104 protein-coding genes and 3 pseudogenes (2 of these 107 running past the window's edge) are annotated in these 113,312 nt (G+C 62.6%); 62 read left to right on the top strand and 45 right to left on the bottom strand.

The features are described from left to right. A protein-coding gene (locus AC3A4H_RS14325) for an ABC transporter ATP-binding protein (RefSeq protein WP_487767267.1) crosses the window boundary here: on the bottom strand, positions 1-239 show its 5' end (the start). Its footprint begins 544 nt before the window's first position; only the first 239 of its 783 coding nucleotides appear in the window; the start codon lies at positions 237-239; its stop codon lies off the left edge, out of view. 172 nt (positions 240-411) lie between these two features. Next, the gene (locus AC3A4H_RS14320) at positions 412-1,182 is read right to left on the bottom strand and encodes an enoyl-CoA hydratase-related protein (protein ID WP_487767266.1); all 771 of its coding nucleotides are present in this window, start codon (positions 1,180-1,182) and stop codon (positions 412-414) included. A gap of 168 nt (positions 1,183-1,350) precedes the next feature. On the opposite strand from AC3A4H_RS14320, the gene AC3A4H_RS14315 reads away from it, so the two are divergent. From AC3A4H_RS14315 to AC3A4H_RS14300, 4 genes are read left to right on the top strand one after another with little or no spacing between them, the layout of a single operon-like run. Further along, positions 1,351-2,289: an HpcH/HpaI aldolase/citrate lyase family protein gene (locus AC3A4H_RS14315; protein WP_487767265.1), complete on the top strand. Its 939-nt coding sequence runs from the start codon at positions 1,351-1,353 to the stop codon at positions 2,287-2,289. Further along, positions 2,286-3,338, top strand: coding sequence for a MaoC family dehydratase (locus AC3A4H_RS14310; RefSeq protein ID WP_487767264.1), 1,053 nt, complete (start codon positions 2,286-2,288; stop codon positions 3,336-3,338). Before AC3A4H_RS14315 ends, AC3A4H_RS14310 begins: the two co-directional genes overlap by 4 nt. 16 nt (positions 3,339-3,354) lie before the next feature. Next, positions 3,355-4,392, top strand: coding sequence for an MBL fold metallo-hydrolase (locus tag AC3A4H_RS14305; RefSeq protein ID WP_487767263.1), 1,038 nt, complete (start codon positions 3,355-3,357; stop codon positions 4,390-4,392). Positions 4,393-4,423: 31 nt separating this feature from the next. Continuing rightward, positions 4,424-5,284, top strand: a complete 861-nt coding sequence (locus tag AC3A4H_RS14300) for an HpcH/HpaI aldolase/citrate lyase family protein (RefSeq protein ID WP_487767318.1) — start codon at positions 4,424-4,426, stop codon at positions 5,282-5,284. Positions 5,285-5,332: 48 nt separating this feature from the next. Here AC3A4H_RS14300 and AC3A4H_RS14295 read toward each other — a convergent pair whose 3' ends face one another. Further along, positions 5,333-6,034 carry a TetR/AcrR family transcriptional regulator gene (locus tag AC3A4H_RS14295; protein ID WP_487767262.1) on the bottom strand — a complete coding sequence of 234 codons (702 nt, stop codon included), beginning with the start codon at positions 6,032-6,034 and terminating at the stop codon, positions 5,333-5,335. A 284-nt stretch (positions 6,035-6,318) separates the two neighbouring features. Between AC3A4H_RS14295 and AC3A4H_RS14290 the strand changes: the two genes are divergently transcribed. Genes AC3A4H_RS14290 through AC3A4H_RS14255 form a run of 8 tightly spaced genes read left to right on the top strand, consistent with a single transcriptional unit; the run spans position 6,319 to position 15,278 of the window. Continuing rightward, entirely contained in the window at positions 6,319-7,128 is an 810-nt protein-coding gene (locus AC3A4H_RS14290; RefSeq protein ID WP_487767261.1) for an SDR family NAD(P)-dependent oxidoreductase, read from the top strand. Further along, positions 7,121-8,755: an AMP-binding protein gene (locus AC3A4H_RS14285; protein ID WP_487767260.1), complete on the top strand. Its 1,635-nt coding sequence runs from the start codon at positions 7,121-7,123 to the stop codon at positions 8,753-8,755. The genes AC3A4H_RS14290 and AC3A4H_RS14285 overlap by 8 nt, the downstream gene beginning before the upstream one ends. Before the next feature lies 1 nt (position 8,756). Continuing rightward, on the top strand, positions 8,757-9,542 hold the full coding sequence (locus AC3A4H_RS14280; RefSeq protein ID WP_487767259.1) for an enoyl-CoA hydratase/isomerase family protein: 786 nt from the start codon (positions 8,757-8,759) through the stop codon (positions 9,540-9,542). A 27-nt stretch (positions 9,543-9,569) separates the two neighbouring features. Then, positions 9,570-10,745: an acyl-CoA dehydrogenase family protein gene (locus AC3A4H_RS14275; protein ID WP_487767258.1), complete on the top strand. Its 1,176-nt coding sequence runs from the start codon at positions 9,570-9,572 to the stop codon at positions 10,743-10,745. Then, on the top strand, positions 10,742-11,809 hold the full coding sequence (locus tag AC3A4H_RS14270) for an acyl-CoA dehydrogenase family protein (RefSeq protein ID WP_487767257.1): 1,068 nt from the start codon (positions 10,742-10,744) through the stop codon (positions 11,807-11,809). The genes AC3A4H_RS14275 and AC3A4H_RS14270 overlap by 4 nt, the downstream gene beginning before the upstream one ends. Next, positions 11,745-12,722: an SMP-30/gluconolactonase/LRE family protein gene (locus tag AC3A4H_RS14265; RefSeq protein WP_487767256.1), complete on the top strand. Its 978-nt coding sequence runs from the start codon at positions 11,745-11,747 to the stop codon at positions 12,720-12,722. Before AC3A4H_RS14270 ends, AC3A4H_RS14265 begins: the two co-directional genes overlap by 65 nt. After that, a complete protein-coding gene (locus tag AC3A4H_RS14260; RefSeq protein WP_487767255.1) occupies positions 12,719-13,489 on the top strand; it encodes an SDR family NAD(P)-dependent oxidoreductase in 771 nt (256 codons plus the stop codon). The genes AC3A4H_RS14265 and AC3A4H_RS14260 overlap by 4 nt, the downstream gene beginning before the upstream one ends. 22 nt (positions 13,490-13,511) lie before the next feature. Beyond that, positions 13,512-15,278: an NAD(P)-binding domain-containing protein gene (locus tag AC3A4H_RS14255; protein ID WP_487767254.1), complete on the top strand. Its 1,767-nt coding sequence runs from the start codon at positions 13,512-13,514 to the stop codon at positions 15,276-15,278. 9 nt (positions 15,279-15,287) lie between these two features. Here the strand turns inward: AC3A4H_RS14255 and AC3A4H_RS14250 are convergent. Beyond that, positions 15,288-15,887, bottom strand: a pseudogene (locus AC3A4H_RS14250) (IS30 family transposase); the annotation flags it as partial. Between the two features lie 122 nt (positions 15,888-16,009). Between AC3A4H_RS14250 and AC3A4H_RS14245 the strand changes: the two are divergent. The 12 genes and pseudogenes from AC3A4H_RS14245 (at position 16,010) to hydA (ending at position 31,830) form a co-directional block, all read left to right on the top strand. Further along, positions 16,010-17,360: pseudogene (locus AC3A4H_RS14245) on the top strand (NAD-dependent succinate-semialdehyde dehydrogenase). A gap of 442 nt (positions 17,361-17,802) precedes the next feature. Continuing rightward, on the top strand, positions 17,803-18,708 hold the full coding sequence (locus tag AC3A4H_RS14240) for a LysR family transcriptional regulator (protein WP_487767253.1): 906 nt from the start codon (positions 17,803-17,805) through the stop codon (positions 18,706-18,708). Positions 18,709-18,806: 98 nt separating this feature from the next. Continuing rightward, positions 18,807-20,978: a malate synthase G gene (locus AC3A4H_RS14235; protein WP_487767252.1), complete on the top strand. Its 2,172-nt coding sequence runs from the start codon at positions 18,807-18,809 to the stop codon at positions 20,976-20,978. Positions 20,979-21,031: 53 nt separating this feature from the next. Then, complete coding sequence (locus AC3A4H_RS14230) at positions 21,032-21,460, top strand: GlcG/HbpS family heme-binding protein (protein ID WP_487767251.1); 429 nt, start codon at positions 21,032-21,034, stop codon at positions 21,458-21,460. Between the two features lie 266 nt (positions 21,461-21,726). After that, positions 21,727-22,557 (top strand): ABC transporter substrate-binding protein, encoded by an 831-nt coding sequence (locus AC3A4H_RS14225; protein WP_487767317.1) that lies wholly within the window; start codon positions 21,727-21,729, stop codon positions 22,555-22,557. Positions 22,558-22,581: 24 nt separating this feature from the next. Continuing rightward, positions 22,582-23,277, top strand: coding sequence for an amino acid ABC transporter permease (locus AC3A4H_RS14220; protein ID WP_487767250.1), 696 nt, complete (start codon positions 22,582-22,584; stop codon positions 23,275-23,277). Between the two features lie 56 nt (positions 23,278-23,333). Then, positions 23,334-24,224, top strand: a complete 891-nt coding sequence (gene dapA, locus AC3A4H_RS14215) for a 4-hydroxy-tetrahydrodipicolinate synthase (protein WP_487767249.1) — start codon at positions 23,334-23,336, stop codon at positions 24,222-24,224. A gap of 10 nt (positions 24,225-24,234) precedes the next feature. Beyond that, complete coding sequence (locus AC3A4H_RS14210; protein ID WP_487767248.1) at positions 24,235-25,386, top strand: M20 family metallopeptidase; 1,152 nt, start codon at positions 24,235-24,237, stop codon at positions 25,384-25,386. 31 nt (positions 25,387-25,417) lie between these two features. Next, entirely contained in the window at positions 25,418-28,333 is a 2,916-nt protein-coding gene (locus AC3A4H_RS14205) for an FAD-dependent oxidoreductase (RefSeq protein WP_487767247.1), read from the top strand. Between the two features lie 14 nt (positions 28,334-28,347). Then, positions 28,348-29,076, top strand: a complete 729-nt coding sequence (locus tag AC3A4H_RS14200) for an amino acid ABC transporter ATP-binding protein (RefSeq protein ID WP_487767246.1) — start codon at positions 28,348-28,350, stop codon at positions 29,074-29,076. 11 nt (positions 29,077-29,087) lie between these two features. Then, positions 29,088-30,389 carry a M20/M25/M40 family metallo-hydrolase gene (locus tag AC3A4H_RS14195; protein ID WP_487767245.1) on the top strand — a complete coding sequence of 434 codons (1,302 nt, stop codon included), beginning with the start codon at positions 29,088-29,090 and terminating at the stop codon, positions 30,387-30,389. A gap of 16 nt (positions 30,390-30,405) precedes the next feature. Then, positions 30,406-31,830 carry a dihydropyrimidinase gene (gene hydA / locus AC3A4H_RS14190; RefSeq protein WP_487767244.1) on the top strand — a complete coding sequence of 475 codons (1,425 nt, stop codon included), beginning with the start codon at positions 30,406-30,408 and terminating at the stop codon, positions 31,828-31,830. A 9-nt stretch (positions 31,831-31,839) separates the two neighbouring features. On the opposite strand, the gene AC3A4H_RS14185 is transcribed toward hydA, so the two are convergent. Continuing rightward, entirely contained in the window at positions 31,840-32,556 is a 717-nt protein-coding gene (locus AC3A4H_RS14185; RefSeq protein ID WP_487767243.1) for a GntR family transcriptional regulator, read from the bottom strand. Positions 32,557-32,908: 352 nt separating this feature from the next. Here AC3A4H_RS14185 and AC3A4H_RS14180 point away from each other — a divergent pair, with 352 nt between their 5' ends. Beyond that, the gene (locus AC3A4H_RS14180; RefSeq protein ID WP_487767242.1) at positions 32,909-33,130 is read left to right on the top strand and encodes a hypothetical protein; all 222 of its coding nucleotides are present in this window, start codon (positions 32,909-32,911) and stop codon (positions 33,128-33,130) included. Between the two features lie 624 nt (positions 33,131-33,754). Further along, positions 33,755-35,263, top strand: coding sequence for an NAD-dependent succinate-semialdehyde dehydrogenase (locus AC3A4H_RS14175; RefSeq protein WP_487767241.1), 1,509 nt, complete (start codon positions 33,755-33,757; stop codon positions 35,261-35,263). Between the two features lie 598 nt (positions 35,264-35,861). Here the strand turns inward: AC3A4H_RS14175 and AC3A4H_RS14170 are convergent. Further along, on the bottom strand, positions 35,862-37,490 hold the full coding sequence (locus AC3A4H_RS14170; RefSeq protein WP_487767240.1) for an ISL3 family transposase: 1,629 nt from the start codon (positions 37,488-37,490) through the stop codon (positions 35,862-35,864). Between the two features lie 727 nt (positions 37,491-38,217). Here AC3A4H_RS14170 and AC3A4H_RS14165 point away from each other — a divergent pair. Both AC3A4H_RS14165 and AC3A4H_RS14160 read left to right on the top strand, forming a co-directional pair. Further along, positions 38,218-38,781 (top strand): outer membrane protein, encoded by a 564-nt coding sequence (locus AC3A4H_RS14165; protein ID WP_487767239.1) that lies wholly within the window; start codon positions 38,218-38,220, stop codon positions 38,779-38,781. 58 nt (positions 38,782-38,839) lie between these two features. Continuing rightward, positions 38,840-40,177: an aminotransferase class I/II-fold pyridoxal phosphate-dependent enzyme gene (locus AC3A4H_RS14160; protein WP_487767238.1), complete on the top strand. Its 1,338-nt coding sequence runs from the start codon at positions 38,840-38,842 to the stop codon at positions 40,175-40,177. 74 nt (positions 40,178-40,251) lie between these two features. On the opposite strand, the gene AC3A4H_RS14155 is transcribed toward AC3A4H_RS14160, so the two are convergent. The 11 genes from AC3A4H_RS14155 to AC3A4H_RS14105 form a co-directional block, all read right to left on the bottom strand. Continuing rightward, a complete protein-coding gene (locus AC3A4H_RS14155) occupies positions 40,252-41,139 on the bottom strand; it encodes a UTP--glucose-1-phosphate uridylyltransferase (protein ID WP_487767237.1) in 888 nt (295 codons plus the stop codon). A gap of 17 nt (positions 41,140-41,156) precedes the next feature. Next, positions 41,157-42,344: a polysaccharide pyruvyl transferase family protein gene (locus AC3A4H_RS14150; RefSeq protein ID WP_487767236.1), complete on the bottom strand. Its 1,188-nt coding sequence runs from the start codon at positions 42,342-42,344 to the stop codon at positions 41,157-41,159. A gap of 6 nt (positions 42,345-42,350) precedes the next feature. Beyond that, on the bottom strand, positions 42,351-43,670 hold the full coding sequence (locus AC3A4H_RS14145) for a glycosyltransferase family 4 protein (protein WP_487767235.1): 1,320 nt from the start codon (positions 43,668-43,670) through the stop codon (positions 42,351-42,353). Beyond that, a complete protein-coding gene (locus tag AC3A4H_RS14140; protein ID WP_487767234.1) occupies positions 43,667-45,877 on the bottom strand; it encodes a hypothetical protein in 2,211 nt (736 codons plus the stop codon). The genes AC3A4H_RS14145 and AC3A4H_RS14140 overlap by 4 nt, the downstream gene beginning before the upstream one ends. 1 nt (position 45,878) lies before the next feature. Next, positions 45,879-46,613, bottom strand: coding sequence for a hypothetical protein (locus tag AC3A4H_RS14135; protein WP_487767233.1), 735 nt, complete (start codon positions 46,611-46,613; stop codon positions 45,879-45,881). Between the two features lie 11 nt (positions 46,614-46,624). Next, positions 46,625-47,884, bottom strand: a complete 1,260-nt coding sequence (locus AC3A4H_RS14130; protein ID WP_487767232.1) for a glycosyltransferase family 4 protein — start codon at positions 47,882-47,884, stop codon at positions 46,625-46,627. A gap of 2 nt (positions 47,885-47,886) precedes the next feature. Continuing rightward, positions 47,887-48,726, bottom strand: coding sequence for a class I SAM-dependent methyltransferase (locus AC3A4H_RS14125; RefSeq protein ID WP_487767231.1), 840 nt, complete (start codon positions 48,724-48,726; stop codon positions 47,887-47,889). After that, positions 48,723-50,978 carry a glycosyltransferase family 2 protein gene (locus tag AC3A4H_RS14120; protein ID WP_487767230.1) on the bottom strand — a complete coding sequence of 752 codons (2,256 nt, stop codon included), beginning with the start codon at positions 50,976-50,978 and terminating at the stop codon, positions 48,723-48,725. Before AC3A4H_RS14120 ends, AC3A4H_RS14125 begins: the two co-directional genes overlap by 4 nt. Before the next feature lie 86 nt (positions 50,979-51,064). After that, the gene (locus AC3A4H_RS14115) at positions 51,065-51,832 is read right to left on the bottom strand and encodes a calcium-binding protein (protein ID WP_348780159.1); all 768 of its coding nucleotides are present in this window, start codon (positions 51,830-51,832) and stop codon (positions 51,065-51,067) included. A gap of 360 nt (positions 51,833-52,192) precedes the next feature. Continuing rightward, complete coding sequence (locus AC3A4H_RS14110) at positions 52,193-53,491, bottom strand: HlyD family type I secretion periplasmic adaptor subunit (RefSeq protein ID WP_487767229.1); 1,299 nt, start codon at positions 53,489-53,491, stop codon at positions 52,193-52,195. Positions 53,492-53,601: 110 nt separating this feature from the next. Further along, positions 53,602-55,371: a type I secretion system permease/ATPase gene (locus AC3A4H_RS14105; RefSeq protein WP_487767228.1), complete on the bottom strand. Its 1,770-nt coding sequence runs from the start codon at positions 55,369-55,371 to the stop codon at positions 53,602-53,604. A 193-nt stretch (positions 55,372-55,564) separates the two neighbouring features. Between AC3A4H_RS14105 and AC3A4H_RS14100 the strand changes: the two genes are divergently transcribed. The 12 genes from AC3A4H_RS14100 to rfbD all read left to right on the top strand — a co-directional run bounded on the left by AC3A4H_RS14100 (position 55,565) and on the right by rfbD (position 69,888). Continuing rightward, complete coding sequence (locus AC3A4H_RS14100; RefSeq protein ID WP_487767227.1) at positions 55,565-56,134, top strand: MarR family transcriptional regulator; 570 nt, start codon at positions 55,565-55,567, stop codon at positions 56,132-56,134. A gap of 42 nt (positions 56,135-56,176) precedes the next feature. Then, positions 56,177-57,397 carry a glycosyltransferase family 4 protein gene (locus AC3A4H_RS14095; protein ID WP_487767226.1) on the top strand — a complete coding sequence of 407 codons (1,221 nt, stop codon included), beginning with the start codon at positions 56,177-56,179 and terminating at the stop codon, positions 57,395-57,397. 211 nt (positions 57,398-57,608) lie between these two features. Further along, positions 57,609-59,081, top strand: a complete 1,473-nt coding sequence (locus AC3A4H_RS14090; protein WP_487767225.1) for a DUF6212 domain-containing protein — start codon at positions 57,609-57,611, stop codon at positions 59,079-59,081. Continuing rightward, positions 59,068-61,740 carry a glycosyltransferase gene (locus AC3A4H_RS14085; protein WP_487767224.1) on the top strand — a complete coding sequence of 891 codons (2,673 nt, stop codon included), beginning with the start codon at positions 59,068-59,070 and terminating at the stop codon, positions 61,738-61,740. The genes AC3A4H_RS14090 and AC3A4H_RS14085 overlap by 14 nt, the downstream gene beginning before the upstream one ends. A gap of 41 nt (positions 61,741-61,781) precedes the next feature. Beyond that, complete coding sequence (locus tag AC3A4H_RS14080; protein ID WP_487767223.1) at positions 61,782-62,960, top strand: polysaccharide pyruvyl transferase family protein; 1,179 nt, start codon at positions 61,782-61,784, stop codon at positions 62,958-62,960. Between the two features lie 46 nt (positions 62,961-63,006). Further along, entirely contained in the window at positions 63,007-64,179 is a 1,173-nt protein-coding gene (locus AC3A4H_RS14075; RefSeq protein WP_487767222.1) for a polysaccharide pyruvyl transferase family protein, read from the top strand. After that, positions 64,166-65,302 (top strand): glycoside hydrolase, encoded by a 1,137-nt coding sequence (locus AC3A4H_RS14070; protein WP_487767221.1) that lies wholly within the window; start codon positions 64,166-64,168, stop codon positions 65,300-65,302. The genes AC3A4H_RS14075 and AC3A4H_RS14070 overlap by 14 nt, the downstream gene beginning before the upstream one ends. A 105-nt stretch (positions 65,303-65,407) precedes the next feature. Next, complete coding sequence (locus tag AC3A4H_RS14065; RefSeq protein WP_487767220.1) at positions 65,408-66,433, top strand: hypothetical protein; 1,026 nt, start codon at positions 65,408-65,410, stop codon at positions 66,431-66,433. Positions 66,434-66,475: 42 nt separating this feature from the next. Continuing rightward, the gene (rfbA, locus tag AC3A4H_RS14060) at positions 66,476-67,357 is read left to right on the top strand and encodes a glucose-1-phosphate thymidylyltransferase RfbA (protein ID WP_487767219.1); all 882 of its coding nucleotides are present in this window, start codon (positions 66,476-66,478) and stop codon (positions 67,355-67,357) included. After that, entirely contained in the window at positions 67,350-67,913 is a 564-nt protein-coding gene (gene rfbC, locus AC3A4H_RS14055) for a dTDP-4-dehydrorhamnose 3,5-epimerase (protein WP_487767218.1), read from the top strand. The genes rfbA and rfbC overlap by 8 nt, the downstream gene beginning before the upstream one ends. After that, positions 67,910-68,989, top strand: coding sequence for a dTDP-glucose 4,6-dehydratase (gene rfbB / locus AC3A4H_RS14050; RefSeq protein WP_487767217.1), 1,080 nt, complete (start codon positions 67,910-67,912; stop codon positions 68,987-68,989). The genes rfbC and rfbB overlap by 4 nt, the downstream gene beginning before the upstream one ends. After that, positions 68,986-69,888 (top strand): dTDP-4-dehydrorhamnose reductase, encoded by a 903-nt coding sequence (gene rfbD, locus AC3A4H_RS14045; protein ID WP_487767216.1) that lies wholly within the window; start codon positions 68,986-68,988, stop codon positions 69,886-69,888. Before rfbB ends, rfbD begins: the two co-directional genes overlap by 4 nt. Here rfbD and AC3A4H_RS14040 read toward each other — a convergent pair. Continuing rightward, positions 69,888-70,094 (bottom strand): annotated as a pseudogene (locus AC3A4H_RS14040) (transposase); the annotation flags it as partial. The gene rfbD and the pseudogene AC3A4H_RS14040 sit on opposite strands and share 1 nt — an antisense overlap. A 185-nt stretch (positions 70,095-70,279) precedes the next feature. On the opposite strand from AC3A4H_RS14040, the gene AC3A4H_RS14035 reads away from it, so the two are divergent. Continuing rightward, positions 70,280-70,411: a hypothetical protein gene (locus AC3A4H_RS14035; protein ID WP_487767215.1), complete on the top strand. Its 132-nt coding sequence runs from the start codon at positions 70,280-70,282 to the stop codon at positions 70,409-70,411. Between the two features lie 822 nt (positions 70,412-71,233). On the opposite strand, the gene AC3A4H_RS14030 is transcribed toward AC3A4H_RS14035, so the two are convergent. The 5 genes from AC3A4H_RS14030 to AC3A4H_RS14010 all read right to left on the bottom strand — a co-directional run bounded on the left by AC3A4H_RS14030 (position 71,234) and on the right by AC3A4H_RS14010 (position 74,584). Beyond that, a complete protein-coding gene (locus AC3A4H_RS14030; protein ID WP_487767214.1) occupies positions 71,234-72,010 on the bottom strand; it encodes a metallophosphoesterase in 777 nt (258 codons plus the stop codon). Then, positions 72,007-72,546: a M41 family metallopeptidase gene (locus AC3A4H_RS14025; RefSeq protein WP_487767213.1), complete on the bottom strand. Its 540-nt coding sequence runs from the start codon at positions 72,544-72,546 to the stop codon at positions 72,007-72,009. The genes AC3A4H_RS14030 and AC3A4H_RS14025 overlap by 4 nt, the downstream gene beginning before the upstream one ends. A gap of 431 nt (positions 72,547-72,977) precedes the next feature. Continuing rightward, positions 72,978-73,388: a P-loop NTPase family protein gene (locus AC3A4H_RS14020; protein ID WP_487767212.1), complete on the bottom strand. Its 411-nt coding sequence runs from the start codon at positions 73,386-73,388 to the stop codon at positions 72,978-72,980. A gap of 7 nt (positions 73,389-73,395) precedes the next feature. Beyond that, on the bottom strand, positions 73,396-73,740 hold the full coding sequence (locus AC3A4H_RS14015; protein WP_487767211.1) for a DUF6634 family protein: 345 nt from the start codon (positions 73,738-73,740) through the stop codon (positions 73,396-73,398). Between the two features lie 424 nt (positions 73,741-74,164). After that, positions 74,165-74,584 carry a hypothetical protein gene (locus AC3A4H_RS14010; protein ID WP_487767210.1) on the bottom strand — a complete coding sequence of 140 codons (420 nt, stop codon included), beginning with the start codon at positions 74,582-74,584 and terminating at the stop codon, positions 74,165-74,167. Positions 74,585-74,847: 263 nt separating this feature from the next. Between AC3A4H_RS14010 and AC3A4H_RS14005 the strand changes: the two genes are divergently transcribed. Then, positions 74,848-75,252 carry a hypothetical protein gene (locus tag AC3A4H_RS14005; RefSeq protein ID WP_487767316.1) on the top strand — a complete coding sequence of 135 codons (405 nt, stop codon included), beginning with the start codon at positions 74,848-74,850 and terminating at the stop codon, positions 75,250-75,252. A 530-nt stretch (positions 75,253-75,782) separates the two neighbouring features. Beyond that, a complete protein-coding gene (locus AC3A4H_RS14000; RefSeq protein WP_487767209.1) occupies positions 75,783-76,124 on the top strand; it encodes a hypothetical protein in 342 nt (113 codons plus the stop codon). A 525-nt stretch (positions 76,125-76,649) separates the two neighbouring features. On the opposite strand, the gene AC3A4H_RS13995 is transcribed toward AC3A4H_RS14000, so the two are convergent. From AC3A4H_RS13995 to AC3A4H_RS13985, 3 genes are all read right to left on the bottom strand, one after another. Next, positions 76,650-77,672, bottom strand: a complete 1,023-nt coding sequence (locus tag AC3A4H_RS13995) for an IS110 family RNA-guided transposase (RefSeq protein WP_487767208.1) — start codon at positions 77,670-77,672, stop codon at positions 76,650-76,652. A 201-nt stretch (positions 77,673-77,873) separates the two neighbouring features. Next, entirely contained in the window at positions 77,874-78,104 is a 231-nt protein-coding gene (locus AC3A4H_RS13990; protein ID WP_487767207.1) for a hypothetical protein, read from the bottom strand. An 87-nt stretch (positions 78,105-78,191) separates the two neighbouring features. Further along, positions 78,192-78,572 carry a hypothetical protein gene (locus tag AC3A4H_RS13985; protein ID WP_487767206.1) on the bottom strand — a complete coding sequence of 127 codons (381 nt, stop codon included), beginning with the start codon at positions 78,570-78,572 and terminating at the stop codon, positions 78,192-78,194. A 587-nt stretch (positions 78,573-79,159) separates the two neighbouring features. Between AC3A4H_RS13985 and egtB the strand changes: the two genes are divergently transcribed. Continuing rightward, a complete protein-coding gene (gene egtB, locus AC3A4H_RS13980) occupies positions 79,160-80,425 on the top strand; it encodes an ergothioneine biosynthesis protein EgtB (RefSeq protein ID WP_487767205.1) in 1,266 nt (421 codons plus the stop codon). 13 nt (positions 80,426-80,438) lie between these two features. Next, positions 80,439-81,440, top strand: a complete 1,002-nt coding sequence (gene egtD, locus AC3A4H_RS13975) for an L-histidine N(alpha)-methyltransferase (RefSeq protein ID WP_487767315.1) — start codon at positions 80,439-80,441, stop codon at positions 81,438-81,440. A 66-nt stretch (positions 81,441-81,506) separates the two neighbouring features. On the opposite strand, the gene AC3A4H_RS13970 is transcribed toward egtD, so the two are convergent. Together AC3A4H_RS13970 and AC3A4H_RS13965 are read right to left on the bottom strand one after the other, a co-directional pair. Next, entirely contained in the window at positions 81,507-81,986 is a 480-nt protein-coding gene (locus AC3A4H_RS13970; protein ID WP_487767204.1) for a VOC family protein, read from the bottom strand. 196 nt (positions 81,987-82,182) lie between these two features. Next, complete coding sequence (locus AC3A4H_RS13965) at positions 82,183-82,524, bottom strand: MliC family protein (protein ID WP_487767203.1); 342 nt, start codon at positions 82,522-82,524, stop codon at positions 82,183-82,185. A 158-nt stretch (positions 82,525-82,682) separates the two neighbouring features. Between AC3A4H_RS13965 and AC3A4H_RS13960 the strand changes: the two genes are divergently transcribed. The 5 genes from AC3A4H_RS13960 to AC3A4H_RS13940 all read left to right on the top strand — a co-directional run bounded on the left by AC3A4H_RS13960 (position 82,683) and on the right by AC3A4H_RS13940 (position 86,164). Next, positions 82,683-83,315, top strand: coding sequence for an alpha/beta hydrolase family protein (locus AC3A4H_RS13960; protein WP_487767202.1), 633 nt, complete (start codon positions 82,683-82,685; stop codon positions 83,313-83,315). 127 nt (positions 83,316-83,442) lie between these two features. After that, positions 83,443-84,396 (top strand): metallophosphoesterase family protein, encoded by a 954-nt coding sequence (locus AC3A4H_RS13955; protein ID WP_487767201.1) that lies wholly within the window; start codon positions 83,443-83,445, stop codon positions 84,394-84,396. 38 nt (positions 84,397-84,434) lie between these two features. Beyond that, positions 84,435-84,773: a cupredoxin domain-containing protein gene (locus tag AC3A4H_RS13950; protein WP_487767200.1), complete on the top strand. Its 339-nt coding sequence runs from the start codon at positions 84,435-84,437 to the stop codon at positions 84,771-84,773. A 40-nt stretch (positions 84,774-84,813) separates the two neighbouring features. Beyond that, positions 84,814-85,374 (top strand): sigma-70 family RNA polymerase sigma factor, encoded by a 561-nt coding sequence (locus AC3A4H_RS13945; protein WP_487767199.1) that lies wholly within the window; start codon positions 84,814-84,816, stop codon positions 85,372-85,374. After that, on the top strand, positions 85,367-86,164 hold the full coding sequence (locus tag AC3A4H_RS13940; RefSeq protein ID WP_487767198.1) for an anti-sigma factor family protein: 798 nt from the start codon (positions 85,367-85,369) through the stop codon (positions 86,162-86,164). Before AC3A4H_RS13945 ends, AC3A4H_RS13940 begins: the two co-directional genes overlap by 8 nt. A gap of 104 nt (positions 86,165-86,268) precedes the next feature. Here the strand turns inward: AC3A4H_RS13940 and AC3A4H_RS13935 are convergent, their stop codons facing one another. Continuing rightward, positions 86,269-86,949, bottom strand: coding sequence for a TetR/AcrR family transcriptional regulator (locus AC3A4H_RS13935; RefSeq protein ID WP_487767197.1), 681 nt, complete (start codon positions 86,947-86,949; stop codon positions 86,269-86,271). A 159-nt stretch (positions 86,950-87,108) separates the two neighbouring features. Here AC3A4H_RS13935 and AC3A4H_RS13930 point away from each other — a divergent pair, with 159 nt between their 5' ends. The 5 genes from AC3A4H_RS13930 to AC3A4H_RS13910 all read left to right on the top strand — a co-directional run bounded on the left by AC3A4H_RS13930 (position 87,109) and on the right by AC3A4H_RS13910 (position 91,649). Continuing rightward, positions 87,109-88,017, top strand: coding sequence for a shikimate dehydrogenase (locus AC3A4H_RS13930; protein WP_487767196.1), 909 nt, complete (start codon positions 87,109-87,111; stop codon positions 88,015-88,017). Positions 88,018-88,231: 214 nt separating this feature from the next. Beyond that, a complete protein-coding gene (gene dctP, locus AC3A4H_RS13925; RefSeq protein ID WP_487767195.1) occupies positions 88,232-89,218 on the top strand; it encodes a TRAP transporter substrate-binding protein DctP in 987 nt (328 codons plus the stop codon). Between the two features lie 165 nt (positions 89,219-89,383). Next, entirely contained in the window at positions 89,384-89,902 is a 519-nt protein-coding gene (locus AC3A4H_RS13920) for a TRAP transporter small permease (protein ID WP_487767194.1), read from the top strand. After that, positions 89,899-91,200, top strand: coding sequence for a TRAP transporter large permease (locus AC3A4H_RS13915; RefSeq protein ID WP_487767193.1), 1,302 nt, complete (start codon positions 89,899-89,901; stop codon positions 91,198-91,200). Before AC3A4H_RS13920 ends, AC3A4H_RS13915 begins: the two co-directional genes overlap by 4 nt. A gap of 17 nt (positions 91,201-91,217) precedes the next feature. Next, complete coding sequence (locus AC3A4H_RS13910) at positions 91,218-91,649, top strand: type II 3-dehydroquinate dehydratase (RefSeq protein WP_487767192.1); 432 nt, start codon at positions 91,218-91,220, stop codon at positions 91,647-91,649. Positions 91,650-91,757: 108 nt separating this feature from the next. On the opposite strand, the gene AC3A4H_RS13905 is transcribed toward AC3A4H_RS13910, so the two are convergent. From AC3A4H_RS13905 to AC3A4H_RS13890, 4 genes are read right to left on the bottom strand one after another with little or no spacing between them, the layout of a single operon-like run. Then, positions 91,758-92,543 carry an ABC transporter ATP-binding protein gene (locus AC3A4H_RS13905; RefSeq protein WP_487767191.1) on the bottom strand — a complete coding sequence of 262 codons (786 nt, stop codon included), beginning with the start codon at positions 92,541-92,543 and terminating at the stop codon, positions 91,758-91,760. After that, positions 92,536-93,255 (bottom strand): ABC transporter permease, encoded by a 720-nt coding sequence (locus tag AC3A4H_RS13900; RefSeq protein WP_487767190.1) that lies wholly within the window; start codon positions 93,253-93,255, stop codon positions 92,536-92,538. Before AC3A4H_RS13900 ends, AC3A4H_RS13905 begins: the two co-directional genes overlap by 8 nt. Continuing rightward, positions 93,255-93,971 (bottom strand): ABC transporter permease, encoded by a 717-nt coding sequence (locus AC3A4H_RS13895; RefSeq protein WP_487767314.1) that lies wholly within the window; start codon positions 93,969-93,971, stop codon positions 93,255-93,257. The genes AC3A4H_RS13900 and AC3A4H_RS13895 overlap by 1 nt, the downstream gene beginning before the upstream one ends. A 42-nt stretch (positions 93,972-94,013) precedes the next feature. Further along, a complete protein-coding gene (locus tag AC3A4H_RS13890) occupies positions 94,014-94,763 on the bottom strand; it encodes an SDR family NAD(P)-dependent oxidoreductase (protein WP_487767189.1) in 750 nt (249 codons plus the stop codon). 82 nt (positions 94,764-94,845) lie between these two features. Between AC3A4H_RS13890 and AC3A4H_RS13885 the strand changes: the two genes are divergently transcribed. From AC3A4H_RS13885 to AC3A4H_RS13870, 4 genes are all read left to right on the top strand, one after another. Further along, positions 94,846-95,637: an IclR family transcriptional regulator gene (locus tag AC3A4H_RS13885; RefSeq protein ID WP_487767188.1), complete on the top strand. Its 792-nt coding sequence runs from the start codon at positions 94,846-94,848 to the stop codon at positions 95,635-95,637. A 1-nt stretch (position 95,638) separates the two neighbouring features. Further along, positions 95,639-96,412 (top strand): SDR family NAD(P)-dependent oxidoreductase, encoded by a 774-nt coding sequence (locus AC3A4H_RS13880; RefSeq protein WP_487767187.1) that lies wholly within the window; start codon positions 95,639-95,641, stop codon positions 96,410-96,412. After that, positions 96,409-97,314, top strand: a complete 906-nt coding sequence (locus AC3A4H_RS13875; protein WP_487767186.1) for a polysaccharide deacetylase family protein — start codon at positions 96,409-96,411, stop codon at positions 97,312-97,314. The genes AC3A4H_RS13880 and AC3A4H_RS13875 overlap by 4 nt, the downstream gene beginning before the upstream one ends. 252 nt (positions 97,315-97,566) lie before the next feature. Continuing rightward, complete coding sequence (locus tag AC3A4H_RS13870; protein WP_487767185.1) at positions 97,567-98,412, top strand: transporter substrate-binding domain-containing protein; 846 nt, start codon at positions 97,567-97,569, stop codon at positions 98,410-98,412. Between the two features lie 132 nt (positions 98,413-98,544). Here the strand turns inward: AC3A4H_RS13870 and AC3A4H_RS13865 are convergent, their stop codons facing one another. The 4 genes from AC3A4H_RS13865 to AC3A4H_RS13850 all read right to left on the bottom strand — a co-directional run bounded on the left by AC3A4H_RS13865 (position 98,545) and on the right by AC3A4H_RS13850 (position 102,745). Beyond that, positions 98,545-100,680: a xanthine dehydrogenase family protein molybdopterin-binding subunit gene (locus tag AC3A4H_RS13865; RefSeq protein WP_487767184.1), complete on the bottom strand. Its 2,136-nt coding sequence runs from the start codon at positions 100,678-100,680 to the stop codon at positions 98,545-98,547. Beyond that, on the bottom strand, positions 100,677-101,675 hold the full coding sequence (locus tag AC3A4H_RS13860) for an FAD binding domain-containing protein (protein WP_487767183.1): 999 nt from the start codon (positions 101,673-101,675) through the stop codon (positions 100,677-100,679). Before AC3A4H_RS13860 ends, AC3A4H_RS13865 begins: the two co-directional genes overlap by 4 nt. Positions 101,676-101,678: 3 nt before the next feature. Further along, positions 101,679-102,293: a (2Fe-2S)-binding protein gene (locus tag AC3A4H_RS13855; protein ID WP_487767182.1), complete on the bottom strand. Its 615-nt coding sequence runs from the start codon at positions 102,291-102,293 to the stop codon at positions 101,679-101,681. 233 nt (positions 102,294-102,526) lie between these two features. Beyond that, positions 102,527-102,745: a hypothetical protein gene (locus AC3A4H_RS13850; RefSeq protein WP_487767181.1), complete on the bottom strand. Its 219-nt coding sequence runs from the start codon at positions 102,743-102,745 to the stop codon at positions 102,527-102,529. Positions 102,746-102,936: 191 nt separating this feature from the next. Here AC3A4H_RS13850 and AC3A4H_RS13845 point away from each other — a divergent pair, with 191 nt between their 5' ends. After that, a complete protein-coding gene (locus AC3A4H_RS13845) occupies positions 102,937-103,110 on the top strand; it encodes a hypothetical protein (RefSeq protein WP_487767180.1) in 174 nt (57 codons plus the stop codon). A 417-nt stretch (positions 103,111-103,527) separates the two neighbouring features. On the opposite strand, the gene AC3A4H_RS13840 is transcribed toward AC3A4H_RS13845, so the two are convergent. The 3 genes from AC3A4H_RS13840 to copC all read right to left on the bottom strand — a co-directional run bounded on the left by AC3A4H_RS13840 (position 103,528) and on the right by copC (position 105,483). After that, positions 103,528-104,067 (bottom strand): hypothetical protein, encoded by a 540-nt coding sequence (locus tag AC3A4H_RS13840; protein ID WP_487767179.1) that lies wholly within the window; start codon positions 104,065-104,067, stop codon positions 103,528-103,530. 153 nt (positions 104,068-104,220) lie between these two features. Further along, positions 104,221-105,096, bottom strand: coding sequence for a copper homeostasis membrane protein CopD (gene copD / locus AC3A4H_RS13835; protein WP_487767178.1), 876 nt, complete (start codon positions 105,094-105,096; stop codon positions 104,221-104,223). A 6-nt stretch (positions 105,097-105,102) separates the two neighbouring features. Continuing rightward, complete coding sequence (copC, locus tag AC3A4H_RS13830; RefSeq protein ID WP_487767177.1) at positions 105,103-105,483, bottom strand: copper homeostasis periplasmic binding protein CopC; 381 nt, start codon at positions 105,481-105,483, stop codon at positions 105,103-105,105. A gap of 327 nt (positions 105,484-105,810) precedes the next feature. Here copC and AC3A4H_RS13825 point away from each other — a divergent pair, with 327 nt between their 5' ends. Both AC3A4H_RS13825 and AC3A4H_RS13820 read left to right on the top strand, forming a co-directional pair. Then, positions 105,811-106,233 carry a MarR family winged helix-turn-helix transcriptional regulator gene (locus AC3A4H_RS13825; protein WP_487767176.1) on the top strand — a complete coding sequence of 141 codons (423 nt, stop codon included), beginning with the start codon at positions 105,811-105,813 and terminating at the stop codon, positions 106,231-106,233. Next, the gene (locus AC3A4H_RS13820) at positions 106,230-107,387 is read left to right on the top strand and encodes an FUSC family protein (protein ID WP_487767175.1); all 1,158 of its coding nucleotides are present in this window, start codon (positions 106,230-106,232) and stop codon (positions 107,385-107,387) included. The genes AC3A4H_RS13825 and AC3A4H_RS13820 overlap by 4 nt, the downstream gene beginning before the upstream one ends. Before the next feature lie 88 nt (positions 107,388-107,475). Here AC3A4H_RS13820 and AC3A4H_RS13815 read toward each other — a convergent pair whose 3' ends face one another. From AC3A4H_RS13815 to AC3A4H_RS13795, 5 genes are all read right to left on the bottom strand, one after another. Next, on the bottom strand, positions 107,476-108,381 hold the full coding sequence (locus AC3A4H_RS13815; protein WP_487767174.1) for a CehA/McbA family metallohydrolase: 906 nt from the start codon (positions 108,379-108,381) through the stop codon (positions 107,476-107,478). 3 nt (positions 108,382-108,384) lie between these two features. Then, a complete protein-coding gene (locus tag AC3A4H_RS13810; protein WP_487767173.1) occupies positions 108,385-110,178 on the bottom strand; it encodes an ABC transporter ATP-binding protein in 1,794 nt (597 codons plus the stop codon). A gap of 68 nt (positions 110,179-110,246) precedes the next feature. Then, entirely contained in the window at positions 110,247-111,800 is a 1,554-nt protein-coding gene (locus AC3A4H_RS13805; protein ID WP_487767172.1) for an ABC transporter substrate-binding protein, read from the bottom strand. Between the two features lie 111 nt (positions 111,801-111,911). After that, positions 111,912-112,817 carry an ABC transporter permease gene (locus AC3A4H_RS13800; RefSeq protein ID WP_487767171.1) on the bottom strand — a complete coding sequence of 302 codons (906 nt, stop codon included), beginning with the start codon at positions 112,815-112,817 and terminating at the stop codon, positions 111,912-111,914. Further along, positions 112,814-113,312: the 3' portion of an ABC transporter permease gene (locus AC3A4H_RS13795; RefSeq protein WP_487767170.1), read on the bottom strand. 425 nt of this gene lie beyond the right edge of the window; only the last 499 of its 924 coding nucleotides appear in the window; its start codon lies off the right edge, out of view; its stop codon occupies positions 112,814-112,816. Before AC3A4H_RS13795 ends, AC3A4H_RS13800 begins: the two co-directional genes overlap by 4 nt.

The following is a 113,312-nucleotide window of genomic DNA, read 5'->3' as shown; positions in this document are numbered from 1 at the left end:
CGCGACATGCCGCGATAGGCGCGTGCGTGCGGCTTCAGGTTGGAAATGTCCTCACCGTCGAGCACCACCGTGCCAGACTGCGGCTTGTAGAAGCCGGAGATGACGTTGAAGAGGCTTGTTTTGCCGGCGCCGTTCGGGCCGATGACAGAGGTGATCTTGCCGGCCTCTGCATGAACACTGATGCCGGACAGCGCGTGCACGCCGCCGAACGAAAGTTGTACGTTCTCCACCCGAAGCATCAGCGACGCTCCATTACGGATTGCGTACGACAGTCGCGCACAAAACCACTTTTGTTCATTTTTCCTCCCGCGCCCATTTGTCTGAACAGTCGACATTGGCACATTTTCAAAAATGTCTAACAAGTGTTCGAAAGTTTGTCACCAGTCAGTTGCGATTTTCCGTGCGTTAGCGTCACGCACCTGAAAAGCGCGGGTTCCGCTTGTCGAGAAAGGCCTGCATCGCCTCCTCCTTGTCGCGGGTTCCGAACAGGAGATAGGCAGCGCGTCGCTCGAGCATCAGCGCAGTATCCAGCGGCGCGTCCATGCCCGCCAGCGCCGTGCGTTTGATTTCCGACACGGCCAGCGGCGGCATGGCGGCGATCTGAGTCGCAATGTCCACAGCATGATCGACGACCTCCTCGTCGCTCACGACCTTGCTGACGAGCCCTGCGGCGAGCGCCTCCTCGGCGCTTATGAAGGCGCCTGTCAGCAGGACCAACATCGCGCGATGCTTGCCGATGGCGCGCATAAGGCGTTGTATTCCGCCGGCTCCAGGCATGATGCCCAGCTTGACTTCCGGCTGGCCGAACCGGGTGCCGACGCCGGCAATGATGATGTCGGCATGCATCGCAAGTTCACATCCGCCACCCAGCGCATAGCCGTTGACCGCTGCTATGAGCGGCTTGGGGCAAGCGCGGATCGCCGCCCAGTTCGCCTCGTCGCCGCGCGCCATCATGTCGGCAGGACTGGCGTGGACCATGGAGCGGATGTCCGCGCCGGCGGCAAAAGCCTTGAGGTCGCCCGTCATCACGATTGCGTGACACGCTGCGTTGGCGGACAAGGAAAGGAAATGTTCGCGCAGTTCCGCGCGCAATTCGGGCGAAAGCGCATTGCGCGCTTCGGGTCGGTTCAGGCGCAGCAGGTATACGCCTGTCGCCGGCTGTTCGAGCAGCACGTTCGTCATTTTCTCCTCCCCGCGACAGGCCCGCGTGCACTTTCGCGCTTTACGCAGCCAAAATCTAACGATAGTTAGAATATAACGAGCGCGGCATCCTGTCAAAGGTGAACGGCATCCGGATGAAGCCCGGCTGTTTATCAGCATCATTTTACACCGCAAACTGCAGGAGGAAACATGGTTGAAAGGATGAAACGGCCGCGACGGTGCCAGCTTGCCGTTCCCGGCTCGAGTGACAAGATGTTGGCAAAGGCCGCGGCGATGGATGTCGACCACGTGTTCCTCGACCTGGAGGACGCGGTCGCGCCAGGCGCGAAGGTTCCGGCGCGCGCGCGCATCGTGCACGCGCTCAACACGCTGGATTTCGGCCGTTCGGTCCGGTGTGTCCGCATCAACGACCTCGATACGCACTATGCCTATGAGGACATCATCACAGTGGTCGAGGGCGCGGGCGCCAATCTCGACACCATTTTGGTGCCCAAGGTACGCAGCGCCTGCGACGTCCGCTTTGTCGACCGGCTGCTCACGCAGATCGAAACCAAGCTTCAGCTTGGCCGCAGGATCGGTATAGAGGTCCTCATCGAGGAAGCCGAGGCGATCATGCGGGTCGAGGAGATCGCAGGCGCATCGCCGCGTCTGGAAGCGCTCATCTTCGGTATGGGCGACTATTCCGCGTCCCAGGGCATGGATCCGCGCGCTATTTCGGCAGACAGCGGGTATCCTGGGGATATCTGGCATTATGCCCGCTACAAGATGATCGTCGCCGCGCGCACCTACGGGCTGGACGCCGTTGACGGGCCATTTGTCAATTTCAGGGACGGCGACTGGTTCCGCACGGAATGCGTGCGCGCGAAGCAGCTCGGTGCCGTCGGAAAATGGGCAATCCATCCGAGCCAGGTTGAAATCGCGCAGGCCGTGTTCAGTCCCGCGCAGGAGGAGATCGACAAGGCTTACAAGGCTGTTGCCGCCTATCGCGAGGCGCAGGCCCAGGGGCTTGGTGCGATACAGGTGGACGGGCAGATGGTGGATGTCGCCACCGTGCGTCTTGTCCAGCGCGTCATCGATCAGGCCGAGTTGTTCGGAATGCAGCCATCCGCGGACGTCCGGCCATCATGACGAAATCGAGCTCCGGAAATTTCTTCGAAGACTTCCGCCTCGGCCAGGAGGTCGTGCATGCGGTTCCGCGCACGATCACGGCCGGTGATGTCGCGCTCTATTCCGCCCTCTACGGCATGCGCTTCCCCGTTCAGTCGTCCGATGCCTTCGCGCAATCCGTCGGGCTTGCGCGCTCGCCGGTCGACTCGCTGCTGCTGTTCCATGTGGTGTTCGGCAAGACGGTGCCGGACATCTCCCTGAATGCCGTCGCCAATCTTGGCTATGCCGATTGCAGGATGCTGCGACCGGCGTGGCCGGGCGACAGCTTTACCGCCCGGTCGAAGGTGATCGGCCTGCGCGAGAATTCAAACGGCAAGACCGGCATCGTCTACGTCCGCTCCACCGGCTATAACCAGCACGGGCAGGAAGCTCTGACCTATGTCCGCTGGGTGATGGTCGCCAAGCGAAATACCGCCACCGCCACGCCAGAAACCGTCGTTCCTTCCTTGCCAGAAACGGTGCCGGCAGCCGAGCTCTCCGTGCCTGAAGGGCTGGACTTAAGCGCCTACGACCGCGCCCTTGCCGGCAGTCCCCACGGTTTCGACGATTACGCGACCGGAGAGCGGATCGATCATATCGATGGCATGACGATCGAGGAAGCCGAGCATCAGATCGCAACGCGGCTCTATCAGAACACCGCGAAGGGTCATTTCGACGAGCGCCTGCAGCGGTCGAGCCGTTTCGGCCGGCGCATCGTCTATGGGGGCCATGTCATGTCGCTTGCGCGCTCGCTGTCCTTCAACGGTCTGGCGAATGCCGGCTTCGTGGCCGCGATCAACGGCGGGCGGCACGTCAGCCCGGCTGCCGGCGGAGATACGGTCTATTGCTGGTCGCAGGTGCTGGACAGCCAGCCGCTGGCAGGCCGTACTGACATCGGGGCGATTCGCCTGAGAACCGTGGCGACCAAGGATCAGCCTTGCGCCGCTTTCCCTGATCCGGAATCGGGCGGGGGATCCAGCGTGCTTCTCGATCTGGATTACTGGATCCTGATGCCGCGTTTTACATCCTGATTGCAGGGAGGCAATCATGCTGGCAAGGACAGGGAAACTCGAATATCCTTGGGCGGAAGCGCCCGAAAGGGCCTCCGTCTGCGAGGTGGCGCCGGGCATCTTTTGGGCTCGGTTGCCGCTGCCCTTCCGGCTCAATCACGTCAATATCTGGCTTATCGAGGAGCCCGGCGGCTGGACGGTCATCGACACCGGCTGTGCGACGCCGGAGATACTCGCCACGTGGGAGGAGTTGCTGGCAGGCCCGATGCGCGGCTGCCGGATCGTCAACGTCGTGGCGACCCATGGCCATGTCGATCACATCGGCCTGTGCGGCATGCTGGTGGAACGTTTCGACGCCGACTTCATCGGAACCTTTGCCGAATGGGTATGGGCGCGCATCAGCCACACCCATGACATTCCCGGTTCCAGCGCCGCCCATCATGCCTACCTCGTCCACAACGGTTTCGACGATGCGGCGGCGCATCGCCTGGTGGACAGCCGCAAGCGCTTCATCGACCTGTCGACGCCGCTGCCGGGCTGGATCAGCGAGATCCGCCACGGCGACGAGATCAGCCTCGGCGGACGCACCTGGGAGGTGATCGTCACCGGCGGCCACGCATTCGAGCATGCGTCCTTTTACGACCGATCATCGAAGGTGTTGATCGCCGGCGATCATCTCCTTCCGAAGATCAGTCCGGTGATTGCCGTCTACGAGATGGTGCCGCGCGCCGATCCGCTTGGCGATTATCTCGGTTCGTTTGCCCGCTTCGATACGGTGCCCGACGACGCGCTGGTGCTGCCCTCCCACGGCATGCCATATCGCGGGATTCGCGAGCGTATCGCACAGCTGCGTGCGCATCATCGTTCGCGGCTCGATGCGACGGTGGAGTTCCTGCACGAGCCGCATAGCAGCGTCGACCTGACGCGCGAGATGTTTCCGCATGTCGAGGGGCCCGAGAATATCGGCTTTGCGCTCGGCGAAACGCTCGCGCACGTCAACTACCTCGTCAGGCGTGGTGTGGTCGCCGACATTTCGCCGGATGGCGCCAACGCGCTCTACCGCGTCGTCGACTGAGCCGTCGCGACGCACTTTCAGGGACCCGATCATGCCACGCCAAGCACGCCGCCGCTCCGTTCTCTACGTTCCCGCATCCAATACCAAGGCGATGGGCAAGGTTGCATTGCTCGATTGTGACGCCGTCATCTTCGATCTGGAAGACGCCGTGGCGCCGGAAGCCAAGGCGCAGGCCCGTGCAAATCTCGTCGAGCATTTCCGCAATACATCGCGGGCGCCGGGGCAGGAGAGAGTCATTCGCATCAATCAGACGTCAGGCGCTATCGACCGCGACGACCTTGCCGCGATCGCAGAGTGCCGGCCTGACGCGATGTTGATCCCGAAGGTCGAGACCCAATCGATGCTGCTCGATGCGCGCGCCGCGTTGGGGGAAGCCTGTCGGGACATGCGCCTGTGGGCAATGATCGAGACGCCCTCGGGTATCGTTCGCCTGCGCGACATCGTCGAATGCGGCGCGCGGGACGATGTCGGGCTCGATTGCCTCGTGGTCGGCACCAACGACATCTCCAAGGAAACCGGCGTGCCGCTACCGGCCGGGCGCAAGACGATCGAGATCTGGCTGGCGACGATCGTGATCCACGGACGTGCCGCCGGGCTGGATGTGCTCGATGGCGTCTACAACGATTTCCGGGACGAAGCCGGATTTATCGCAGAATGCAAAGCAGCGGCCCTGTCCGGTTTCGACGGCAAGACTCTCATCCACCCCAGTCAGGTTGCTCCCGCGAACACCGCCTTTTCCCCTTCTGCGCAAGCCATTGCAGAAGCGCGTGCCATCGTCGCTGCCTTCGACGATCCGGCGAATGCCGGCAAGGGCGTCATCTCCATCGATGGCAAGATGGCCGAGTTGCTCCATGCGGAGATTGCGCGAGGCGTGCTCGCGAAGGCCGGTTGAGCACGCCTCCCGATCGGTAGGTTGCGCGATCGCGTCAGCGGAGTGCAGTCAGGCCTTCTGGGGCAGAAAGCCGCGAATGATCAGGTCCACATAATTGGACGCGATCGTCTCGGCTGTCTCAGGCCCGTTGGGGCGCCACCACCGCGCCATCCAGTTCAGGCAAGAAATGATGGCACGCGCCGCGAGCTTGACGTCCAGTTCACGGAACTCGCCGCTCTCGATGCCCCCGCGAATGATGGCGCGCAACGTTTCCTCGTAGCCGTCGCGCATGCGCTGGACCTTGGCCTTGGCCTCCGGATCCTTGATCTCCCCGTAGCCGAGCGCCGCAGTGAAGTAGAAAGGCGCGCTCTCCGCTATATGCTGGGCATGTGCGCGCGCGAAGGCATCGACCTTCTCGGCCGCGGTAGCACGCCCGCGCTGTTTTTCCTCGACAAGCGCCGCCAGACGCGTGATCGATGCAACGACGATCGTGCTGTGAATCTCAGCCTTGTCGGCAAAGAAATGGTAGATCGACGCTTTCTTGATCCCGACGGCGCTAGCAATGTCCTGCACCGATGTGCCATCATAGCCATTAGCGGCAAACAGCTTGGCGGATTCCCGCAGGATTTCCGCCGCCCGAGGGTTTCCCTCGCTCGACCCACCTGTCGGTTCCCACGTCGCGACAGGCCCCGGCATGCCTGGTTCGGCTTGGTTCAATTCAGCTTCCTCCCCGGCCTGCCGATCGTTAGGTGGCAATCGCTCGGTGTGCATTACCTAACATTATTCTGTTTCTCACGTATTTTCCTGAAAAACAACCCGAGTACAGCGCGGTTACCGCAGTGCGCGATGCGGCACCGTCTGCTTGCCCCAAAGCACAAAGGAAACACGGTTCAGGACAGCGCGATATAACAAGCCCCTGAAAAGACGATACAAAGGCTGTCTCATCTGAAAACTCAGTTTATTCGACCTACCGATTGATCGGTAGGTAATCGCGTGCTACGAATTGGCGGTCTTGGAGGAGAGGGTACGTGGCTGAGGAGTTCGACCATGAGACTGTGCCCGACTATGGCGCCATGCAGCGCCTTGATGGCCGCATCGTCGCGGTGGTCGGCGCGGGGCGCGGGATCGGGCGTCAGACCTCTAATGCTCTGGCGCAGGCCGGTGCCCGCGTGGCCTGCATCGATCTAGATGAGCGGGTCGCTGCCAAAGTGGCTGGCGAGGTCGGCGGCCACGCCTTTTCTGCCGATGTGCGGCGGGAGGGTGATGTTGAGGCTGTCTTCGATGCCATCGTCTCGCAGCTTGGCGGTCTGGATGCTGTCGTGGACATTGTCGGGGCTTCGGAGGGCCGTCCGCTTTCCGAAATCGACGCTTCTTTTCTCGAGCGGACGTTCGAGCTGAACCTCTATCAGGCGATTCATGTCACGCGCGTCGCGGCCGACCGCATGGCGCGGGGCAGCGGCGGGGCGATGGTGCTGATCGGCTCGTCCGCCGGTTTTGCCAGCCTGCCCAACCAGATCGCCTATGGCGCGGCCAAGGCGGCGCTTCATCATTTCGTGCGCGGCGCGGCCTCCGAGATCGGCCACCGTGGCGTCCGCGTCAACGCCATCGCGCCGGGCTATGTCCGCACGGACAGGATGCTCGCCCGTTTCGCCGCCGAGCAATGGGGTGAAGTGGAGCTCAATACCCCGTTGCAGCGTGCCGGCAGGACGTCGGACATCGCCGCCATTGCGCTGTTCCTCGTGCAGGACGCGTCTTCCTATCTCAACGGTCAGGTGCTTCTTGCCGATGGCGGGATGCTCAATCCGCCGCGGGTGATGCGCGCGTCGTCCGAACGCCAGATTGCGGGAAGGCTGCGCAATGATTGACCGGGATCCCAACCGGGTCGGCGTGCCGGATATTGCGGTGATGCCGCAGTTCCGAACGCTGTGGGGATATCTGGACGCGCACCGAAAGGCGTCGCCGTCGCGCTTTGCGCTCGTCCATGCGGGCGGCCGGGTGAGCTACGAGACATTGTGCGCCGACGCCGACGCGCTCGCGCTCGGGCTGGCCGAGCTCGGCGTGCGGCCGGGCCACACGATCAGCTATCAGATGCCGAACTGGGCCGAAACGGTCCTCATCGTGCTCGCGACCCTTCGTCTCGGCGCGATCTGCAATCCCATCATCACGATCTACCGCAGCAAGGAGGTCGGCTTCCTCCTCAGGGATGCGCGCTCGCGTTTCGTGTTCATGCCGGAAACCTATCGCGGCTTTGCCTTTGCTGACATGGTGGCGCCACTTGCGCACGAGGCTGGCGCAAGAATGATCGTCTGTCGCGGCAGCCACCCGGAGGCGCTCGGCTTCGATGCGCTGCTTTCGCGCGGCCGCGCCTTGCGCGTACAGGGGGGCGCGCCGGCGCGCGCGCATGTCGATCCCGACGCGGATGCGCTCTACCTCTACACGTCTGGTACCGAAGGCCAGCCGAAAGGTGTGCGCCATTCGCAGACGACGCTTCTCAGCGAGGCGCGCTCGGTCATCCGCGCGACGCAGCTCGGTCCGGACGACACTCTGTTCATGGGCTCGCCGCTGACGCACATCACCGGCTTTGCCTATGCCTGCGTCGCCGGCCCGGTGCTGGGGGCGAAGGTGTGTCTCCTCGACATATGGGACATCCATGAGGCTGCCGCGCTCATTGCGCGCGAGCAATGTGTGTGGACTGTCGGCGCGACGCCTTTCCTGCAGGGATTGCTGGAAGATCCCGCGCTTGCTGAAAACATCCGGTCGCTGCGCATCTTCCGATGCGGCGGCGCGGACGTCCCTCCCCAGCTGATCCGAAAGGCCCAGCAGCGCGGCATCCGCGCGATGCGCACCTATGGCTGCAGCGAGCACCCGACCATCTCTGGCGGGGTGCATGACGACCCTACAAAGGCGGCGACGACTGACGGCAGGGTTCATCCGCAAAACACGGTCCGCATAGTCGATCTCGAAGGCGAAACCATGGTTCTGGGTCTCGGCGAGATCGGCGAGATTCAGACCCGGGGCGACGAGGTGTTTCTCGGCTATGTCGACAGCAGTCTCGACCGCTTCGCCTTCACGGCCGACGGCTGGTTGCGAACCGGCGATCTCGGCCACCTCGATGCCGAGAACTACGTCACGGTCGTGGGGCGCAAGAAGGACATCATCATCCGCAAGGGCGAAAACATCAGCGCCAAGGAGGTCGAGGACCTCATCGTCGAGCTCCCGCAGGTTCGCCAGTGCGCCGTCATCGGCGTGCCGGACGTCGAGCGGGGCGAGTTGATGGTGATCGTATGCGTGCTGGAAGCGGCGGCGAAGCTGTCGCTTGCCGACATCTCCGCGCATCTGACGGCGTCGGGAATTGCCAGGCAGAAATTCCCCGAGCGGCTCGAGATCGTCGACGCGATGCCGATGAATGCCGCCGGCAAGATCCGTAAGGTGGACCTGCGCGCCATGTTCTCTTCGCCCACCGCCTCAAGACATGACGATCACGGGAGCTGACATGATGGATTTGTTCAATCTCACCCGTCACCGGGTTGAAATCGCGGAGCTCGTGGCGACGGTCACGATCTCCAATCCGCCCGTTAACGCCCAGAACGACCTGTCTCAAGTAGAACTGATCTATGCAATGGATTGCCTGTCCGACCGCGACGATGTGCGGGTGGTGATCCTCACGGGCGAAGGGCGTGCCTTCTGCGCAGGCGTAGACATCAAGGCGCGGGCCGGCAAGGTCTGGGGCGAGGGGATGCGCCGGCGCAACCAGCGCAGCGCCCGCGAGAGCTACCATGCCGTTCGCGAATGCACCAAGCCTGTGATCGGCGCCATCAACGGCGCCGCCCTGGGGGCAGGACTCGCCATCGTCGCATCCTGCGATGTGCTGATCGCCTCGGAATCGGCCGTGATCGGCCTTCCGGAAGTGACGGTCGGCCTGATGGGCGGGTGCCGCCACGCCATGCAGCTTTTTGGCCGTTCGCGGGTGCGCCGCATGATGCTCACGGGCGACCGGATGGATGGCGCGGAACTCTATCGCCTCGGTGTCGTCGAGGCCTGCGTACCGCCGGAAGACCTGATCCCGACGGCGCGTGCGATGGCCGTTCGGATCGCCGGCTACAGCCCGCTTGCGACGCAGCTCGCGAAGCAGTCGCTGAATACCATCGAGCAGCTCAGCCTGCGCGATGGCTACCGCTACGAGCAGGAGATGACGATGCAGCTCGCGCGCAGCGACGATGCCAAGGAAGCGATGCTCGCCTTCGCCGAGAAGCGCGCACCCGAATTCACCGGCCGCTGAAGCCGAACGCGACGGACCCGTTAAGCAATGGACATCTCATTCACGCCCAGCCAGAAGGCCTATCGCGAAGACGTGCGTGGCTGGCTCGCACAGAACCTGCCCGTGGGCTGGACGCAGGGCGGGTTCTGGCCGGCCCGATCGGAAGACGCCGAACAGGAACTCCTGATCGACTGGGAGCGGCGGCTCCATGCGGCCGGCCTGTCGGGCATTGCCTGGCCCAAGGAATATGGCGGCCAGGGTCGCGACCATTTCGACGACCTGGTGGTGAACGAGGAGCTGGGCGCAGCCTCTGCGCCCGAGAGCATCAACACGATCGGCCGAGAGCTAGTCGCGCCGATCCTGCTCAGTGCGGGCACCGAGGAACAGAAAACGCATTACGTGCCGCGCATCCTGCGCATGGACGATACGTGGTGCCAAGGATTTTCCGAGCCCGATGCCGGCTCCGATCTGGCATCGCTCAAGACAAGGGCGCAGCACAAGGGCGACAAGTGGGTCATCAACGGCCAGAAGATCTGGACGAGCTATGCGCATTTCGCAAGCCACTGCATCCTGCTCGCGCGCACAAACCTTGATGTGTCGCCCTATAAGGGGATGTCCCTGTTCATCGTCAGGATGGATACGCCCGGTGTCGTGGTGCGGCCGATCAGGCACTTGAACGGCCTGCGGCATTTCAACGAGGTCTTCTTCACCGATGTCGAAGTCGACGGCGACATGCTGATCGGGCCGCTCGATGCAGGCTGGAAGGTCGCGGTGGAAGTTCTCGGGTTCGAGCGCGCGACCACCCGGCTCTACCGTCAGGCGCGGTTCACGCAGGAGCTGCGCGCGCTCGTCACCTATGCTCTCGATGCGGGCATCCTCAGCGATGCCATCCGCACCGAAGCGGGGGGCATCGTCGCCGAACTGGCCATCATGCGCTATCACAACCTGCGCTTCATCAGCCGGCTTTCCTCCGGGGCGCGCATTGGCGAGGAAGCGAGCTTTCTCAAGCTGTTGTGGAGCAATCTGCATCAGAAGATCGCGCGGCTGGCGCTTGAGGTTCTCGGCCCGCAATTCGATGCGGTCTCGCCGATAGCCGAACGGTTCCGACGCGTCTATTTCACCTCGCGGGGCGAGACCGTCTATGCCGGCAGCTCGCAAATCCAGCGGAACATCCTCGCCGAACGTGTGCTCGGTCTGCCGCGCGGCGGGAGAGGCGGGCAATGAATTTCCAGCAATCGCTCGAGCAGGAGATGCTCCGTTCCTCGGTCGCCGCAACCTTCGCCCGCTACGCGAACAGCGGGGAAAACGCCGCACTGGCGGACCTTGGGATTTTTGGCTTGCTGGTTGCCGAGGACAATGGCGGCCTCGGTCTCGGGATGGCGGAAGCCGTCGTCGTTTTAGAGGAAGCAGGGCGGGTCTGCCGCGGCGGCGGACTTGCGGAAACCCTGCTTTTGGCCGACGCCATCGCAGCCGAAAGTCCAAAAAGCCGAGTACGCGTCCTTGCGGGAAATGCCATGGTGGTGGCGCCCGTATCCGGCACGCTTCGCCGTGTCGGTGGTCGCCTGTTGGGCACCGTTTCGATCGCGCGCCCCCGGCCGCATGCTTTGCTCGCCGTCGCCATCGACGACAGCGCGGAAGTGGCGCTGCTGCCCGCATCCCGCTTTGAGCCGCAGGCGCGGGCGCGGATAGAGGCGGAGGCGGAAGCCTGCGCGATGGACATCGAGGTTCCGGTAGCGGATGCGCGCCTTGTCCGCGTCAACGATTTCGCCGAGCGTCTGGCGATCCTGCGGTGCGCCGAACTGCTCGGCGCCGCCGAACACTGCTTCCAGCTCTCCGTGTCCTACATGAAGGACCGTACCCAGTTTGGGCAGCCGATCGGCGCGAACCAGGCGTTGAAGCACATCGCCGCCGACAGCTACCTTGCACTCGAAAACCTGCGTGTCGCAGTCGAGTACGCGGCGGCCGCCAGCGACCTTTCTGCCGATGGCGACGAGCAGACGGCCCTTGCCGCTCACGCTGTGGAAGTCATGCTTGCCTATGTGCCCGGCACGGCGCGCGAGATCGCCGAGACGGCCATCCATCTGCATGGCGGCATCGGGCTCACGTGGGAGTATCCGCTCAATTCCTATGTGCGCCGCATCGTGCGCCTCGGCACTGCGCTGGGAAGCGTATCAGAGCGCAGGCTTGCCCTCTTCGATCGCTTCCAGCGTGACGACAGAGCGGATGATGCCGGGCCTGTTGCGGCTCGCCTTCAGCAAAACGGAGCGCTTCATGACAGCACACTATGAAACGACAGAGCCATCGGCCGCGCTGTTTTTCCACCATGAAGAGCTGGAGGTCATCTTCTCCGACGGGCGGTGGAACGAGGGGCCTGCCTATTTCGCTGCATGGCGGAGCCTGATCTGGTCCGACATCCCCAACGACCGGCTGATGCGCTTCGATGAGGTTTCGGGCACCGTCTCCGTATGGCGGTCGCCGTCGAACAACGCCAACGGCAACACGGTGGATCGGCAGGGCCGGTTGGTCACCTGCGAGCACGGTACGCGCAGGGTCGCACGCACGCAGCACGACGGGAGCATCCATGTCCTGGCCGAGCGCCATGGTGCGGGACGACTCAACAGTCCGAACGACGTCGTGGTCAAGTCCGACGGGTCCATCTGGTTTTCGGATCCGCATTACGGGATCAACACCGACTACTTCGGCAATCGGGCGACAAGCGAGCAGGAGGGCGCGTTCGTCTACCGGCTGGACCCGGATACTGGCCGGCTCGCGCCAATGATCACGACGATGGTTCAGCCCAACGGTCTGGCCTTCTCGGCGGACGAACGAAGCCTCTTCGTCGTCGAGAGTGGTCGCACGATGGGGGCCGATCATCCCTGCCATATCCGCCGTTTCGATGTCGGAGCCAATGGAGGGCTGACGGATCGCGGCGTCGTCGTTGAAGCCTCCGTCGGGCTGTTCGACGGCATCAGACTGGATGACGCCGGCCGCATCTGGGCCGGCGCCGGCGATGGCGTCCATTGCTATGCGCCGGACGGTCGGCTACTGGGCAAGATCCTCGTCGGCAGCGCCGTCATCAATCTTTGTTTCGGTGGTCCGAAGCGTAACGTCGTCTATATGTGCGCGCCGAAGAAGGTTCTTCGCGTTCCGCTCCGCGTTCGCGGGATCGATCCCTTTGCTCACATGTCCGGTGTCGCATGACGGACCGGACAGAGGCCCTTTCCCCGCCACCTCCGGCTGACCGTCTCGCCGGCAGGGCGGTTCTGATCACCGGGGCCGCGCAGGGGATCGGCGCAGCCATTGCCCGTCTTTTCGCCGCGGAAGGCGCGCGTCTGGCGCTGGTCGACATCCGCAACGCGGGCCTCGGCAAGGTCGCCGCCGAAACCGGAGCGGTTGCCCTCGAATGCGATCTGCGGGATGTCGAGCGTCTGGAGGCGGTGGCTGACGAAGCCGCGCAAGCGCTGGGTCATCTCGACGGTCTGGTCAACGCCGCCGGCATTCACGCCGCCGGATCGGTTGCCGAAACCACGCCCGACCGCTGGCGCGACGTAATGGCCGTCAATCTCGATGCACCATTCTTCCTGTGCCGCGCCGCCGAACCACACCTGCGCGCCTCGGCTGGGTCGACCATCGTCAACCTGTCGTCCGGAACGGGCCTGTCGCCCTTTCCGAACCGTTCTGCCTACGCCACCTCGAAAGGGGCGCTGATTACGCTTGGCAAGGTGCTGGCGATGGAGTTCGCGCCTGCCATTCGTGTCAACACGATCTGCCCGGGTCTCATCGACACGCCGATGACGGCGGGGCTTCCCAACCACAACGCGCTGCAGCAGACGCTTGAGCGCTATGCGCTGCGCCGGCTGGGAAGGGATGACGAGGTCGCGCAGGCCGCGCTTTTCCTGACATCCACGGCTTCCTCGTTCGTTACGGGGACGACCATGGCTGTCGATGGCGGACGGACCTATCACTAGCGGGGACGGGAGGAGGGAACCGATGAACAAGACGGTGCAGGACATAGTTTCGCACGCCGCCGAAGAGAGGCGGATCGCGGAACAATGGCTGCGGAATTTCAACGCGACTCTGGAAACGGGCGATGCTGCCGGGGTGGCGGACCTGCTGGCCGAAGATGGATACTGGCGCGATCTGCTCGCGCATCAATGGGATTTTCGCCCGCTTTCGGGGCGCGAAACCATCGCGTCCACGCTGATTAGCGAAGGAAAGCAGCGCAGTATTCGCGATTTCGCGATCGATCCACGCTTTACCGCGCCCTGTCAACTGCTGCGTGCGGGCCGGCGCGTCATCGAGGTCATCGTCCAGTTCCGCACGGGGATCGGTACGGGCAATGGGGTCGTGCGGCTCGAAAAGGGCGGCGATGGAGTATATCGGGCCTGGGGGCTGATGACATCCCTGCAGACGCTCGACGGCTACCCGGAGGCGATAGGAGCGCACCGTCCGGATCGCGTCGTGGTTCGCGCCGAGGGCGAGAACTGGCTCGATCGCCTCGAACAGGACAGGAATTTCGACGAGGAGGAACCCGAAGCGCTGGTTGTTGGTGCCGGCCATTCCGGTCTCATGATCGCGGCCCGCCTGAAGGCGATGGGTGTGCGAACCCTGGTAGTGGAGGCGCAGCCGCGCGTCGGCGACGTGTGGCGAAACCGTTACCACACGCTGCAACTCCACAACGAAATCTACACGATCGACTTCCCTTATGTGAGCTATCCGCAGACTTGGCCGGCCTATCTGCCGAAGGACATGTATGCGGCATGGATGGAATTCTACGCGCTGGCCATGGAGCTGGCGGTGTGGACGTCGGTGCGGTTCGAGGGCGGCGAGTTCGACGAGGAAGCTGGCGTCTGGCAGGCGCGGCTGCGTATGCCGGACGGTTCGCAGCGCACCTTGCGGCCGAAGCATGTGGTCGTGGCGACCGGCGGGGTTTCAGGGCGCAAGAACTATCCGCGCCTGCCCGGCCTTGAGGATTTTTCGGGGACGGTTACGCACTCCGCCGATGTGCGCCCCACCGCCGAGTATCGCGGCAAGCAGGCGATCGTGGTCGGCACCAGCACCAGCGGTCACGACATCGCGCTCGAACTGACACAGCGCGGCTGCGACGTCACGATGATCCAGCGCAGCCCGACGACGGTTGTCAATATCGATCCTGCCAATCTCATCTACACCCTCTACAAGGAGGGACGCTCCATCGATGAGGTGGACATCGTCTCGATCGCCAACAATTTCGATGCGACGCTCGCCAGCTACCGGGAATTCGCGCGCATCGTCACCAAGATGGATAAGGATCTGCTCGCCGGCCTCGAAAAGGCGGGCTTCCGCACCGATCCCGGCTATCTGGGGGGCGGGTACTTCGCCAACTACCTGCATCGGGGCGGTGGCTATTACCTCAATGTGGGAGCATCGGAATACATCGTCGATGGCCGCATCAAGCTGTTGCAGAACGACCGAATAGGCCGCTACGAGGCAGGCGGGGCGCGATTGACCGACGGGACTCTAGTCCCGGCGCAGCTGATCGTGCTGGCGACCGGCTACCTCAACCAGGAAGTGGACATTCGCGACTATTTCGGCGACGCGGTCGCCGACAAGGTGGGCAAGGTTTGGGGCTGGGACCAGGCCGGCGAACTGCGCGGCGCCTGGCGGCCGACAGGGCAGAAGGGCTTGTGGCTGCAACTGGGCGGGGTTCCGCAGGCGCGAACCTATTCCAAGCTTCTGGCGCTGCAGATCGTGGCCGAGCTGCGCAGCATCGAGTAGCCAAGCGGCCAGCAGCTTTTGCCGGAAGACTTCCGCCGGCGTTCTGAAGCCGAGGCATTTGCGCGGCGTGGTGTTGAGCTGGTCACAGATGCCCTTCAGGTCGCTGTCGTCGACCGACAGGGGATCGAGGTCTCTCGGCAGCCATTTGCGGGCGCGGCGATTGGTGTTTTCGACCGATCCTTTCTGCCAGGGCGACTGTGGGTCGCAGAACCAGGTCTGCACGCCGAGCCCCGCCTGGAGATACGGCCAGTCGGTGAATTCGGTGCCGCGGTCAAAGGTGATCGAGCGGCGCGCGGCATGGGGAAGGGCGCTCAAGGTATCGATCAGCCCGTCCATGATCGGCTTCGATTGCCGGTCGTTGTTGCGCAGCAAGACCGTGAAGCGGCTGACCCGTTCGACCAATGATGTGACGTTGGCCTTGCCGAACTTCTTGCGGAACTGGATCAGGTCGCATTCCCAATGCCCAAGCTGCTGGCGCTCGCGAACAATGTCCGGACGGTGCAGAATGCTGAGTTCCGGGCTGAATCTGCGGCCATAGCGTCGTCGGGGCGACGCCCGACGCTCGGGCAAATAGTGCCACAGCTTCATCTCGTGGCCATCGGGCGAGTATCCCAACGGCTGATCTCTTGGGCGCGGTGGTTCTGCGGCTGGCCACCGCAGGCCCTATGCGCAAGTCGCATATGTGGGCTACAAGCCAGCGCTACGATGACCAACTCAGGAGAAAATCGGAATTGCCTCTCTGTCCACCGCTGACCCGCCACCTGAAGCAGCCGGAGCTGTTTTGCTCCATCGACCGGGTGCCGGCGCTTGCCACGCCCGTCAGCGGACGAACATTCGACGTCACAAATCCATCCACGGGTGAACTGCTGGCAGAACTCCCCGACATGGGTGTCGAAGAGACGCGTGCGGCGATCGACAAGGCCTATGTCGGTCAGGCCGAATGGGCCGCGCTGACTGCGCGGGAGCGCAGCGACACGCTGTGGCGATGGCATCAGCTGATCGTTACCCACACTGCCGATCTCGCTGCGATCCTCACCGCGGAGATGGGCAAGCCGCTCGCGGAAGCCAAGTCGGAGGTGTCGCATGCGGCGGCGTATCTCCAATGGTATGCCGAGGAAGCCAACCGCATCTATGGTGAGACGATTTCGGCGCGGCGGGGTGCACGATCGTGCTGAAGCCCGCCGAACAGACGCCGCTGGTTGCCGGGGCCATGTTCGCGCTCGCCGCGGAGGCTGGTTTCCCGGACGGCGTCGTTAACCTGGTCTACGCTTCCGAAGGCGCGGCGGTGGGGGGCGAACTCTGCACCAATCCCAAGGTGCGCAAGATCAGCTTCACCGGCTCGACCGAAATCGGGCGGCTGCTCATGCGGCAGTGCTCGGACCAGATTAAGAAGGTCAGCCTCGAGCTGGGCGGCAATGCACCTTTCATTGTCTTCGACGATGCCGATGTCGATGCCGCCGTTGACGGCGCGATCCAGGCGAAGTTCCGCAATGCCGGCCAGACCTGCGTTTCGGCGAACCGTCTCTATGTCCAATCGGGCGTCCATGATGAATTCGTCGACAAGTTCGTCGAGAGGGTCCGCCAGCTTTCGGTTGGCGACGGCTTCGCCCCTGGCGTCGCGATCGGTCCACTGATCGACCAGCGTGCCCTGGCCAAGATCGAAGCCCACATTGCCGACGGGGTGAAAAAAGGCGGCGCAATCCGATGCGGCGGAAACCGGATCGGCACAAACGGCACGCGACGGCCCTCACCGCGATCTCCAGCGAAATGAAAGTGGCGCAGGAGGAGACATTCGGACCTTTGGCCCCGATCATCCGCTTCCAGGACGCAGAGCAAGTGGTGCGTGCGGCGAACGACACGATCTACGGTCTCGCCGCGTATTTTTATGCCTCCAACCTGAAGCGTGTCTGGCGCGTGGCCGAGGCGTTGGAATACGGCATGGTCGGCATCAATACGGGACGCATGTCCTCGGAGGCCGCGCCTTTCGGGGGGATGAAGCAGTCCGGCATCGGCCGGGAGGGCTCTCGCCACGGGCTCGAGGACTACCTTGAAATGAAGTACCTCTGCATGGGCGGCATCTGAAACAGGGCGAAGTCGAGGCTCGGCTAGGGCACACACGGAATAGATTACCGCTGAGGAATTTCCGCTTCAGACCCAGGCCGCTTCACCCGTGGATTGAGACCGTCTTGGGCTCTTTCGACGTATGTCCGCCTGTGGAGAACGGCAGGGGCGAGGGCGCGCGAAGCCGACGTCCCACGTGCACGCCGGGAAGACTGCAACGGGGTCATTTCATCACCTTCGGGAAAGGATCCCCTTTCCGAAACCTGCGTCGGGCTGGAACCGCCTGGAGCTCTGTGATCACTCGACCGTCAAGTGCCACCACTCGAGGGCGGCTTTTGCTTCAACTACCAAGACGGCGGATGGCTTTCGTTAAGCGCAACATTGGATCACGTCATAGAGACCTGATGTTCTTACAGCGTGTTAGTTTCAACCGCCACACTCCAGAGCCCGGACGCGATCAAGCATGAAGTACCTTGGCGATCTCGATATTTTCGCACGGATAGTCCGGACGAAAAACATGTCGGCGACGGCCCGCGAACTTGGCATATCGCCCGCCGCCGTGTCCAAAGCCGTGCGACGCCTGGAGGAACCGCTTGATGTGCGGCTGCTGAACCGCACGACAAGACAGGTTGTCGTGACCGAAGCCGGACAGATGTTCTTTGAACGGATCTCGGAGGTTCTGGCCGCACTCAATGAAGTCGAGACCTTTATGGCGGGCAAAGGGGCCGAGATCGCGGGAAGCCTTCGGATCAGCGCACCGACATCCTTCGGACGCCTGCATGTGGCGCCTCACCTTTGTGAATTTATCAACCGGCACCCGAAGGTCCGCATCGATCTCGTCCTGTCCGACCAGTTCTCCGACATCATAGCGGAAGGCTATGACCTGGCCATCCGGATCTCCGCGCTCAAGGACACGGGACTGGTTGCCCGGCGATTGGCCCCTGTCCGCCGGGTTCTCTGCGCTTCTCCCGGTTATATCGCGTCTCACGGGATGCCAGCCAGTTTCGAGGAGCTCAAGGATCATCAGTGTCTGCCCTCGCACAATGGCGAACCCTGGCGTCTTGAAGGGCCCCAGGGCTTGTTGATCTATCGTCCCCAGGGCGTTCTTACGACCAATTCAAGTGAAGTCATCCGCGAAGCTGTCATTTCGGGGCTCGGCATCGCTCTGAGATCCAAATGGGATGTCGGCGCGGAACTGGCCGACGGAAGGTTGGTGCAGATTCTTCCGGAATATGAAGGTGCGAGAGACGTGGCCGTATCAGCACTTTATCCCAGCCGTCACTTCCTGCTGCCGAAAGTGCGCGCTTTCATCGACTATCTGCACGAAATCTACCGCAAGGACCAATATTGGGAGGGCCGCGAGGGCTGATTATTTCCGTTCAGGAACAAGTGTTGTTGGCGGGCGGCCGGTTGATCTAACACCTGCAGTAGCGGATTTTCCGCGGGAACAAGCATGCAGGAGTTGATATGTCGAGGATTGAGAAAAGCGGCCTTCAAGTTGATCGCAGCTTGCATGATTTCCTGGTGGAGGAAGCTCTTCCTGGCACGGGTGTTGATGCGGAAACGTTCTGGCTGAAGCTGTCGGAGATCGTTCACGTGCTTTCCCCGAAGAACCGCGAGCTGCTTCAGGTTCGCGACGCGCTTCAGGCCAAGATCGATGCCTGGCACAAGGAGCATGGCGCGCCGAGTGATCTGGGAGCCTATGAGACTTTCCTGCGCGAGATCGGCTATTTGTGTCAGGAAGGACCCGAATTCAAGGTCGAGACCAGTGATGTCGATGCCGAGATGGCCTATATCGCCGGGCCGCAGCTCGTCGTGCCGGTTATGAATGCCCGCTATGCGCTGAACGCCGCCAATGCGCGCTGGGGTTCGCTCTACGACGCGCTCTACGGCACCGATGCGATTTCTGAAGCGGATGATGCCGAGAAAGGCTCCGGCTACAATCCGGCACGCGGCGCCAAGGTGATTGCCTGGGCGCGCAACTTCCTCGACCAGAGCGCGCCGCTCGGCGGTGCAAGCTGGAGCGATATTGAGGGGCTGACCGTTGACGGCGGCAAGCTCGTCGTCGGAACCGCTTCTGGCACCGTGGCGCTCGAGGATGCCACCCAGTTTGCCGGTTACAAAGGTGAGGCAGGTTCGCCGTCCGAGATCGTGCTGAAGAAGAACAATCTGCATGTCTGCGTCATCATCAATGCCGACCATCCGATTGGTCGCGATGACAAGGCCCATATCGCCGATGTGGTGGTGGAATCGGCGATCACCACGATCATGGACTGCGAGGATTCGGTCGCGGCGGTTGACGCCGAGGACAAGGTGCTGGCCTATCGCAATTGGCTGGGCCTGATGAAGGGCGATCTGGTTGAAAGCTTCGACAAAGGCGGCAAGACGATCACCCGCAAGCTTGCCAATGATGTGAGCTTCACCGCTCCCGATGGCTCAAACGTGACCTTGTCCGGCCGCTCGCTGATGCTGGTGCGCAATGTCGGCCACCTGATGACTAATCCGGCCATTCTCGACAAGGATGGCAATGAAGTGCCGGAAGGCATCATGGACGCCATGTTCACCGCCGCCATCGCGCTGCATGACATCGGCCCCAATGGCCGGCGCATGAACAGCCGCACCGGCTCCATGTATGTGGTCAAGCCCAAGATGCACGGACCGGACGAGGTGGCCTTTGCGGTCGAGCTGTTCGGCCAGGTGGAAGACGCGCTCGGCATGAAGCCCAACACGATGAAGATGGGCATCATGGACGAGGAGCGCCGCACCACGGTAAACTTGAAGGAGTGCATCCGGGCGGCGCGTGAGCGCGTGGTGTTCATCAACACCGGCTTCCTCGACCGCACCGGCGACGAGATGCACACCTCGATGAAAGCAGGTCCGATGATCCGCAAAGGTGACATGAAGCAGGCGCCGTGGATTGCCGCCTACGAGAACTGGAACGTCGACATCGGGCTTAAGTGCGGTCTGGACGGTCACGCGCAGATCGGCAAAGGCATGTGGGCGATGCCGGACCTGATGGCGGCGATGCTGGAGCAGAAGATCGGTCATCCGAAGGCGGGTGCCAACACCGCCTGGGTACCTTCACCAACGGCTGCGACACTGCACGCCACGCATTACCACCAGGTGGATGTGAAGGCGGTTCAGGCTGAGCTGAAGTCGCGTCCGCGCGCCAAGCTCTCCGACATCCTGTCGATCCCGGTTGCGGTTTGCCCGAACTGGTCACCGGAAGAGATCAAAGCCGAGCTCGACAACAATGCGCAGGGGATCCTCGGCTATGTGGTGCGCTGGATCGACCAGGGCGTGGGCTGCTCGAAGGTTCCCGACATCAATAATGTGGGCCTGATGGAAGACCGCGCGACTTTACGCATCTCTTCACAGCATATCGCTAACTGGCTGCACCACGGCGCAGTGACAGAGAACGAAGTGATGGAGACGATGAAGCGCATGGCGGTTGTCGTCGACAAGCAGAATGCGGGTGATCCGCTCTACGAGCCAATGGCACCGGACTTCGACAAGTCAATAGCCTTCCAGGCCGCTTGTGACCTCGTGTTCAAGGGGCGTGAACAGCCCAACGGCTACACCGAGCCGGTCCTGCACCGCAGAAGGCTGGAAAAGAAGGCACAGGCTGCAGCGCAGTAACAAAATCCGGCTACCCTGCCGTAACAACAAGCCCGAAATATCGTGGAGAAAAAATGACACAGCTTACGCTTGAATCCGCCAATTCCATCATCGAAGCAGCTCTGGCCAAGGGCCGCGAAGGCAACATGAAGCTGGCCGTTGCCGTGCTCGATGCTGGCGGGCATCTGAAGGCGTTCCAGAAGCAGGACGGCGTTTCGATGCTGCGGTTCGAGATCGCTTTCGGCAAAGCCTATGGAGCTCTTGCTTTTGGCGCCGGCTCACGTTGGCTCGACAAGGCCGCCAAGGAACGTCCGCATTTCATCGAAGGTCTGAACGGCGTTGCCGGTGGCCGTATCGTGCCGGTTCCAGGTGGGGTGCTCATCCGCAACGCTGAGGGAACATTGCTGGGTGCTGTCGGCATCACCGGCGACACCTCCGATAACGATGAGCTTTGCGCCGTTGCAGGCATCGAGTCCGTCCGACTGACCGCGCAGACCGCGTAAGCCGTCTCGTACGCTGGCGCGGCGCATCACGAGACGCACCAGACCTAGTCTATCCTGATGAAGGCTGCCGCCCCGGCCTCATTTATATTTCCGTGGTCCAGAGGCGATATTCCGAAGCTCCGTCGGTTGGGCCACCGTATTTCACAAGACCGACGATGCTTGACACATCTCGTCCCAGTGGTATACCACTAGTATTCCGGGTCCGGTAGTGTCCGTAGAGGACGGAGCAAAAAGTGGGAACTTTTTTGAATGAGGAGAACCGAGCTATGAATCTGTCCAGAATTTCCGCGTTGACCCTTGCAGCTGCCCTATTGACCGGAACGACGGCAATGGCTGCCGAGTGCGAGCCAGTCATTGCTGAGAGCGAACTAATCAAGCCCGGCACGTTCGTCATGTCGACCAACCCGACCCTGCCGCCCCTGCAGTATGTCGATAAGTCAGGCGAACTGAAGGGAATGCGCATCGAGCTCGGCAACATCATCGCAGAACGCCTTTGCCTGAAGCCCGAGTATATCCGCATCGAATTTTCCGCGATGGTTCCTGGCCTCCAGGCCGGCCGCTGGGATATGATCAACACCGGCATCTTCTTCACCGAGGAGCGTGCGAAGATGATGCAGATGATCCCCTACGAGCAGCAGGCGATCAGCATTTCGGTCGGCTCTGCGGATGCACAGAAGATCAAGAGCGCGGATGACCTGAACGGTCGTGTCGTGGGTGTTGAAATCGGTGGCTTTGAGGAAACCAAGGCAAAGCAGTTCAACGAAGAACTGATGGCACGCGGCCTTTCCGGCTTCACCCTTCGCACATTCGACAATTTCGCCCTCGCCTATCAGGCGCTGCGTGCCGGCCAGGTTGAAGCTGTCGTATCCATCGACGGTGTTGCGAAAGAATACTCCGATCGCGGCGATTTCGTGAGGGCAGTTTCCGGTCTTTATCCGACCCCGGTTGCGCTTGCATTCAAGAGCCGTCCACTGGCTGAGGCTGTAGCCAAGGTCATTGAGGAGCTGAAGAGCGAAGGCGTCTATCAGGAGCTCTTCGATCAGTATGGTGCGCTTCCGGCCGAAGGCACCGTATCCGTCCAAGGGCCGAGCCTCTAATAAAGCGCCACGCGGGAGTCTGGTATGCAGATCTGGAACTGGTCCGGTTTCTTCGATTATCTGACCAATCCTTTCATCTTGAATGGTGCCCTTACAACCCTGTGGTTGACCGCGGTTGCGATCACTGCGGGCCTTGTCCTGGGCTTCGTTCTTGCCTTGATGAAATTGTCTAAGAGCAAGCTGCTCTCGGCTCCCGCTTCTGCCTACATCTGGCTGTTTCGTGGCACGCCATTGCTGGTGCAGTTGATTGTCATCTACACCGGCTTGCCGCAGCTCGGCATCAAGCTGAGCGTCGTTGAGTCAGCCCTTATTGGGCTGACGCTCAACGAAGCCGCCTACCTTGCTGAGATTGTTCGCAGCGGCATCTCCGCAGTTTCCGAAGGGCAGGTCCGTGCTGCGCGCGCTCTTGGAATGCGCGAGCCGCAGATCATGCGCTACATCGTGCTTCCGCAGGCGCTACGCATCATCGTGCCACCTCTCGGCAACTCCGTGAACGGTCTGCTGAAGACGACTTCGGTGACATCTGTCATCTCGATGGAAGAACTGTTGCGGCGCACGCAGGTGCTGATCCAGGAGCGCTTCATGGTGCTGGAGCTGTTTGCGGTTGCTGCGATCTACTATCTGATCATGACGACCGTGTGGGAATTCGTTCAGCGTCGGATCGAGCGGCACTTCGGCCAGGCGTATCAGCAGGTCAGGACTTCTGGCGAGAAACGTTAGTTTCCAAACATTAATCCCTTGAAGAGGCGGCGGGTGCGCTCCGCTAACGGTAGGCTATGGTTAAAAAAATTCGCGGTACGTTCACTGTAATGATCACGCCCTATGACGACAGCGGCAATGTCGATCTGAAGGCAATGGCAGACCTGACCGAATGGCAGATCCAGCAGGGTATCCACGGCCTGATCCCCTTGGGATCCACGGGCGAGTTCCTCTCTCTCAGCCAGGAAGAGCGGGATTCCGTCGCCGAGACCGTGATCAAGACTGCTTCCGGACGTGTGCCGGTTCTGATCGGCACAGGTGCGGAAGATACCCGTGAAGCTCTTCGCCTGAGCCGTGAGGCCGAGGCCATGGGTGCCGATGGCGTGATGATCATTCCGCCATTCTATTGCACCCCGACGCATGACGAGCTCTATCACCATTACAAGACCGTCGCGGAAGGCATCGGTATCCCGATCATGGTCTACAACAATCCGGCAACGGCCAATGTCGACCTGACTCCGGATATCGTTGCCCGCATCGCAAGCATCGATGGCTGCGACTACATCAAGGAATCGACGATGGATGTCACGCGTATCCGTGATATCCTTGAGCTTGCCGGCGACAACATGACTGTGTTCGGCGGCATCATGGGCTTTGAATCCTTCGTTGAGGGTGCTGAAGGTTGGGTCGCGGTTGCTTCAAACTGCGCGCCGCGTGAAATGTCGCGCATCTTCGAGCTCGTTGCAGACGAAGGCAAGGTGTTCGAAGCCCGCAAACTGTATCTGGAGTGGGTCGACCTGATCCGCGCAGTCGGCGGCCAAAAGTATGTCGCTGGCACCAAGGCTCTGCTCACACACATGGGCTTCCAGGCAGGAAAGCCCCGTCCTCCCCGTCTGCCGCTTTCTCCCGAAGACGATGCAAAGATGCGTCAGATCGGAGAGAAGCACGGCATGAAGTTTGTGCTCTGAGGTTCAAGCTGTGACTGAATTGAAAAACCGTATCATCGACGTTCTGAGCGATATCGTGGCCATACCCAGTGCTTATCCGCCCGGGGAGACCACAGAGCTTGCTTCCTATTTGAAGGAAACCTTCGAGCGCATCGGGTTTCGTGTCGGTCTTCATGCAGAAGAGCCCGGGCTGGTCAATGTCGTTGCCTCCATGGGCGAAGGCTCGCCGCATCTGGTGTTCAACGCTCACATCGATACCGTTGATGTGGGCGACGCGACCAAGTGGAAAACAGACCCGTTGAAGCTGACCCAGGTCGATGACCGCTATTACGGGCTTGGCGCATCAAACTGCAAAGGCTCGGCCGCAGTTCACATCTGGCTGGCCGAACAGATCGCCGAGGCCGGCGGACCAAAGCAGGGAACCGTTACCTTCACCTTCGTCACCGATGAAGAAAGCCTGGGCGAACGAGGCATGGCCTATTTGCGCAAGGCGGGCATCGTCAAACCTGACATGCTGTGCTTCGGGGCGCCGACTGCCAACTCGCTCATCACTTCGGAACGTGGCGTGATGTGGGTCGGCATCGAAACTTTCGGCAAGGCCGCCCATGCGGGTGCGCCCGAAACCGGCGACAATGCGATTGCCCGCATGTTGCGTCTGCTCAACCATCTGCAGACGACTGTTTTCCCGGTCATTGAAAGCCGTGAGGAAGATGGTGCGGTATCCACCTACAATATCGGCAAGATCAACGGCGGTTCGAACACAAACGTCGTGCCAAGCCGCTGCTGGGTGGAGATCGATCGCCGCCTTCTGCCGCGTGAGACCGTAACCGGTGCTCACGAGGAAATCATCGCGGCACTTGAGCAGTCCGGCGAACTGCGTGACAGCTGGCGCACTGAGCTCCTTTGCGGAACGAATGGCTTCGCGTCACCATCCGATAGCAAGATGGTGTCGGCATTGATGGAAGCAGTCCGCGAAGTGAAGGGCAAGGATGCGGCATTTGCCACTGCAGTGGGTGCTAGCGATGGCCGCTGGTTCGCCGATGACAGTGTCGATATCGTCAATTTCGGGCCTGGTGGCGCCTATGAGGGCCACGCGGACAATGAATTTGTCAGCGGAGAGGAACTCGTCGAAAGCGCTGCTATCCATCTGGAATTTGTAAAACGCGTCAACGGATTGTCCTGACAGGTCGCACCCTTCGAATGGATCGGTACGCATGGGCTCGGTCAATCCTGCTCCAGAGACTCAAGAGATTGGTTTCTCTTTCAATGGTGAAGCGTTTGTCGCTCGACCGGGCGACACGATCGCTGCATCCCTGATTGCTTATGGCCTCATGGTTCAGGGCCAGGCCAGAAATGGTGAACGCCGGGGCCTCTATTGCGGCATGGGAATTTGCCACGACTGCCTGGTGGTGGTCGATGGCAAGTCCGCCGTGCGTTCCTGCATGACCAAGGTTCAGGACGGTATGGTGGTGGAGGCCCATCCATCCCGCCGCGAATTGGAGCCGGTGAATTCACATGACCCGGCGCTGCATCCGATCCCTGAAGGACCGATTACCGAACACGCGGTTGACGTGCTGGTTGTCGGTGCGGGACCAGCCGGTCTGAAGGCAGCCATCGAGCTTGCAAGGGCGGGAGCCAAGGTCACCGTTGTTGACGAGCGACCTGCTTCCGGCGGTCAGTTCTACAAGCAACCCGCCCATATGCAGGCTGTTCCCCAAGGCGGTGCCGATGCGCAAAGCCTGGATGGCAAGCAGCTGATCGCCGATGCCCATGCGGCCAAGGTCGAAATTCGGCAGGAAACGCTGGTCTGGGGCGCGTTTCGTGAGGATGAGCGCCTGATCATCGGCTCAGTCGAAAAGGGCGTGGCTCTTTATTACAAGCCCCGGATCCTGATTATAGCTACCGGTGCCTATGAGCAGCCGGCCCTCTTCCCGGGCTGGACCCTGCCCGGCGTGATGACGACGGGCGCCTGCCAGACGCTGGTGCGTAGCTATGGCGTGACAGCGGGCAGTAAGATCCTGGTGGGCGGCAATGGCCCGCTGAATTTTCAAGTGGCGATCGAGCTTGCCAAGGCTGGTGCCGATGTTGTGGGCGTCGTTGAGAGTGCGCCCGCACCATGGACGCGCCCTCTGGCGGGCCTCAGCCTATTTCAGGCCGATCCGGTGCTGGCATTTGAGGGCATGAAACAGCTTTCAGCGCTGAAGTCTCTGAATACCCGGGTCTATTGGGCGCATGAGATTGCCGAAGTGCAGGGTGACGGACGTGCGGAACGCGCCATCGTCACCGACAGCAAGGGAACCCGCCGGGAATTTGCCGTTGATACGGTGGCCGTGACGGAAGGCTTCTCACCATCGAATGAACTGCCGCGACTGCTTGGCTGTGCTCACACTTTGCGCACAGATGGTGCAGCCCGTCTGGAGGTGGTGCGCGATGACAATGGCGCGACATCGCTCTCGGATGTGTTCGTGATTGGTGAGGCCGGCGGATTTGGCGGTGCGCATATTGCCATGGCGCAGGGCGAGCTTGCCGGCAGCGAGGCAGCGCGCAGGCTCGGACTGAAGGCAAGCGAGAACGCAGCCGTAAGGCGCCGGTTGCAACGTAATCGCGCGTTCCAGAAGGCACTCTGGTGCATCTTCTCCGCCGAACCCCGCGAAGTCGACGCGCTCGATGAAAATGCCCTGGTCTGCCGATGCGAAGCCATAACACTGAAACAGCTGAAGGCTACCATTGATGCCGAAGGTGTGTGCGACCTTGCCACGCTGAAGCGTCTGACACGTGCGGGAATGGGCCGTTGCCAGGGGCGTTACTGCATGCCGCAGCTTGGCAAGCTGATAGGCGTGAGTGCGGGCGAACAGGATTTCCCGACGCCGCAAATGCCGTTGCGTCCCATGCCGTTGGCGGCGCTGGCTGTCGAAAAGCCGGAATGGGGCGGGCACAAGCGAGCGCTTCTACCGCCGGCAGGCGATACCGCTCACCATACGCCCAACGATATGAAAACGGCTGACGTGGTGGTGATTGGCGCAGGCGTTGTCGGCCTCTCCACGGCCCTGTTCCTCGCGCGCAGCGGTGTCGAAGTGCTCGTGCTTGACCGTGGTTTCCCGAATGCACGCGCGTCCGGCGGCAATGCGGGCAGCCTGCATGCGCAATTGCTGTCCTTCGACCATGGCAGCAAAGCGGAAGGCGGCGGATCGCTGGCCGCAAAAACCCTGCCGCTTCAGATCGCCTCCATCGAGCTATGGCAAGAGCTTGAGGCCGAGCTCGGCAAGGATTGCGAGATCAAGATAACTGGCGGCGTCATGGTCGCGGAAACCGAACGGGATTTGCGCTTCCTTGAGGAAAAGACCGCGCTTGAACGCAGTCTCGGCATCGATGCGCAGGTGATTTCAGCGCAGGATCTTCGTCATCTGGAACCAGCGCTTGATGAACGATTTGTCGGCGCCGCCTATTGCCCGCAGGAAGGGAAGATTAATCCCTTGCTGGCCACCCAGGCGGTCATGGATGGCGCGCTGGCTTCGGGAGCACGCATTTTTGCCGAAACCAATGTGAGTGCCATCCGCAAGCATGACGGTTTCTTCGAGGTTGTGACCAGCCGTGGCACGATCAGGGCTGGCAGAGTGGTCAACGCCGCGGGCGGCTTTGCATCGCAGATCGGCAAGATGCTCGACATCGACGTTCCGGTATTTGGTGCGCCCTTGCAGATGATCGTTACCGAAGCAGCCGCGCCAATGATCTCGATGCTGGTGGCCCATGCTGACAGGCATCTGACACTGAAGCAGGCGGCCAATGGCAATTTCCTGATCGGTGGCGGCTGGACTGCGGGGCTCGATCCCGTCCACAATCATCCCCGCCCGCTACGCAGCAGCCTTGAAGGCAATCTGTGGGTCGCGCAACACGTGGTTCCGGCCTTGCGAAAACTTAACATCATTCGCTCATGGGCGGCCATGAACATCAACATTGATGGTGCGCCGCTGCTTGGCGAAGACCCGCGTGTGCCGGGGTTCTATAATGCGGTGACATCCAACGGCTACACACTCGCCCCTCTCGTCGGCAGGATCACTGCTGATCTCATCCGGCATGGCGAGACTGACCGGGATATCAACCCTTTTACTATTCATCGATTTCGAGCCTGAGGAGAGAAGTTGCGATGATCACACTTGAAAATGTGAGCAAGTGGTATGGAAGCTTCCAGGTTCTCAAGGATTGTAACGCGCAAGTTGCAAAAGGCGAGGTTGTCGTTGTTTGCGGTCCATCGGGATCCGGCAAGTCAACGCTGATCAAGTGCGTGAATGCTCTGGAAGAGTTCCAGCAGGGCTCGATCATCATCGACGGCATTTCCGTTGGTGCTGAAAGCACGGACCTGCCAAAGCTGCGCTCGAAAGTGGGCATGGTGTTCCAGAATTTCGAGCTGTTTCCGCATCTGTCGATCCTGCGTAACCTGACAATCGCGCAGGTGAAGGTTCTGGACCGCGACGAGAGCGCAGCGACGAAAAAGGCCAAGGAACTGCTCGACCGTGTCGGCCTTAGCGAGCATGCTGAAAAATACCCGTTGCAGCTTTCCGGCGGACAGCAGCAGCGCGTTGCTATCGCCCGGGCGCTGTGCATGGACCCGATCGCCATGCTGTTCGACGAGCCCACCTCGGCACTCGATCCGGAAATGGTTTCCGAAGTGCTCGACGTCATGACCAGCCTTGCGCGTGAAGGCATGACCATGATGTGCGTGACACACGAAATGGGCTTTGCCCGCCGCGTCGCAGACCGGGTGATCTTCATCGACAAGGGCGAAATCGTCGACAACCGTCCGACTGAAGAGTTCTTCGGCAATCAGCGCAGCGCTCGCGCCGACCAGTTCCTCAGCAAACTCTTGAACCACTAGGATCACATCAAATGACGACACTTGCCGATAAGCTGCTGGCTGCAGCACGGGACTCTGGGGGGGAAACAGTAGCGCTTTTGCGTTCGCTGGTTAAGGCAAGCGAGTCGGGCGAAGAGGCCATCCAAGCGGTCATTGAACAGGAGTTCCTTAAGCTTGGATGTACGGTGGACCGTGTCACCTATGACCCGACCGCCGTTCCGATGGTCGAGGAGTTTGCAGGTGTGAGCAATATCGACCCGCATGAAAGACAAAGCATCGTTGCCACCTATAAGGGCGCGGCAGGCGGATCGGATCTTCTGATATTTGCCCATCCCGATAATGAGCCGACGGACACAGCCCGCGGGTGGGTAAAGCCGCCATTCGAAGGCATTGTCGAGGACGGCCGGTTTTACGGCTGGGGCGTTGCCGACGATCTGGCCGGTCTTGCCGCCATGGTGCTGAGCCTGAAACTGCTTATCCGCGAAGGACATCAGATTTCGGGCAACATCGTTCTGGCCAGCACGCCGAGCAAGCGTCACGCGCGCGGCATTTCCGATCTGCTTCACCGGGGTTACCGCGCCGATGCCGCCATTTACCTGCATCCGGCAGAATCCGGCGCAGGTCTGGCGGAAGTCAAAGCCTATTCATCGGGCCAGCTGGAATTCCGCATTGATATTCCAGGTGCCGAACCGGACACAACCGAGCCGCACCAGACTGGATATGCCCATTTGGGGCAGAACCCGATTGAGAAAGCGGTTGCTATTATCGATGCGCTGAAGGCCTTCGATGCCGAACGCGGAGAAACGGTCCAGCATCCCCTTCCGCAGAAGGCTGTCGGCCGCTCCACCAATCTGATGGTAAGCTATATCCGGTCAGGAGAGCAGAACCTGCTTTCGCGCATGCCTGAGCTGTGCAGCGTTGGAGCGGCCATCTCATTTCCACCCTTCGAAAAGCTCGATGATCTGAAGGCTTCCATTGAGCGCGTGGTGGCCGAGGCGGCAGCACAGGACGCGTTCCTCAAGGACAACCCGCCCAAAGTGGTGTGGCTGGCGGGTGTGAGCGGTGCCGAGGCTGGTGAAAGCTCAAGGCTCTGGACCACCGTATCCGGCGCCATCAAGGAAATCGCGCAGGTTACGCCCTTCATCAATGCGATGCACACCTCATCCGATATCCGCAATCCGATGGTGCAAAAGGGTATTCCGACGCTGGCTTTCGGCCCACTTTGCGGTGACCTTACCCAGACCGGCCGGACCGATGAATGGGTGGATATTGCCGATGTGACGCGCTTTATTGCGATTACTGCACTGGCGATTGCCAACTGGAACGCGCAGTAACAACAGGGAGGATCTGATGCCTGATTTTGATGTGGCAATCCGCGGCGGAACGATCGTCACCGCATCGGATACGTACGGGGCTGACATTGGCATCAAGGACGGCAAGATCATGGCCATCGGCGACCATATCGCCGATGCGGAGAAGGTGATCGATGCCAGCAGTCTTCTCGTCTTGCCGGGCGGCATCGACAGCCATGTGCATATCAGCCAGCCTTCCGGCCCCGGCATTGAAATGGCTGACGACTTTGCCTCAGCCACTGCTGCCGCTGCTGCGGGCGGCAATACGTGCATTCTTCCCTTCGCCTTGCAGGAACGCGGGGGCTCGGTGCGCGAGGCCCTGCGCGACTATCACAAGAAGGCAGAAGGGAATTGCTATATCGATACGGCGTTCCACTTCATCCTGTCGGACCCCTCCCCCGAAGTCATGCAGGACGAGCTGCCTGCCCTGATCGAGGAAGGATACACATCGTTCAAGGTCTTCATGACCTATGACGATCTGGTTCTCAATGATCGCCAGTTGCTCGATGTGTTCGATCTGGCGCGTCGCGAGCAGGCGCTGGTGATGGTGCATGCCGAGGGCTACGATTCCATCCGCTTCCTGGCGGCCAAGCTGGAAAGCGAAGGCAAGACGGCCCCCTTCTACCATTCGCGGTCGCGCCCGCAGGCGGTGGAGCGAGAAGCAACGCACCGTGCCATCAGCCATGCTGAAATCATCGATGTGCCGATCATGATCGTTCACGTTTCAGGACGTGAACCTATGGAGCAGATCCGCTGGGCTCAAAGCAAGGGCCTGAACATCCTTGCCGAAACCTGCCCGCAATATATCACACTGACTGAGGATGACCTGCGAGAGGCCGTCGGCGATGACATGGGCGGCGCAAAATATGTCTGCTCGCCGCCCCCTCGCGATACCACTGCCCACGAGGCGATCTGGGAAGGCTTGCGCACCGGCGTCTTCAACACGTTCTCGTCAGACCATTGCCCCTACCGCTATCAGGATTGCGCCGGAAAGCTCAACCCGAAGGCCCGCACCTCATTCCGCTGGGTGCCGAACGGCATTCCCGGCGTTGAGACACGTCTGCCGATCCTGTTTTCGGAAGGTGTCTCCAAAGGTCGCATTTCCATCAACCAGTTTGTATCGCTGACCTCTACGGCTCACGCCAAGATCTATGGCCTTTATCCGCAGAAGGGATCGATTGCGCCCGGCTTTGATGCCGACCTCACCTTCTGGGATCCCAACCGGCGCGAAACCATCCGCCAGGAAATTCTGCACCATGGCGCTGACTATACGCCATGGGAAGGTTTCGATGTGCTCGGCTGGCCGGTGATGACCATGTCCGGTGGCAGGATCATCGTCGAAGAGGGTAAGCTGGTTGCCGGTGAGAACCGCGGCAAGGTTCTGCAGAGACGTCGCTACAACCAGCGGCAGAGCCTCCTCTGACAGACGGGCTCAGTATCCCGACAGGGTGCGTTTGCGAACATTGCGAACGTGCTGCGCCATGGCGGCCGCAGCACGTTCTCCATTGCGTTGACGGAGCGCTTCCAGCAGTTTCCGGTGATCGGACGAACCGTTCTGCGTACGCGCTGGGACCGTCTGGCGCTCGAAGATCTTGGTATACCGGCGCATCTCGTTGATGCTCTTGGTTAGAAACGGGTTGCCGCAATATTCAGCCACCGCACCGTGAAGAAGATCGTCAAATTCCCAATGCTGGTTGACCGTCGGTGTTTCTGTCTGCTCGACCTCTTTCAGCAAGGCCTCGATCTCATCCAACACCGTATCTGGAATTTCGTTGGTGGCCGATTCCGCTGCCTTTGGCTCGATGAGAGCACGCACATCAAGACTGTGAAGGTAATCCTCAAGCGTGATGACCCGAACGGCCATGAGCCTGTCGGTCAGGCGCACCAACATGCCTTCGCCTTCCAGCCGGTTGAGCGCATCGCGCATTGGACTGCGTGAGATGTTCAGCGATTGCGCCAGTTTGCGCTCCTGGATCACTGTCCCGCCGGGCAGCGCACAGGAGAGAATATCCTCCAACAAGCGACGATAGGCGGTTTCTGCAAGCTTTTCCGGCTTTTCCTGCTCCGGTTGCACATCGTCCATATTGCGTTCCAACACCACGCTGTAACCCGCCTTGATGCCCGACCCCTCCAGATTGGTGTGGGGCATATTGATCCTTCGAGCAGTTTAACTGCCCGCTCCTAAGGTGACAGTAAAACACTGTAACAATCATAGCTTCGTTGCGTTAACGCGGAAAGGGCATAAGGGACCTATTCGACCGGATCGCTCAGGCCGCAAGACCGAAGAGCTGGTTCACAAGACAGATTTCGCCTGTCACGCCGGGCCCTTCCAGGACGCAGCGGCCGCGACGGATCATGCGCATGACCTCAAAGCCTTTGATCGTCGCGGAGGCGGTTTTCATCCTCTGGAAGCCGTGGGTCGGCCGGATCACGCGCTTGCCCTCCCGCGGCCCCGGGCAGGTGCATGGGGTTTTGATTATTCTGCAGGACGAACGCGCAACATGCCGGGCACTGCGACGGTCGAAATCTCCGACGCAATCGACATCGTGGCAAAGATGCAGGCCGAGGAAGCTTCCCAGCCTGGATGGGACCGGCGCGGCCACGACGCCGAAGTGGATGCCTATTTCCGTGACTTCCCGACCCCCGCCGACGCGTTCGCCGTTACCGACGCCGCGCGAGAGCACCCATTATCCGTACTATGGATCGAAAGGAGGCCGGCATGAGCGGAACCTCCATCTATCCAAAGGTCAGCGTCAGACTGATCGGCATAGATAATAATCCGATAACGATCGTGGCGGCGGTCCTGACCAAGGGGGGCGCGACAGCGGGGTCGGGCGCGAGGACATCAACCGGATCATGCGCGAGGCGCTTTCAGCCGACTACGACCACGTCCTGGCAACGTGTCTCAAATATGTCCGGGTCCATTCATGGCCTCGGCACGGACGACACGTGGCACGGGCAGCGATCGATGCCGCGTTCGGGTCGCCGTTACGGCGGGAACGCGTCGGAAAGTCCCGGTTCGACAGTATGCCGTGCCAGCCGGCGTCGAAGCCGCTCGGCCGTTACCCGGCGTATGAAGTGCCGCTCGATGACTGGGAAGCGAACGACGGATTGCGAGTGTCGGATCTCGGTCCACTCGTCGGTTGCTGGTTTACACGCGATCCCGAACAGGCAGCAGCCTGACGGCAGCGACGCGTCCGGGGCTGCGGCCCCGAGCTGTCGCCACCAGAATCCTTCGAAGCATTCTGGAGGCGACAGCCGACCCGGCCGGGCGCGGTGGTTCTGCGGGCTAACGCTCGCAGGCCCTATGCGCAGGTCGCATATGTGGGCTACATGCCAGCGCTACGATGACAAAGCATAGTCTCAGGAGAAAATCGGTATTGCCTCTCTGTCTACCGCTGACCCGCCACCTGGAAAACCCTGACCTGTTTTGCTCCATCGACCGCGTGCCGGCACTTGCCACGCATATCAGCGGACGAACATTCGAGGTCATAAATCCATCCACGGGTGAATTGCTGGCAGAACTCCCCGACATGGGTGTCGAAGAGACGCGTGCGGCGATCGACAAGGCCTATGTCGCGCAGGCCGAATGGGCCGCGCTGACGGCCCGGGAGCGCAGCGACACGCTGTGGCGCTGGCATCAGCTGATCGTCACCCACACCGACGATCTCGCCGCGATCCTCACCGCGGAGATGGGCAAGCCGCTTGTCGAGGCCAGGTCGGAGGTGTCGCACGCGGCGGCGTATCTACAATGGTATGCCGAGGAAGCCAACCGCATCTATGGCGAGACGATTTCGGCACCGTCGACGGACCGCCGCATGATGGTGATCAAGCAGCCGATCGGCGTTGTCGGCACGATCACGCCATGGAATTTTCCCGCTTCGATGGTGGCGCGCAAGATCTCTCCGGCGCTGGCGGCGGGGTGCACGATCGTGCTGAAGCCCGCCGAACAGACGCCGCTGGTTGCCGGGGCCATGTTCGCGCTGGCCGCGGAGGCTGGTTTCCCCGACGGGGTCGTGAACCTGGTCTACGCCTCCGAAGGTGCGGCGGTGGGGCGTGAACTCTGCACCAACCCCAAGGTGCGCAAGATCAGTTTCACCGGGTCGACCGAGGTCGGGCGGCTGCTCATGCGCCAGTGCTCGGACCAGATCAAGAAGGTCAGCCTCGAGTTGGGCGGCAATGCACCTTTCATCGTCTTCGACGATGCCGATGTCGATGCCGCCGTAGATGGCGCGATCCAGGCGAAGTTCCGCAATGCCGGCCAGACCTGCGTTTCGGCCAACCGCCTCTATGTCCAATCGGGCGTCCATGACGAATTCGTCGACAAGTTCGTCGAAAAGGTCCGTCAGCTTTCGGTTGGCGACGGCTTCGCTCCCCGCGTCGCGATCGGGCCGCTGATCGACAAGCGTGCTCTGGCCAAGATCGAATTCCACATTGCCGATGCCGTGGAAAGAGGCGGCGCTATCCAATGCGGCGGAAACCGGATCGGCACAAACGGCACGTTTTTCCAGCCAACGGTCCTCACTGCGATCTCCAGCGACATGAAAGTGGCGCAGGAGGAGACATTCGGGCCCTTGGCCCCGATCATCCCCTTCCAGGACGCAGAGCAGGTGGTGCGTGCTGCAAACGACACGATCTACGGCCTCGCCGCCTATTTTTATGCCTCCAACCTGAAGCGCGTCTGGCGTGTGGCTGAGGCCTTGGAATACGGCATGGTCGGCATCAACACGGGACGCATGTCCTCGGAGGCCGCGCCTTTCGGAGGGATGAAGCAGTCCGGCATCGGGCGGGAGGGCTCTCGCCACGGGCTCGAGGACTACCTTGAAATGAAATACCTCTGCATTGGCGGCATCTGAAACAGGACAACGTCCGTGCTCGGCTAGGGCGCACACGGCTGGCTGAATGCCTGCACATTCTCGAATTCGCAATAGGTATCGACGCCATCATGAGCGCCATAGGTCACAGGAGTTGCGTACCCCTTCATCTCCTCGCGCCATTACAGTCCGCCAAAGTTCGCGTGTTGCTGGGCCAGAGCAGAAGAGCCGCGACCGGACTCCAGAATCCGTTGTGCGAGTGTGGCGGCCTGAAGGCCCGGTGCAGGAATGACGGCGCTACGCGCGCTTTGTACAAGATCTGACCAACTGTGCATTTCCACTTCCCCCCAATTTGCGGTCAAAACCCCTCCTTCTCGCAATGTTCGGCAAGCAAGGCAGACTACAATGCGGAAACAGTTGAAACTCTTCACTATAGCAATGATTGAATAATAAGGCGATGCGAGACGAGCCAACGAAATGAAAAAACGGACTGAACTGCGCTTGTTCGATTGAATCGTTCTGCGTAACCAGCGTGGGAATTTTTGTCTCCGCAAGCAAGCGTCAGCAGTCATCGCGCGGCTTCGCGCTGAAGACAGAGACTCTTTCGACCATGTCGCTTGGCACTTAATTGGGTTCTTCCTCACTTTGTGTGGCGCGGTGGCAGCATGCGTGCTCTCAGCAGTTCAGGGCCTGCCCGACCGTACATTGCGCGCTTGAGCGTCTTGAGGCGGTTGATCTGGCCTTCGGCCTGTCCGTTGCTCCAGGGCAGCTCGATGGCGTTGTTGACGGCATCGATGTCTCTGCGCAGGACGCGGGCGAACCGCATGAGCGGAATGAGATCGGAGTCGATCGCATCGTCGATCCATGTATCCAGTGGTGCCGATCTCTTGCCACGAAGGATGCCGTTGAAGCGCATCGCCAGGCGTCGCATCTCGGCGAACGCCTCAGATCCCTGCTTCAGAGCCTCGACCTTCCTTGCCTGCAGGTCTGTCAGAAGGCTTTGCGGTTTGATGCACAGCGCCGCGGCAACCACCGGCGAGATCGCATGACCGGTGTCCGGATCTCGAACTGGCTCCAACTTCAACGCGACTGGCGACACATCACTAGCCTGCTCCCTTTCGGCCCGCCTCCAGGCTCCCAGCAGGCGCTCAAGATTGGCGAAGCTGCCGGTGTAGCCGCGCTGCTTGACGTCATGAAACAGATGCCGTCCGCAGCGGTTCCCATCCTTCCAGCATTGGGCAAGGAAGGGTTCAAAATACCATGGCGATGTGGGGTTCAGTGCTGCTCGCCGCCTGTCTGGCGGAGCCTTGAACTTGAGCCAATTCGCTACGCTGCGACGTTCATATCCGGTCCGACGGGCGATCTCGCTGTACGAAAGCCCTTCGTGGCGCAAGGCGTGGAGCATTTCGAATATCTCCTGACGAGATTGCCGATGCGCGAGACGGGCGCGCCGGCGATGTGTGGCAGCGTCAACAATTGCGTCCTCCGACAGGATGGCCCTGCCTGTGGCACGTCCAGAAAGGCTCATCTGTTCTTCGATTGCCGAGCGAAGGTTCTGGATCAGATGAAAACGATCGGCTACCTGCCGGGCCTGCGGTGCTCCTTCACGGACGGCCTGAGCGTACAGGCCGCAGCGGTCCCGGCTGACGATCTCGACGGAAGGATGGTTCCGCAGCCACTTGGCCGCGCTCTCGACGCTGCGGTCGTCCAGTATGTCGACAACCGAGCGACGCTCTAGATCAATCATGATGGTCCCATAGCTTGTCGCCCGTCGCCAACTCCAGTCATCGATGCCAATCACCCGAACCTCGGAATTGCTGCGGTGAGCAACCGCGGCATCCCGTTTCAGCTGCCGCAGAATGGTGTCGTCGCTGACCGGGATGCCGAGCCGTTGCATCAAGCGCTCGCCAGGACGGCCACCAGCGCTGTGGCCGAGCAATCCGACAATCTCCACGACCCTTGTCGTCCGGCGCGCATAAGGCTCAGCAACCGTCGGCATGCGGTCGGTAAACGTTTGTCGCGCGCATGCCTGATGCGAACATCGCCAGCGGCTCAGCAGGAGCTTCACCATCACGGGCTTGCCCTGGACGGGCAGATCCTGGAGGCTGCGGCTGGACCAGCCATGCCGACTTCGGCTCCGCCGTCCACAATCGGGGCAAATACCGATCGTGGATCCGGCTGCGGAAACAACCCAACCGTCGTCAACAGTGAGCGCGACACCCAGTATCTTGACCCCTGGGCCGGGCGACCATTTCGATTTCGTTCGCATGCCCGCCCATAGCGACAACCTCGCTAACGGCGAATGAACCACACAAAGTGAGGAAGAACCTGTTTTCTCCTGATTTGTCCGGGTGGAGCTCCCGCGAGCGATGGTAACACCCAATGCCGAGGGCGCGGTTGTCAGCAATGTCCACCTTGTCGGCGGCACGACCGTATGCCCAGGAACTGAGTCGGCCGGACGGTTTGTGCTACATCATCAAATACGAGTCACGGCAGAACGCTTCCTTCAGGTCCGTTTCGTCTCCAACAACGTGACATCCGCCAAAATGCAATGAGAGATCAGGACAGAAACACCGGCCTCACAACCAAGCCACATTCGTCAAGCGAGCCGTCGTCGAGAAGGTGCCAAGTCCAGCTTACTTTGCCTGCGCCGATCATGCGCCTAGAAGGGCCTGTCTGAGAGCGGTTTCTGGCAGACGCTATTCAGTGAAAAAGTCTCGTAGGATCGGTCGGTGCAATCCATTTTCATTGCGTGCCAATCAAGCTGATGGATATATTGCCTCGATATACATGTTTACTTTTGTAGCAATTATTTTTTCCACAGAAAGTATGGGTTGTTTTCGTATAGTAATGATTTTTTAGCGACTTTTGGCTGTGAAGGGTAAGTCATATTAATTACTTAATGAAAAGTTAGTTATTCATTTCCATGTCGCTTGAAGGCGGTATGAAAAGCTGCTTAGTGCGATCTCGCTGTGTGGATTCGACAAGGGGCACTGATGAGCGCGCGGGTTCTCGGCTTTTTCATTTTTTTGCTGTCGAGCAGCGCTGGCCAGGCGGCTGACCTGGACGGGCGAGCGGCGGTCGACTGGAGTGCTCCTTATTTTGGCATTTCGGGCGGTTATGGCTGGCTGCGGGATGTCGATCGCTCTTTTGCTCCGCCGCTCCGTTCATCGGGAGATGACGTCGTCTTTGGCGCGCACGCCGGCTATCTCCACCAATTCGGTGCCTTCGTAGTGGGAGGCGAAGCCGAATACATGCGGCTTGGTATCAATTTTGAGGGTTTTCCGATCGACGTCGAAGACGCCGTCTCGGCGAAGGCCCGCGCCGGCTTCACCTTCGACCGCCTGCTGCTCACCGGTCATGCCGGGGCCACCTATATCACCACCAATATCGGACTGAAGGATTGGGGCTGGGTGGCAGGCGCCGGTGCCGACTACCGCCTGAGCGAGAATGTCGCCGTCGGAGTGAACTGGGATCACATGCAGTTCAAGCGGTTCGACGGCACGCTGATCGATGGTCAGATCGATCTCCTCAAGGCGCGAATAGATTTCAGATTCTAGGAATGGCCAAGGCGCTCGGCCCGCGAGCCTCATACCGACCAAGAGAGACCCGCTGTCAATGAAAGCAATACCCAAGGCTGCACTGTCCGGGAGTCTGAAGGACTATCGCACCTTGAAGAATGGCGGCCTCATGTCGCGTGCCGACAGCTTCTTCAGCTGGCAGGATCTTCGCCGTGAGCATGGCTTGTGGCCCTATGCCCGTTCGACGTCTTCCGCACCCCGGCCGCGATCGGAGATCAGGTCCGACGCCGGAGAAGCCAGTTCAGGCGTCAATTTCGCCTCGCAGGACTATCTGAGCCTGGCCTCTCATCCAAGGATCAAGGCCGCGGCAATGGAGGCGATCGAAAAATATGGCGTTCACAGCGCCGGTTCGGCCGCCCTTCTCGGCAACACTACCTATTCGCTGCAGTTGTCGGCGACTTTTTCGGAATTCCTCGGGGGCCGCGAGGTCGTGCTTTATCCGACCGGCTGGGCCGCCGGATATGGCGCCATTCAGGGCTTTGTCCGTTCCGATGACCACGTCGTGATGGACATACTGGCGCATTCCTGCCTACAGGCGGGAGCGGCGGCGGCAACCCAAAATGTGCATTACTTCCGGCATCTCGACACCGATGCGGTGGCGCGCAGGCTGGCAAACATTCGTGCGACAGACACGAAGAACGGCATTCTCGTCGTGACGGAAAGCCTCTTCTCGATGCACTCCGACACCCCTGACCTCGGGGCGCTTCGAAGTGTCTGTGATGCTTACGGGGCCAGTCTGCTGGTCGACTGCGCTCATGACTTCGGCTGCATGGGCGAGGATGGTCTTGGCCACATCGGCCAGCAGGGTATGCTCGACGAGATCGACATCATCATCGGCAGCTTCTCCAAAACCTTCGCCTCCAACGGCGGCTTTGTGGCCGTCAAGACGCGGGCCGCCGCCGAATATCTGAGATATTACAGCGCGCCGCACACATTCTCGAATGCTCTGTCGCCAGTCCAGGCCGCCACGGTTCTGGAGGCGCTTTCGATCATCCGGGCGGACGAAGGGAAAGAGTTGCGGCACAGGTTGCGCGACAATGTGATTTATTTGCGCGAGGCCATGGCGCGTTCGGGGCGCGAAGTGCTGGGGGAGCCTTCCCCCATCGTGCCGGTTCGCGTCGGCGGCGAAGCCCTGGGACGGCTGGCCTCGAAATATCTCTCGATATTCGCAGGGCTCGCCAATCTGGTGGAATTTCCGGCCGTCCCATTGGGACAATCCCGGTTCCGATTCCAGGTCATGGCCGGCCATTCAGTAGAGGACGTCGATACCATGGTTGCCGCGTTCAATGGCGCGATGGACAGCGCCTCGGCGGAACTGGATCAGATACAGGCTGGAGCAGGCGCTCAAGAACCTACGGCGGGTCACGGTCCCTAATCGGCCTCGACGACTACCTCGCCGGCTTGTCCAGTGGTCCATGGCCAAAAGGTCATGGGCCACTGGTATCACTCTTACGCGACGGCGCGCCGCGCAGACGAAAGCGCTTCCATCTCGATCCCGATGTAAGGGGCAAGGTCGGCGCGCGCGGTCGCCATATGCAGGTTGGCAGACACGAAGCCGGCTGGCGAACCGCAATCGAAGGTGCGGCCACAGAACTCGAAGGGCCGGATCTCCTGGTTTTCAATCAACGCGATCATGGCGTCGGTGAGCTGGATTTCGCCGCCCGCTCCCGGCGCCTGCCTCTCAAGTATGTCGAAGATTTCGGGCTGCAGGATGTAGCGCCCGGAAATGAAGAGATTGCTGGGGGCCGTGCCGGGGGCAGGTTTCTCGACAAGACCGTTTACAACCGGGCCATTGGCCGTCGGCTTGAGCGAGACGATGCCGAACTTGTGGGTGTCTTCGGGCGCGCATCGCTCTACTGCGATCACGTTGCCGCCATGGCAACTATGGAGATTGACCATGGACTTCAGGCATGGCCTGTCGGAAATCATGAGCATGTCGGGCAAAAGCACTGCGAAGGGCTCGTTGCCGACGATGTGCCGGGCCGTCCATACCGCGTGGCCGAGACCCCGTGCCTGCTGCTGGCGCACGAAGGAAATCGCCCCGGCGCCTGGCGTGTCCTGCTCGATCCGGTCGGCCAAACGCTGCTTCCCGGCATTGCGCAGGCACACATCGAGTTCAAAGGCGTGGTCGAAATGGTCCTCGATCGCGCCCTTCATGCGCCCGGTGACGATGATCACATGTTCAATCCCCGAGGCGAAGGCCTCTGCGACGATGTAGTCCAGCACGGGCCGGTCGACGATCGTCAGAAGTTCCTTCGGGATGCTCTTGGTCGCCGGAAGCATGCGCGTTCCGAAACCGGCGGCGGGAATGATGGCCTTGCGAATCTTCTGGTGCATGGGGGTAGCCCTCCGGTTCATGCGAATTTGCGGATTGAAGTGCCTTGGGTGTTGCCGGTGTCGATCATCCTGTGAGCGACGCCGTTTTCGGTGAGGAACTGGTGCATCTCGCCATAGATGTGGCGCCAGGAACGGTTATGCTTATCGAACAGGGACTGATCCCAGTATTCGTCCAACCGAAACTCTTTGCTGCTGAAGACGTCGAAGCTTGGAATCTGGAATGTTTCCGCAAACTCGACCGTTCTGCTGTCGTAAGTGAAATAGATTGACGGCACCCCGTTAGCGAGCGCCATGAGGTTGCCGTGCAGGCGATAGCCCAGGACCAGGTCCAGCGAGCGCACGAGCTCTTCGTAGTCGGCAACGACATCGGAATAGAACAGCCGTTCGCAATAGAGCCGCACCATCTCCTCGTCGAGATACCAGGAGGCGGCCCATGGATGCGCCCTCAAGGCATCCATTGCATCATCCCGCTGCGCGTCGGTTCCCAGCACGAGCTTCTTTTCCTCGACTTCCCCTTGTGCCATCAGCACCGCATCAAAGCGGCGGGCCATGGTTTTCACGAGGTCGCGGTGGAAGGTCAGGTATCGCTCTATGTCCTTGGCGTAGTCGGGAGAGACCTCGCGGCGGATGGTAACGCCGACCTTCCGGACGCTATCCAGCGGGGGGAGCTTGATGCGCAAGTCGGGGGCGTTGCTGCGAAAGGCCGTCGGGCAACCGATGATGCGGGTGTTGCGAATACCGATGTCCTGCAGCACCTGAGCCGTGTAGGAGCCGCGCACCCCGATGGACGTGGTTGAGTCAGCTATGAGATGGAGCAGCTCCTGCGTTTGTTCCGAGAGCCGGATTCTGCCCTTCGACGGTGCCTGGGCGCCGATGCCGAAGCCGATGATGGGCAGGCCAAGCCGCTTCAGGATCGGAACGGCCTGCTCCCAGTCCATCGAGTTGTGGATGTAGTTGGATCCACGCAGGAAAACATAGTCATACTCGTCGCGTAGCCGATCGACGAGGTCGGGTTTGAACTCCGAGATCTCGAGAACTCCGAGCTTGTCGTAGCTCAGAAGCTTCAGCGAAGAATCGAAGACGAACGCATCCCCGATATTGTGATAGCTGTTGATGCTGCCTTGAATGTCGTAGTGCTGGTACCAGCGGACATTGTCGCGCCCGTATACTTCGCCCGAGGGTATCATCACGAGGACGCGTGCCATGGCTGTCTAACCCGCCTTTGGAAGGAGTGCGGTCCGGCGGGCCGCGGCCCCGCCATGATCCTGACGCAGCAGCCGACGGTAGAGCTCTACATGTTCGCGGGCGCAATCGATGTGGCTCGTCGGTTGCCTCATGGAGGCCCGCAGCCGCTCCCAGGCCCGGGGATCGCCCAACACCGCGGCCATGCGGTCGGCAAGATCCTGCGCGCTGCCTGCGCGGAAATGCAGCCCGTCCTTGCGGTCCCGTACCTTTTCGGCCATGCCGCCGATGTCCGAGCAGATGATGGGCCTGCGGTGGTGCAGCGCTTCCTGGATCACCAGCGGCGAGTTTTCCCACCAGGTGGACGGCATCACGACCCAATCCACCGAGCGGATCAGGCGCGGCATGTCGGCGTTCTGGTAAGCGCCGTAGAAGCGCACGCGGCGGCCCGCGTCGTCGATGAGCTTCTTCAGGCGTTCCTGGAAGTCGGGCGGCTGGCGCTCGAGATTGCCGCCGAAGATCATCAGGCAGGCGTCGTCGCCCCAGATGTCCTCGGGCACCCGCGAGACCGCGTCGATCAGCACGTCGACGCCCTTGAACGGCGTCAATTGTCCGAAATAGGCGAAGCGGTTCCGGCGGGGGTTTTGGGACGAAACCTCGCGTGCGGGCGCGACGTCCCCCAGTGCGATCCCGTTCTCGATGACCGACAGCTTGTCCGCCTCGATCCCCCATCGCGCATAACGTTCGGCCAGAAACCTGCTCGGGGAAACGAAGGCGTCGGCAAGCTCGAGCATTCCGCGCGCAAACCGCTCGCGCTTCAGGAACTGCGACACGGGTATTTCGGGAAAACATCCGTGGCAGGCGACAGGGGATGCCTCCCTGCAGAGCTGGCCGGTCGGCCGTTTCACCATCTGGCCATGGTTGTGGCAGATCGACAGGTATTCATGGAACGTCACCAGGACGACCGACCGCGGCAGGGCCTCGCGCACCGCATAAAGCGCTTCCATCCCCAGGCCCAGCACATGATGGAAGTGGACGACATGAGGCCGCGCATCGCGGACGAAGCGCACCAGGTCGCGCTGGAGAGCCTCGGTATCGCCGTTCGAGAGGAAGAAGTGGTTGTAGTCGTCGGCGTGGAACAGCAGTTCGTCCTCGGTTGGACGAAGGCTCATGAGTGCCGAAGCGCCATGCCGCGGAAAGGGTTGGCCGACGCGGGCCAGATAGACCGATTCCACATCGGGCAGTGAATTCAGGCCCTGGTGGAGGCTGTGGGACGCGATTTCGGCACCACCCAGCGCGAGCGCCGGATGCCCGTGCGAGACGATGAGGACCCGAAGCTGCTCGGTCATGTGCGAGGCCCCTCCGATCGGTTTTCCTTGCCGGCAAGCTCAGCCGTGCCGCGGGCATCGAGGATCTTGCGATCGATGCTCTCCACGAGAGCGCCCATCGCCGATGTGCCCGTGCTCGACGTCTCGTCGGAACCAAGCATCTGCACGGATGGCAGCCAGTAGGAGGCAACGCCGCCGCGGCTGAGGCGAAGGCCAAGGTCCAATCCCTTTTCGCGAGAGCCGAGATATCCCCCTGCGAAGCCGCCGGCCTCGAGAAGCGCCTCGCGCGGCATCACGCAGCATTCGAGCGATGCGGCAGCAACGGCCGTCAACTCGAACCCGGTCACCGCGCTGATGGGGTAGCCTTCGTAGCGAAGCGCGGGCCAGGTCCCCGCCCAACGAACAGAATAGTCCTCATAGGCGAGGGTAGGGGAGACGATGCTATTCTTGAGCGCTGCCTGGGTGTCGACGAGCTTGCGATACCAGCCGGGCTTGTGCGGCACCAACGATGCTGAAAGCAGGACTACCGTGTCCGAAGGCAGTGCCCGCGCCCCGGCCTCGAGAAGGTCATAGGCATCGCTCGCCTCTCCGGCCGAGACCAGCCTGAGCGAGAGCTCGTAGAACGCGGCGAGCTTCCTTATGCGGTCCACCTGCCGATGAAAGCGTTCCGAGGGGACCACAAGGGCTATCGGAGCGTGCTTCGTTTCGGGGTCGATCGCCAGCAAGCCAAGAAGGGGGGCGATGCCGTCCTCGTCGTTTTCGCCGACGCTGATGACGATCGGCGGGCCGGCAGCCGCCTGGAACGGACCCGGATCGACAACGGCTTCGACCGTTGGCGACACCCTTTGCGAGGTGCAGAGAAGTGGGACAATCTGGCGGTCCATGACCTCCGGCAGAGCCCAATCGGACGGATCGATGGCACGCAACTGGCGCACCGCCGCAAGGCGGGCCGAGGTCCGCAAGGGCGAGAGCGGCATGAAGGCGCGGCGGGTGTCGCGCAATGTAAGTTCCAGGTAGAGGGCCGAAGACGGATCGCCGTCCGGTAGCCGCGCATGGGCGACGAAGCCATGCCTGTGGCCGCCGTGGCCGAATGCGCGCGAGAAGGCGGGGTGGTCTGCGAAGGCATCGGTCACATCGGTCCGGTCGAGCCGGCTCCAGCTATCGTCGAACCGTGCTTCCCCGTTGTGACGGCGCAACTTCACGCTTTGGACATGACCGTCGGGGTCAAGCAGCCAGCCGGAGACAAGAAATCCCGCGCCGTCGACCTGGAATACGCCGTCTACACCCATGCGGACCGGAAGCGGCAGGCTCGACACCGTCTCGGTGCCGTCGAAGCTGTTTGCCGCCGCGCGCAGACGCAGCAGGGCTTGCGGGGTGCTGTTTGCCCGCAGCAGCACCGAGCGGACGTGGCCAGGTGTTTCCAGCAGTCCGGCAATCAGCTTGCGCTCGTGGACGGCCACATGACGCCAGCCGTGGCGGCCGCGCCAGACGAGGCCCTCGATGCCGCCAGGACTGATCGCGCCGTCCGCATTGAGAAGTCCGGCGAAGGCCGAGGCTCCCTGGGGAAGGTCCTGCCTTGCGTAGACGGCAATTGCGCTATCCGCGACCGAGGGCCTGTTGCCGTCGACCACCGCCTGGGCCATGCCGGGCATGACGTCGGAGGCCCAGCCCTGCAGGAAGATCTCCCCGTCCTGGCCTGCGCCAAGCAACTCGATGAAGCCGTTGCTCCCATGCGCCGCCTTGACCAGGGTGACGATGGCCGACAGCCTGTGAGGGTCGGACGGAGCCGCGATGAGCAAATCCGCCAGGGCGTCGATGGTGGCGGCCAGCCGGCTGCCGCAAAGCTCGGCCAGCAGCGCGGCAGCTTCGTTCACCGAGACCGTTCGAGGCGTGAAGACGTAGCGCTTGGGCGCGCCTTCCAGCTCGAACTGCACGGTCGCGAAGGCGCTATCGGCGCTGTTCGTGGGCAGAAGGGCCGCGAAGCCGTGCGTGGCGGTCGGCGACGGCGTCCCCAATCGCCAGCTGACGACGGCGGCAGACGAGATCTCGGCGGGATCATCATTGAGTGTTGCCGGTGCCGCGCTTGGCATCGGGCCGCCCGTGCCGATCACGAGCAGGGTGGAACCGCCGATCGGGCAACCGGTTACCCTTCCGGCCCTGGGGATCCTGCCGGTACGCCGGGGCGCGGCGGTCAGGGATGGGGGATGTCCATTTTCCACGGCCAGCATGTCACATCCCGGCAAGGAGCGTCATGGCAGCACCCGCCGCAAAACCCACCAGGACGAAAAGCAACAGCAGCAACGGCTTCAACTCCCCGTTGGAGCGCTTCTGCAGACCGCTCAGGGTCTTTTCCATCCCCGCCACCACGCCGTCGAGCCGCATCAGATGCACGTCGAGATCGCTCAGCCGCTGCGTGATCTCGATGCGGAGGCCGGCCACGGCGGTACTGATGTCGATGAGCCCGACCGTCTCGGTCTCGCCGGTGTCGTCGATCTGCTGCGTGCGCATGACGGAGCGCTGGGAGATCTGCAGCTGCCGCTGCGCCGCCATCAGAACGTCCAGCTTGTCGAGGACCTTGGTGAGTGGCGCGGCGATCAGGGCTTCAGCGGCCTGCTCGTTGGGGAGGGGGACGCGCAGCGCCTGCTCATTGTCCGGCCCGTTCACCGCCACCACGACGAGATCGGAAGCGCGCGAGGCCGCTGGCTGCGGCAGCGCGATCTCAAAGGCGTGCTTGCCATCGCCGATGCCGTTGCGCCGCAGGTCGGGACGATCGCGGTCGGCAGCCGCCTCGGCTATCGTCTTGCCGTCCAGCATCACGCGGATCGCCACCCGCCTGTGCGGCTCGGCGGGGTCGAAGGCCCAGCCGAAGACGCGGCCCTGGTCGATGGCGTCCACGCGGCCATTCACCGGCTTGGTGTTGTTCTGCTCGGCCATTGCACCTGGTTTCTCGGCACCAACAGGCATTCAGCTGTTCCTCATGCTGCTTGGACACGACGTGCGGGCTCGATCGCCTCGATCAATTCGAGGTAGCGCCGAGCGGTCGTGTCGATGTCGTCGGGCCGGCGTGCGTTGCTGGAAAGCCGACGCCGCAGTTCCGGCTCTTCAGCGATGCGGCGCATCGCCGAGGCGAGCGCGCGCGGATCGTTGGGGGAAACCCCCAGGCCATTGACCCCATCGTCGACCAGTTCGGCCATGCCGCCGATGTTGCTGGCGATGACGGGCCGCCCTTGTGCCTGGGCCTCCTGGATGACGAGCGGGGCATTCTCCCACCAAATCGACGGCACAATCGTGCAGTCGACGTCGGCAACGAGCTCGGCGACGTCCTCGCGCCGATAGGGCCCGCGCCTCTGCACCGTCGGCGCGGTGTCGCTGAAAAGGCGGTCGATCTCGGCGACAAAGGCGTCGCTTTGGAACGGTGTTCCGCCGTGGACGCGCAATTCGAACTCGAGCCCTTCGGCGATGAGCAGCCTGGCGGCCTCGAGCAGAACCGTCGCGCCCTTCCAGGGATTGAGATTGCCAAAATATCCAAACACTGTCGGACGTCCGGCGCCGCCTGGCGCGACCGCGGGCGTCGGCCGACGCGGAAGGCCGTTGGGGATCACGCTTATGGCGTCCTCGGCAAGCTCCCAGTCGACGAAGCGCTGCCGCAGGAACCGGCTCGGCGCGACGAAGTGGTCAACCGTGCTCAGCAGAGCCTTCAGATGGCGCTCCCGCAACGCAAAACGATCGAGAGGGATGTCCTTGAAGCAGGCGTGGCAGCGGTCCGGGCTCGCGGCGTGGCAGAGCTCCTTGCCGCTGGTGCGGACCATCAGGCCGTCATGGTGGCAGATCGGATAGTAATCATGGAGCGTCATGACGATGCGGCAATCCGGCAGCGTTCGCCGGACGATATGCGGGAACTCGGCGCCGATCAGCAGCAGGTGATGGATATGCACTACGTCCGGCCGAAAGTCGGACAGCAGCTCCACCAGGTCCGGGACGACCCCGTAGAGGTCGACCTGGCTCATGTAGAAACGGTCGAAGTGGCCGGACCACAGCAGCACTTCGTCTGCCGCATCGCCGAGCCCCTGGAAGCTCGTGCCTGGTCGGACGTCGCGATGGATCTGGTTCGTCGCGCCGAGGAAGAGCGCTTCGTGGCCGGCGCGCTGGTAGGCGCGGAAAAGGTCGTGCGCGAAGATCTCGGTACCGCCAGGATGGAGGGCCGGATGGTTGTGCGCCGCTACAAGGATGCGCATGCTTACCGCTGGGCTCCCCGGCATTCGGCCACATAGAGGTCCTGGTAGTGGTCCGCGTCCTGGCCGCGCCAGTGGCCGAAGGATTTGAGTGCGATCACCAGCCCGGCCCTTTCCAGGGCCTGATCCAGGAAGCCGTCGTCGAACCCGACGGCGGCGAGCGGCGGCATGTCGGGAACAAACCAGCAGGGCCCGTCGCCATCGCGCACGAAGCCAAGCCTGGGATCGCGCCTGCCGGATGTGTTCTCGGCAGCGATGCCGTCGACCACAAAGGCGGTCATGAACAAGCGCCCGCCCGGTTTGAGCAGACTGGCGACCTCGCTCAGGTGAACGAGAACCTCGTCGGGCGGCAGGTGCGTGACGACGGAGGTCATGATCACGAAATCGAATTGCCGCTCGGCGTAGGGGAGTTTCAGCGCCTCGCCGCTGATCTTGCCTTGGGGGTTGTAGAGCTTGTGCGCAATGTCGAGCCGCTGGAACGTAAAGTTGGGATAGACGGGGGTGATGAAACGCCGGCACCAGGCGATGCCGCCCTCGACCGGGTCGAACCCGCTGTAGCGTCCCTTCTCCACATCCAGATACTGGGTGAGCGGAACGGCCATGCGGCCAATGCCGCAGCCGATGTCGAGCACGCGGTGTTCCGGCCGCAGGCCGCCCAGGCGGATGAAATGGCCCAGAAACTCCGCGCCGACGGCCCGGAAATCTCCGTCCCCGACGAACACGCTGCCCGCATCCGGCTGCGGCAGAAAGCGGTTGCGCAGGACCGCCTCCATCAGCCAGCCCACGCGATCCTCCTGGACCGTCGCTGCCGGCCCGATTTCATGGCGGAGAACCGCTTCGCTCATGCGGCGTTCCTTTCCCTCGCTTGGATTTCGATGGGGACGCCTGCCCCGTTTGCGCCGTCGCAATAGGCAGGCATCAGCGCGGCGATGTCGTCCTCCCAGCGCCGGGTGTGCAGCCAGGCGTTGTATTGGCTGGCGACGCCGCGCATGTAGTCCTGGCTTTGGCGGATCGACCGGCGCTCGAAATGATAGAGGCAGGCCGCCGGTTCATAGGCGATCTGCAGACCCAGCCGCCGGATCTTGAGGCAGAGGTCGCTGTCTTCGTAGTCGCCTATGACATAGTCCTCCGTATATCCGCCGACCCGCTCGTAAGTTTCCCTGCGCGTCACAAGGCATGCGCCCGTGACGCCAGGAACGTTGCGGGCGACCTGCGCCGGCGGATAGCGTCCCGGCATCCCTTTGTAGAAATGGTGGTTGAGCCAGATGCCGCGCTGGTCGCGGCCGAAATAGAGCCCGGCATGCTGCAGCGAGCCGTCCTCGAAAATCAGCTTGGGGCCGATGGCACCGAGTTTGCGTTGTTCGACAAGCGGTCGCGCCAGTAGCTGGAGCCAGCCCGGTTCACGCGGCACGACGTCGGAGTTGAGCATCACGAGAACCGTGCCGCGCGCAAAGCGCGCGCCCGCGTTGCAGGCCCGGGCATAGCCGCCATTGCGGTTCATCACGACGAGCTTCATCGGCAGGCCGTGCAGGATGTGAAGCCCGCCCAGCATGTGCTTCGTCTCGTCCTCGATCTCGGGGGAATCCAGGACAAATATGATCTCGGCATTTTCCGCCAGCCAGGGATCGGTGGCCATGCAGGACAGTTGAAAACGGAGGAAGTCGAGGACCCGATAGAGAGGCACCACGATCGAGACGAGCGGCGCCTTTCGAGGCTGGCCATAGTCCTTCGTGTGGTCGACCCCTATTGTCTTGCCCAATTCACGTTCGGCACACTCGAGGGCCGGGGCAAGAATGGTCCGGAACGCTTCATCCACGGCATGCTGTGGGGGTACGGCGCGCAGGATGCGGTTGCGCTGCGCTACTGGCTCGAAGGGCTGCGGCTTCGGTACGAGCGGTTTCACCGCACCCGAGGCGAGCCGCATCTGGAAGCGAGGCTGGAGCAGTGGGCCAAGCGGCTCGTCCAGCGGAAGCCAGGCGATGAAGCCGGTCACGTCGGTCTTTGCTTTGGTCCTCGCGTCCCGGCCCCAGGCCGGGAACTCGTACCAGTTGCCGTCGAGCGGCAGGACCGTGCCGTCCTCCCTGAGATAGTCGATGCCGGCAAGGGTGAAGGTCGGATCCTTGGTCCAGCCACCGGCGAGCAGGCCGCCTTGCAACGAGAGGGCGAGGTCGATCTCGGCAGCGGCATGCGTCTGCGAGCTGGCGACCCGCCGGGCCGGAAGCGGAGCCCGCAGCTGGAGGTCGATTGCAGATGCCGGGCCACCACCGGGCAGGTTTGACAGTTGCCGCACGACGAACTCGCGCAGGCCAGAGTCGCCGCGCTGCTCAGCCCACCATTTCTGAAGACCGGGGTAGCGCGGATTGCAGTTCGGCAGGTTCCGGACTGCGATGCCCCTTTTGCCCAGGAACATGATGTGAAGCGGCCGGGCAGGCTGCGGCGAGTCGAGAATGAAATGGCAGGACTGCCAACCCCGCTCCGAACTGTTGCCGATGACAAATTGCGGGGACAGCGGCAGAACGGAACTGGCGCCGATGGCATAGATGCCGCTGATCTCGCCCAGCTCAGGACTGATGTCGGTCTCGACGAGATAGCGTCGCGGAGCGATCTGGCAGACGGAATTGGCAAGTCGCGGCGCCGGCACAAGGGTGTAGACGGCATCCTCGACGACGCTGCTAAAAAGCTCGTCGCGGGACAGCCGGAACGCACTGCGCCATACGGTCAGAAGATTGTTCAGGAACTTGACGCGGCCCTCGGGCGAGAGGTTGCCCAGCAGGGCCTCCACGTCGAGGAGCGGCAGCCGTGCGGTCGGTTGGAGCGCGAATGCCTGCAGCGTGTTTCCGTCCGCCGCGGCAATCTGCGCGACTTCCGCCTCGCTTCCCGGCTTCACTGCCCACAGCACGCACTGCCCGCCATCGGCCCGCGGAAGGGTCATGCTGACAAGAGGCACCGGCTGGGATTGCATGGCCAGGGTGAATTTGCCCAGGGTTGGTAGCTGCGGGGGCATGTCCCAGACCACGACAGCCACCTCCGAGCAAAGCTGGAAGGCCTGCGCAAAGCTGGAACCGCCGCCGGCGACCTTCGAACGGTCGGACGTCACGCGTTGGTCCTTTGGATCGTCTGGAGGGGATACGGCGCGCCCCGCGGGGTGGGGGAGGGGGGAGAGCGGGGCGCGCCGTCTCAGGCTCAATGAACCGTGAAATATTGGTCCGGATGAGCCTGCATGTCTTTGGCGTCGACGTTGATCAACGTCAGGGTGTCGCCATGACCGAGATCGATCACGACATTGCCGCCGACTTTGATGATCCGCGCAGCCAGATCTTCCGGGGAGGAAATGTCGAGGCCGTTGATGTTCTTCGCTATCTGCAGCATGTCTTCGCCGGGGGTGAAATCGAGGATGACATCGTTGCCGCCGCCGCCTTCGAAGACAAACAGGTCACTGCCCTTGCCGCCGACCAGGATGTCGTCGCCCGCGCCGCCATTGAGGATGTCGTTTCCGTCGCCGCCGAACAGGAAGTCGCTACCCTTGCCGCCCATCAGGATGTCGTTTCCGGCGCCCCCGATCAGGATGTCGTCGCCGTTTTCGCCGTAAAGTATGTCGTCGCCGGCACCGCCGATCAGGATGTCCTTGCCGTTTCCGCCATAGAGGATGTCGTTTCCGGCACCACCGGTCAGGATGTCGTCGCCGTTTCCGCCAAAGAGGAGGTCGTCGCCGGGCCCACCGTTCAGGATGTCGTCGCCATTTCCACCATATAGGATGTCATTGCCGTCGCCGCCGAACAGAATGTCGTTTCCATTGTCGCCGAACAGCACGTCGTCGCCGCCGTTCCCGAAAATGATGTCGTTCCCGTTGTCTCCTTTGATGAGATCATCGCCGCCGAGGCCGCGAATGATGTCGTCAAAGCGAGTGCCAAACAGGACGTCGTCATATGCGCCGCCTTCCAATGTGGCCATTTGCTTTTCCTCTTCGCCGTTTGAATGCGTGCATCGTCGGTGGGATCCGAGGATTACGCGAGACCATTGTGCAGTGCAAAGAAGATAAGTGCAACACGTTCAAAAGCATTAAATGATGTTTTTTGATAAAAGATTGCACCATAGAAGTAAATGCATCTAATATAAAAAGAAAGCATAGAAACAATACAAAGACTATAATTGTGAATTGCACGCAAAGCACTTCAAAATTCAAACTAAATTCCGGGCGCGTTCGTTGAGCGGCCACGCGCCGCCAGCCCGCGTGCCGGGCTGCCGGCAGGCTCATAAGCAGGGGTGGATTGGCTGGTGCCCCCCGCAAACCTAACTTGCGGAGAGGCGGGGCTAGTCTTCCCTGAATGCGCGATTGAAGCTGTCGGCCATAGGAGAAACCAGGTAGTCGATCGCCCGGCGCGGCTTGTGCACGATCAGCACTTCCGCCGGCATGCCGGGATAGAGGCGCATATCCGGATTCGCGGCCAGCGAGTCCGGGTCGACCTGGGCTCGCGCGACGAAGTAGGCAACATTCGATTTTTCATCGACCGACTGGTCGGCAGCCACATAGATAACCTTGCCGGCCACGGGCAGGTGCGAGCGCTGGTTGTATGCCGTCAGCCTGATCTGCGCCTGCGAGCCGACCGCGACGCTGTCGATATCGCGCGTGCTGACATGCATCTCGATGAGGAGCGGCTCGCTTTCTGGCACGATGTCGAGCAGCGGTTCGCCGGGCGTCACGGCACTTCCCGGCGTGCGCACGCGGATGTTGGTGACGATGCCAGCCTGGGGGGAGCGGATCTCGAGGCGGCGCAATACATCCTTCGCGGCGACGATCCTCTCCTCGGCATCTGCGAGCTCGAGGCGGGCTGTGGTGATCTCGCCGGCGATTTCCGACTGAAAGTCGCGTTCGATTCCCGTCAGCGCAAGTTCGGCGCCTGCCTTGGCTTTCACAGCTTGTGCTCTTTGGCCGGCAAGCTCGCCGCGCGAGGCCGCGAGTTGGCTGAGCCTTGAGTCAATCTCTATGAGCTTGGCGCGCTGGGCAAAGCCTTTTTCCACCAAGGTTGCGATGGCAGTTCTCTGTTCATTGACGAGGCTGATCTGCCGGTCGACGGCGTCGATCTGAATCGTCAGGAACTTCGACCGCTCGGCAAATTCCTCGATCGTCGTCCGCTGGATGCCGCTGCGCCCGGTCTTGGACTCGCGGCGCTTTTCGAAGAATGCATGTTCAGCCGCCATGGCGTCATGGATCGCAGCGTCGCCGCCGCCGCGGAATTCGTCGGGAAAGCTTATCGCCTCGGTGCCGGCCTGCTCCGCCCTTAGTCGCGCCAGCTTGGCAATCAGGCCGATACGCCGGCTTTCCAGGCCTTGGAGGTCGGCGCGGGCCCGCGTGTCCTCGAGTTTTATCAGAGGCTGTCCGGCGGCGACCTGATAGCCCTCCTGCACCAATACGCGGCTCAGGACGCCGCCCTCGAAATGGCTCACCGTCTTGCGCTTCGAATCGACAACGACCGTGCCGCTGGCTACCGAGGCGCTGCTGAGGTCGGCGAAGAACGCCCAGCCGAGAAATCCGCCGAACGACACCATGATTGTCGTGAACCCCGCTACGACAAGGCGCCGGAGCGGCGAACGGCCTCTGCCCTCGGCCATCTCCAACTCCTCGGCGGTTGCAAGTCGTGGCGCCCGCGGGTGGTGGTCCGGGACATCGGGCCTGCGGGCAGGCTGAACCTCGGTCCGTGCCGACGGAATCGACTTGCGCATCATGATGCCACAACCTCGCGCGACGATTGAGCGGACGCCATCGAAGCCACCACGTCCGTGCGTTCCCCGAATTGGGTGATGCGCCCGTTTTCCAGGACCAGCAGCTTGTCCGCGACCTCCATGATTGTCGGCCTATGGGCGATCATCACGACAATGGCGCCGTCGTCTCGGGCCTTTTCGACCGCGCGGACGAGCGCACGCTCGCCTACGGCATCGAGATTGGCGTTCGGCTCGTCCAGCACGATCAGGCGGGGACGGTCGTAGAGGCAGCGGGCCAGTGCGATGCGCTGCTTCTGTCCGCCCGAAAGCGTCAGGCGGCCGTCGCCGACCGGCGTGTCGTAGCCCAGGGGGAGGCGGCCGATCATGTCGTGGACATCCGCCAGCCGTGCGGCCTCGAGCACCCTGTGCGGATCGCCGTCTTCCATCCGCGAGATGTTGTCCCGGATCGTCCCTTCAAGCAGCGAAACCGATTGCGGAAGATAGCCGGCCACGCGGCCGAAGGAGCCGCGTTCCCAGAGATAGACATTGTTGCCGTCCAGGAAGATGCCGCCCGACGTGGGCTTGAGGACGCCGACGAGCAGCCGCGCCAATGTCGATTTGCCCGCCGCGGAGGGGCCGACCAGGCCCAGCACTTCGCCGGGGGAAAGGGAAAAGGATATGCCCTTGATGATCGGCACGTCCATGCCCGGTGCCGCGTAGACCAGCTTGTCGACGACGAGGTCGCCGTGCGCATGCGCCGTCGGCATGGCCTGGCGCACCGCCAGATCCTCGTTCAGGGTCGCCTCGAGCCGGCGCCAGCCGGCGATCGCCAGAACCCATTGCCGCCAGTTCTCGATGATGGAATCGAAGGGCACGAGCAGCCGGCCGACAAGGATGTTTGCCGCCATTATGGTGCCGGGGGTGACTTCCTGTTCCAGCACGAGCAGGACGCCGGCTGCGAGCGTAACCGCCTGGATGATGTAGCGGAGCACGCGGGTGATTGATGACATCGCCCTGCTCCTGCTGCCGCTGCTTTCAAGCGCTTCCAGCGAATGCATCTGTGCGCCGCGCCACCGGTGCGCCAGCGCCGGCAGCATGCCCATCGCCTCGATCGCCTCCGCGTGGCGTAGTGACGCAGCGATTTTCGACACTGATTCGATGTTGGCCTGGCTTGCCTCTTTCATGAGCTGGCGCGTGAGCAGGTCTGTAACGACACCGCAGCACAGAAGCAGTGCCACCGAAATCGCGCCGACTACGCCGAACAAGGGGTGCAGCAAAAACAGGGCGCCCAGGAAGATCGGCGACCAGGCGGCATCGAGAGGGGCGCTGACGGCTGGTGAGGTGAGGAAACTGCGCAGTTCCATCAGGTCCCGCAGGGATTGCGTTGCCCGGGAAACCCCCTGGTTGACGGAGGCCTGAACCGCGGCCGTCAGAAGCGGCAGGTTCAGCCCCCGCGTCACGGCGCTGCCCATGGCCTGGAACGAAAGGGCACGGATGAAATCGAGTACGCCGTAGACCACCAGGGCGCCGACCGCCAGGATCGTTAGCATGACGAGGGAATCTATGCTCTGGCTGTTCAGCACCCGGTCGTATACCTGCAGCATGAACAGGGGCATCGTCAGCTGCAGCAGGTTGATACAGGCACTCAGCAAGGCTGCATAAAGGAGCGTCACGGCAAACACACGCCTTGCCTGCAAAACGAGCAACCTCGGATTGAGCGCCCCATTTTGGGCGGCAGCCGACCCATTTTGGCCCTTGCCAACTGGGTTTTTTCGAACAGTATCAAGCATGGGCGATTTGGCCTGGGGCAACCGTGTTTAGTGATTTGAGGGTGTTATCCGCGTAGCATGCAGAACATATTGCAGTATCGCTGTCGTCAGTGTGACACAACAATGATGGCATTCTCAAGAGCGGGAATTATGGGTGGGGCGTTATTGAATTTTACTTCAAATTTTGAAGTAAATTACTGAAATGGAGAGAGGGATGACACAAGGACTTCTCCACCCGTCCATGGGTTTGGAAGATGCAGTACTACTACGGAACGGGGGCGATAGGCTGCATGTCGCCCCTGACGATCCGCGCCGGGACGAGAACAGCGATGGCCCGCAGGTGTCATGTTTCGACCTGGCTCGTCTGCTCGAGCGGTCCAGCCGGCGCTTCTCAGGCCTGATAGGCGCGGAGCTTACGCGGCGGGGCGTCGACGACATCGGGCCGGCCCAGGTTATGGTTCTGTTGGCCATTGGCGATACCGAGGTCTCGGTCGGCGAACTGCTCGATCGCGGCAACTATGTGGGCTCGAACATCTCGTACTACCTGAAGCAACTGACCGATGGCGACTACATCGAGCGCGTCACCTCCCAGCGCGACAGGCGCTCGGCCCGAATCAGGCTGACCGAGAGGGGCAGGCAGCTCTGTGCCGACCTGCGGGACGCGGCGAAGGCATTTGAGCGCAGCTTTTGCGTGGAGCAGGACCTGCGGGATCTCGCAACCGCTTTCCACGCGCTGCACCGGCTCGAGCTGATGTGGGCCAATGCCGCACGCTACGGCGTCTGACGTGCGCCTCAAGGGCGGCTCCTTGTCGCGGGCTTGCCAGGCATGCATGTAGCATTCGTGCACCGGCGCGGTTACGGCCAGTTCGCCGCCCTGGCCGCCCATCTGGCGCAGGCGGGGAACGAGGTGAGCCTTGTAACCGAGGCCGTGGACCAGCGGATCCCCTCGGTTCGTGTCGTGCGGCATCGGACGGAGGCGGGTCCGCGGGTGCATCCGCTGATGGCCCGCCATCTGGGCATACCCGACCACCATGTCCGGATCGGGCACCGAGTCGCCGAGACGTTCGACGCGATGGCGGGCCAGGGCCAGAGCCCGGACATCGTCATCGGCCATATCGGCTGGGGCAGCATGATGTTCGTGAAGGACGTGCTGCCGCGTGTGCCTGCGCTCGGCTATTGCGAATTCTTCTACCAGGCCGAGGGGGCAGATGTCGGATTTGCCCCCGACGATCAGCCTGATCTGGAGACACGCAAGCGGCTAAGGCTTCGCAATATGGCGCAGCTCATTTCGCTGGAGGCGCTGGAGGGCGGCATCAGCCCGACCCAGTGGCAAAGGAGCCTTTATCCGGCCGATGCGCGAGCGCGCATTGCCGTGTGCCACGAGGGGATAGACACGCGACGCTTCCGCCCGGATACGGCGGCTTCCTTGAAGCTTCCAGACGGACGCGTGCTCAAGGCCGGCGATCCTCCCATCGTCACCTTTGTCGCACGCGACCTGGAGCCCTACCGCGGCTTCCCGCAGGCGCTGGAGGCTGCATCCAAGGTCATCCGGAAACATCCCGACGCCTTGTTCGTCTTTGTTGGCGGGGACGGCGTGAGCTATGGAACGCCACCACCTGGCGGGGGGACGTGGAAGGAGCACCTTCTCGCTTCACTGGATCTCCCAAGAGACAGGGTGCTTTTCCCCGGCGCGGTCCCACACCCGGTCTTGCGTCAGCTTTTCCAGATTTCCGCGGCTCACGTCTATTTGACCTACCCTTTCGTCCTTTCCTGGTCGGTCCTGGAGGCGATGGCCTGCGGCGCTCTCGTCATCGCCTCCGACACTGCTCCCGTCCGGGAAGTCATCTGCTCGGGCCGCAACGGCATCCTGGTGCCGTTCTTCGACGCGGATGCTCTTGCCGAGTCCATCCTGGAAGCCTTGAAGAGCCCGGACAGCTTCGCCGAAATGCGGATCGCCGCACGTCGGACGATCGAGCAGCGCTTCGGGCTGGACGAGTGCATCGCAAGCCAGACTGCCCTGATCGGAAGAATGATGGGCGCGGCTTGAATTCCCGCCGGCCAAGCGCAGATTGCGCGAATATTACTTCAAGTTTTTAAGTATACTTGGCGGAATTTATTTCCGCGCTTTTGTTGTTGTCTCGCGATATATTTATTGATACGTGTCCATTGGAGTGATTTCCAAGGCATTATCGCGATCGATTGCCAACTAATAGTTTCAAACGTGTAATGCTGTTTCAAGGATTTGCGTGAAAATGTTGATGTCTTCTGGCGGGAAGCAGTCGACGACAAGTATAAAGCTGATTGCCGCTTCAGATCTCGATCGGGCCAATATTGAAAAGGCCGGAATTGAACATCTGGTAGTATTTGTTGGCGACGGCGCACGTTCGCAACCGGTCCTGAAGAACAGCTTTCCTCTCATTGGCGTCGCCTTTTCGGAGGAAGCTGAAGCTGATTTGAGGGATTCTCTCGTCTCGCTCCGGCGACTTGCCACGGTGCCGGAAGTCCCCGTCCAGCGGCTCGATGCGCGAAACGGCGCCGAGATGTGCGCGCTCATTCGTACGCTGGCCGAGGGCGGCCTGGGGCGGCTGTCCCGGTTCGCCACCTCGATGACCTCGGAACTGGCCATGCTTCGCCGGGAGCGCGAAGTGCTGTTCGAAAACTACCGCGCGCTCGAAGACGCGTTTCAGACGCACAACTGGGAGCCGGTGGCGGAAGTGTTCGGGCACGATCCCCATGTCGACCCAAAGGACGAGGGTATCGGCCAGTTGCTGTCGAGCGCCTATGTCGAGCAGCTTCTGCCGGTCTCCAGCCGGGGCGTGGCCGGCGTCGCCCTCCATCTCAATTCGGTGCCGAAGGACGGCGCCGTGCTCGTCGTCACGCTGAGCTATGTCGAGAGTCGCGAGGGCGTCGCCGAGTGGAGCGTCCCCGCTTCAAAGCTCGTCTCGAACTGGAATTTCTTCTCGCTGCCGCGGGCTTGCGGATCTGGGGCGAAGACATTGCGGCTGCGGGTGTCGACCACGGGTCCCGAGACGGTGGGGCTGTCGCTCGGCTTCCCGATTGCCAGCGAGCGCTACACGGCGCGGTCGGAAGTCTCGCATCCCGACCTGGATCTCAGGCCGCTGGCATTCCGCGTGTTTACGGGACTGCCCGGCGTCAAGCCAACCCGAATGCCCAACATGATCGCGCCCACCGAGTTGCTCGACGGCCAGTTCATCGAAGACTACCGCCTGGCGCCGGACCTGCTGAGCCGAATCGTCGATGTTTCGGTCTCGCCGGTCGTGCCCGAGTTCCAGACCGTCCGCTTCCTCGAGCACGAGCACGCGGTGGTGTGTCATCCGCTGCAGAGCGGAATTTCCGCCGGCGCCGTCAGCCGCGCAGTCGAGCCCGGAACCATTTCGTTCTCGGCGAGCGCCGTGATCGACCATCCGGAAGGAGCTCCGGCGGCTGTCAGTTTCCTGCTCGCCCCGGCCAATTCCAACGCACGGTCCGAGGTGGCGGAGTTGGTGCGCTCGGGCTCGGCAAAACCGTCGGCCTTCTTCAGCGGCTGGCGCGAGGTCGGCCCCGATCGGGCCATCAGCATCAATATCCAGATGGACGAGCCGGTGCGCGCGCCCATGGATCTCATGATCCTGAGCCGTGCCGTCACCGATTCCGTCGATTTTTCCTGGCTCAAGGTGTCGGGCTTCCGGCTGGTCAAGCAGTCGGGGGAGGCGGCCAATGTCCGCCAGTAAAGACGATCTGATCGCGGTGGCGATGCCGCTATACGGCCATGCGGCGCTTGCCCTGGAAGCGCTGGAATCCGTCCTTGCTTCGACGGCTTCCAACTGCAGGATCGCCATTGTCGTGTCCGTCGACGGCGACCCGCGGCACGAGGCTTTCGACCTGCTGCTGCTCTATGCCGCCAGGCATCCTGACCTGCATGTGGTGTTCGGCCCGAATGCCGGACCGGGCGGGGCGCGCAATCGCGCGATCGACTACGTGCTCGAAAACCTGCCGGAGGCCAAGGCAGTCTATCTGCTCGATGCCGACAACAGGGTCCTGCCGGGCACCATCGAAACCCTGTACCAGCAGCTTCTCTCGAGCGGCTGCGGCTGGGTCTACACCAATATCGACACCTTCTCGGTGAACTGGCGCGCGCACTACGGCAACCGCTATTCGCGGCTTGTCCACTGCATCACCGACAACATCTGCGACACCGGCTCGATGATCTCCATCGACGTCTTCCGGGCTGGCGTGCGCTTCAACGACGACCGGCAGAACGGGTTCGAGGACTGGGAGTTCTGGCTTTCCTGCATCGAGCACGGCTTCGTCGGCGTCCCATCGCACGACACGACCTTCGAATATCGGCTGCGGGCGGAAAGCCGCTTCAAGGAAGCCAATCGCGAACGCGCCACTTCGGTCAGCTTCCTCAGGAAGCGCCACAAGGCGTTGTTCCAGCGTCCGATGCTTGTCGAGTTCGAGCACGAGGAGTGCCCGCGCTATCTCTTCGCGCGGACCGAAGATGCCGCCATCTCGTTCTTCACCGACCCCACCAAGCCGCCGAAGATGCTTCGGCTCGATGACATCATCCCGGATTTCTGGGCCAGCATCGGCGAGCCGGACAATGTCCACTTCCCGCCTTTCCTGATGGCGGGCAGCGGCGCGACGCTCGACCTCCTGCGGCGGTCGCGCATGCTGCCCAACGTGCTTTGCCACCTGGAGCGCCTGAGCGAGAAGGCGAATATCGTTTTCGTCCAGCTCGGCAACGACGCGACGCAGCGCAAGATCGAACCGGTGTTGCTGGAGTCGGGGGCATCGCAAGCCGCGTCGGCAGACCTCATCTTCATTCCGACGTCGCTTGTTCGCGAGGTGATCCAGAACAATGCCCTGGACTGGTTCGCCTCGATCGGCAACGAGCAGATCTGGCCCACTTCGGCCATACTGAAGGTGCGGTTCCCATTCCCGAGGACTCTGCCGCGGCGGTCGCTGATCACGCCCCAGCAGGTGATGATAAATTGCATCAACGCCATTGCCACGAGCCCGCTGCGCCGGACTGCGGGCGGGCGCTGGACGTGGCGACCGGCGCGTCTTGTGCCCTTCGCGGATCTGTACAAGTCGCTGCGGACGGAGATCGGCGGCTCGCCCGTCCTGCCGCTTGCCCACAGCGACGGCAAGCGCACGGCGGCCCTGCTCGTGCCCAATGCTTCGTTCGGCGGCGCCGAGAAGGTGATCTATGCGGCCGCGCGCGAGCTGAAGAGGGCCGGGTTCGAGACCCACCTCTTCGTGCTCGGCACGCAGCGTATGGACGTCATCGACGAGTTCGACGCGAGCTTCGATCACATCCATTTCTGGAGCGAGGGTATTCCGGCCTGGGGAGGCTCGGGCCAGTTTCTCGGCCAGGACTTCATCGCCGAGCACCACGAGGCCGACTGGGGCGCGCTGAAGGGGCAGCTCTCGGGCTTCGACCTTATCATCAACAACCACGTGATGTCGGTCCATCCGCTGATTGCACGGCTGCGCTCGGAGGGCGCACGCACGGCCTGCTATCTCCACGTCGTCGACAACACCTCGTTCAAACGGCCGGCCGGCCAACCTTTCGCGGCAATTGCCCATGAGCATTGCTACGACGCGTTCCTGACGTGCTCGGAGCAGCTCAAGATCTACCTGCGCAGTTTCGGTGTCCCCCTCGAAAAGGTCTTCGCCGTGCCCAATGGCGCGAGTTTTACGGTGCCCCCCAAGGCGCTTGCCGAAGTGCTGTCCGCACGGAGGATGGAGCGGAAGGACGACCGGCTGCGGCTCCTCTATATGGGACGGTTCGACCAGCAGAAGGGCATCGACCGCCTGGCCGCGACAATCGCCGAGCTGCACGCCGGGCACGTCCCCGTCGACATACGGGCGATCGGAGGCGAGATCCTTGCCGATTCCGCCGTTTCCTGGACGGAGCAGCTGAAGGACCTCGGCGTCGACGTGCACCCCCCGGTCTTTGCCAGCAAGGAACTGATCAAGGCGTTGGGCTGGGCGGACGTGCTGGTCATGCCCTCGCGCTGGGAAGGCGCTCCATTGATGATCGCAGAAGCGCAGCAACTCGGCTGCGTTCCCATCGCCACCGGCGTCGGCGCCGTGGGCGAACTCATCACCCATGGCGAAGACGGCATCCTCATCGATGCTGAGGTCGATTCCCAGGTGGTGCGGCAGATGGCCGGTGTCATCGAAGAGGTCGCCCGCGATCGCCGCAAGCTCGCTCCGCTCATGGAAGGCTGCCTCGACTCGGCGGCGCGCCGCTCGTGGACGAGCTCGTTTTCGGAATTCCTCGGCTGGTGCGACGGCGCGGTGAGCAATTCATCGCTGTCGCGTGCCGCGGTTATGCGCCGGCGCGAGGCGTCCGACGCAGAGGTCGCGGCGGCCGGCTGAAGGGCTTCCACCAGTTCTAGCAAGCAGAAAGGTCTAGTTGTATGCGTCCAAGGATCCTCGTGACGGGCATTCCTGGCCACTACGCGCGTCTTGCGAACGGCGCCAACGGATTGGCCGTCTCCTATTCGGAACGGCAGAAGCAACCCGAGACGAAGGACGAGTTCCTCCAGGAACTGCGAAACATCAGCAATACCGGCAATTATCTGATCGGCGAGGGGGCCTTGCGTGCGCTTGCGCCGCACGCACAGCAGATCCCCTTCTGGCATCTCTACAATTGCAGCCGCAACGGGGATGGGTTCGAGCAGTTCAATTCCAACTTCGACATCTGCGTCTTCACCTGCGCAAACCTGTTGCGCAAGGGGCTCTCCGCCGATGCGGAAGCCGATGTGCTGGGCAAGCTCAAGATGCCGATCGTCATGCTTGGCATCGGTCAGCAGAACCGCAAGGATCTCGAAAATGCGCTGCCGGAGGGCACGAAGCGGCTCTTGGGCATCCTCAAGGAGCGCGAGCACTATTTCCTGACGCGCGGTTTCGAGACCAGCGGCTTCCTCAAGGACCAGGGCTTTTCGTCCGTGCAGCCGACCGGCTGCCCGTCGGTGTATTTCATGCCGGACAACATGCGCCGGGCGCTGAAGAAGCTGCCCACTGTACAGGTCGGCAAGGCGCGGACCATCTTCTCCGGCTATCTCGGCGGCAACCAGGATGCGATTCTCGACGCCAATGCCCTGAACCCACAGGATTCAGTGCCCCAATATGTCGTCCAGGACGAGTTCCTGCACTTCGACATGCGGGTGGAGCCGAATGCCGAAGGGCGCGTCTATGACTCAGCCTCCGGAACGATGATCGGCGACGTCGCCTATCCGGGCACCGAGCGGCTCAAGAACCCGTTCGAAGTGCGCACCTTCTTCGACACGAACCAGTGGCGCGCCTGGGCCTCGTCGATGGACTTCAATTTCGGGCGGCGTTTCCACGGCTCGATCATTGCCATGCAGGCGGGAGTGCCGAGCCTCATGGTCGCGGTGGACGACCGCATGCGCGAGATGCTGGGCTTCACCGGCTTGCCGGCTGTCGACGCGACCGACCTCGACAAGGCCGAGAACCGGGCCGAGTTCGTCGCCGATCATCTGGCCGGCCTCAACGCGTCCGAACTGGTCGACCGCTACTCCGATCGCGAGCGGAACTTCCGCACGGCACTACGCGAGATCGGCATCGGGCAGTAGCCGCTCGCCAGCCCCCAAGGTCTCAGGCACAATTTCAAGGAACATCATGCGCATCCTGCTTACGGGCATCCCATCCTATCTGCAGCGAACCGTGGCGAGCGTATCCGGTACGGAGGTTCGCCACAGGCCCTATTTCGACGACATCCGCACCAAGGCCGAACTGATCGAGCAGGTCAGGAAGATAGCCAATACCGGCAACTACCTGATCGGGGAGGGCGCGGCCTACAGCCTGAAGTCGCATGACGTCACTTACGTGCCGTTCTGGCACCTCGCCCGCAGCTGCGGTTCGGAGGACGTCTACGAGCGCCTGAACCAGGAGTTCGACGTCTGCGTCTTCGCCTCGGCCAACCTGCTGCGGCCCGGCTACTCCGCCGACCTGGAAGCGGAAGTGTTCGAGAAGCTGAAGATGCCGGTCGTGGTCATGGGCATAGGTATCCAGCGCAAGGAAGGCCTCAGGGAGAACCTGCCTGCCGGCACCCTCAAGTTCCTCGATGTCCTGAGGCGCAAGGAGAGCTTCTTCCTGACCCGCGGCTATTTCACTGCCGAGTTCCTGAGGGAACAGGGCATGAAGTTCGTGAAGCCGACCGGCTGTCCGTCGCTCTATTTCAACCCGGCGGGGATGCAGCGCTCCCTCGCCGCCCTCGCCAACCCCGAGCTGGCGCACGCGCAGAAGATCGCCTTCGGCGGCTATCTCGGCAGCGTTGCCGATACGATTGTTGACGCCCATGCGCTTCTGAAGCCGACGAGCGTCGCAAGCTATGTCGTGCAAGACGAGGTGATCGCCTACAACCTGTCCTTGACCGCCGACGATCATGCGCCTGTCTATGACAAGGCCAGCGGCCGCATCACCGGGGCGACCTCCTACAAGCATTCCGAAAAGTGGCAGAGGGACCATGAGCTGGTGGTCTTCTTCGACACGAACCAGTGGCGAAGCTGGATCGCCTCCCGCGAACTCTGCTTCGGCCGCCGGTTCCACGGCTGCATCATCGGCATGCAGGCCGGCGTGCCGGCACTCATGATCGCCGTCGATGACCGCATGCGGGAAATGCTGGAATTCGTCGGCTTCCCTTACATGGAAGCGGCGACGTGGAACCGCGAGGCCGACAAGAAGGCCTATCTCGCCAACTTCCTTTCCAAGATCGATACGCAAGCCGTCACCGACCGGTACTCGGCCTGCGAAGCCAACTTCCGCAGCGCACTCAACCATGTCGGCCTCTAGTTCCAGCGGCAGGATGACAAGGCCAGGCAGGCTTCTGCCTGGCCTTCTGCTGGCGCTTTTGGGTCTCGCCCAGGCGCCGCTCGCTCATGCCGCTGAGGTCACGGCCGCCCGCATCGGGATCAACCGCCTGAACCTCGCCTGGCTGCCGCGAAGCGACCAGGACAGGGTGCTCGGGGAGATGGCGGCGAACGGCATCACGCACGCCCGTCTTTCGCTGTCGCGGCCGGTCGACAAGAGCATCGAGGGCCTCGAGATCGCAAGCCGGCTGGGCATCCGGATCCTGCTCGAGGTCCAGCTTACGAACAAGAGCTACTTTCCCGGGACGGCTCGTCCCCGTACCGGCTTCGGCCGTATCTGGGATGTCCACCGGCTCTCGGAACTCGATCTCGACCGGTACCGCATGGGATTGCGCGATGCGCTGCGCCGGATCGATGCCCTGGGCATTCGGCTGGAGGCGATCGAGCCCGGAAACGAGATCAACTTCAGCGCCTACAACGGCGACCTCCTTGTCTATCGCCAGCCTGGCGAACGGACCCCGCGCAGCATCGCCGAGCTGGCGGACAGGGCGGCCTTCGAGCAAGGCCTCGACAAGTATGTGGAGGCCCTGAAGATCACCCGCGAGGAGGTGCGGCGCACCGTTCACAGCAGCGACGCCGCCATCGTGTCGGCCGGCCTGTCCGACCTGAGTGCCGACTGGGCCGACGGGCGAGGCATGGAGCGCCTCGATCCGGGCGAGGTCATTGCGCTGCTGCGCAAACGGGGCATCGACAGCCTGGTCGATGCCTATGGCATCCACGTCTATCCGGGACAGAAACGCGCTTCAGCCCTCGCCGACCGGGTGAAGGGTGTCCTCGACTTCTGCCAGGCGGACAATGCGGGCCGGCCCTGCTGGGTCACGGAATGGGGGATAGCGAACACGGCACGCGGCTGCCCCGTCGACGACCGGAAGCGGGAAGACGCAGTGCGCAGCGTGCGCGCCGTCTTCCAGCAACTGATGGATGAAGGGCGGCTGACGGCAGCCTTCTACTACGATTGGGACACCGAGCAGTCATACAGCCTATGGCGTTGCGGCCGGTTAAGTCCTGCCGGAGCGCTCGCCGTCACGCCGGCCGGAACCGAGTAGGCGGGGGCAGTGTTGCCTTGAGCGAGGCACTCTTCCCGCAGACGGAAAATATAGTGAAGTGGCAACCAGTATTGCCGAAGTATTTCCAATATTCGGGAGTTGAACTTGCTGATCTATTCCGACGAAAACCTAGAGGTGTTTCATAGGCCGGGATCGTCTACCTATGTTCTGGCAACCTTCAACGAAATGGAGATGCAGGCAAACGGCAGCCGCTTCTGGGGGCAGCGGTTTTGCGAAAAGGCGGACATCACCGCCGTCGGTTTCATCAGCCGGCGTCCAAACTGGTTCCCGGCGGCGAGCATGGCGAAGGCCAGTATCGCGGCAGCGCCGATCCTGCGGATGGCATCCGAACGCATCCTCTACGGCCACTCCCAGGGTGGCTACGCGGCACTCCGCTATCGTCGGGCCCTTGATGCCGATGTCGCAATCGCCTTCTGTCCGCAGATCTCCATCGATCCCAGGACGGTCCCCTTCGATGGCCGCTTCAAGAGCCACTTCACGCCCTCGCTTCATGAAGACATGGAGATCGCGCCCGAGCACGCGGCCGGCCGCGCCTATGTCTTCCATGATCCGTTCCATGCCGTCGATCGCGAGCACGCGGAGCGGATCGCGGTGCTGCAGCAGGGGACACGGCTCGTCCCGGTGCACATGACCGGTCACGGCACTGTCCGGGCTTTCGCCGGAACCGCGCGCGGGCTGGCGCTTATCGAGGCCTGCCGCGCAGACGACTTGCCAGGCCTCTGCACGCTCGCCCGCGCGGTTCGCGTTGGAGACCCCATGCGGGCCTACCAGGTTGCACTCACCGCGATCGCTCGCCATCCCGCCTGGGCCGACCGGCTCTACACGCGCCTTGGCAATGGCTTTTCGTCCGTGCAGCGGGCCAACTTCCTCTACCACCGGGCCAACCGACACATCCGCGATGGAGAGTTGGCGACCGCGCGCGAGATGCTTGTCGAGGCCATAGCCCTTCAAACAGGCAATGCCGGGCCTGCTCGGCGCCTGCAGGAACTCGACGCGCGCATCGCCGACACGATCCGGACGGAATTCCTTGAGCAGTACCCGGGATGCATGGGCTCGCTTAGCGTCCATGCCACATCAAAGTACCCGGTCCAAAATCACAGTCTATGCTGATGATGGGCCGAGCAAGAAGCAAAGCAGGGGAAGGAGCCCTCCGTGAAGGGTATAATTCTAGCCGGCGGTAGTGGGACAAGGCTTTACCCCGCTACACTCGCAGTATCGAAGCAGATACTGCCGATCTACGACAAGCCGATGATCTACTATCCGCTGAGCGTCTTGATGCTGGCGGGCATACGAGAGATACTTGTCATCTCAACGCCGCAGGATCTGCCGCAGTTTCAGCGTCTTTTAGGCGATGGTTCCGCGTTCGGCATTGCGCTGTCTTATGCCGAGCAGCCTACGCCGAACGGATTGGCCGAAGCCTTCATCATCGGAAGTGAATTTATCGGCGATGATCCAGTGGCGCTCATACTGGGCGACAACATCTTTTATGGCGATGGCCTTTCACAGCACTGTCGGGCAGCGGTGAGGCGAACCAGCGGGGCCTCCGTCTTCGCCTATCAGGTCGAGGATCCGCAGCGCTATGGCGTGGTCCATTTCGACCGCGAAACCCAGCGGGCGCTCTCTATCGAAGAAAAGCCGGCTCAACCACGTTCGAACTGGGCCGTCACCGGGCTCTATTTCTATGACAACTCGGTCGTCGAGATCGCTTCGTCAGTCAGGCCTTCGGCAAGAGGCGAGCGCGAGATCACGGATGTCAACAGAGCCTATCTCGACCAGGGCAAGCTGCAGGTTACGCGGCTTGGCCGAGGCTACGCCTGGCTGGACACGGGGACGCACGACAGCTTGCACGATGCGTCGTCATTCGTTCGCACGATAGAGCTTCGGCAAGGCATCAAGATCATGTGCCCCGAAGAGATCGGCTTCGAACTGGGCTGGTTGAGCGAAGCCGAAGTGCTGGCGAGAGCCGCCTCCTTAGGCAAGACCGATTATGCACGCTATCTTGAGCGCCGGGTTCGGGAGCTCGCCCATGGTTGATGTGCTGAGCCTTGGGTTGGAAGGTGTTTTTGAGATTCGCCCTCCAAAGTTCGATGATGCGCGAGGCTTCTTCTCGGAAACCTGGAATGCTGCGAAACTTGCAAAAGCCGGCATCTCGATCGATTTCGTGCAGGACAATCACTCGTTTTCGCGCACGCGAGGCGTAATGCGAGGCCTGCATTTTCAGATGCCGCCGTTTGCGCAGGACAAACTCGTGCGCGTTCTTCGCGGCTCCGTGTACGATGTCGCAGTCGATATTCGCAGGGGCTCGCCGGCATTCGGGAAATGGGTCGCGGTCACGCTTTCAAGCCGGCACTGGAACCAGATGCTGGTGCCAAAGGGCTTTGCGCACGGCTTTGTCACGCTCGAGCCCGATACCGAGGTCGTCTACAAGGTCTCGGCCCCCTATTCGGCTCCTCATGACAGGTCCATCCGCTTCGATGATCCCGATATCGCGATAGACTGGCCAGTCCCGGTGACGGACATGGTTCTCTCCGCCAAGGATGAAGCCGCGCCGTTCCTGGCTGATCTGGAAACCGGATTTGTTTACCAGTGAAGCACGCCTTGCCAACAGTCCTCGTTACGGGCGGTGCGGGTTTCATTGGCTCTGCCGTCTGCCGCCATCTGATCCGCACCGAACGCTATCGCGTCGTCAATCTCGACAAGCTGACCTATGCCGGCAGTCTCACATCGCTACGCGACATCGAGGGGCATCCGAACTATGTCTTTCACCGCGCAGATATTTGCGACACCAAGTCCGTGAGGCGGATACTGGCTGCCGAAAAGGTAGACCGGATCATGCATTTGGCGGCTGAAAGCCATGTCGACAGGTCCATCGACGGGCCCATGGCTTTCGTGAACACCAATGTCGCGGGAACGGTGAGCATGCTTTCCGCCGCGGCCGATCATTGGCGCAAGCTTGATGATGACGCCCGCATGGGCTTCCGCTTCCACCATGTTTCCACGGACGAAGTATTCGGAGACCTGCCCTTCGATTCCGGTGTCTTTACCGAGCAGACCCCTTACAAGCCGTCCTCGCCCTATTCTGCGTCGAAGGCGGCGTCGGACCATTTTGTCCGCGCATGGCACGAAACCTATGGACTGCCCGTCGTCATCTCGAACTGCTCGAACAACTACGGCCCGTTTCATTATCCGGAAAAGCTTATACCGCTCACGATCACAAACGCTCTCGATGAGCGTCCTCTGCCCGTGTACGGCCGGGGCGCCAATGTGCGCGATTGGCTGTACGTCGAGGACCACGCTCGCGCGCTTGAAGCGGTAATGAGCAAGGGGCGGGACGGCGAAAGTTACAATATCGGCGGCCGGGCGGAGCGGACCAATCTTGAGGTGGTCCGAACCATTTGCGCCCTACTCGACGCAAGGCGCCCGCGAAAGGGAGGAGGTTCATATACGGATCTTATAACTTTCGTCGCCGACCGACCGGGGCACGACCGGCGTTATGCTATCGACCCGGCCAAGAGCGAGCGCGAATTGGGGTGGCGCCCGCTTGAAACCTTTGAAACGGGACTCGCCCGCACGGTCGACTGGTTTCTGGACAATAGCTGGTGGTGGAGACCAATCCGCGAGCAGCTGTTCGACGGGACTCGTCTGGGACTGGCGAGTGCCGGATGAAAATCCTCGTCACCGGAAAGAATGGGCAGTTGGCTCGTTCACTGGCGGTCCGGGCGCAGGGCCGAGGCATCGAAATCGTGCTCGCCGGCCGGCCGGAGTTGGATCTTGAGAATCCTTTGACGTTCGCCCCGGTGCTGAAGTCTGTCGCGCCTCATATGGTCATTAATGCAGCCGCGCATACCGGAGTTGATCAGCAGGAAGATGAGCCTCAGCGAGCATTCAGGATAAACGCCGAAGCCCCCGCCGAATTGGCGCGACTGACTCGAATGGCGGCTATTCCCATCATCCAGGTTTCGACTGACTACGTGTTCGATGGCAAATCTGGTGAACCGTATGTCGAGTCGGATTGGCCCAATCCACGAACAGTCTACGGGTGCAGCAAGCTCGCGGGCGAACTGGCAGTCCGCTCGCAGAACCCGGATCATCTGGTTGTTCGAACGGCATGGGTCTTCAGCCAATATGGTCGAAATTTCGCCAAGACCATTTTGTCGGCGGCGCAAACGCGGAAGAGGCTTCAGGTGGTCGCGGACCAATTCGGGAACCCCACTGCAGCGCACGATCTAGCTGACGGTTTGCTGGCGGCAGCACGCTTCCGGCGCGACCACCAAGGCTTCCCGCAAGGTCTGTATCACCTTGCCGGGCAGGGCAGGGCGAGCTGGTATGAGTTGGCAAGGCAAATCCTTGAGATTAGCAAGGCAGTGGGTGGCCCGATCGCCGATGTCGAGCCAATAGGCAGTGATCAGTGGGTGGCCATGGCCTTGAGACCGGCGAATTCTGAGCTGAATTCAGAGCGCTTCGCCAACGATTTCGGCTACCGTGCTGGAGACTGGCGAGATCGTGTCTCTTCCGTGGTGGGAAATATCATAAAAGACTCAGTGACTGGCCAGGATAGTCGATGAAGCCGCTTCAGGCGTGCGTTCTCATCCTCCAGGCTCTTCAGCCGCTTCGCCTCGGACACGTCCATGCCGCCGAATTTGGTCTTCCATTTGTAGATCGAGGCATCGCTCACGCCGTGCTTGCGGCACAAATCCGCGACCGAGACCCCGGCCTCGTGTTCCTTCAAAATCCCGATGATCTGCTCATCCGAGAAGCGGCTGCGTTTCATGTTCTGGTCCTTTCTTTGGGCCAGAACGAACTTCAATCCGGATTAAGTTAAAGGGGCAACGTCAGCGTTCATCCGCCACCCAGAGAGCGCTTTCCAGTGATCAGGAGACGCCCACTGCGTAAGTTTCCATGCGGTTACTTAATAGGCACAATTGGATATACCGCCTCCAGTGTGTAGGGAATAGCATGCTCGACTTCTTCGCGGAGAAAGGCCTCATCGGCGTCGGGTTCGACGGCGGATCCGTCTACGATGAGCCTGAGGGGACGAATCTTCCCCGTCCTATCAAGGTAGCTGAAATGTTCTGCGATCTCGTCTGAAAGGAGGTAAACCTCCTGCACGCCATATCGTTCGGCCAACTCGGGAGAAATCCGGACGGTTCGTCGGAAAGAGGAAATGCAATCGTAGCAACCGAGCAGGCGACCAGGCACCCCTGTAATGAGCTGGTCTTTCCTCTCTGGTTCGGGAATTTCCCAAACAGAGAGGTAGGCGGACTTTGGATCGACACGTCTGAAGAGGTAGTTCTCGCCACTCTGTCCCTCTAGGAACGCCCGCAAACAGCTTTCGACGGAGTTTGCGCGCCACCTTCGACGTCGATCTTCTGACGATGTGATCATGACGGCTGCCCACCCGTGGCTCATCAACAGGATCATAATAGATGCGAGACATCACATCACTCGTCTCCATAGGCAGCCTCCTCATCCCTATGCAGGTGTACTAGTCGTTGCTGGAGCAGTGGGGCTCTCCGAGCGTAGGAATAGGAGACAACTCCAAATCGGAGATTAACAAACGCAACCAGTTCCTTCTTTAGCCAACGGTTCTCTTCAGTGTGTCGGCGATCGTCCAGACGCGACTTGTCCTTTACACCTACCGCCGTCGGCGGCGTGTAGCACTTTGCTTCCAAACCGAAGTCGACATGAATGCCGCTAGGTCGCGAGCCCACGCGCAGTTGACTAATGGCATCGCGACCACCATTGCGAGAGGGGCGGGTTACATCCAGTCCTGCAATATCAGGGGATCATCAGCGTTCAGCTTGGCCGCCGGGACAAAGCTCGCGGTTCAAGGAATCCTTTCTGGACTGCTCCCCATTTGGTGAGGCCGCCGGCTTTTCCGTCTTGTCGATCATGAGCACCCTCTTTGGGTCATTCCCCATCACCCAGCCCGAAATGGACGACCAGTTGGGTATCGAACGCACTGTTCTCGTCGCCGTATCCCCGCGGATTTGAGATGACCCTCGTTCGGTGGACCATGTAATCGCAGCTGTCATGCATATGACCGTGAAGCCAGAGCGCCGGTGCCCCGGCCTCGATAACGTCGGACAAGTCCGACGCAAAGGCGGCATTCAGCAGGTCGCCGTTGAAGGCCTCTGGAAGGGATCGCGGATGCGGCAGGTGGTGGGTCACCACCACGGTAGGTGCAGGATTGGTACTCAGCTCCGTCTCAAGAAACGCCTTTGAATCTTTGTGCAAGCGGTACCCATGGAAAGGCAGGAACCGCTCCCAAGGTTTCCGCTGCCAAGCGATCTGCCGATAGTCGTTCATCCGCCTGCGGGCATGGTCCATCGCCGATTCCGGGCTTCCCCCCATCCCGTAGTCGGTCCACAGGGTCGCACCAAGGAATCGCCCGCCACCAATGGTGACGGCGTCGTTCTCTAGGAAGTGTACGCCAGGGCAGTTCTTTGCCGCGGCGCGGCCGGCCTCCAGCCCCTCCTTGATCGACCGTTTGTAGAACTCGTGGTTGCCGGCGACGTAGACGCAGGGCATCGCGGGGGCGATGTGCTCGGCGAGCCAGCGGACACCCTTGTCGATACCCATACAGAGGTCGCCCGCGACAACGCAGACGTCAGCCTGAGGCGGCACGAGCGGCTTCTTCAGCGGCGCGTATTCGAGGTGGAGATCGGAAAGGATCCAGAGCCTCATTTGACGAGAAGCTTTCTGGCTGCTTTCAGCTGGCTCTCCAGTTCAGCTCCCTCCAGGGTGCCGCGAACAAGAAGTGCCTCGGCCAACTGCATGATCGTTTCGCGCTGCTTGGCGACCATCTTGCGGGCCGCATCGTAGGCCGCCTCCAAACGCGCGTTCACGTGCGCCGAGAGTTCCGGGTCGTTGACGAGATGCGACCGCCAATCAGGCGAGCCGCGATAGAGCAGCGGTCGCGTCTGTCCGAAGCCCATCGTGGTCTCCATGTCATAGGCGATCTTCGTCGCGACCTCCTGGTCGCTGTCGGGCGAGTCGCCACCGCCGCTTGCGGCGACGGAGTCCATGATCACCTCCTCTCCGGCGCGCCCCGCCCACGTTGCAGCCAGCACGGCGGTGAAGAACTCCTCGGTCTGTTCGTGAAGTTCGTCCGTCCGCCAAGCGATGTATCCGCCGTTTGGCGCGTCGATGGTGATCTTCGTGATGGTTCCCAGACCCAGGTATAAGCGGATCACCGCGTGGCTGGCCTCATGGATTGCCATTCGGAAGATCAGGTGCCTGGTGCGCCTCGGCTTGTGGCCGCCATCGCCAGGATCTCCGTCCCCACCGTCAGGTGGATTGCCGCCGCCAGACCCAGGGCCACCCGCGAGTTTGCTGAAGAGGACGCCACGCACGGAGTTCCGAGTCGCATGGGAGAAGTAAGGCGCAGTCGAAGGCATCAAGGTTTTCCTTTGCTAAGATGGTGGATTGGCGTCGCGGCTCTTGGTGCTGCTGGCGGAGCCTCACTGAGGGCGCCGCTCTCGTTCGCGGACCTCGACCAGCGCTGTAGTTTCCGGATTGAGCCGCCAGCCCAGGTGGACGCGACCGCGTCAAACTCAAATCCTTTCAGCGGCTCGCCCACCGCGGGTCATGGCCGCGTTCGGCGTAGAGCTGCTCAATAATGCGGACGGCCAGAACCGGCAGATGTTCTGGGCTAGGTTCGGGAAAGCGCAGGATTCGGCACCTGTCCCGCAGCATCGAGGGGACAGGTTCGATGCGCCGTCATCAGCCACGAGAGATGCGAGAGGTCACAGCTTGTCTGGACATAGGGGGCCTGACACCGGCGTGACGTCTCAGGCTCGAACAGGCCGACCAGCACATCGTGGACGTTGCCATTATGCCGTCCCGTCCCGACCTTCTCGATCTCGTCGAGGATGATGGCGGGACCGGCACATTCGTGGCGGCGCACCACCGCGATGGGCAGGCTCGGCTCACCGAACCCGGCCCGGTACAGCAAGCATCGGAGACGAGCGGACTCGACGGGAATACCGGCGGAATCCTCGAGGCCGTTGAACTCTGTCTCCACGGCAAGCAGGCTGTCCCTGCGAGAGGTCTCGTCCGTCATTTCGGCCTCACGCGTGATCGCCCGGACGGCCGGCAGGACGGCCCAGTCGGTACCACCGTGACAGCGTTCGTGCCCATGTCCTGTCGTCGGACAGGAGCCACAGATCGGACGTCGTAATCACCCTGTTGTCGCCCGGCAGCATCGGGTGACCTGAGGACAGTCCAACGAGGCATGCGATTGGTCTTTGGGCAATGACCCAGCGGTCTAGGATCGGTGCGGTCTCCTTGGTCTGGCACTCCGGAGGAACACCCCGCTGGATTGCCTCCATGTCCGCCACCAGCGCCGACAGCCGGCCAAGCTCAAACTCGAAGGGCTTATCCTGGTCGCGGCTGTGCAGATCGAATGTCACCATGGGAAGGTCTCCGTCGTGGGCCTGGATTGCGCTCTTGGCGAATCCTTCGATTCGCCTCGAGCTGGCGCAGTCATACGGCGCCCGAAGCGAGAGCGACGCCCCCCTCCGCATTTTTTTTCACCGTGGATAATTTTGAACGGTCGCTCCGCAGGACTCGGGCGAATTGGAACCGGCAACCCAAGGCGGACAGAAGGCGGTATGAAGGTTCATAACAGCTACCGCGGAAAGCACGCGCAGCAATCGACATGACGCACGTCGACCTTGCCAGAGAGGCGGGGGAAAGCACCTGGTTCGGATCCGAAGCCCGGCAGGCGTGTCCGAAGATTCCAGGGAGCGGGTTCAGGTTGCTCTCGAAGCGCAGGGGTAGAGTTTCTCCCCGGCGAGGATGGAATCGGACCAGGAATACGCGTCACAGATAAGATGCTCACCGCGCCGGCCATCCGTCGGAATGAGCCTGGTAGGCGGACCGCTCGCAGGCCACAAACGCTGCGCCGCCCTGGAACTGGGAAGCTAATGATCCTGCGGATGAAGCAGCGGTGAGGGGGGCAACGCGCTCCAGACGCAGCGGGTCCAAGCCGCATTGTTGATGAATGAGAGCGCCGCCCACCTCATCCAGATCAAAGCGCTTCGGAATGTGTCTGAAGTCTCCAGGGCGAAAGCGCAGGCTGCTCTCGAAGCCAAAGGAGTGATGTTTCTTTGCCAGCTCGAGCCCCGCCGGCATCGCCGGCGCGAGGAGGAATGACGCATGATCATGCCTGACCGGGAATGGTGCGGCCGAGGCGGCCGCCGATGCCGTCCTGCGCGCTCTGGCGCGGCGAGGCACGGGCTTGAGCGGCGCCGACATCGAGCGGCTGCTGCGCGAGGCGCGGCAGACTGCGCGGCGCGAGCGCCGCAGCCTGACCTGGTCCGACCTCGAGGTACGGCTGTCCGCCGCCAAGCCGGTCAGGCCCGACGCCTCACGCTGGCGCATGGGCTGCATGAGGCAGGGCACGCCGTCGCTCGCCTGGTCCTGCGACTCGGCACCGTGTCGCTCATCACCATCGACCGGCCGGAGGGCGGCATGGTCCAGAGCGAGGAGCCTGAGCGGTCGCGCAGACGGAAAGCTGGCTGTCGTCGGTCCTGATCGCCAATCTCGCCGGACGCGCGGCCGAGGAGGTGCTGCTCGGCGCCTGCATCGCCGGGTCGGGTGGCGGCCCCGAGAGCGATCTCGCCCATGCCACGACGTTCGCCCTGCAGATGGAGGTGGACTTCGGCTTCGGGACAGACATGCCGCTGCTGTATCGGAATGCCGAAGAGCAGGCCTCGCTCCTGCTCTGCAGGCCCGAGATCGCCCGGCGCGTCAATGCGCGGCTGGAGAAGGCCTACGCCGGCGCCTGCGACCTGATCCGGAGCCATCGCGCAGCCCTCGAGGAACTGGCCCGCACCCTGATCGCCAGGGACACGCTGGAAGGACCGGAGCTGGCGCGCGTGCTGGAGCGGATCGGAAAGCCGCATCGGGTCAAGACAGGCTGACAGCGAATGCAGCCGATCGGGAACAAGCCACGTCAGTCTTCCAATGGACCGCGCGGTGTCCTGCCTTGTGGCGTCTCGGGCATGGCGTAACCACCAGGCTCGGCTCCCGCGACCTCGGGAGCAATTTGGAGCCCACGGGGATATGGCAATCAGGCAGGCGAGGCGCGCACGAGGCTTCGGCAAGTTGGCTTGACCTGTCCGCACATCAGATCAGGTCATCCTGATTTGCGGTAATCCGTTTCAGCCATGGCGGGTTTGCGATTCAAGATCCACTCGCAGCGTTACGGCGGCGAACGGGGTTTGCTGGTCGAACTTAAAAGGTGCTGCAGCACTCTGGTTCAGGGTGCGGACACGTCGTCTCAATTCGGGATGATTTGCGGTAAACCGATTCATGTCTGCGGGAAGGCGATTCAAGGGTCGGAGTGAGCGATTCAGCTCATGATGATAGCGTTACACTGCAAACCGCGTTTGTTCCTTGCAGCGGTCGGCGTCACCGTCGTCGTGTAACCTGATGAAGGAGGCGATCGGTCATGGACAGGCTTGAAAAGCAGCGGCTGCGCCAGCGGGAGTACCGGGCGCGGCTGAAGCGGCAGAAGGCGCCCTCGCGTGACAACATAGCGAGGACCTTGATGCACTGGGCGATCACAGAAGCGGTCAAGGAAGGCCACCGGGAAAAGCTGGAGCGCGTTCAGGACGAGATCGTCGACAGGCTGGTCGCGCAGGGCTTCGATCGGAGGGCGAGCGATGCCGCTTTCGATGCGACCGTCGAGCGGTACGCCAATGGCTGGGGCTTCCAGGGCAAGCAGCGTCTACGGCAGCGCGACATCAACGATCGCGACATCAACGGTCAGGATGACGGTTCCGCCGACTGATGGAAAGCCACCTCCAAGCGCTGCCAGTGAAGCCCGATGAGGATGCTCGAGCGCAAACCGCGTTCGCACCCCAATGCCGTATTCCCCCCGTTACTCCATGTAATGCCGTTTACAGATGAAGCGGTCGAACAAGACAGTCGGCGGTCGGGTCGAGCTGCGGCGTGCAGTACCAGACCTGAGATCGGGCTAACATTGCCCCATCATGGTGTGATGGATTTCCGCCTTGAGCCGTCCTCGCCAACCCGACCTTCGAATTTCGCGTTCGGGGCCGTGTATGGACGGCTCTCCGTTGGCAAGGGGTTCTTTGAGCACTGCCGTTGCTGGTTGGTGCGGCCATGTATCCGACCTGTAGGTGCGGCCTTTCATGTGCCGCTGGCCATAATGCCATTCGCGCGTCTCAGATCCCGATCGTAAGCTCGCACTCGAGGTGCACGGCTCCAGTGGGTTCTCCTGATCCGGCAAACCGGCTTGGTGAATCAGCTCCTGTCCGCCCTTTCCAACCTCGTCGGCGATCGCTCGCCCTATCTATGCGATGACCGGCTCCCTGTAGCGCTCGCCGCTTGTCATCAATGCCCAGACCATCCGGGCAGTCTTGTTGGCGAGCGCAACCGCGGCAACCTTGGTTGTCCGGCGGGCCATCAGTTGCACCAGCCATGGCCGCCTGGTCCCGTTTCGCTCGGCATAGCGGATGACCGCCATCGCCCCGACCACGAGCATCTGGCGCAGATAGCGATTGCCAGCTTTGGAGATGCTGCCGAGCTTCTCCTTGCCCCCGCTTGAGTTCTGCTTCGGCACAAGCCCGATCCACGCCGATAGACAGCGCCCCGACTTGAACGCATGCGCATCGGCGACCGTGGCCACGAAGGCACTCGCCAGCAGCGGGCCGACGCCCGGGATCTCCATCAACCTGCGGCCAAGCTCGGTCTCTCGCGCACTCGCTCGGACCCGGCGATCGTTTTCGAGGATCTGTTCCTTCACGACCCTGAGCTGCGCCTCGAGCATGCGCAGGCATAACCGTGCATCAGCGGGGATCCTGGTGTCGCTCTCGTCGTTGATAACCACGAGCAGTTGCTCGATCCCATTCCGCCCGATCGGCGCCACGACCCCGAACTCGGACAGGTGTGCCCGCAACGCGTTCGATATCTGTGTCCGCTGGCGGTTGAGCATCAGTCGGACCCGGTGAAGCATCATCACACTTTGCTGTTCGGGTGACTTCACCGGCACGAAGCGCATGGTCGGCCGGGTCACCGCCTCGCAGATGGCTTCGGCATCGGCGGCGTCGTTCTTCTGCCGCTTCAGATAAGGCTTCACATACTGTGCCGGCAACAGCCGCACATCATGCCCACGTGCAGTCAGCTCTCTCGCCCAATAGTGCGAAGAGCTGCAGGCCTCGATCACGACCAGGCATCGCAGCAAGTTCTCGAAGAACCCCAGCACGCGCCCGCGGGTCAGCTTCCTGCGAACGACAACCTCGCCCGCCGCATCGACGCCGTGGACTTGAAAGACTGACTTCGCGATATCGAGACCAATCGTCGTAACGTTGTCCATTCTAGCTCTCCTCCTCCAGCTCTAGCCCCACGATCATACGCAGGGAGGGAGGAGAGCCGTCCACCGCATCAACTGCCGACTGTCCGGTTCTGGCCGTATCCAAGGGATAGCTGCCTTTCGGCACCCGACCGCATTGCGACCGTTGGCGCGCCCTCTACGATTTCCCCAAGCCGTCATTGGATGGCGACACCTAAGGGGCACCTAAAAGCCTAACGCATCGATTTCCATCGCCTCTTTCAGAGCTTGACGGTCCTCGTCATTGATCTGTCGAAGCGTTCGCTGGCTCACAGTGATATAGAACTCAATGAGGCGATCATGGGCTGCTTTTGAGTACGATGCAGGGTCATTGCGCATCTGGTTTATGTAGCCGGTCACGCGCCGCATAAAGATCAGCGGATTGCAATAATCTGAGATATCGTCCCAGCCCGTCACCAGGCCCGTCGGTGAAGCATGTCGGCTAGGCCCCGATCACAACCTCCTTTGCAAACAAAATGGATGCTCTCAACGACATCATTGTTGTCATCGCCTAACCTCGCGCTGGAGGTCTGAAGACGTCCAGCGACTCAGTTCCTTGGCATACTCAATGATCTGTCCAACGACCTCACGAGGGCCCTCAGGGTTCCGCCATAGCTCGCACTCGACGAGGACGGGGAGACCCGACGGGGTGACCAAAAGGTTGTCGATGGGGCCTGCCGGCTTCATCAACTCCCGGCAGATTGCGACCGGGCCTTTGAATGAGGGATCGATCTCTTCGATTGGCAAAGATCCTGGATGCTTGTGCACGAGTTCCTGAACCTGGGCCTCGCTGACTCCATCTTGCGTTGCAGCAAGGCTGAGTTTGCTCAGCGTCGTCGTGGAACCTACCTTCAGGATGACGGGCGCGGCATGTTGTCGTGACAATGACTTCCTCCGAAACTGGTCAGCACAGTCACCCGTCAGTCGCTAAAGCCGCGTTTATGCCGCGCACGTCGAACGGGACAGCCACGAAATCCGTGAAGCAGCGCTCAGCGATCACGCTTTGCTCGTCCTAACCCCCCCCGAAGCTAGCTTGTGACAGGACCGCCTTCTGATTGGGGGCCGAAATCGGAAATAATTTCCGCTTAGCGGCTTCATAGCGGCCAAAGGCCAACAACCGACTACGGCGCGCTGGCGGCGGTCTATCGCCACGTCGGCAACAACTTCAAGGTTGGCGTCGGCTACAACTTCGGCGTCTTCTCCGACGACCTGCGCGATCTGACGCTGGACGACAGGGGGATCTTCCTCAATGTGGTGGGAAAGTTCTAATTGCATAGGTTGAGCGATTGCGCTGTGAGCTCGCGAAGCTGAACAGCGCAGATCACCTGCCGCCTCACGCTGTCGTGAGGAGAACGGCCACATTGCGGACAGATTGGGCGGCTGCCCTGATGCAAGTCCGCTGGCGGCCACGTGCACCGGCGGCATTGTAAATGTGCTGATCACCGAAGCGCTCACTCGACCCGGAGGCGCTGATGCCTGCACCTACGTCTCGCCTGCCAAAGCAATCCGACCCGCCCGGCACATCGGCGGCTATCCTGCAGCTATCAGCGTCGGCGTCGCGCGGCGGCTGGCTGGCAGCCTACGAGGCCGTACGGGCCGAGACCGAGCGGCGCGCCGCGCCGCTTTCCGGCGAGGACCAGGGCGTTCAGTCCATGCCCGACGCAAGCCCGATCAAGTGGCATCGCGCCCATGTCACCTGGTTCTTCGAGCAGTTTCTGCTGGTGCCATACGCGGCGAACTACCGCGTTTTCGATGAGCGCTTCCCCTTCCTGTTCAATTCCTACTACGTCAGCGCCGGGCCGCGTCACGAGCGGCCGAGACGGGGACTGATCACCCGCCCGGATGTCGAGACGGTCACCGCTTACCGACGGCATGTCGATGCGGCTGTCCGCACCCTCATCACCGCGGCCGACGATGAGCTGTTTGCAACAATAAGTCCGATTCTGGAGATCGGCCTTCATCATGAGCAGCAGCATCAGGAACTGATGCTGACCGACATCCTGCATGCCTTCGCGCAAAATCCGGTTCTGCCGGCGTATGATTCCGGCTGGCGCTGGCCGGAGACTGCGGGCAAGGCCGGCGCGTTCGCCGATCTCGCGGAAGGCGTCCACACGATCGGATACGGCGGCGACGGCTTTTCCTACGACAATGAAGGGCCTGCGCATCGGGTCCTGGTGGGTCCGATGCGGATCGCCCGCCGGCTTGTCACGAATGGCGAGTGGATGAACTTCATGGCCGATGGCGGCTACGAGACGCCGACGCTCTGGCTCTCTGACGGCTGGGCGACGGTCCAGGCGGAAGGGTGGAAAGCGCCCGGCTACTGGCGCGAGGTCGATGGCGCCTGGTTCAGATTGACGTTCGCCGGTCTCGAGCCCGTCGATCCCGACCTGCCGGTCTGCCACATCAGCTTTTATGAAGCGGACGCGTTTGCCCGCTGGGCCGGCAAGCATCTCCCGAGCGAAGCGGAATGGGAAGTGGCGGCGCGGAGCGGCATGCTCGACGACGCCTTCGGCCAGGTGTGGCAGTGGACGCGCAGCGCCTATCTGCCCTATCCCGGCTATCGTGCGGCGCCCGGGGCGCTCGGTGAATATAACGGCAAGTTCATGGTCAACCAGATGGTGCTGCGTGGCAGTTCGCTTGCCACGCCGGAAGGTCACGCCCGCTATAGCTATCGCAACTTCTTCCATCCGCAGGCGCGCTGGCAATTCACCGGACTGCGCCTTGTCGATCATCCCTGACAATGCCGCGATGATGGCGCTCCCCCCACGAAACGACCACCCTGCCGAAATGGAGGCCGGGCCGACCTTTGATTTCGCGGCCGATGTGGTGGCGGGCCTCCGGGCAAGGCCGAAGCGCATCCCCTCCAAATATTTCTATGACACCGCCGGCTCGCTTCTTTTCGAGGAGATCACGCAGCTGCCGGAGTATTACCCGACCCGGGTGGAGCGCGGCATCCTCGCCGAGAACGCCGAGGCAATCGCCGAGCTGTTGCCGGCAGGCAGGGCGCTGGTTGAATTCGGCAATGGTTCGAGTGCCAAGACGCGCATTGTCCTGCGTGCGGCAAGAGAGCTCTCAACCTATGTGCCCGTCGATATCGCCGCCGAGTTTCTGGAGGAACAGGCCGAAGCCTTGCGGCTCGAATTTCCGTCCCTGAATGTGCTGCCGGTCGCCGCCGACTTCACGAGAGTTTTCGACCTGCCGACGAGCGTTCGGACGATGCCGCGGGTCGGCTTCTTTCCAGGCTCCACGATCGGCAATCTCGATCCGCCGGACGCCGCCGGATTCCTTCATCATGCCGGCCTGAGCCTCGGCACGGACGCGGTGATGGTTGTCGGGGTTGACCTCGTAAAGAACGAGGCCGTCCTCCACGCCGCCTATAACGACGCTGCCGGCGTGACCGCCCGCTTCAACCTCAACCTGCTTGCCCGTATCAACCGGGAGCTCGGCGGCGATTTCGATCTCGGCTCATTCGAGCATCGGGCGTTTTTCGACCGCGGGCATTCGCGCATCGAGATGCATCTCGTAAGCCGCGCAGCCCAACGCGTGGCGGTGGACGGTCATTCGTTTGATTTCGCGGAAGGCGAGACGATCCACACCGAGAACAGCTATAAATACACCGTGGAGGCCTTTTGGGCGCTCGCCCGCGGGGCCGGTTGGCGGCCCATCAGGGTCTGGACAGATAGCGAAGGCTGGTTCTCGATCCATGTTCTCGCGAACGATGCCGCCAACTACCCAGGGCTCAGGCGCCTGTAACGGCCAGCATCGCTATCGTGGCCTTCGGTTCGCTAGATTGATCGGCCGGCGGCGGCCGCGTCACTGTCAGCCGCGTCGGGCGGCCTCAATTGCGGCGACGTCGATTTTCTTCATGTCCATCATCGCGACAAACGCGCGTTTTGCTTCATCGCCGCCAGCAGCCAGCGCCTCTGTCAGCACGCGCGGCGTGATTTGCCAGGAGATACCCCATTTGTCCTTGCACCAACCGCAGGCGCTTTCCTGGCCGCCATTGTCGACAATGGCGTTCCAGTAGCGGTCGGTCTCTTGCTGATCGTCGGTGGCGATCTGGAATGAGAAGGCCTCATTGTGCTTGAACGCGGGCCCGCCATTGAGACCCAGACAGGGGATCCCGGCAACTGTGAATTCGACCGTCAGCACGTCGCCCGCCTTGCCGGATGGGTAGTCGCTGGGAGCGCTGTGGACGGCGCTCACCGAGCTGTCGGGAAATGTCTCGGCGTAGAAGCGTGCTGCAGCCTCGGCGTCCTTGTCATACCAGAGGCAGATCGTGTTCTTGGCAACGGCCATTGCTCGTCCTCCCGTTGAAGCCAGTTCCGGCGCGATCTCCCACGCGGTCGGAGGCGGTTCAAGTTGAACCCGACGGTGCACATTGAACGCGCCCGCGCCATTCTGCCAGCAATTCCCGAAAGCTCATAGCCTCCATCGGAAGCAGCCGGGCCCCCGGTTCAAGTTCGGCCACTCACCGGGTGCGGCGCGAGACAGGTCACTTCTGCTTGCACGCAATCCCGTCCGTGTTGTCGCTCCTGAGGTCGGTCAGCGTGGCGTTGCCGCCCTTGTCCCAGAATTCGTACTGGCCGCCTGCATAGCGCGCCCCGGAGCCTGAGAGAACATTGGCCATGAGCACCTTCTGGCCGTCCCAATCCATGATGGCGAGGCTGTTGGTGCCCACATTTATGAACTCGATGTCGAGCTCTTTGGCGCCGTCGCACAGATAGCTGGCGTTTATCCGTTGCGCCTCGCCAGGCAAGTCCAATTCCACGGCAGCGACAGGCGCGGCCGTGGCAACAAGCACCGCGACGGGGAGGCTGAACCAGAGGGCTGACATGAATGGTCTCCAATTATAAACGTGCACGAACCATATGCCGGACCGGAATGCGATTGTCGCGGCATCATTCATTCTATCCAGGTTTTCGGAAACCGCGACACCGCGGCGCCAACAGGCTAAGCACATCTGGCGGGTGTAGAGCAGGCATGGAGAGCCGCATGCATTTTCTCATCGACGGCGCGGATGACGCATTCGCTACCATATTGCTCGCGCACGGTGCTGGCGCGCCGATGGATTCTCCTGCGATGGAGGCAGCCGCCCGGGCGCTGGCGAATATCGGTTTTCGAGTTGCTCGGTTCGAGTTTTCATACATGGCCGCCCGGCGGCAGGGGGGCCGCAAACCGCCTCCCAGGGCGGAACTTCTCCAGGGCGAGTATCGCGAGGCGGTGAAGGAGCTTGGCGCATCCGGGCCGCTGATCATCGGCGGCAAGTCGATGGGCGGCCGGGTCGCGTCCATGGTCGCCGATGATCTGCACGCCAGCGGCAGCATCGTCGGGCTTCTCTGTCTCGGCTATCCGTTCCATCCGCCTGCGAAGCCGGAACAGTTGCGAACCGCGCATCTTGCCGAGCTGAAGGCACCGACACTGATCTGCCAGGGCACGCGCGACCCATTCGGAACCCGAGAGGAAGTCATGTCGTACGATCTCTCCGGCCAGATCGAGATCCTCTGGCTCGAGGACGGCGACCACGACCTCAAGCCGCGCAGGAAGGTCTCCGGCTTCTCCGCCGCGGACCATATCGCCACCGTGGCACAGACGGTCGAGGCCTGGGCACGGCGGGTAATCGGTTAATGCGCAATCGGTTTCGAACGGTGGGCCTTCGAAGGGCGCTCACATCGAAGTGAATGCGAGATCAGAATAAGCGCATGGCTGGTTTTGTCTTCTGCTCCATCGACACATGTTCGAAAGGAGCAAGACAATGCCCAAGCAAGAAAAAGAAAGCGGCACCGGGTTTGTGCTGACGCGCAGGCATGCGCTCGAATGCATGGTCTGGGCGGGAACCGGTGTGCTGTGGACCGTTGCGGGCGGCGTCCCCAAGTCGCTCAGCCTGCTCGACGCGGCACAGGCCGCCGAAGCTGCGCAGGGCGCGATGACCTTCCTGCAGATCTCGGACAGCCATGTCGGCTTCGACAAGGAAGCCAAGGTGACCGCTGTCGACACGCTGACTGAGGCGATCGACAAGGTGAGGGCGCTTCCGGTGAAGCCCGCCTTCATGATCCATACCGGCGACATCACCCATCTTTCCAAGGATGGCGAGTTCGACGACGCTGCACGCATCATCGGCAGCACCGGCCTGGATGTTTTCTACGTCCCTGGCGAGCACGACGTGATCGATCCGGGGCAGGGCAGGGCCTATCTCGACCGCTACGGCAAGGGCACGCTCGGCGCCGGCTGGCACTCATTCGACCTCGGCGGGGTCCACTTCATCGGCCTTGTGAACGTCGTCGACCTCAAGGCCGGCGGGCTTGGCAATCTCGGCGCCGAACAACTCGCCTGGCTCAAGAAGGATCTCGACGGCCGTTCGGCCTCGATGCCCATCGTCGTCTTTGCCCATATCCCGCTCTGGTCGATCTATCCGGAATGGGGTTGGGGAACGGACGATGCCGCACAGGCGCTCGCGCTCCTGAGGCGTTTCGGTTCCGTGACCGTGCTCAACGGGCACATCCACCAGATCGTGCAGAAGGTGGAGGGCAACATGACCTTTCACACGGCGCGCTCGACGGCCTTTCCGCAGCCGAAGCCCGGCACGGCCGACAAACCCGGCCCCGTGATCGTTCCCGCCGACCAGTTGCGATCGATGCTGGGCCTGACCTCGGTCGACTTCACCGTCGGCCAGGAGAGGCTCGCGATCACCGACACCACCCTTGCATGAGGAGGTTCGCATGAACACGCAAGAAAGGAGGAATTGCCATGCCTGCCATGCTGTTGAAGGGGCCCCGAGCGGGTCTTGCCGCGATGCTCGTCGCCCTTCTTGCCCAGCCGATTGCCCCGGCTGCCGCAACGGAGGCGCGGGTGACTATCTCGAATTTCTCCTTCGAGCCGCAGACGTTGACGATCCAGCGTGGCGACACGGTGCGGTTCGTCAATTCCGATGACATGGTCCACACGATCGTGGCGGCCGACGGCAGCTTCCGCTCCGAGCCGCTCGATACCGGCGGCAGTTTTGTCAGGACTTTCGCCCAATCCGGCAATATTGCCTATTTCTGTGGCCTGCACACCTTCATGAAGGGTAGCATAGTCGTCAAATGACCTTCCGCGATGGCCCGTCGACCGGCGCAGCAGCAAGGACGTGAGCGCTTTGAGTGGAGATCAGCCGACGATCCGGTTCCGGGAACTGGTCGTGCCGCATCTTCAGGATGCGCTGGTCTTTGCGCGCTGGCTGACGGGCAATCGCGATGATGCGGAGGACGTCGTGCAGGAGGCCTGCCTCAGGGCATTCGCCTCGCTCGGGGAAGGTGCGATCCTGCGCCCACGTGCCTGGCTTCTGGCGATCGTCCGCAATACCGCCTTCACCTGGATGGCGAAGAACCGGCGGAAAGGGCTGCTGGTGCTCGGCGATCAAAACGAGATGGATCGGCTGGCCGAGACGGGAGAGGGAAACTTTCCCGACGCTCCAGCCCTGACGCCCGAGGCTGAACTTATCCGCAAGGCCGACGCCGCTGCCGTCCAGAAGGCCGTCGGCGCGTTGCCCGCCCCGCTGCGGGAGGTGCTCGTGCTGCGCGAATTCAACGATCTGAGCTATCGCGAGATCGCCGATCTGCTGTCTGTGCCGATCGGCACGGTGATGTCACGCCTGTCGCGCGCGCGCCTGTTGCTCGCGGCTTCGATTGCGGAGGACTATCGTGGCTGAAGCCAGGACACCGCCGGAAACGGACCTTCTGTTGCTGAACGCGCTTGTCGACGGTGAGCTCGACGCGGCTTCGGCCACGGCACTCGAGCGCCGCATTGCCGATGAGCCGGCACTCCGGAAGGCCTATGATGCCATTGCCGCCACGCATGCGGCGCTCGGCAGGCTCGAACGCCCGCAACTCGACGCGAAACTGCTCGACAGGATCGAAGCCGCTGTCGGCGCTTCCGGCAGGCCTGCCGGGTCCCTACGGCGGCGATCAGAGTGGCAGGCGGACTGGCGCGCGCTTGCCGCCTCGCTTCTCATCGCCGTGATCGCGGCCGGGAGCGGCGGCTATTGGCTGGGTGCGCAAGGCCCACGCCAAACCACCGCCGATCTCGTGGCGAGCGGCCATCGCCGAAGCCTGCTTGCCGCAAGTCCGGTCGACATCGCCTCGTCTGATCGCCATGCGGTCAAGCCCTGGCTCGACGGCCGCATCGGTATCTCGCCGCCGGCCCCCGACCTTGCAGCGAAAGGCTTCGCGCTTGTCGGCGGGCGCGTCGATGTCATTGGCGGACGCGCCGTACCGGCGCTCGTCTACCGCCACAACGAGCATCTGATCACGGTGGTTGCGGAGCCGGCAGGGACGGGGACCTCCGGCCCCGAAGACAGGGAAGCCGACGGCTACAATATGGTGAGCTGGAAGGGGAACGGCTTCGATTACTGGGCGGTGTCCGATCTCGAACGCGCCGAACTGGATAGCTTCGCCGCAGCTTACCGCACTACCACCAAGGCCGGCGGCCCCGGCGGATGAATGCCTCCAGTTCCGCATCTCCTCCCGGAAACCAGGATGCACTAAACAGTTCGGACATTTCCAAGGCTAGGCCGCCTCACAGCAAGCGGGCCGGAACGCCGGGACTATGCGGGGGACGGGTCGTCTCTGGCAACGAAACGCAGCATCATCTCGACGGTGTTCTTCTTGAGACGGTCAAGCTGCTCCGGCGCGCCGAAGTCGCGTCCGAAAATCATCGAGAAGGTGGCCCGGTTGGAGACGTTGAAGAAGCAGAGTGCGCTGACCTGCCAGTGCAGTTCGACCGGGTCGAGCCCGGGGCGGAAGACGCCCTCGGCCACGCCGCGCGAGTAGATGCGCGAGATGTGGTCGATGGCCGTAACGTTGAGGTCGCGGATGGCATCCGACTGCTTCAGGTACTGACCGTGGTGGATGTTCTCGATCATCACCATGCGGATGAAATCCTCGTGCTGGTGGTGATGCTCGAAGGTGAACTCGACAAGGCGCGTCAGGGCGGCCACTGGCGGCAGGCCTTCTATGTCGAGTTGCGCCTCGCCCTCGCGCACCTGCCTGTAGGCCTCCTCCAGCGCGCGCAGGTAGAGGCCCTCCTTGTCGCCGAAATAATAGTAGATCATGCGCTTGCTGAAGCGCGTGCGTGCGGCGATCTCGTCGATGCGAGCTCCCGATAGGCCGTTGAGGGCGAACTCGCGCGAGGCGATCTCCAGTATGTTCCGCCGCGTTCCTTCCGGATCCGGCACGCGGCCCCCACCGGCTTCGGGTCTGGATTTCTCATCTTTCGCGACGGTCATGGGTTCTCGGATGCCTCTACGTAGGTCGGGTGATTGACTGTACTATCTAGTTCGTACATCATCCAGCCCGCAGGTGCCCCTGTCATAGCGGCGGCGCCCGCGCAAGCACAAGTGCGGCGCTGCAGCCGCCTACGGCATGACCGGGAGGAGAGGACTGGAATGGCCGACAGCCTTGTCGACCGGCTCGGGCAGATTGCGGCCGGGCATCGTGGCGCGCCTAGGCCGGGCGAGGACTGTGTCGTCGTGGGCCTGCTCGGCCGCGGCATCCAGTCCTCCCGCACGCCGGGCATGCACGAGCGTGAGGCAAGGCGCCTCGGCATCGACTACGCCTATCTCCTCCTCGACTTCGACATGCTGGCGCTGCCCGATGCGGCGGTAGGCGAGGTTCTGGAGGCGGCGCAGGCGGCCGGCTTCCAAGGGGTGAACGTCACCCACCCGTTCAAGCAGGCGATCATGCCTTCGCTGGATGATCTGTCGCCGGAGGCGTTCGCCATCGGCGCGGTCAACACGGTCGTGTTCCGCGAAGGGCGCAAGGTCGGGCACAATACAGACGCCTGGGGGTTCAGGGAGAGCTTTCGAGAGACCATGGCCGGCGCGGCCACGCGGACGATCGCACTGTTCGGCGCCGGCGGTGCGGGGGCAGCGGTCGCCTACGCGCTCGACGGGCTCGGCGCGGGCGAGCTCGTCGTCATCGACACGGATGCGGCGAGGGCCGAGGACCTCGCCCGGAGGATGGCGTCCCGCGCGGCCGGTCGCGTCGTCGCGTCGCGTGACGCCGCGGCCGTGGTCGCCGCCGCCGACGGCATCGTGAACACCACGCCGATCGGCATGGCCAAATATCCGGGTACGCCGTTCCCGGCCGACCTTCTTTCGCCGCGGCAATGGGTGGCCGAGATCGTCTATTTCCCGGAAGAGACCGAGCTTCTGCGCCGCGCGCGCGCGCTCGGCTGCCGCACGCTGGCCGGCACCGGCATGGCTGTCTACCAGGCCGTGCGCGCCTTCGAGCTTTTCACGGGTGTTGCGCCCGACCGCCAGGCGATGGCCGGCCATTTCGAGGCGGCGGCATGACCGTGTCTCCCGCCCGCGTCGTGGACGCCTTTGCCTCGAGCGAGGCCGAATACATCGAGCAGGAACCCGAGCTGATAGCTGCATTCCGCGCCTTCTCGGATAAACAATTTCTGGAATCTCCGCTGTCGAATGGCCGGAAGGCACGCTGGAGAAAATCAACGCGCTCTGAGGGGGGCGCGTCGAAAAAGGGAACGGCAACAGGGAGGTATTGCCAATGACATTTGATCTCACACGCCGCCAGGCGCTGGCAGGAGCCGCAGCCCTTGCCCTCGCGAGTGCCGTTCCGGCGCTTGCGCAGGACAAGTCAAAGTTGCGCTTCTCCGCCGTCTTCTCGGAGCAGGACATTCGCGCCGAGATGATGAAGATGTTCGACGACGCCATCAAGGAGGACTTCGCCTTCGAGGGCTATTACGGCGGCAACCTGTTCAAGCAGGGCACGGAGCTCGTGGCACTGCAACGCGGCAATCTCGAAATGGGCAATATCGCGCCGCAGGACATCTCCAAGCAGATCCCGGCGTGGTCGATCCTGACGGCCGGCTATCTCTTCCGCGACGCGGCGCATCTGAAAGCCTTCTTCGCCAGCGAGGCGGGCGCGGAGATGAAGAAGATGGCCGAGGACCAACTCGGCATCGTGATCCTGGGCCCGACCTATTTCGGTGTGCGCCAGGTCGGCCTGAAGCCCGAGAAAGAGATCAAGACGCCTGCCGACATGGCCGGCGTCAAGCTGCGCATGCCCGGCGGCGACGCCTGGCAGTTCCTCGGCGAGGCGCTCGGCGCCAATCCGACGCCGATGGCTTATGCCGAGGTCTATACGGGCCTGCAGACCGGCGCCATCGACGGCCAGGACAATCCGCTGCCCAATGTCGAGAACATGAAGTTCTACGAGGTCATGTCGCAGATCGTGCTGACCTCGCATCTGGTCGGCTTCGACCTTCTCGTCGTCTCGAAGAAGGTCTGGGACGAGATGGGCGCGGAAAAGCAGGCGCGCTTCCAGGCCGCAGCCGACAAGGCCATCGACTTCTCGACCGAGAAGCATCTCGCCCATGAGAAGGAGCTGGTCGAGAATTTCAAGGCGAAGGGCCTGAAGATCTACGAGCCGGATGTCGCCGCCTTCCGCGAGAGTGTCCAGGGGAAGTACCTGGCCTCCGACCTCGCCAAGGAATGGCCGGAAGGCATGGTCGACAAGATCAACGCGCTCTAGAGCATCGGACCCGAAAGTGGACGCCGGTTTCGGGAAAATCCGATGCGAAAACAAAGAGCTGGAGCGGGAGCACCGATTCCATCGCTGCGCCCGCCCGCTCTGATGTGCCATGGCCGCCGGCATGACAGCCGGTAGCCATCCATCCGGTCCTGGGGGAGGGGATAAGTGGAAACAGGTTTCGCGGCGCTTGGCGCTTGGCTGTACCGGCGCGCGGAAGACATCCTGATGGCGATGCTGGCGACGATGTTCTTCGCCTTCCTGCTGCAGATCGTCTTCCGCTACGTGTTGAACTGGCCGACCGGCTGGACCAACGAGCTCAGCGCGATCCTCTGGATATGGATCGTGCTGTTCGGCGCTGCCTTCGTCGTGAAGGAAGAAGAGGAGATGCGGTTCGACCTCATCTACGCATCGGTCGGTGCCCGCACGCGCAGCGCGATGTTCCTCATGAGCGCCGTTTCGCTGATTGCGCTCTACGGCATCTCGTTCCCGGCCGTCCTCGACTATGTCGCCTTCATGCGCGTGGAGAAGACCGCCTACCTGAAGCTCCGTTTCGACTGGGTGTTCTCCATCTACGTCGTCTTCGTGATCGCGATCATCGCGCGCTACATCTGGCTGTCCTGGCAGGTTCTGCGGGGCGAGGCTCCCGAAGAGTTCGACCCAACCAAGGCGCAGTCCGGCATATGAATATCGCGAGCCCCTTTTCCCTCTCCATCGTTGCAATCACCGTGCTCGCGCTCAATGGCTTGCCGGTTGGCCACGCCATGATTGCCGGGTCGGTCCTCTATCTGCTGCTGGCGGGTCTCGACATGGGTACCGTCGCCGAACAGTTCCTGAACGGGATGTATTCCAATTACATCATCCTGGCCGTGCCGCTCTTCATCCTCGCGGCGGAGCTGATGAACATCGGCTCGATGACCGATCGCCTTATGGTCTTCTGCAATGCCTTCGTCGGCCGGTTTCGGGGCGGTCTGGCGCAGGTGAACGTGCTGCAGTCGATCATCTTCGCCGGCATGTCGGGATCGGCCATCGCCGACGCTGCCGGATCCGGCAAGATCATGCAGAACATGATGACGGCGGATGGCAAATACCCCGCGAGCTACGCCGCCGCACTGACCGCGGCTACAGCCGTGATCGGCCCGATCATCCCGCCCTCGATCCCGATGATCATCTACGCGCTCGTCTCCGACGCTTCGATCGGCTACCTGTTCCTGGCCGGGGTAGTGCCGGGCCTGCTGATGGCCGGGTTCCAGATGCTTCTCGTTGCCATCCATTCGAGGACGCGGAACTTTCCGGTGGAGCCTCCGACGCCGGTGCGCGAGCTTCCGGGCATAACGGTGCGGGCCCTGCCGGCGCTCCTGATGCCGTTGGTGCTGCTCGGCGGCATCTATTCCGGCGTGACGACGCCGACCGAGGCGGCAGCCGTTGCGGCTGCCTATGCCCTGATTATCTCGGTGGTGCTGTATCGCAGCGTCAGCTTCGGCGACTTCTACAATTCGGTGCTCGCCAGCGCCCGTACCACCGCCTCGATCGGCATGCTGATCGCCGGCGCCCTGGTGTTCAACTATGTCGTCACGGTCGAGAACATCCCACAGTCGCTGAGCGTCGTCCTGCAATCATGGGATCTGTCGCCCACCGGCTTCCTGATCCTCGTCAATATCCTTCTGCTGCTGCTTGGCTGCGTCCTGGAAGGCACCACGATCATCCTGGTGATCCTTCCGGTGTTCATTCCGACTGCACAGGCGCTCGGGATCGACCTCGTCCATTTCGGTGTGATGTGCGTGGTCAACATCATGCTGGGGCTCGTCACGCCGCCCTACGGCCTGCTGCTGTTCATCATGGTCCGTATTGCCAAGGTGCCGTTGCGGGACATCGTGCGCGACGTGCTGCCGTTCCTCTACACGATGATCGCATCGCTGATCATTATCACCTTCTTCCCCGAAACGGTGCTGTGGCTGCCGCGCCTGTTCGGCTACCAGGGCTGACCGGAAAGGATTTGCCGATGAAACCCGTCTTCGTCATCAACGGTCCCAATCTCAACCGGCTGGGCAAGCGCGAGCCCGAGATCTATGGGCGCACGACGCTCGCCGAGATCGAGGCGATGTGCCGGCAGGCAGCCGGCCCAGCGCCGCTGCGCTTCCATCAGTCGAATGCCGAGCACCAGCTCGTCGATTGGGTCCACGAGGCGATCGACGACGGCTCCGCCATACTCATCAATCCGGCCGGCCTGAGCTTCCGCTCGATCCCGCTGCTCGATGCGCTCAAGATGTTCCCGGGCCCGATCGTGGAGCTGCACATCTCCAACATCCACCGGCGCGACGAGATCTACCACCACTCGCTTGTGTCGAAGGTCGCGACCGCGGTCATTGCCGGTCTCGGTGCCAATGGCTATCCGCTGGCCGTCCGGTGGCTCCTGGACCACATCGACGGCTAGCCAGCCCCCTTATGGCGAAACCAGCTCGCTGCAGCTTGAGGCGAGCGAGGCTGCACGCCAGGGAGCGCTCGCGTGGTCAAGGGCGACTACCGCAATGATCGAACGATGTCAGCTATGCTGCGTGGTGGCGATGAACTTGCGGAAGCGGTCGGACTTGGGGTTGCTGAAGACCTCGTGAGCGGGGCCATCCTCTTCGATGCGGCCTTCGTGAAGGAATATGACCCGGCTGGCGACCTCGCGGGCGAAACCCATTTCATGGGTCACCACCAGCATCGTGCGTCCCTCTTCGGCAAGTGCGCGCATGACCTTCAGCACCTCGCCAACCCGTTCGGGATCGAGCGCGGAAGTGGGCTCGTCGAACAGCATGACTTCGGGATGCATCGCAAGCGCCCGTGCGATTGCCGCACGTTGCTGCTGCCCTCCCGAAAGATGGGACGGGTAGGCACCGGCCTTGTCGCCGATGCCGACCTTGTCCAGAAGCGCTTCGGCCTCCTTGATGCATTCTTGTCGTGGACGGCCCTGAACATGGATCGGCGCCTCGATGAGATTTTCGAGGATCGTCATGTGGGACCAAAGATTGAAGCTCTGGAACACCATGGCGACACGGGAGCGAATCTTGTCGATCTGGCGCTGGTCGGCAATCGCCAGCCCGTCGCCTTGTCGCTTCAGCTTCACCGCTTCGCCGCCGATCACCACCTCGCCGGAACTTGGCAGTTCCAGCATGTTGATGCAGCGCAGCATGGTGCTCTTGCCCGATCCTGACGATCCCAGGATCGCAATGACTTCGCCCTTCCTCGCTTCCAACGAGATCCCCTTGAGGACTTCCAGGCCGCCGAAGCTCTTGTGCAGATTGCGAAGGGAAATGACGGATTGCGTCGGTGCCCGGTCAACCATTCCTGTTCTCCATTTTTGCCGGCGAGGGCCCGCGAAGATGCGGCGTCAGCCACCAGTCAAGCAGGGAAATGGCACGCGTCAGCACGAAATTGATGATCAGATAGATCGCGCCCGCGGCGATAAACACTTCGACCGGCCGATAGCTGGATGCGATGAGCCTGGCGGCAATTCCCGTCACTTCCATCAGCGTGATGGTGGAAGCAAGCGAGGTTGCCTTCACCATGAGGATAAGCTCATTGCCATAGGCTGGAAGGGCCTGTCGAAGCGCGATCGGCATGATGATGCGGCGATAGAGCAAGAGGCCGGACATGCCGCAGGCGCGCGCCGCCTCGATTTCACGCATCGGGACCGAGCGCAGCCCGCCGCGCAGAATTTCGCTGCCATAGGCCGCGCTGTTCAGCGACAGGGCCAGGATCGCGCACCAGTAGGGATCGCGGAAGAACTGCCACAGGCCGAGATATTGGAGGGTGGGCCGGAACTGCCCGAGGCCATAATAGATCAGGAATATCTGCACGAGCAGCGGCGTGCCGCGCAGCACGAAGACATATCCGCGCGCGAAGGCTTCCAGAGCCTTGATGCGCGACATCCGCATCAGGGCCATCAGGATGGCAATGACGGTGCCGAGCGCAAAGGCGACGAATGTCAGCTGCAGGGTTAGCGGAATGCCCGACAGCAGTTCCAGGAAGGTGTCGCGAATGAAGATCGGATCCATCACGAGGCCTCCTGCGGAAGGCTGCGGGACGCGCGTCTTTCAAGCCATTCAAAGATATGTTGCGACACCCAGGTGATGAACAGGAAGATGGCGCCGGCGACGAGATAGAATTCGAAGGGTTTGCGCGTCGAGCCGGCGGCGATCTGCGATTGGCGCAGAAGTTCCACCAGGCCGGTCACCGAAATCAGGGCCGACTCCTTCAGCGCCATCTGCCAGACATTGCCGATGCCGGGCAGCGCGTGCTGCAGAACCTGCGGCGCGATGATCCGTCGAAAAAGCAGGAAGCGGCTCATGCCGACGGATTTTCCGGCCTCGATCTCACCTTTGGACAGGGCGCGGAATGCACCGCGGAAAACCTCGGCCTGATAGGCGCCGGAGACGACGCCGATGGCGCTTGCGCCCGCAACGAACGGGTGCACGCCCACAAAGCCCGCATGCCCCAGGGCATTGAATATGCTGGTGACCAGCAGGCTTCCGCCGAAATAGAAGAGATAGATCACCAGGAGATCGGGCACGCCGCGAAGCACGGTTGTATAAGCGTCGGCACCGACCCGCAGCGTCACACCGCCCGCGAGCTTTGCCCAGGCGATGAACCCGCCGATGACGATGCCGATGAAAAAGCCGCAGGCTGCGACCGCGATGGTCACGAGCGAGGCGGAGAGCAGTGACGGGCCCCAACCCTCGGGGCCGAAACTCAGCAGGCCTAGAAAGTCCATCATCTGCTCATCCTTGTCTCGCGTCGGCGCGTGGGAGACGGCTTACATGTTGAACTGGAAGCCGTCGACGGTCAGCGCCTGACCGGTCATGAAGCAGGGCTCCGACGTAGCGAGGAAGGTCACCAGCCGCGCCACGTCGTCCGCACAGCCAAGCCGGCCAAGTGCAATGCCCTTGATGACTTCCTCGGCCCGGTCGGTCACGTTGGTGTCGATCTCCGTGCGGATGACGCCGGGGCAGATCGCGTTGACGGCAATATGCGGGCCCAATTCCTTTGCCAGCGCACGGGTCATGCCCAGAATGCCTGCCTTGGCGGCGGCATAGGCAAACTTGCTCACCGCCGCCGTCACGCCTCCGGAAAGCGCGTTCAGCGACGACATCGACACGATGCGTCCACCACCCTGCTTCAGCATGTGGGGCGCAGTGTGCTGGATGTAGTTGAAGCAGCTTTTCAGGTTGATCGCGATAGCGCGGTCGAAATCCTCTTCGGAAATATCGAGGATGCCGACAGGCGCGGAGCGCCCGGCATTGTTCAGCAGGAAGTCGACGCGGCCGAACTCGGCGACCGTCGCCTCGACCACTTCGCCGGCTCGCTTGTAGCTTGAAACATCGGCCACGAATGTGAGCGTGCGAACGCCAAGGCTGGATATTTCGGCAGCAGTGTCGGACAGTTCCTGTTCAAGCAGATCCACCAGCGCGATATGATATCCGGCACGCGCCAGATCCAGCGCGCACGCCTTGCCAATGCCGCGCGCCGCGCCGGTGACAATGGCAACCTTATGTACTGCGTCCATGTGCAAATCTGCTCCTTTTCAACATAGCGGGAGCATGGTATGGCTGCTTGGGCATTCTTCAACAGGAATTTTGTTCACATATATGAACAGCCTAAATGACTCTGAAGTGAAATCCGCCGTCCGGGTCCTGGAGATTCTGGAGCTTCTGGCGCGCTCTCCGAAGCCGCTGACGCTGAAAACCATCGTTTCGGAACTCGGCTATCCCAAAAGCAGCACGTTCAATCTGCTGGCGACGCTCGTCTCGCGCGCTTACGTCACGCGGGACGAGGGGGAAGCATATCGCATCCATGACGCCTTTCGAAACGGGCCCGGCTGGTCCAGCGGCCGTGACGCGCAACTGATCGCCGCCGCGCAACCGATCATGGATGCCTTGCGTGACGGCGAAGGCGAGACGGTGTTCCTGGGGGCCCGCCGCAAGGACGGGCGCGTCAAGCTGCTCGCCAAGAGCGTCAGTCACCAGGCGGTGCGCTTCGATTCCGATCTGACGGGCTCCGATCCCGCCTTTTGCACCGCCATGGGCCGGGTTCTGCTGGCCCATTGGGCCCCGGAAAGGACCGCGTCCTATCTGTGCAAGGAACGCATCGTGCAGATCACCGACCGCACGATCATCGACCGCGTCCAGATCCGGAGGATCATCGAAAGCGCCCGCGTCGATGGCTATGCCATCAGCGACGAGGAAGCGGTCGCCGGTGGCTCCGGCGTTGCCGCCCCGGTGCGCGATTCCACCGGCGAGGTGATTGCCGCCCTCAATATCGCGACGATTTCGCCCCGCTTCGCCGCATCTCGCAACCGGATGATCGACGCCGTGATCCGCAGCGCAGCCGAGCTCAGCTATCGCCTCGGCTACAAGCCCCCAGCAACGGAAAAGCAGTGAAATGGATATTCAGTTCGAAGGAAAGCGCGTCCTTGTGACCGGTGCTGCGCGTGGCATCGGCCGCGCGATCTGCGAAGCGTTCGCCGCGGATGGCGCGGCGGTGCTGGCAACCGACGTCAACGAGACGGAACTGCAAAGGCTGGTTGACGAAGCCCGTCCCGCCCGTGGCGGTTCGATTTCCACCGCCTGCCTGGATGTCACTGACGAGGCACAGATCATGCAGTTGATCGCAGCGGAAGACCCGAAGGGCGGGTTCGACATATTTGTCCATGTCGCGGGCGGTGTGCTCGGCCAGACCAAGAAGCCGGTCGAGGACGTTCCGGCCGCCGATTGGGACAGCATCTACGACGTCAATGTGCGTGGTGCGTTCATGGTTGCGCGTGCCGTGGTGCCGGCGATGAAGAAGCGTCGTGCGGGCAAGCTCGTATTCATCTCCAGCGGAGCCGGCATCGGAGTGAGCCTGACCGGCATCCAGGCCTATGCAAGCGCCAAGGCCGCGCTCATCAGTCTCGCCCGCCAGCTCGGCCATGAGCTTGGACCCTTCGGCATCAACGTCAATGCCGTTGCGCCGGGCTTCCTGCGCACCAGTCCCGATTACGAGCGCCAATGGGCTTCCTATGGCGATGAGGGCCAGCAGGCGATGATCGACGAAATCCCGCTTCGCCGCATCGGCCGCCCCGAGGACATTTCCAACGCCGTGCTTTTCCTGGCATCGCCCTTTGCAAGCTGGATCACCGGCCAGACCCTTTCCGTCAGCGGAGGCCCCGTGGCATGACGACCGATCCCAACGCGCCGCTTGCGACCTGGACCTGGCCCGAAGAGCACCTGCAAACCATCATGAACCGCGCCCGGGCGGGGCGAACGCTGAAGCCCGCCGCCTGGCCGGGTGGCGCCAGGTGTGCGGTTGCATTGTCGTTCGATTCCGACCACGACACGTTCGAGCTGCGCGACGGCGGCCGGTCGATTTCGGCGCTTTCGCAAGGCCAGTTCGGTCCGCGACAGGGCATCCCGCGAATTCGCCAGATTCTGTCGCGCGAGGCCATCCCCGCCACGTTCTTCGTGCCGGCAATTTCGGCAATCCACTATCCGGACGAACAGCGGGCATTGATCGCCGAAGGGCATGAAATCGGGCTGCATGGCTGGATCCATGAGCGCAACACGCTGCTGGATGCGGCAACCGAACGCGACCTGCAGTTTCGCGCCGCCGACACGCTGGAGAAGATCACCGGCGTTCGCCCGGTCGGCATCCGCACGCCCTCGTGGGATTTCAGCGAGAACACGCTGCAGATCACAGCGGATATGGGACTGCTTTACGATTCCTCGCTGATGGCCGATGTCGACTGCTATGAGCTGCTGCTGAACGGCGAGCCTTGCGGCGTGATCGAACTGCCGGTGGAGTGGATCCGCGACGACGCCGCCTATCTGGTCATGGACCGCTGGGGCGGATTGCGACCACAGATCGCTCCGCACGACATTCTGAAGATCTTCATGCGGGAATTCGATGCCGCCTACGAGGAAGGAGGCATTTTCCAGCTCACCATGCATCCCGACATAATCGGCCACCGCTCGCGCATCTGGCTCCTGAGGGAACTCATTTCCCATATCCGCACACATAAGGATGTCTGGTTTGCAACGCATGCCGATGTGGTGCGCCACGCCAAGGCGTGCTGTCCATAAGGGGAGGCGCAGCTTTCGCCGGCCTGGGGGCGCTGCGACTGCCCGGTCTGGATCTTCTCGGCGGGTCCGGCGCTCTGCCCATCACGGAAACCGGGTTATATTCCTGAATGTGGTTCACATATGTGAACGACTTTCCGCTTTGCAGCGCGGTGTGCCAGGTACAAGGTTAGGGTCAGTCAGGATTGCCGGCTATCCGTTTCCAACCGCGGACAAGCTGGATCGTGAGAAACCGTCTAGGAAGATGAGGTAACAATGTTCAAAAAAAACGCTCTCGTAGCTGCCTGCGCCTTGTCCGCGCTCTCGGTGCTCTACAGTGGCACGGCTCTTGCCAAGGAATGGAAGACCGTAACCGTCGGTGTGGAAGGCGCTTTCCCGCCGTTCAACTCGACCACCGCCAGCGGCGAGCTTGAGGGCCTGGACCTCGATGTCATCAAGGAAGTGTGCAAGCGCGCCGAGCTCGACTGCAAGATCGTCGCCCAGGACTGGGACAGCCAAATCCCGTCTCTGCTGGCCGGAAAGTTTGATGTCGTGCTGACCATGGGCCCCAACCCCGAGCGGCGCAAGGTGATCGATTTCTCCGACCCCTACGTCATCACGCCCAACACCTTCCTCGTTGGCGCCGACAGCCCGATTGCCGACCTGCCGCATACGGGCGAAAGCCTTTCGACCGACACCGAAGAAGGCAAGAAGGCCGTGGCGGACCTCAAGCAGGCCCTGAAAGGCATGACGCTCGGCGCCTCGCTCTCCACCAGCCAGTTGCAGTTCGTCGAGGAGAACTTCGGCGATGTGGTCGAGGTGCGGACCTACAAATCCTCCGAGCAAGTGCAACTGGACCTGGAAGGCGGGCGCCTTGACGGCCAGTTCGACAACGTCGTGTTTGCCCGCGACCGCGCGGCCAGGAGCCAGGGGGCGCTGAAGACGACAGGGCCGCTGCTCGTTGGCGGCATCATGGCAACGAATGTCTGCCTGGGCATTCGCAAGGATGAGCCGGAGCTCAAGGCCATCCTCGACAAGGCAATTGCCGAGATGCGTGAAGACGGCACGCTGGCAAAGTTTTCGGAGAAGTGGTTCGAGATAGACCTCAGCCCAAAGCAGTAGCAGTGGGTGGTCGGTGATCGAGCGGAGTCACTGACCGGCTTCATAGGAAATGCATCCGAGCGCCGCGCGTCCCCCAGGAAGCGCGGCGCTCTGATGTTTGGGGAGAGCAGGGCGCCGCTCCGGCATGCCGCTTCAGAGCAGTTTGTCCGGCGTCACCGGCAGCTCGCGTATGCGCTTGCCGGTGGCGTGGAAGACAGCGTTGGTGATTGCCGATGCGACCCCCACAATGGCGATCTCGCCGACACCCTTGACCCCGAGCGGGTTCACGTGCGGATCGTTCTCCTCCAGGAGGATCACGTCCATCACCGGCGGCGCATCGGCGTGAACGGGCACCGCGTATTCGGCCAGGTTGGCGTTCGCTACGCGGCCGTTGCGGGGATCGACGACCGAATGCTCCATCAAGGCCATGCCGATGCCGCCGATCATGCCGCCGATGCACTGGCTGCGGGTGGTTTTCGGGTTGACGATGCGGCCGGCACCGTAGGCACCGACGATGCGCCGCACGCGTGTTTCACCCAGGTCCGGATCGACCGCGACCTCCGCGAAAACGGCGCCGAAGGCATGCATGGAGAACCGCTTGCCATCCGCGCCCGGCTTGGCCGAGGCCGTACCCTCGATGGGCTGGCCAATGCGCTGCATGGCCTCGGTGAGATCGTTGGATCCGCCGCGTGCCAGCGCCTCCTCGCGTATCTGGAGGCAGGCGGCCTGAACGGCGCTGCCGACGCTGGCCATCGTCATCGAACCGCCATGGGGCGGTGTCTTGGGGAACCGGCTGTCGCCGAGCATGAACTTCACGCGTTCGATTGGCAGGCCGAGAGCATCGGCCGCGACCTGGGTCATCGACGTCCAGGTGCCGGGCCCCATGTCGCTCGCCGCGCTCATGACTTCGGCGCTGCCGTCGGGCAGCAGGCGCGCCATGGCCGAAGCCGGCGCAAAGTTCATCGGATAGGTCGCGGTCGCCATGCCCCAGCCGATCAGCAGCCGCCCGTCTCGCATGGAGCGCGGCTCGGAGGTGCGCCGGCTCCAGCCGAAGCGTTCGGCGGCTACGCGGTAGCACTCCCGCGTCGAGCGGCTGGAAAACGGCAAGTTCTTGAACTCGTCGCGCGCCGGCTCGTTGCGCAGGCGCAGCTCCACCGGATTCATGTCGAGCGCCACGGCCAGTTCGTCCATGGCGGATTCGAGCGCGAAGACGTTGCTCACCTCGCCCGGCGCACGCATGTAGGTAGGCGTGTGCACATTCATCGGCGCGAGGCGGTGGCGTGTGTAGACGTTGGGGCAGGAATGGAGGAAACGCGTCGCGCTGGTGAGCGCCTCGGAATATTCTTCGTAAGTCGAGGTTTCCTGCCAGGCGTCCTGAATGGTTGCGGTGAGACGCCCGTCGCGCGAGGCGCCAAGCGCGACCCGCTGGACCGTGTGCGGCCGGTAGCCGGTGCCATAATACATCTCGCGCCGCGACAGCATCACCTTCACGGGACGTCCCGCCACCCAAGCGCCGAGTGCTGCGAGCGTGACATGCGGCCATGTCCGCAGCGCCGAGCCGAAGGCGCCGCCGACGAAGGGTGAGATCACCTGGATGTTCCCTGCCGGAATGCCGAATACCGCGGCGATCTCCTCGGCAACGTTGCTCACCCACTGGGACTTGTCCCACAGGGTAAGCTGATCGCCATTCCAGGCCGCGATCGTCGCGTGCAGTTCCATCGGATTGTGGTTCTCACGCGGGATCACATAGGTCCGATCGACACGAACCTCCGCGGCCGCCAGGGCGTGCTGGGCATCGCCGCGCCGGGACTCCGAGGGACGCCGCTCGCCCTGGTCGGTCTTCTGCACGGTGGGCCTGGCCGGATCGACACGGGCGACGTCGACGATCGCAGGTTCGGCCGCATAGGTGACATCGACCAGGCTCGCGGCATGCACCGCCTGTTCCAGCGTGTCGGCGACCACCAGCCCGACCGGCTGGCCCTGGTGATCGATGCGATCGTCCTGCAGCACGTGCAGGCGCTCGCCGACGTCGGGGTCGGTGAAGCCCTTGTGCGGACGATAGGGCAGCTTCGGTGCGTTGACATGGGTAAGGACGGCAATGACGCCGGGAGCCGCTTCGGCTGCGGCACTGTCGATTGTGGTCACGCGGCCCTTCGGCACGGTACTCCTGACGATGACGCCATAAGCCTCGTCGGGCACTGCGAATTCGGCGGCATACGTGGCATGTCCTGTGACCTTCTGACGGCCGTCAACCCGGCTGATGGGTTGTCCGATGGTCGCGAGGTTCATGTGCGTGCTCCCGCGATTTCGACCGCACGAACGATGGCGCGCTGCATGAGCTCGATCTTGAAGTCGTTATGCCCGTATCCCCGGGCGCCTTCGGCAGCGAGCGCGGCGGCCTCACGAAGCTTGGCCGGTTCCAGGACGGCCCCGGCCATTGCCGCCTCGACCCGGGGGACGCGCCAGGGCTTGGTCCCGACACCGCCAAGAGCGATGCGCGCGTGGCGGATGCCGCTGCCGTCCATGTCGAGCGCTACCGCCGCGGACACGACGGCGAACTCGAAGGAAGCGCGATCGCGGACCTTCAGGTAATGGGAGCGGAGCCCGCCCGCATCGGCCGGGATGGTGATGGCGGTGATCACCTCGCCCGGCTCGAGGATGGTTTCGAGGTGCGGCGTGTCCCCCGGCAGCCGGTGGAGGTCGGCAAGCGGTATCGAGCGCGCTCCCTCCGGTCCGCCAATCTCCACAACGGCGTCGAGCGCAGCCAGCGCGACCGCCAGGTCGGAAGGATGGACCGCGATGCAGTTCTCGCTCGTGCCCAGCACGGCGTTCCAGCGGTTCTCGCCGCCCAACGCCGCGCAGCCCGAGCCCGGCATGCGCTTGTTGCAGGATGCGTAGCCGACATCGCGGAAATAGGGGCAGCGGGTGCGCTGCAGGAGGTTGCCGCCCATTGTCGCCTGGTTGCGCACCTGCGGGCTCGCCGAAGCCAGCAAGGCCTGCGAAATGAGCGGAAACCGCTCGACCACGCCGGCGTGAACCGCGACCTCGGCCATCGTCGCGGCCGCGCCGAGCCTGAGGCCCTGGGGGCCGAGTTCGATGCCATTGTCCAGTAGGCCGGCGAGGCTGACCAGTTGTCGCGGCCGGCGCACGTTCTCCTGCAGGAGCTGCACCATATCCGTGCCGCCGGCGATGTATTCGACGGGCGCATCGTTGCGCCCGGCCTGGGCGCGAAACGCCAGGGCGGCATTGAGATCGCGCGGACGTTCCAGGGCGAAGGGATACATCGTTCAGCCTCCCTTCGTGGACCCGGTGACGGCAGCCGCATCCTGAATGGCCGCGACTATATTGTCGTATGCCCCGCAGCGGCAGATATTGCCGCTCATCCACTCGCGGATCTCTTCCGGCGAGCCGGCATGGCCCTCGTTGATGCACGCCACCCCGGCCATGATCTGCCCCGAAGTGCAGTAGCCGCACTGGAACGCATCGCGTTCGATGAAGGCGGCCTGCAGCGGGTGGAGTTCGTCCCCTTGGGCGAGGCCTTCGATCGTGGTGATCTCGCGGCCTTCCACCAGGGCGGCGAGCGACAGGCAGGATTTGAAGCGCTTGCCGTCCATCAGCACCGTGCAGGCGCCGCACTGGCCGAGGCCGCAGCCCTTCTTTGAGCCGGTGAGATGCAGGTGCTCGCGCAGGGCGTCCAGCAGCGTGGTGCGCGGGTCCAGGGTCAGCCGATGCTCGGCTCCGTTGACGCGCAGCACGACGTCGAGCGGAGCGGGCGCTACGCCATCGCCTTGGGCGGCGGCTGAAGAGATTGCTCCGGGCATCAGTTGTCCTCCTACAAGAGCGCCGCCGGTCACGGCAGCGATTTCCAGCAGCTCTCGTCGGGTGAGATCAGTGCCGGTCATCGATATGCCTCTTCGTGGGTCTGGGCGCTGGGAAGCTGGCCATCAGGTCTAGGCACGGTCATTCCGCGCAAACGCGACCGGCCTCTACTTGCCGGTCATCATGGCGTGTCCGAATGAAGCAGGCCCGACGCGCCCCATGACGATGATCTAATGCACGCACCTGCCACGACTAGGGGCGGCAACCGGGCCGAGGCAATCCATTCGCCAGCAGCGCGTGGTGGCCTGATCCGGATTCAGAACGCTCCTGAGAGGAGCACAAACGCACCGATCACGATCAGCAGGAGACCGGGCCAGGTTTGACCAAGGCCCAGGAAACGCAGGCCCCGATGCGAAGGCTCCAGCGTGCGGCCCGCCACGGGATCGGTGTGGCTGTCGCTCAGCCGGCCCCGGTTGATCGCCGACCATGCCAGCTGCACTACGCCGCAAATGACCAGTAAGGCGCCGAACCACATGCCGGTTTGCTCCACCTGGGTGAACAGCGCGGGGATAACGCAGCGCCATCGACAGGGTTCCTGACGGGGCCACGCCTGCCGCCGGTGCAAAGTCCGGCCCCGCGGTCAGTCCTCATGTCGCAGGTGCGCGACATGGCATTTCAAATGCGAGTGGTTAGATTGGGAGGAAAAGAAGAAAGGGATCGAGCCTTATGATCGAATTCGTCCGAAAGAGGCCGCTGTTGGCCTTCATAGCCGCTGTCGCGCTGGCTGCAGTGGTGGCAGCAGGTGCCACCATCGGGGTCATTCAGACAATCACCATCCTCGCGATAATTGCCACTGTGGCGGTCATGGGCGCTCTCGTCAATATATCGATCAGGGGGTAGGACAGTCGCGTAACGGCGCTGACCGACAAGTGCGTCTGCGCTCCGTCGAAGCCCAGCAATACCGCAAGTTCTACCACGATCTACGCGCGCTCCTGCCGGAAGGCGGCGTGCCATCCGCCCGAGTGAAATGCATTTCGCAATCATGCTTCTGCTCTGGGTTGTCGCCGGCGTATATGTCGCGTCGGTATCCGCGCCTCGTGGCCTTGAGCAGCGAGCACTTCACGTGCTCCTCTGGCCAGTCTACCTGTGGCGGAAGCGCAGGTAGGTCCCCCGGCTCAGCGATTGAAAGTTGCACCCGGCAAAAGGCGGTCCAGCGGATCCCCTCGCGCCTGTTGCGGACGGAGGGGAGCGCAGCCCTCCGGAGCCGCGCGACCGTTTCGGCCGCGCGATCCCCTAGGCAAGCCTCAAGCAAGCCCGCTACTTCACCGGAATCATGAGATGTGCATAGGGCGTGCCCGCCCACATCACATAGGGTTTGCTCGTGTCCGGTTTGGCCTGGGCGGGGTAGCCCTGCATCGAGTCCATTGCGTTGACGACCATGACATGGGGCCCCGTCGTCACCCAGTCGTTGCCCTGCTCGGGCTTGGTTGCATAAGGATCGGTGTTGCTGGCATCAGAGCCGCCGGCCAGCATGTACATGAAGCCGACCTTTCCCTTCGGAGGGGCCTTCTTCTCCATCAACGCCATCAGCCATTCCTTCGAGTTGGCGTCGCCACACATCGGATCCGGACCGGGTGATGCGGGGTTGTCCGGCATGCACCAGAAGCCGTTTGTGCCTTCCCGGACCGTGCGCAACGCGCCCTTGTCCATCGCGTAGACCGCCGCGCCGCCTGCCACGGCGGCGGGGGCTGCCGATTCAGCGCTCTTGATCAACGCAGCATCGTCGGCGGCTGCGGCCTGCATTGCAATCAAACCACCCGCCGCCAATAAGGCAGCGACCGTCAGAAGCCTTTTCATGGCATCCTCCCGGAGCGAGTTAATCTTTTGCGCATGGTGCCCGCGCGGCATTCCTGGCCGACCTGACGAGCATTGATCAACATAGCAGAATGCACGCATCCGGGCAATTCCTGCCAATGTGAGCCGGGCCAGGATCGGCCCGGGAATTGCGAGTTACTGCGGCGCAAGGTTGCCGAAGACGCTGACGAGCGCCACCACGAAAATGCCCAGGGCCAGCTCAACCAAAGTGGATAGCCGCAGGCCCCGCAAGGCGCCCTCGCTGTTTTCCAGATTGGGGACCAGCACGTAACGGTTGACGATTGCGAGCCCAACCATCATGGCAACCAACGCCATCTTCAAAAGCAGCAACAGCTGGTATGGCGATGACGTGTCCGTCGGCCAGCGGTCGAGCACGAGCGCCAAATTGACGAGGCCGGATGCGATGACCGCCGCGACGGCAAGGTGCCCCAGGCCAGAAAAGCGCTGAAGGGCGGACGAGATCTCCGAGGCCAGATCGGGTTGGTCGAACCTCTCGAGGCACAGCTTCAAGGCGACAAGCGCGCCCAACCAGAACCCGCCGGCAAGAAGATGGACGATGTGGCTTGCGCGGCTGACGCGGCCCGCGGCACCTTCCAGCATCGCGGCGTGGCCGATAAAGCCCAGGCTGCCGAGGTAAAGGGCGCCCAGAACCGCAACGAACCGCCAGTGGCGCCCCCAGCCGCTCGCGAGAAAACTGACCAATGCGGCCGCCAGCAGCAGATGGACCTGCCAGACCTTGCCGAACTCGGTCTCGGTAAGCACGGCAAACCACGTGGCCGGGTTCCACACGTCGCTCCACCCATCTCCCATTTCGCCAGATGCAATAAGTAGCCATGCAACAGCGCTTAGAAGTCCAATGAATGCCGCCACGAAGACGACGCGCCCCAGCGCGGCATCGAGCGAACGCGCCAGGTGCTGCGGAGCTAGCCAGCCTTGGAACGCGCTGATCCCAAACAGGAGCAGGGCAGATCCATAGTGCAGCGCGCGCAAAAGGATGAGTATGTCGTCCACGTGGCCTCAGTGCGTCGCTTCGAACCAATAGGTGCCGGTGGTCTTGTGTCCGTCCTTTGACAGCGCGTGCCAGTCGACGGTGTATCTGCCGTCAGGAAGCGGCGACTTGAGGGGCACTATCAGCGTCGTATCGTCATTTGGGTCCAGCATGGCCGGCCCGGTTTCGACCACATCTTGACTGGGGCCCACGACCTTGACGCCGGTGAACTTCAGCTCAAGGGCCTCGGAGAATTTGAGCCTGAGTTCGGCAGGCGCAGGTTTGGCCGTGGAATGAGCGGCGGGCGTTTCCGAGACGAGCTTTGCATGGGCAAAGGCGTAATCAGCAAAGAACGTGGTGGCGAGTGAAGCCAACGCGAAAGGCATGAACAAGGACTTCGACAGAGGCATGGGGAACTCCTTTGCGGAATGCTTGCGGGAGTGGAATGCCGATCGAGAGCGTATCATGTGAAGTGTTGTTCCGAGACACCCTTCCAGGATCGGTTGCTGTGTGATGTTCAGGCACTGCTGTAACATGACATGATTTCAGAGCTTGGTCGAAGTCCATCGGGGGCTGCGATCGAGCTGTTCACCGTCCCGCGGCGTGACTGGACTGCCGGCGAGAGGGCGCGGACCGTGGAGATGATTTGATTTGCAATGCAATCTATATTGCGCTAGCAATGGGGCATGATCTCCCAGTCCTCCTCACCTCGTTCCCGTTTCGGGATCCGCTTCTCGTTGCTCGCCCGGCGCTGGAGGCGGGCGCTCGATGCCCGCCTGGCGCAGGCCGGGCTGACCGACGCCACCTGGATGCCGCTCGTGCACCTTCAGGAAACCGGCGGCGGCATCACGCAGAAGGAACTGGCGCTGCTGGTCGGCGTCGACGGCTCCAGCCTTGTCCGCGTGCTCGATATCCTGTGCCGACAAGGTCTTGTCGAACGCCGCCCCGATGAAACCGACGGGCGTGCCCGGCTTATCTGCCTCACTCCCATGGGCGAGCGGCGCGTGGCGGAAATCCGCAAGGAACTTGCCAGGGGAGAGGAGGAGTTTCTGGCTGATATTCCAGATGCCGAAATCGCCGGGATGCTCGATCTTTTCGACAGGATCGAGCAGCGCCTGACCGGCGCGGGATCACTGCCGCGATCGGAGCAGCAGCGATGAAGGGGCCGGAACAATCCTCCACCAAATCGGCGCCGGAGGCGCGTCTTGCGACACGGCGGATAGACGCAGCGCGCTACCTTTTCCAGCCGCACCACGTCCGCGACAGTCTTGCCCTGGCGACACAGCCTTCATTGCGCAACTCGTCGCTGGCCGGTCTGCAAGCGGCGATCGCGGTCGCGATCGCGCTGCCCCTCGTCTATCTCTCGCCATGGCCGCAACTTATCGGCTTTGCTGCCCTGGGTGCTCTGGTGGCTCTCTTCGGCCGCTTCGCGCCCGCGGGGCGTCGCAATCGCATCGTGTTCTTCTGTGCGATCTGGCAAAGCATTGCCGTGTTCGGCATGTCCATGGCCTCCTGGTTGGGAACGCCAGTCCCGGTCCAACTGGTGCTTCTGGCATTGTCTTGCGGCGTCTTCTTCTTCGTTACCGTCACCGGCCAGTTCGGAGCGCCTGGAGCGCTGATCTTCGTGTTCGCGGTCGGGGCTTCGATGGGGCCGGTCGGCTCGTTTCAGGAGGTCCTGGCGCGCACCGCCGCCACGGCCGGCGTTGCGGCATTGGCCTTGGCGATCTGCGCGCTGACGGAAGTGCTGCGCCACCGTGAAACGGCGGAGCGCTCCTTTCCCGCCGCGCCGCTGCAGCCGTCCCGTCATCGATTGACCGCTGCGGCGCGCATAGCCCTTGGCTGCGCAATCGCGGCCTTTTCCAGCCATGCCGCCGGAATTCATCATCCAGACTGGGCGGCGATGGGAACGCTGGCCGTGATGCAGGGCGCGCACCTCCACATCAGCATGAACCGGGCATTGCAGCGCATGATGGGCACGGTCGTCGGTGCCCTGCTGGCCTGGCTGATCCTGTCACAGGACCCGTCAGTCTGGATCATCATCGCAATTCTGGTCGTGCTCCAGTTTGCGACTGAAATCATCATTGGGGCCAACTATGGATTGGGGCAGGTTCTCGTCACGCCCATGGCGCTGTTGATGACCTATCTGGCCGCGCCTCACATGGCCGGCGCGGACATGGTGCCCGAGCGCATACTGAACACGGTGTTGGGGGCGTGCATGGGCATTGTGTTCGCCGTCCTCTTTTCAACCCTGGACGACAGGCGGCATCTCGCCCGCCATCATGCCGGGCGGGGGAGAGCCGGGAAGGGGCCGTGAGGTCCATCCAGCGCATACGCGCTGCCCTCGCACGACTGGCCCGAAGCGGCCCAGCCGCTCCGGTAAAGGCGTGTCCGCTAGCTGCCGTTTACAGGTATTCCGGCTGGCTCCAGGCACGCTTGCCGTCCGCTGCCGTCACCACCAGCCGGCACCAGGAGCCGGCGAATTTGGAGAGATCCAGCGTGGCGCTGGTAATACCCTCGCCGTGAACGACTTCGGAGAAGGAGGCGCGGCCGGCCAGGACGATCGAACGCGCCGGCGTGGTCTCGACATGGAGCTTGTCGTCGCGGATGACCGCCGACAGGATTTCGGGGCCCTGGCTGGCATAGTAATGACCGGCCTTGAGTGCCGCGAGCAGGGCTTCGGGCGTCAGCTCTTCGGCCTTGACCTGCACCCAGCCGCCGAAGCAGTCATCGGCCTTGAAGTGAGCGTCGTCTGCGGCAAAGCCGGTGAGCTTGCGGCCCTCCGTCAGCAGGTGGTCGAGCATCGCCACCCCGTCGGGGCGGGCCGACAGCATCTCGCAGGTGTGGTTGTAGATCTCCACCGCGTGGGCGGCATCGATCGACAGCCCGTCCTCGATGTTGAGCCCGTACCATTGCGGGTGCGCGATGCCGACGAAGGCGCCGGCCTCGGCTGCGCGGCGGGCCAGCTGGGGGCCGGTCTCGCCGGCTGCGGTGGCGGGGAAGTCGAGCGGCAGGCCCACGGCCAGGATGTGCCAGAGCTCGCCCAGATGGGTGTTGGGCGCGTGCAGCTCGGCGCCGATGATGGTGGTGAAGCTTTCGTCGCGGAACGGACGGGTGTCGGTCAGCGGGAAGTCGAAGCTCTCGAGGAAATGGTCGGTAAGGCAGAGGAAGTCGTATCCGGCCTCCTTATAGCGGCGGCAGACTTCCTGCGGCTCCAGCGCGCCGTCCGAGCGGTTGGAATGGGTGTGCAGACTGCCCCGGTAGAATTTCCCGGGCGCGGCGAAGGTGGCGAGCATGGTGTCTCCTGTCATGCGTCAGTTCATCAGGACGAAATGGTCGGGCGCTACCTGGTCGTAGACCGGCGCCTCGAAGGCGTGGCTGACCGGCCGGATGGGTGAGGGAAGCCGGGTCGCCGGCAGCGCGGCGGTGCGGCGACGGGACGGGTCGGGATAGGGAACCGCCGACAGCAGCGTCCTGGTGTATTCATGGCGCGGATCGCCGAAGATGGCCGCCCGCGGGCCGATCTCGACAATCCGCCCCAGGCGCATCACCGCCACGCGGTGGCTGACGCGCTCCACCACCGCCATGTCGTGCGAGATGAAGAGGTAGGACAGGCCCAGCTCTTCCTGCAGCTCGATCATCAGGTTGACGACCTGCGCCTGGATCGAGACGTCCAGCGCCGAAACCGGCTCGTCGGCGATGATGATCTTGGGCGAGAGCGTCAGCGCCCGGGCGATGCAGAGTCGCTGGCGCTGGCCACCGGAGAATTCGTGCGGATAGCGCTCCATCTGCTCTTCGGTCAGGCCCACGCGCTGGATCAGCGACAGCACGCGATCGCGCAGGGCCGGGCCCGTGGCTATGCCGTGGATGAGGAGCGGCTCGGCCACCTGCTCGAAGGCGGTCAGGCGCGGGTTGAGAGCCGCATAGGGATCCTGGAAAATGATCTGCATGTCGCGGCGCTTGGCCCGGAGCGGTTCCTTGCCAAGGGTGAGCAGGTTCTCGCCGTCGAGCTCGACCGCACCCGAAGTCGGTTCGACCAGTCGCAGGATCGAGCGGCCCGTGGTGGATTTGCCGCAGCCGGATTCGCCCACCAGCGCCAGGGTCTCGCCCTTGCCAAGCTCGAAAGAGACGCCGTCGACGGCATGCACATTGGCGACGTGGCGCTTGAGCGCACCGCTGCGCACCGGAAAGCGGGTCACCAGGTCGCGCACGGTCAGCAGCGGCTTGCCCGGCTTCGGCGCCGCCGAATCCGGCGTCTCGTCGCCGAAGCGGCGCGGGCCCGCGAAGGGCTTCATGCTGCCTAGCCGCGGCACGGCCGCCAGCAGCCTGCGTGTATAGGGCTCGGCCGGGGAGGCGAACAGCGCCGCCGTGGCGTTCTCCTCGACCTTGCGGCCGCGATGCATCACCACCACGCGGTCGGCCGTCTCGGCGACCACTCCCATGTCGTGGGTGATGAACAGCACCGCCATGTCCGATTCAGCCGTCAGCTCGCGCAGCAGGTCGAGGATCTGCGCCTGGATGGTCACGTCGAGGGCGGTGGTCGGCTCGTCGGCAATCAACAGGCGCGGCTCGCAGGCCAGCGCCATGGCGATGACGACGCGCTGGCGCATGCCGCCCGAGAGCTCGTGAGGATATTGTGCGAACCGCCGCTCAGGCTCCGCGATGCGCACCCGCCGCAAGAGGTCGACCGCCTTGCGGTCGGCCTCGGCGGCATCGAGCCGGCGGTGCTGGCGGATGACCTCGGCGATCTGCTCGCCGACCGTGAATACCGGGTTGAGGCTGGTCATCGGCTCCTGGAAGACCATCGCGATCTCGTCGCCGCGCAGCTGTTGCATGGCCTTCTCGGACAGCTGCGTCAGGTCGCAGCCGGTTCCGTCGCGGCGCTGGAAGCGGATGGCGCCGGCGTCGATGTGCCCGCCATTGAAGGCGGTCAGGCCGAGAATGGACATCGCCGTCACCGACTTTCCCGAGCCGGATTCGCCGACGATGGCGACGCATTCGCCCGCCGCGATGGCGAAGGAAAGGTCATCGACCGCAACGAACTGGCCGCGCTCGGTCGCAAAGCTGATGCGCAGGTTCTCGACGCTGAGCAGCATGGGGGCGGTCATGGCAGGTTCCTCGGGAGGCGGACAAGGGTAGCCGCCGGCGAGTGAGCTCGCCGGCGGCTGATGCTGGATCACTTGTTGACGGTGACGTTGCCGGCGCGGAAATCGAGCACGTAGGGGATGTGGCCCGGAAGCGGCTTCCACTCGACGTTCTTGCTCAGGCCGTAGGACTCGTAGGGCTGGTAAAGCAGCACGAACGGCGCCTCTTCCTTCACATATTCCATGATCTCGGCATAGGCGGCCTTGCGCTCCGCGACGTCGGTCGAATAGCGGAAGCGCTCCCACATTGCGCTGTACTCTTCGCTGGGCTTCCACGAACCGCTGGTGATGCGGGCGCCGGTCGGGCTCCACATCGTGCCGTAGGAACCGGCCGGGTCGGCGAAGTACATCGGGTTCGACCAGTTGCGGGTTTCCATGTCGGCGTCATTGCCGGTCCACTTCGGATCGACGTTGAGGTTCAGCTCGACGCCGATGGCGCCCCACATCTCCTTGATCGCCTGGGCGGCGAGCAGGCCGTTGGTGTAGTAGACCGCGTCGGTGTCGAAGCGGATCGGCTTGCCGTCGTAGTTCGACTCGGCGAGCAGGGCCTTGGCCTTCTCCAGGTCGTACTCGAAGGTCTTCAGCTCAGGCATGAAGAGCTCGCCATACTGCGGATAGGTATGGGTCGAGGGCACCACCGCCTTGCCCAGCCACAGCGACTCGTTGAGCAGGTCGCGGTCGATGGCGCGGCTCAGCGCCTGGCGCAGCTTCTTGTCGGCCAGGCGCGGGTTCTCGGTGTTGAAGAACACCAGGTGGAACAGCGGCGTGACGTTGCCTTCGATCTTGAGCGCCGGATTGGACTCGATGGTGGCGAGCTGGTCCGGCGGCACGTTGGTGATGATGTCGACTTCGCCATTGGCCAGCGCGGTCATGCGGGTGGCCATTTCAGCGATGCGGCGCACTTCGACGCGGTCGAGCGGGGCGGCTTCGCCATAGTGCTCGGCGAACTTCTCGTAGACGACGGTCTCGCCCGGCTGGAAGGAGGTGATGCGGTAGGGCCCGGTGCCGACCGGCTTCAGGCCGAAGGCCTCGTAATCGGATACTTCGGCCACCTGCGGATCACCGGTCAGGCCCATCACATAGGCCTTCGGGACGATGTAGCCCTGCTGGGCGTTGAGAAGGGTCTCGAACAGCGGCTCGGGCTTGAAGGTGGTGAAGCGCACGGTGTGGGCGTCGATGGCCTCGACCTTCTCGAAGTTGGAGAAGAACTGCTTCTTGATCGAGCCGAATTCCGGCGTGACTTCGTCGATGATGCGCTGGAAGGAGAACACCACGTCATCGGCAGTCATGGTGCTGCCGTCATGGAACTTCACGCCCTCGCGCAGCGTGACCACCATCTCGGTGGGAGAGGTCTGCTCCCACTTGGTTGCGAGGCCCGGCGCAAAGGACGGGGTGGCCTTGGTGTAGTCCTTCTGGATCAGCGGGTCGAAGGCATTGACCTGCACCTGCGAGCCGGAGTTGGAGTGATCCTTGCCCGGATCGATGTAGGCAGGCAGGTTCTGCGTGGCCACGACCAGTTCCGTGGCCATGGCGGAGGTCGTCGTCAGCAGCGCTGCCGACAGCAGCAAAAGCAATTTCGATTTCATGTCAGAGGTCCTGTTCTAGGGTGGAGTCATCCCGTCCGGCCGGGAGGGAGGACCCCGGCCGAGGCTGGATAGGTGGAACTTGGGGAGCAGGCGGCCGGAGCCGCCGGGGCGTTACTTGAGCTTGACGTCGAGCGCGTCGCGCAGCCAGTCGCCGATCAGCAGCACCAGGAGCGAGACGAACATGATGGCCAGCGACGGCACCACCGCGATCCAGGGGCTCGAGGCGAGATAGTCGCGCCCCATCCCGACCATCGAGCCGAGCGTCGCGGTGGGCGGCTGTACCCCGAGGCCGAGGAAGGACAGGGTGGATTCGAGCAGGATCACCGCCGAGAAGGTCATGGTCCAAACCACGATGATCGGCGAGGCAACGTTGGGCAGCACATGCTTGAGGAGGATGCGGCTGTGCGAGGCGCCGGCGGCGATCGCGGCTTCCACGAAAGGCTGGCGCGACACGGAAAGCACCTGGGCCCGCACGATCCGCGCATAGACTTCCCACCCGGACATGCCGATCACGCCGATCAGCACCGGCAGGGAATTGCCGAAGATGGCGATGACGAGGAGAGCGATCAGCGTGAACGGTACGGCGATCTGGACATCGACCAGCGCCATGATCGCGCTGCCGAGCTTGCCGGGTGCGTAGCCCGCAATGACCCCGAGCGTAACGCCGATCACCAGGCTGATCAGGCTGCCGATCAGCGCGATGATCATCGTCAGTTGCAGGCCGTGGAGCGTGCGCGAAAGGATGTCGCGGCCGAGCTGGTCGGTTCCCAGCGGATGCGCCGGCATGGCGCGCTCGAACCCGAGTGGCGGACGCAGCCGCGCCAGCAGCGTCTGGGCGTCCGGATGGAACGGGGCCAGCATCGGTCCGAATATGGTTACCAGGAGCACGAGGGCGAACAGCGACAGGCAGATGCGGGTGGAAAAGTCAGCCTTGTGCCAGAGCCGGGCAACGCCGCCCGTGCGCCGCAGGCCGGGGCGCCCCTCGAGGCGCGGCACGGCGGAGACGATATCAGTCATGACGATGTCACCTTCACGCGGGGATCGATAAGGGCGTAGAGCAGATCGACGATGAGCGAGACGGTGACCACCAGCGCGGCGATGAGGATCACGCCGAACTGCAGCACCGGATAGTCCCGGCCGATCGCCGCGAAGACGACCAGGTCGCCAATGCCCTTGGTGGCGAACACAGCCTCCACCAGAACGCAGCGCGCCACCATGCCGGCGACTTGCAGCCCGACCACGGTGACCACGGGGATGGCGGCGTTGCGCAGCGCGTGCTTGCCGATGACAAGGCGCTCGGGCAGCCCCTTGGCGCGCGCCGTGCGCAGATAGTCCTGGCTCATGACGTCCAGCAGGGCATTGCGGGAGAAGCGGATGATCTCGGCAAGCATCGGCGCCGCCAGGACGATCGCCGGCATCAAAAGGTGCAGCGGCGTCGCCGAACCCGAACTGGGCAGCCAGTGCAGCTTGAACGAGAACACCAGGATCATGACGATGGCGAGCACGAAGTTG

It is taken from the genome of Pseudaminobacter sp. Soil_N_29 (assembly GCF_057656055.1).
The sequence above is the reverse complement of the archived record's forward strand: the minus strand, read 5'-3'. Positions and strand labels throughout refer to the sequence as shown.

Bases quoted from the DNA above. Each gene is read 5' to 3' on its own strand.
- AC3A4H_RS14180 (WP_487767242.1), top strand. From the start codon at position 32,909: ATGCCGGGCACTGCGACGGTCGAAATCTCCGACGCAATCGACATCGTG.
- rfbD (WP_487767216.1), top strand. From the start codon at position 68,986: ATGAAAATCCTCGTCACCGGAAAGAATGGGCAGTTGGCTCGTTCACTG.
- AC3A4H_RS14305 (WP_487767263.1), top strand. From the start codon at position 3,355: ATGCTGGCAAGGACAGGGAAACTCGAATATCCTTGGGCGGAAGCGCCC.
- AC3A4H_RS14030 (WP_487767214.1), bottom strand. From the start codon at position 72,010: ATGAGGCTCTGGATCCTTTCCGATCTCCACCTCGAATACGCGCCGCTG.
- dapA (WP_487767249.1), top strand. From the start codon at position 23,334: ATGGTTAAAAAAATTCGCGGTACGTTCACTGTAATGATCACGCCCTAT.
- AC3A4H_RS14240 (WP_487767253.1), top strand. From the start codon at position 17,803: ATGAAGTACCTTGGCGATCTCGATATTTTCGCACGGATAGTCCGGACG.
- AC3A4H_RS13915 (WP_487767193.1), top strand. From the start codon at position 89,899: ATGAATATCGCGAGCCCCTTTTCCCTCTCCATCGTTGCAATCACCGTG.
- AC3A4H_RS14165 (WP_487767239.1), top strand. From the start codon at position 38,218: ATGAGCGCGCGGGTTCTCGGCTTTTTCATTTTTTTGCTGTCGAGCAGC.
- AC3A4H_RS13895 (WP_487767314.1), bottom strand. From the start codon at position 93,971: ATGGACTTTCTAGGCCTGCTGAGTTTCGGCCCCGAGGGTTGGGGCCCG.
- AC3A4H_RS13810 (WP_487767173.1), bottom strand. From the start codon at position 110,178: ATGACCGCCCCCATGCTGCTCAGCGTCGAGAACCTGCGCATCAGCTTT.
- egtB (WP_487767205.1), top strand. From the start codon at position 79,160: ATGCCTGCACCTACGTCTCGCCTGCCAAAGCAATCCGACCCGCCCGGC.
- AC3A4H_RS13905 (WP_487767191.1), bottom strand. From the start codon at position 92,543: ATGGTTGACCGGGCACCGACGCAATCCGTCATTTCCCTTCGCAATCTG.
- AC3A4H_RS14025 (WP_487767213.1), bottom strand. From the start codon at position 72,546: ATGGCAATCCATGAGGCCAGCCACGCGGTGATCCGCTTATACCTGGGT.
- AC3A4H_RS14230 (WP_487767251.1), top strand. From the start codon at position 21,032: ATGACACAGCTTACGCTTGAATCCGCCAATTCCATCATCGAAGCAGCT.
- AC3A4H_RS13850 (WP_487767181.1), bottom strand. From the start codon at position 102,745: ATGTGGTTCGGCGCCTTACTGGTCATTTGCGGCGTAGTGCAGCTGGCA.
- AC3A4H_RS14135 (WP_487767233.1), bottom strand. From the start codon at position 46,613: ATGCCTGTTGGTGCCGAGAAACCAGGTGCAATGGCCGAGCAGAACAAC.
- AC3A4H_RS14200 (WP_487767246.1), top strand. From the start codon at position 28,348: ATGATCACACTTGAAAATGTGAGCAAGTGGTATGGAAGCTTCCAGGTT.
- AC3A4H_RS14155 (WP_487767237.1), bottom strand. From the start codon at position 41,139: ATGCACCAGAAGATTCGCAAGGCCATCATTCCCGCCGCCGGTTTCGGA.
- AC3A4H_RS14140 (WP_487767234.1), bottom strand. From the start codon at position 45,877: ATGCTGGCCGTGGAAAATGGACATCCCCCATCCCTGACCGCCGCGCCC.
- AC3A4H_RS13805 (WP_487767172.1), bottom strand. From the start codon at position 111,800: ATGAAATCGAAATTGCTTTTGCTGCTGTCGGCAGCGCTGCTGACGACG.
- AC3A4H_RS13950 (WP_487767200.1), top strand. From the start codon at position 84,435: ATGCCTGCCATGCTGTTGAAGGGGCCCCGAGCGGGTCTTGCCGCGATG.
- AC3A4H_RS14315 (WP_487767265.1), top strand. From the start codon at position 1,351: ATGGTTGAAAGGATGAAACGGCCGCGACGGTGCCAGCTTGCCGTTCCC.
- AC3A4H_RS14255 (WP_487767254.1), top strand. From the start codon at position 13,512: ATGAACAAGACGGTGCAGGACATAGTTTCGCACGCCGCCGAAGAGAGG.
- AC3A4H_RS13900 (WP_487767190.1), bottom strand. From the start codon at position 93,255: ATGGATCCGATCTTCATTCGCGACACCTTCCTGGAACTGCTGTCGGGC.
- AC3A4H_RS14115 (WP_348780159.1), bottom strand. From the start codon at position 51,832: ATGGCCACATTGGAAGGCGGCGCATATGACGACGTCCTGTTTGGCACT.
- AC3A4H_RS14105 (WP_487767228.1), bottom strand. From the start codon at position 55,371: ATGCTTGATACTGTTCGAAAAAACCCAGTTGGCAAGGGCCAAAATGGG.
- AC3A4H_RS14295 (WP_487767262.1), bottom strand. From the start codon at position 6,034: ATGCACACCGAGCGATTGCCACCTAACGATCGGCAGGCCGGGGAGGAA.
- AC3A4H_RS14185 (WP_487767243.1), bottom strand. From the start codon at position 32,556: ATGCCCCACACCAATCTGGAGGGGTCGGGCATCAAGGCGGGTTACAGC.
- AC3A4H_RS13880 (WP_487767187.1), top strand. From the start codon at position 95,639: ATGGATATTCAGTTCGAAGGAAAGCGCGTCCTTGTGACCGGTGCTGCG.
- AC3A4H_RS14015 (WP_487767211.1), bottom strand. From the start codon at position 73,740: ATGGTGACATTCGATCTGCACAGCCGCGACCAGGATAAGCCCTTCGAG.
- AC3A4H_RS13800 (WP_487767171.1), bottom strand. From the start codon at position 112,817: ATGACTGATATCGTCTCCGCCGTGCCGCGCCTCGAGGGGCGCCCCGGC.
- AC3A4H_RS13960 (WP_487767202.1), top strand. From the start codon at position 82,683: ATGCATTTTCTCATCGACGGCGCGGATGACGCATTCGCTACCATATTG.
- AC3A4H_RS13995 (WP_487767208.1), bottom strand. From the start codon at position 77,672: ATGGACAACGTTACGACGATTGGTCTCGATATCGCGAAGTCAGTCTTT.
- AC3A4H_RS13845 (WP_487767180.1), top strand. From the start codon at position 102,937: ATGATCGAATTCGTCCGAAAGAGGCCGCTGTTGGCCTTCATAGCCGCT.
- AC3A4H_RS14205 (WP_487767247.1), top strand. From the start codon at position 25,418: ATGGGCTCGGTCAATCCTGCTCCAGAGACTCAAGAGATTGGTTTCTCT.
- AC3A4H_RS14085 (WP_487767224.1), top strand. From the start codon at position 59,068: ATGTCCGCCAGTAAAGACGATCTGATCGCGGTGGCGATGCCGCTATAC.
- egtD (WP_487767315.1), top strand. From the start codon at position 80,439: ATGGCGCTCCCCCCACGAAACGACCACCCTGCCGAAATGGAGGCCGGG.
- AC3A4H_RS14265 (WP_487767256.1), top strand. From the start codon at position 11,745: ATGATGCCGGGCCTGTTGCGGCTCGCCTTCAGCAAAACGGAGCGCTTC.
- AC3A4H_RS14195 (WP_487767245.1), top strand. From the start codon at position 29,088: ATGACGACACTTGCCGATAAGCTGCTGGCTGCAGCACGGGACTCTGGG.
- AC3A4H_RS13930 (WP_487767196.1), top strand. From the start codon at position 87,109: ATGGCCGACAGCCTTGTCGACCGGCTCGGGCAGATTGCGGCCGGGCAT.
- AC3A4H_RS14130 (WP_487767232.1), bottom strand. From the start codon at position 47,884: ATGCGCATCCTTGTAGCGGCGCACAACCATCCGGCCCTCCATCCTGGC.
- AC3A4H_RS13970 (WP_487767204.1), bottom strand. From the start codon at position 81,986: ATGGCCGTTGCCAAGAACACGATCTGCCTCTGGTATGACAAGGACGCC.
- AC3A4H_RS13840 (WP_487767179.1), bottom strand. From the start codon at position 104,067: ATGAAAAGGCTTCTGACGGTCGCTGCCTTATTGGCGGCGGGTGGTTTG.
- copC (WP_487767177.1), bottom strand. From the start codon at position 105,483: ATGCCTCTGTCGAAGTCCTTGTTCATGCCTTTCGCGTTGGCTTCACTC.
- AC3A4H_RS14285 (WP_487767260.1), top strand. From the start codon at position 7,121: ATGATTGACCGGGATCCCAACCGGGTCGGCGTGCCGGATATTGCGGTG.
- AC3A4H_RS13875 (WP_487767186.1), top strand. From the start codon at position 96,409: ATGACGACCGATCCCAACGCGCCGCTTGCGACCTGGACCTGGCCCGAA.
- AC3A4H_RS14110 (WP_487767229.1), bottom strand. From the start codon at position 53,491: ATGGCCGAGGGCAGAGGCCGTTCGCCGCTCCGGCGCCTTGTCGTAGCG.
- AC3A4H_RS14275 (WP_487767258.1), top strand. From the start codon at position 9,570: ATGGACATCTCATTCACGCCCAGCCAGAAGGCCTATCGCGAAGACGTG.
- AC3A4H_RS13860 (WP_487767183.1), bottom strand. From the start codon at position 101,675: ATGTATCCCTTCGCCCTGGAACGTCCGCGCGATCTCAATGCCGCCCTG.
- AC3A4H_RS14080 (WP_487767223.1), top strand. From the start codon at position 61,782: ATGCGTCCAAGGATCCTCGTGACGGGCATTCCTGGCCACTACGCGCGT.
- AC3A4H_RS13885 (WP_487767188.1), top strand. From the start codon at position 94,846: ATGAACAGCCTAAATGACTCTGAAGTGAAATCCGCCGTCCGGGTCCTG.
- AC3A4H_RS14010 (WP_487767210.1), bottom strand. From the start codon at position 74,584: ATGTCGGCGCCGCTCAAGCCCGTGCCTCGCCGCGCCAGAGCGCGCAGG.
- AC3A4H_RS14100 (WP_487767227.1), top strand. From the start codon at position 55,565: ATGACACAAGGACTTCTCCACCCGTCCATGGGTTTGGAAGATGCAGTA.
- AC3A4H_RS13965 (WP_487767203.1), bottom strand. From the start codon at position 82,524: ATGTCAGCCCTCTGGTTCAGCCTCCCCGTCGCGGTGCTTGTTGCCACG.
- AC3A4H_RS14320 (WP_487767266.1), bottom strand. From the start codon at position 1,182: ATGACGAACGTGCTGCTCGAACAGCCGGCGACAGGCGTATACCTGCTG.
- dctP (WP_487767195.1), top strand. From the start codon at position 88,232: ATGACATTTGATCTCACACGCCGCCAGGCGCTGGCAGGAGCCGCAGCC.
- AC3A4H_RS13865 (WP_487767184.1), bottom strand. From the start codon at position 100,680: ATGAACCTCGCGACCATCGGACAACCCATCAGCCGGGTTGACGGCCGT.
- AC3A4H_RS14175 (WP_487767241.1), top strand. From the start codon at position 33,755: ATGACAAAGCATAGTCTCAGGAGAAAATCGGTATTGCCTCTCTGTCTA.
- AC3A4H_RS14125 (WP_487767231.1), bottom strand. From the start codon at position 48,726: ATGAGCGAAGCGGTTCTCCGCCATGAAATCGGGCCGGCAGCGACGGTC.
- AC3A4H_RS14300 (WP_487767318.1), top strand. From the start codon at position 4,424: ATGCCACGCCAAGCACGCCGCCGCTCCGTTCTCTACGTTCCCGCATCC.
- AC3A4H_RS13815 (WP_487767174.1), bottom strand. From the start codon at position 108,381: ATGACAGGAGACACCATGCTCGCCACCTTCGCCGCGCCCGGGAAATTC.
- AC3A4H_RS14225 (WP_487767317.1), top strand. From the start codon at position 21,727: ATGAATCTGTCCAGAATTTCCGCGTTGACCCTTGCAGCTGCCCTATTG.
- AC3A4H_RS13935 (WP_487767197.1), bottom strand. From the start codon at position 86,949: ATGACCGTCGCGAAAGATGAGAAATCCAGACCCGAAGCCGGTGGGGGC.
- AC3A4H_RS14000 (WP_487767209.1), top strand. From the start codon at position 75,783: ATGGACAGGCTTGAAAAGCAGCGGCTGCGCCAGCGGGAGTACCGGGCG.
- AC3A4H_RS14070 (WP_487767221.1), top strand. From the start codon at position 64,166: ATGTCGGCCTCTAGTTCCAGCGGCAGGATGACAAGGCCAGGCAGGCTT.
- AC3A4H_RS13910 (WP_487767192.1), top strand. From the start codon at position 91,218: ATGAAACCCGTCTTCGTCATCAACGGTCCCAATCTCAACCGGCTGGGC.
- AC3A4H_RS14220 (WP_487767250.1), top strand. From the start codon at position 22,582: ATGCAGATCTGGAACTGGTCCGGTTTCTTCGATTATCTGACCAATCCT.
- AC3A4H_RS14270 (WP_487767257.1), top strand. From the start codon at position 10,742: ATGAATTTCCAGCAATCGCTCGAGCAGGAGATGCTCCGTTCCTCGGTC.
- AC3A4H_RS14235 (WP_487767252.1), top strand. From the start codon at position 18,807: ATGTCGAGGATTGAGAAAAGCGGCCTTCAAGTTGATCGCAGCTTGCAT.
- AC3A4H_RS14020 (WP_487767212.1), bottom strand. From the start codon at position 73,388: ATGACGGACGAGACCTCTCGCAGGGACAGCCTGCTTGCCGTGGAGACA.
- AC3A4H_RS14160 (WP_487767238.1), top strand. From the start codon at position 38,840: ATGAAAGCAATACCCAAGGCTGCACTGTCCGGGAGTCTGAAGGACTAT.
- AC3A4H_RS14150 (WP_487767236.1), bottom strand. From the start codon at position 42,344: ATGGCACGCGTCCTCGTGATGATACCCTCGGGCGAAGTATACGGGCGC.
- AC3A4H_RS14170 (WP_487767240.1), bottom strand. From the start codon at position 37,490: ATGCGAACGAAATCGAAATGGTCGCCCGGCCCAGGGGTCAAGATACTG.
- AC3A4H_RS14075 (WP_487767222.1), top strand. From the start codon at position 63,007: ATGCGCATCCTGCTTACGGGCATCCCATCCTATCTGCAGCGAACCGTG.
- AC3A4H_RS13890 (WP_487767189.1), bottom strand. From the start codon at position 94,763: ATGGACGCAGTACATAAGGTTGCCATTGTCACCGGCGCGGCGCGCGGC.
- AC3A4H_RS13955 (WP_487767201.1), top strand. From the start codon at position 83,443: ATGCCCAAGCAAGAAAAAGAAAGCGGCACCGGGTTTGTGCTGACGCGC.
- AC3A4H_RS14310 (WP_487767264.1), top strand. From the start codon at position 2,286: ATGACGAAATCGAGCTCCGGAAATTTCTTCGAAGACTTCCGCCTCGGC.
- AC3A4H_RS14090 (WP_487767225.1), top strand. From the start codon at position 57,609: ATGTCTTCTGGCGGGAAGCAGTCGACGACAAGTATAAAGCTGATTGCC.
- AC3A4H_RS14260 (WP_487767255.1), top strand. From the start codon at position 12,719: ATGACGGACCGGACAGAGGCCCTTTCCCCGCCACCTCCGGCTGACCGT.
- AC3A4H_RS14280 (WP_487767259.1), top strand. From the start codon at position 8,757: ATGATGGATTTGTTCAATCTCACCCGTCACCGGGTTGAAATCGCGGAG.
- AC3A4H_RS14095 (WP_487767226.1), top strand. From the start codon at position 56,177: ATGCATGTAGCATTCGTGCACCGGCGCGGTTACGGCCAGTTCGCCGCC.
- hydA (WP_487767244.1), top strand. From the start codon at position 30,406: ATGCCTGATTTTGATGTGGCAATCCGCGGCGGAACGATCGTCACCGCA.
- AC3A4H_RS14035 (WP_487767215.1), top strand. From the start codon at position 70,280: ATGCTCGACTTCTTCGCGGAGAAAGGCCTCATCGGCGTCGGGTTCGAC.
- rfbC (WP_487767218.1), top strand. From the start codon at position 67,350: ATGGTTGATGTGCTGAGCCTTGGGTTGGAAGGTGTTTTTGAGATTCGC.
- AC3A4H_RS13820 (WP_487767175.1), top strand. From the start codon at position 106,230: ATGAAGGGGCCGGAACAATCCTCCACCAAATCGGCGCCGGAGGCGCGT.
- AC3A4H_RS13855 (WP_487767182.1), bottom strand. From the start codon at position 102,293: ATGACCGGCACTGATCTCACCCGACGAGAGCTGCTGGAAATCGCTGCC.
- AC3A4H_RS13870 (WP_487767185.1), top strand. From the start codon at position 97,567: ATGTTCAAAAAAAACGCTCTCGTAGCTGCCTGCGCCTTGTCCGCGCTC.
- AC3A4H_RS14145 (WP_487767235.1), bottom strand. From the start codon at position 43,670: ATGACCGAGCAGCTTCGGGTCCTCATCGTCTCGCACGGGCATCCGGCG.